The organism is Streptomyces poriticola (genome assembly GCF_036689765.1).
In the GTDB taxonomy this organism is placed as follows: Bacteria; Actinomycetota; Actinomycetes; order Streptomycetales; family Streptomycetaceae; genus Streptomyces; species Streptomyces poriticola.
This window is the reverse complement of record NZ_JBAGKH010000004.1, coordinates 57,672-170,204: the sequence shown is the minus strand read 5'-3', so window position 1 is coordinate 170,204 and position 112,533 is coordinate 57,672. Positions and strand designations below refer to the sequence as shown.

The 112,533-nt window shown below is 73.4% G+C and carries 103 protein-coding genes and 3 pseudogenes (2 of these 106 running past the window's edge); 47 read left to right on the top strand and 59 right to left on the bottom strand.

Annotated elements, in window-relative coordinates:
• A protein-coding gene (locus V5O46_RS08380; protein ID WP_332883839.1) for an NADH-quinone oxidoreductase subunit N crosses the window boundary here: on the top strand, positions 1-650 show its end. It extends 766 nt beyond the left edge of the window; only the last 650 of its 1,416 coding nucleotides appear in the window; its start codon lies beyond the left edge, outside the window; the stop codon is at positions 648-650.
• Here the strand turns inward: V5O46_RS08380 and V5O46_RS08375 are convergent.
• The 4 genes from V5O46_RS08375 to V5O46_RS08360 form a co-directional block, all read right to left on the bottom strand.
• A complete protein-coding gene (locus tag V5O46_RS08375; protein WP_332883838.1) occupies positions 636-1,583 on the bottom strand; it encodes a cytochrome c biogenesis CcdA family protein in 948 nt (315 codons plus the stop codon). The genes V5O46_RS08380 and V5O46_RS08375 overlap by 15 nt on opposite strands.
• Entirely contained in the window at positions 1,576-2,334 is a 759-nt protein-coding gene (locus V5O46_RS08370; protein WP_332883837.1) for a DsbA family protein, read from the bottom strand. The genes V5O46_RS08375 and V5O46_RS08370 overlap by 8 nt, the downstream gene beginning before the upstream one ends.
• Before the next feature lie 66 nt (positions 2,335-2,400).
• Entirely contained in the window at positions 2,401-2,913 is a 513-nt protein-coding gene (locus V5O46_RS08365) for a hypothetical protein (RefSeq protein ID WP_332883836.1), read from the bottom strand.
• A 55-nt stretch (positions 2,914-2,968) separates the two neighbouring features.
• Positions 2,969-3,388 (bottom strand): hypothetical protein, encoded by a 420-nt coding sequence (locus tag V5O46_RS08360; RefSeq protein ID WP_332883835.1) that lies wholly within the window; start codon positions 3,386-3,388, stop codon positions 2,969-2,971.
• A 227-nt stretch (positions 3,389-3,615) separates the two neighbouring features.
• On the opposite strand from V5O46_RS08360, the pseudogene V5O46_RS08355 reads away from it, so the two are divergent.
• Positions 3,616-4,131 (top strand): annotated as a pseudogene (locus V5O46_RS08355) (DUF2269 domain-containing protein); the annotation flags it as partial.
• A 424-nt stretch (positions 4,132-4,555) separates the two neighbouring features.
• On the opposite strand, the gene V5O46_RS08350 reads toward V5O46_RS08355, so the two are convergent.
• From V5O46_RS08350 to V5O46_RS08335, 4 genes and pseudogenes are all read right to left on the bottom strand, one after another.
• Positions 4,556-5,386 (bottom strand): lysozyme, encoded by an 831-nt coding sequence (locus V5O46_RS08350; protein WP_332883834.1) that lies wholly within the window; start codon positions 5,384-5,386, stop codon positions 4,556-4,558.
• Between the two features lie 56 nt (positions 5,387-5,442).
• Positions 5,443-5,828, bottom strand: a pseudogene (locus tag V5O46_RS08345) (hypothetical protein); the annotation flags it as partial.
• 99 nt (positions 5,829-5,927) lie between these two features.
• Complete coding sequence (locus V5O46_RS08340; RefSeq protein WP_332883833.1) at positions 5,928-6,365, bottom strand: SAM-dependent methyltransferase; 438 nt, start codon at positions 6,363-6,365, stop codon at positions 5,928-5,930.
• A 143-nt stretch (positions 6,366-6,508) separates the two neighbouring features.
• The gene (locus tag V5O46_RS08335) at positions 6,509-7,003 is read right to left on the bottom strand and encodes a DUF5949 family protein (RefSeq protein ID WP_332883832.1); all 495 of its coding nucleotides are present in this window, start codon (positions 7,001-7,003) and stop codon (positions 6,509-6,511) included.
• Positions 7,004-7,394: 391 nt separating this feature from the next.
• On the opposite strand from V5O46_RS08335, the gene V5O46_RS08330 reads away from it, so the two are divergent.
• Positions 7,395-8,405, top strand: coding sequence for a mechanosensitive ion channel family protein (locus tag V5O46_RS08330; RefSeq protein WP_332883831.1), 1,011 nt, complete (start codon positions 7,395-7,397; stop codon positions 8,403-8,405).
• A 277-nt stretch (positions 8,406-8,682) separates the two neighbouring features.
• Positions 8,683-8,883 carry a hypothetical protein gene (locus V5O46_RS08325; protein ID WP_332883830.1) on the top strand — a complete coding sequence of 67 codons (201 nt, stop codon included), beginning with the start codon at positions 8,683-8,685 and terminating at the stop codon, positions 8,881-8,883.
• A 40-nt stretch (positions 8,884-8,923) separates the two neighbouring features.
• Here the strand turns inward: V5O46_RS08325 and V5O46_RS08320 are convergent, their stop codons facing one another.
• Positions 8,924-9,490: a tellurite resistance TerB family protein gene (locus V5O46_RS08320; RefSeq protein WP_332883829.1), complete on the bottom strand. Its 567-nt coding sequence runs from the start codon at positions 9,488-9,490 to the stop codon at positions 8,924-8,926.
• Positions 9,491-9,635: 145 nt separating this feature from the next.
• Positions 9,636-10,853 carry a PP2C family protein-serine/threonine phosphatase gene (locus V5O46_RS08315; RefSeq protein WP_332883828.1) on the bottom strand — a complete coding sequence of 406 codons (1,218 nt, stop codon included), beginning with the start codon at positions 10,851-10,853 and terminating at the stop codon, positions 9,636-9,638.
• Positions 10,854-11,070: 217 nt separating this feature from the next.
• Here V5O46_RS08315 and V5O46_RS08310 point away from each other — a divergent pair, with 217 nt between their 5' ends.
• The 3 genes from V5O46_RS08310 to V5O46_RS08300 are packed head-to-tail and all read left to right on the top strand — an operon-like array spanning position 11,071 to position 13,368.
• On the top strand, positions 11,071-11,901 hold the full coding sequence (locus tag V5O46_RS08310) for a PP2C family protein-serine/threonine phosphatase (RefSeq protein WP_332883827.1): 831 nt from the start codon (positions 11,071-11,073) through the stop codon (positions 11,899-11,901).
• Between the two features lie 51 nt (positions 11,902-11,952).
• On the top strand, positions 11,953-12,960 hold the full coding sequence (locus V5O46_RS08305; protein WP_332883826.1) for an MASE1 domain-containing protein: 1,008 nt from the start codon (positions 11,953-11,955) through the stop codon (positions 12,958-12,960).
• Positions 12,961-12,999: 39 nt separating this feature from the next.
• Entirely contained in the window at positions 13,000-13,368 is a 369-nt protein-coding gene (locus V5O46_RS08300; RefSeq protein ID WP_332883825.1) for a glyoxalase superfamily protein, read from the top strand.
• Between the two features lie 44 nt (positions 13,369-13,412).
• Here the strand turns inward: V5O46_RS08300 and V5O46_RS08295 are convergent, their stop codons facing one another.
• Positions 13,413-15,083 (bottom strand): PucR family transcriptional regulator, encoded by a 1,671-nt coding sequence (locus tag V5O46_RS08295; RefSeq protein WP_408648943.1) that lies wholly within the window; start codon positions 15,081-15,083, stop codon positions 13,413-13,415.
• Positions 15,084-15,239: 156 nt separating this feature from the next.
• Between V5O46_RS08295 and V5O46_RS08290 the strand changes: the two genes are divergently transcribed.
• A complete protein-coding gene (locus V5O46_RS08290; protein ID WP_332883824.1) occupies positions 15,240-16,508 on the top strand; it encodes an aspartate aminotransferase family protein in 1,269 nt (422 codons plus the stop codon).
• Positions 16,505-17,956 (top strand): NAD-dependent succinate-semialdehyde dehydrogenase, encoded by a 1,452-nt coding sequence (locus V5O46_RS08285; RefSeq protein WP_332883823.1) that lies wholly within the window; start codon positions 16,505-16,507, stop codon positions 17,954-17,956. Before V5O46_RS08290 ends, V5O46_RS08285 begins: the two co-directional genes overlap by 4 nt.
• Positions 17,957-18,006: 50 nt before the next feature.
• Here V5O46_RS08285 and V5O46_RS08280 read toward each other — a convergent pair whose 3' ends face one another.
• Positions 18,007-19,674: an FAD-dependent monooxygenase gene (locus tag V5O46_RS08280; RefSeq protein ID WP_332883822.1), complete on the bottom strand. Its 1,668-nt coding sequence runs from the start codon at positions 19,672-19,674 to the stop codon at positions 18,007-18,009.
• Positions 19,675-19,860: 186 nt separating this feature from the next.
• Here V5O46_RS08280 and V5O46_RS08275 point away from each other — a divergent pair, with 186 nt between their 5' ends.
• Together V5O46_RS08275 and V5O46_RS08270 are read left to right on the top strand one after the other, a co-directional pair.
• Positions 19,861-20,118, top strand: a complete 258-nt coding sequence (locus V5O46_RS08275) for a DUF6400 family protein (RefSeq protein ID WP_332883821.1) — start codon at positions 19,861-19,863, stop codon at positions 20,116-20,118.
• Positions 20,102-20,332, top strand: a complete 231-nt coding sequence (locus tag V5O46_RS08270; protein ID WP_332883820.1) for a hypothetical protein — start codon at positions 20,102-20,104, stop codon at positions 20,330-20,332. The genes V5O46_RS08275 and V5O46_RS08270 overlap by 17 nt, the downstream gene beginning before the upstream one ends.
• 6 nt (positions 20,333-20,338) lie before the next feature.
• Here the strand turns inward: V5O46_RS08270 and hypE are convergent, their stop codons facing one another.
• The 15 genes from hypE to V5O46_RS08200 form a co-directional block, all read right to left on the bottom strand.
• On the bottom strand, positions 20,339-21,406 hold the full coding sequence (gene hypE, locus V5O46_RS08265; RefSeq protein ID WP_332883819.1) for a hydrogenase expression/formation protein HypE: 1,068 nt from the start codon (positions 21,404-21,406) through the stop codon (positions 20,339-20,341).
• Positions 21,399-22,541, bottom strand: a complete 1,143-nt coding sequence (gene hypD, locus V5O46_RS08260) for a hydrogenase formation protein HypD (protein WP_332883818.1) — start codon at positions 22,539-22,541, stop codon at positions 21,399-21,401. The genes hypE and hypD overlap by 8 nt, the downstream gene beginning before the upstream one ends.
• Positions 22,538-22,888: a HypC/HybG/HupF family hydrogenase formation chaperone gene (locus V5O46_RS08255; protein ID WP_332883817.1), complete on the bottom strand. Its 351-nt coding sequence runs from the start codon at positions 22,886-22,888 to the stop codon at positions 22,538-22,540. The genes hypD and V5O46_RS08255 overlap by 4 nt, the downstream gene beginning before the upstream one ends.
• 39 nt (positions 22,889-22,927) lie before the next feature.
• Positions 22,928-25,324: a carbamoyltransferase HypF gene (gene hypF, locus V5O46_RS08250; RefSeq protein ID WP_332883816.1), complete on the bottom strand. Its 2,397-nt coding sequence runs from the start codon at positions 25,322-25,324 to the stop codon at positions 22,928-22,930.
• Positions 25,321-26,016 (bottom strand): hydrogenase nickel incorporation protein HypB, encoded by a 696-nt coding sequence (hypB, locus tag V5O46_RS08245; RefSeq protein ID WP_332883815.1) that lies wholly within the window; start codon positions 26,014-26,016, stop codon positions 25,321-25,323. The genes hypF and hypB overlap by 4 nt, the downstream gene beginning before the upstream one ends.
• A gap of 48 nt (positions 26,017-26,064) precedes the next feature.
• On the bottom strand, positions 26,065-26,421 hold the full coding sequence (locus tag V5O46_RS08240; protein WP_332883814.1) for a hydrogenase maturation nickel metallochaperone HypA/HybF: 357 nt from the start codon (positions 26,419-26,421) through the stop codon (positions 26,065-26,067).
• A gap of 145 nt (positions 26,422-26,566) precedes the next feature.
• The gene (locus tag V5O46_RS31855; protein WP_408648942.1) at positions 26,567-26,671 is read right to left on the bottom strand and encodes a DUF6893 family small protein; all 105 of its coding nucleotides are present in this window, start codon (positions 26,669-26,671) and stop codon (positions 26,567-26,569) included.
• 55 nt (positions 26,672-26,726) lie between these two features.
• Positions 26,727-27,245: a hydrogenase maturation protease gene (locus V5O46_RS08235; protein WP_332883813.1), complete on the bottom strand. Its 519-nt coding sequence runs from the start codon at positions 27,243-27,245 to the stop codon at positions 26,727-26,729.
• Positions 27,242-28,720 (bottom strand): hypothetical protein, encoded by a 1,479-nt coding sequence (locus V5O46_RS08230; protein ID WP_332883812.1) that lies wholly within the window; start codon positions 28,718-28,720, stop codon positions 27,242-27,244. Before V5O46_RS08230 ends, V5O46_RS08235 begins: the two co-directional genes overlap by 4 nt.
• Complete coding sequence (locus tag V5O46_RS08225; RefSeq protein ID WP_332883811.1) at positions 28,717-29,355, bottom strand: DUF6084 family protein; 639 nt, start codon at positions 29,353-29,355, stop codon at positions 28,717-28,719. The genes V5O46_RS08230 and V5O46_RS08225 overlap by 4 nt, the downstream gene beginning before the upstream one ends.
• On the bottom strand, positions 29,352-30,017 hold the full coding sequence (locus V5O46_RS08220; RefSeq protein WP_332884122.1) for a DUF5947 family protein: 666 nt from the start codon (positions 30,015-30,017) through the stop codon (positions 29,352-29,354). The genes V5O46_RS08225 and V5O46_RS08220 overlap by 4 nt, the downstream gene beginning before the upstream one ends.
• A gap of 29 nt (positions 30,018-30,046) precedes the next feature.
• Positions 30,047-30,655, bottom strand: a complete 609-nt coding sequence (locus V5O46_RS08215; protein ID WP_332883810.1) for a hypothetical protein — start codon at positions 30,653-30,655, stop codon at positions 30,047-30,049.
• The gene (locus V5O46_RS08210) at positions 30,652-32,433 is read right to left on the bottom strand and encodes a nickel-dependent hydrogenase large subunit (protein WP_332883809.1); all 1,782 of its coding nucleotides are present in this window, start codon (positions 32,431-32,433) and stop codon (positions 30,652-30,654) included. The genes V5O46_RS08215 and V5O46_RS08210 overlap by 4 nt, the downstream gene beginning before the upstream one ends.
• Before the next feature lie 108 nt (positions 32,434-32,541).
• Positions 32,542-33,630 carry an NADH-quinone oxidoreductase subunit B family protein gene (locus V5O46_RS08205; RefSeq protein ID WP_332883808.1) on the bottom strand — a complete coding sequence of 363 codons (1,089 nt, stop codon included), beginning with the start codon at positions 33,628-33,630 and terminating at the stop codon, positions 32,542-32,544.
• Positions 33,631-33,684: 54 nt separating this feature from the next.
• Positions 33,685-35,403, bottom strand: coding sequence for a hydrogenase maturation protein (locus V5O46_RS08200; protein WP_332883807.1), 1,719 nt, complete (start codon positions 35,401-35,403; stop codon positions 33,685-33,687).
• A 206-nt stretch (positions 35,404-35,609) separates the two neighbouring features.
• Here V5O46_RS08200 and V5O46_RS08195 point away from each other — a divergent pair, with 206 nt between their 5' ends.
• The 3 genes from V5O46_RS08195 to V5O46_RS08185 all read left to right on the top strand — a co-directional run bounded on the left by V5O46_RS08195 (position 35,610) and on the right by V5O46_RS08185 (position 39,029).
• A complete protein-coding gene (locus tag V5O46_RS08195) occupies positions 35,610-35,801 on the top strand; it encodes a hypothetical protein (protein WP_408648941.1) in 192 nt (63 codons plus the stop codon).
• A gap of 83 nt (positions 35,802-35,884) precedes the next feature.
• A complete protein-coding gene (locus V5O46_RS08190; RefSeq protein ID WP_332883806.1) occupies positions 35,885-37,378 on the top strand; it encodes an MFS transporter in 1,494 nt (497 codons plus the stop codon).
• A 115-nt stretch (positions 37,379-37,493) separates the two neighbouring features.
• Positions 37,494-39,029, top strand: a complete 1,536-nt coding sequence (locus V5O46_RS08185) for an MFS transporter (RefSeq protein WP_332884121.1) — start codon at positions 37,494-37,496, stop codon at positions 39,027-39,029.
• Positions 39,030-39,108: 79 nt separating this feature from the next.
• Here the strand turns inward: V5O46_RS08185 and V5O46_RS08180 are convergent, their stop codons facing one another.
• From V5O46_RS08180 to V5O46_RS08165, 4 genes are read right to left on the bottom strand one after another with little or no spacing between them, the layout of a single operon-like run.
• Entirely contained in the window at positions 39,109-40,200 is a 1,092-nt protein-coding gene (locus V5O46_RS08180) for an acyl-CoA dehydrogenase family protein (RefSeq protein WP_332883805.1), read from the bottom strand.
• Positions 40,197-41,195, bottom strand: a complete 999-nt coding sequence (locus tag V5O46_RS08175; protein ID WP_332883804.1) for an acyl-CoA dehydrogenase family protein — start codon at positions 41,193-41,195, stop codon at positions 40,197-40,199. The genes V5O46_RS08180 and V5O46_RS08175 overlap by 4 nt, the downstream gene beginning before the upstream one ends.
• The gene (locus V5O46_RS08170; protein WP_332883803.1) at positions 41,195-42,373 is read right to left on the bottom strand and encodes an acyl-CoA dehydrogenase family protein; all 1,179 of its coding nucleotides are present in this window, start codon (positions 42,371-42,373) and stop codon (positions 41,195-41,197) included. Before V5O46_RS08170 ends, V5O46_RS08175 begins: the two co-directional genes overlap by 1 nt.
• A complete protein-coding gene (locus tag V5O46_RS08165) occupies positions 42,373-43,236 on the bottom strand; it encodes an enoyl-CoA hydratase (protein WP_408648940.1) in 864 nt (287 codons plus the stop codon). Before V5O46_RS08165 ends, V5O46_RS08170 begins: the two co-directional genes overlap by 1 nt.
• Before the next feature lie 82 nt (positions 43,237-43,318).
• Here V5O46_RS08165 and V5O46_RS08160 point away from each other — a divergent pair, with 82 nt between their 5' ends.
• Genes V5O46_RS08160 through V5O46_RS08145 form a run of 4 tightly spaced genes read left to right on the top strand, consistent with a single transcriptional unit; the run spans position 43,319 to position 47,107 of the window.
• A complete protein-coding gene (locus tag V5O46_RS08160; RefSeq protein ID WP_332883801.1) occupies positions 43,319-44,485 on the top strand; it encodes an acyl-CoA dehydrogenase family protein in 1,167 nt (388 codons plus the stop codon).
• A complete protein-coding gene (locus V5O46_RS08155) occupies positions 44,482-45,273 on the top strand; it encodes an SDR family oxidoreductase (protein ID WP_332883800.1) in 792 nt (263 codons plus the stop codon). The genes V5O46_RS08160 and V5O46_RS08155 overlap by 4 nt, the downstream gene beginning before the upstream one ends.
• A gap of 15 nt (positions 45,274-45,288) precedes the next feature.
• Entirely contained in the window at positions 45,289-45,915 is a 627-nt protein-coding gene (locus V5O46_RS08150; RefSeq protein WP_332883799.1) for a TetR/AcrR family transcriptional regulator, read from the top strand.
• 34 nt (positions 45,916-45,949) lie between these two features.
• Positions 45,950-47,107: an acetyl-CoA C-acetyltransferase gene (locus tag V5O46_RS08145; protein ID WP_332883798.1), complete on the top strand. Its 1,158-nt coding sequence runs from the start codon at positions 45,950-45,952 to the stop codon at positions 47,105-47,107.
• A 99-nt stretch (positions 47,108-47,206) separates the two neighbouring features.
• On the opposite strand, the gene V5O46_RS08140 is transcribed toward V5O46_RS08145, so the two are convergent.
• The 4 genes from V5O46_RS08140 to V5O46_RS08125 are packed head-to-tail and all read right to left on the bottom strand — an operon-like array spanning position 47,207 to position 50,764.
• The gene (locus V5O46_RS08140; RefSeq protein ID WP_332883797.1) at positions 47,207-48,316 is read right to left on the bottom strand and encodes an NAD(P)H-dependent flavin oxidoreductase; all 1,110 of its coding nucleotides are present in this window, start codon (positions 48,314-48,316) and stop codon (positions 47,207-47,209) included.
• Entirely contained in the window at positions 48,313-49,086 is a 774-nt protein-coding gene (locus V5O46_RS08135; RefSeq protein WP_332883796.1) for a CoA-transferase subunit beta, read from the bottom strand. Before V5O46_RS08135 ends, V5O46_RS08140 begins: the two co-directional genes overlap by 4 nt.
• The gene (locus tag V5O46_RS08130) at positions 49,083-49,937 is read right to left on the bottom strand and encodes a CoA transferase subunit A (RefSeq protein WP_332884120.1); all 855 of its coding nucleotides are present in this window, start codon (positions 49,935-49,937) and stop codon (positions 49,083-49,085) included. Before V5O46_RS08130 ends, V5O46_RS08135 begins: the two co-directional genes overlap by 4 nt.
• 53 nt (positions 49,938-49,990) lie before the next feature.
• Positions 49,991-50,764 carry an enoyl-CoA hydratase family protein gene (locus tag V5O46_RS08125; protein ID WP_332883795.1) on the bottom strand — a complete coding sequence of 258 codons (774 nt, stop codon included), beginning with the start codon at positions 50,762-50,764 and terminating at the stop codon, positions 49,991-49,993.
• 89 nt (positions 50,765-50,853) lie between these two features.
• On the opposite strand from V5O46_RS08125, the gene V5O46_RS08120 reads away from it, so the two are divergent.
• Positions 50,854-51,630: an SDR family oxidoreductase gene (locus V5O46_RS08120; RefSeq protein ID WP_332883794.1), complete on the top strand. Its 777-nt coding sequence runs from the start codon at positions 50,854-50,856 to the stop codon at positions 51,628-51,630.
• A 286-nt stretch (positions 51,631-51,916) separates the two neighbouring features.
• A complete protein-coding gene (locus V5O46_RS08115; RefSeq protein ID WP_332883793.1) occupies positions 51,917-52,834 on the top strand; it encodes an SDR family oxidoreductase in 918 nt (305 codons plus the stop codon).
• A gap of 24 nt (positions 52,835-52,858) precedes the next feature.
• On the opposite strand, the gene V5O46_RS08110 is transcribed toward V5O46_RS08115, so the two are convergent.
• The 3 genes from V5O46_RS08110 to V5O46_RS08100 all read right to left on the bottom strand — a co-directional run bounded on the left by V5O46_RS08110 (position 52,859) and on the right by V5O46_RS08100 (position 54,246).
• Complete coding sequence (locus V5O46_RS08110) at positions 52,859-53,611, bottom strand: cation transporter (protein WP_332883792.1); 753 nt, start codon at positions 53,609-53,611, stop codon at positions 52,859-52,861.
• A complete protein-coding gene (locus V5O46_RS08105; RefSeq protein WP_332883791.1) occupies positions 53,611-53,955 on the bottom strand; it encodes an ArsR/SmtB family transcription factor in 345 nt (114 codons plus the stop codon). The genes V5O46_RS08110 and V5O46_RS08105 overlap by 1 nt, the downstream gene beginning before the upstream one ends.
• Before the next feature lie 69 nt (positions 53,956-54,024).
• Complete coding sequence (locus V5O46_RS08100; RefSeq protein ID WP_332883790.1) at positions 54,025-54,246, bottom strand: hypothetical protein; 222 nt, start codon at positions 54,244-54,246, stop codon at positions 54,025-54,027.
• Between V5O46_RS08100 and V5O46_RS08095 the strand changes: the two genes are divergently transcribed.
• The 3 genes from V5O46_RS08095 to V5O46_RS08085 are packed head-to-tail and all read left to right on the top strand — an operon-like array spanning position 54,239 to position 56,639.
• On the top strand, positions 54,239-54,586 hold the full coding sequence (locus V5O46_RS08095) for a hypothetical protein (RefSeq protein ID WP_332883789.1): 348 nt from the start codon (positions 54,239-54,241) through the stop codon (positions 54,584-54,586). The two genes, V5O46_RS08100 and V5O46_RS08095, sit on opposite strands and share 8 nt — an antisense overlap.
• A 53-nt stretch (positions 54,587-54,639) precedes the next feature.
• A complete protein-coding gene (locus V5O46_RS08090; RefSeq protein WP_332883788.1) occupies positions 54,640-55,329 on the top strand; it encodes a response regulator transcription factor in 690 nt (229 codons plus the stop codon).
• Entirely contained in the window at positions 55,326-56,639 is a 1,314-nt protein-coding gene (locus V5O46_RS08085) for a sensor histidine kinase (RefSeq protein ID WP_332883787.1), read from the top strand. Before V5O46_RS08090 ends, V5O46_RS08085 begins: the two co-directional genes overlap by 4 nt.
• Positions 56,640-56,663: 24 nt before the next feature.
• Here V5O46_RS08085 and V5O46_RS08080 read toward each other — a convergent pair whose 3' ends face one another.
• Positions 56,664-57,557 (bottom strand): CAP domain-containing protein, encoded by an 894-nt coding sequence (locus V5O46_RS08080; protein WP_332883786.1) that lies wholly within the window; start codon positions 57,555-57,557, stop codon positions 56,664-56,666.
• A gap of 423 nt (positions 57,558-57,980) precedes the next feature.
• Here V5O46_RS08080 and V5O46_RS08075 point away from each other — a divergent pair, with 423 nt between their 5' ends.
• Complete coding sequence (locus V5O46_RS08075) at positions 57,981-60,041, top strand: discoidin domain-containing protein (RefSeq protein ID WP_332883785.1); 2,061 nt, start codon at positions 57,981-57,983, stop codon at positions 60,039-60,041.
• Positions 60,042-60,052: 11 nt separating this feature from the next.
• Here the strand turns inward: V5O46_RS08075 and V5O46_RS08070 are convergent, their stop codons facing one another.
• The gene (locus V5O46_RS08070) at positions 60,053-62,095 is read right to left on the bottom strand and encodes a SpoIIE family protein phosphatase (protein WP_332883784.1); all 2,043 of its coding nucleotides are present in this window, start codon (positions 62,093-62,095) and stop codon (positions 60,053-60,055) included.
• Positions 62,096-62,171: 76 nt separating this feature from the next.
• Positions 62,172-62,657 carry a DUF1269 domain-containing protein gene (locus V5O46_RS08065; RefSeq protein ID WP_332883783.1) on the bottom strand — a complete coding sequence of 162 codons (486 nt, stop codon included), beginning with the start codon at positions 62,655-62,657 and terminating at the stop codon, positions 62,172-62,174.
• A 179-nt stretch (positions 62,658-62,836) separates the two neighbouring features.
• Between V5O46_RS08065 and V5O46_RS08060 the strand changes: the two genes are divergently transcribed.
• The 5 genes from V5O46_RS08060 to V5O46_RS08040 all read left to right on the top strand — a co-directional run bounded on the left by V5O46_RS08060 (position 62,837) and on the right by V5O46_RS08040 (position 68,283).
• Positions 62,837-64,012, top strand: a complete 1,176-nt coding sequence (locus V5O46_RS08060; protein ID WP_332883782.1) for a PP2C family protein-serine/threonine phosphatase — start codon at positions 62,837-62,839, stop codon at positions 64,010-64,012.
• A gap of 37 nt (positions 64,013-64,049) precedes the next feature.
• Positions 64,050-65,462 carry a dihydrolipoyl dehydrogenase gene (gene lpdA, locus V5O46_RS08055; RefSeq protein ID WP_332883781.1) on the top strand — a complete coding sequence of 471 codons (1,413 nt, stop codon included), beginning with the start codon at positions 64,050-64,052 and terminating at the stop codon, positions 65,460-65,462.
• Positions 65,463-65,549: 87 nt separating this feature from the next.
• The gene (locus V5O46_RS08050) at positions 65,550-66,263 is read left to right on the top strand and encodes an ArsR/SmtB family transcription factor (protein ID WP_332883780.1); all 714 of its coding nucleotides are present in this window, start codon (positions 65,550-65,552) and stop codon (positions 66,261-66,263) included.
• A 118-nt stretch (positions 66,264-66,381) separates the two neighbouring features.
• Positions 66,382-67,725: an MFS transporter gene (locus tag V5O46_RS08045; protein ID WP_332883779.1), complete on the top strand. Its 1,344-nt coding sequence runs from the start codon at positions 66,382-66,384 to the stop codon at positions 67,723-67,725.
• Between the two features lie 99 nt (positions 67,726-67,824).
• Complete coding sequence (locus V5O46_RS08040; RefSeq protein WP_332883778.1) at positions 67,825-68,283, top strand: GNAT family N-acetyltransferase; 459 nt, start codon at positions 67,825-67,827, stop codon at positions 68,281-68,283.
• 10 nt (positions 68,284-68,293) lie between these two features.
• Here V5O46_RS08040 and V5O46_RS08035 read toward each other — a convergent pair whose 3' ends face one another.
• The 4 genes from V5O46_RS08035 to V5O46_RS08020 form a co-directional block, all read right to left on the bottom strand.
• On the bottom strand, positions 68,294-68,809 hold the full coding sequence (locus V5O46_RS08035; protein WP_332883777.1) for a hypothetical protein: 516 nt from the start codon (positions 68,807-68,809) through the stop codon (positions 68,294-68,296).
• Positions 68,810-68,951: 142 nt separating this feature from the next.
• Positions 68,952-70,607, bottom strand: a complete 1,656-nt coding sequence (abc-f, locus tag V5O46_RS08030; protein ID WP_332883776.1) for a ribosomal protection-like ABC-F family protein — start codon at positions 70,605-70,607, stop codon at positions 68,952-68,954.
• Positions 70,608-70,956: 349 nt separating this feature from the next.
• Entirely contained in the window at positions 70,957-71,559 is a 603-nt protein-coding gene (locus V5O46_RS08025; RefSeq protein WP_332883775.1) for a dihydrofolate reductase family protein, read from the bottom strand.
• Positions 71,556-72,404 (bottom strand): metalloregulator ArsR/SmtB family transcription factor, encoded by an 849-nt coding sequence (locus tag V5O46_RS08020; RefSeq protein WP_332883774.1) that lies wholly within the window; start codon positions 72,402-72,404, stop codon positions 71,556-71,558. The genes V5O46_RS08025 and V5O46_RS08020 overlap by 4 nt, the downstream gene beginning before the upstream one ends.
• 222 nt (positions 72,405-72,626) lie before the next feature.
• Between V5O46_RS08020 and V5O46_RS08015 the strand changes: the two genes are divergently transcribed.
• Both V5O46_RS08015 and zwf read left to right on the top strand, forming a co-directional pair.
• Positions 72,627-73,463 carry a universal stress protein gene (locus V5O46_RS08015; protein ID WP_332883773.1) on the top strand — a complete coding sequence of 279 codons (837 nt, stop codon included), beginning with the start codon at positions 72,627-72,629 and terminating at the stop codon, positions 73,461-73,463.
• A 179-nt stretch (positions 73,464-73,642) separates the two neighbouring features.
• The gene (zwf, locus tag V5O46_RS08010; protein ID WP_332883772.1) at positions 73,643-75,103 is read left to right on the top strand and encodes a glucose-6-phosphate dehydrogenase; all 1,461 of its coding nucleotides are present in this window, start codon (positions 73,643-73,645) and stop codon (positions 75,101-75,103) included.
• Between the two features lie 196 nt (positions 75,104-75,299).
• Here zwf and V5O46_RS08005 read toward each other — a convergent pair whose 3' ends face one another.
• From V5O46_RS08005 to V5O46_RS07985, 5 genes are all read right to left on the bottom strand, one after another.
• On the bottom strand, positions 75,300-75,656 hold the full coding sequence (locus V5O46_RS08005) for a cytochrome ubiquinol oxidase subunit I (RefSeq protein ID WP_408648939.1): 357 nt from the start codon (positions 75,654-75,656) through the stop codon (positions 75,300-75,302).
• A 337-nt stretch (positions 75,657-75,993) separates the two neighbouring features.
• Complete coding sequence (locus V5O46_RS08000; RefSeq protein WP_332883771.1) at positions 75,994-77,604, bottom strand: alpha/beta hydrolase; 1,611 nt, start codon at positions 77,602-77,604, stop codon at positions 75,994-75,996.
• Between the two features lie 106 nt (positions 77,605-77,710).
• Entirely contained in the window at positions 77,711-78,382 is a 672-nt protein-coding gene (locus V5O46_RS07995) for an enoyl-CoA hydratase-related protein (RefSeq protein ID WP_332883770.1), read from the bottom strand.
• A 59-nt stretch (positions 78,383-78,441) separates the two neighbouring features.
• Positions 78,442-79,788: an MFS transporter gene (locus V5O46_RS07990; RefSeq protein WP_332883769.1), complete on the bottom strand. Its 1,347-nt coding sequence runs from the start codon at positions 79,786-79,788 to the stop codon at positions 78,442-78,444.
• The gene (locus V5O46_RS07985) at positions 79,785-81,236 is read right to left on the bottom strand and encodes an alkyl sulfatase dimerization domain-containing protein (RefSeq protein WP_332883768.1); all 1,452 of its coding nucleotides are present in this window, start codon (positions 81,234-81,236) and stop codon (positions 79,785-79,787) included. Before V5O46_RS07985 ends, V5O46_RS07990 begins: the two co-directional genes overlap by 4 nt.
• Positions 81,237-81,663: 427 nt before the next feature.
• Between V5O46_RS07985 and V5O46_RS07980 the strand changes: the two genes are divergently transcribed.
• The 3 genes from V5O46_RS07980 (at position 81,664) to V5O46_RS07970 (ending at position 85,510) form a co-directional block, all read left to right on the top strand.
• Entirely contained in the window at positions 81,664-82,896 is a 1,233-nt protein-coding gene (locus V5O46_RS07980) for a cytochrome P450 family protein (protein WP_332883767.1), read from the top strand.
• A gap of 192 nt (positions 82,897-83,088) precedes the next feature.
• A complete protein-coding gene (locus tag V5O46_RS07975) occupies positions 83,089-84,072 on the top strand; it encodes a trypsin-like serine peptidase (RefSeq protein ID WP_332883766.1) in 984 nt (327 codons plus the stop codon).
• A 172-nt stretch (positions 84,073-84,244) separates the two neighbouring features.
• Entirely contained in the window at positions 84,245-85,510 is a 1,266-nt protein-coding gene (locus V5O46_RS07970; protein ID WP_332883765.1) for a PucR family transcriptional regulator, read from the top strand.
• 40 nt (positions 85,511-85,550) lie between these two features.
• On the opposite strand, the gene V5O46_RS07965 is transcribed toward V5O46_RS07970, so the two are convergent.
• Positions 85,551-86,999 (bottom strand): MFS transporter, encoded by a 1,449-nt coding sequence (locus tag V5O46_RS07965; protein WP_332883764.1) that lies wholly within the window; start codon positions 86,997-86,999, stop codon positions 85,551-85,553.
• Positions 87,000-87,231: 232 nt separating this feature from the next.
• On the opposite strand from V5O46_RS07965, the gene V5O46_RS07960 reads away from it, so the two are divergent.
• The 5 genes from V5O46_RS07960 (at position 87,232) to tpg (ending at position 93,469) form a co-directional block, all read left to right on the top strand.
• Positions 87,232-88,821, top strand: a complete 1,590-nt coding sequence (locus V5O46_RS07960; RefSeq protein ID WP_332883763.1) for a DHA2 family efflux MFS transporter permease subunit — start codon at positions 87,232-87,234, stop codon at positions 88,819-88,821.
• Between the two features lie 304 nt (positions 88,822-89,125).
• A complete protein-coding gene (locus tag V5O46_RS07955) occupies positions 89,126-89,992 on the top strand; it encodes a GNAT family N-acetyltransferase (protein WP_332883762.1) in 867 nt (288 codons plus the stop codon).
• The gene (locus V5O46_RS07950) at positions 89,992-90,576 is read left to right on the top strand and encodes a GNAT family N-acetyltransferase (RefSeq protein ID WP_332883761.1); all 585 of its coding nucleotides are present in this window, start codon (positions 89,992-89,994) and stop codon (positions 90,574-90,576) included. Before V5O46_RS07955 ends, V5O46_RS07950 begins: the two co-directional genes overlap by 1 nt.
• Before the next feature lie 136 nt (positions 90,577-90,712).
• Positions 90,713-92,905 (top strand): telomere-associated protein Tap, encoded by a 2,193-nt coding sequence (gene tap / locus V5O46_RS07945; protein ID WP_332883760.1) that lies wholly within the window; start codon positions 90,713-90,715, stop codon positions 92,903-92,905.
• 6 nt (positions 92,906-92,911) lie between these two features.
• Positions 92,912-93,469: a telomere-protecting terminal protein Tpg gene (gene tpg, locus V5O46_RS07940; protein ID WP_332883759.1), complete on the top strand. Its 558-nt coding sequence runs from the start codon at positions 92,912-92,914 to the stop codon at positions 93,467-93,469.
• A 296-nt stretch (positions 93,470-93,765) separates the two neighbouring features.
• On the opposite strand, the gene V5O46_RS07935 is transcribed toward tpg, so the two are convergent.
• Positions 93,766-94,770 (bottom strand): MerR family transcriptional regulator, encoded by a 1,005-nt coding sequence (locus V5O46_RS07935; protein WP_332883758.1) that lies wholly within the window; start codon positions 94,768-94,770, stop codon positions 93,766-93,768.
• A 3-nt stretch (positions 94,771-94,773) separates the two neighbouring features.
• Entirely contained in the window at positions 94,774-95,445 is a 672-nt protein-coding gene (locus tag V5O46_RS07930) for a HEAT repeat domain-containing protein (protein WP_332883757.1), read from the bottom strand.
• 1,023 nt (positions 95,446-96,468) lie between these two features.
• Between V5O46_RS07930 and V5O46_RS07925 the strand changes: the two genes are divergently transcribed.
• Entirely contained in the window at positions 96,469-97,776 is a 1,308-nt protein-coding gene (locus V5O46_RS07925) for a M28 family metallopeptidase (RefSeq protein ID WP_332883756.1), read from the top strand.
• 234 nt (positions 97,777-98,010) lie between these two features.
• Here the strand turns inward: V5O46_RS07925 and V5O46_RS07920 are convergent, their stop codons facing one another.
• A complete protein-coding gene (locus V5O46_RS07920; protein ID WP_332883755.1) occupies positions 98,011-99,027 on the bottom strand; it encodes an MASE1 domain-containing protein in 1,017 nt (338 codons plus the stop codon).
• Positions 99,028-99,187: 160 nt separating this feature from the next.
• Entirely contained in the window at positions 99,188-100,549 is a 1,362-nt protein-coding gene (locus V5O46_RS07915) for a PP2C family protein-serine/threonine phosphatase (protein WP_332883754.1), read from the bottom strand.
• Positions 100,550-101,459: 910 nt separating this feature from the next.
• Here V5O46_RS07915 and V5O46_RS07910 point away from each other — a divergent pair.
• Positions 101,460-103,487: an NHL repeat-containing protein gene (locus V5O46_RS07910; RefSeq protein WP_332883753.1), complete on the top strand. Its 2,028-nt coding sequence runs from the start codon at positions 101,460-101,462 to the stop codon at positions 103,485-103,487.
• A gap of 96 nt (positions 103,488-103,583) precedes the next feature.
• Here the strand turns inward: V5O46_RS07910 and V5O46_RS31850 are convergent.
• A pseudogene (locus V5O46_RS31850) lies at positions 103,584-103,814 on the bottom strand (TetR family transcriptional regulator C-terminal domain-containing protein); the annotation flags it as partial.
• 335 nt (positions 103,815-104,149) lie between these two features.
• Between V5O46_RS31850 and V5O46_RS07905 the strand changes: the two are divergent.
• From V5O46_RS07905 to V5O46_RS07900, 3 genes are all read left to right on the top strand, one after another.
• Positions 104,150-104,518 carry a hypothetical protein gene (locus V5O46_RS07905; RefSeq protein WP_332883752.1) on the top strand — a complete coding sequence of 123 codons (369 nt, stop codon included), beginning with the start codon at positions 104,150-104,152 and terminating at the stop codon, positions 104,516-104,518.
• A 493-nt stretch (positions 104,519-105,011) separates the two neighbouring features.
• The gene (locus tag V5O46_RS31845; RefSeq protein ID WP_408648938.1) at positions 105,012-105,467 is read left to right on the top strand and encodes a WD40 repeat domain-containing protein; all 456 of its coding nucleotides are present in this window, start codon (positions 105,012-105,014) and stop codon (positions 105,465-105,467) included.
• A gap of 385 nt (positions 105,468-105,852) precedes the next feature.
• Complete coding sequence (locus V5O46_RS07900; protein WP_332883751.1) at positions 105,853-106,044, top strand: GNAT family N-acetyltransferase; 192 nt, start codon at positions 105,853-105,855, stop codon at positions 106,042-106,044.
• 181 nt (positions 106,045-106,225) lie between these two features.
• On the opposite strand, the gene V5O46_RS07895 is transcribed toward V5O46_RS07900, so the two are convergent.
• On the bottom strand, positions 106,226-107,155 hold the full coding sequence (locus V5O46_RS07895) for an AraC family transcriptional regulator (protein ID WP_332883750.1): 930 nt from the start codon (positions 107,153-107,155) through the stop codon (positions 106,226-106,228).
• Between the two features lie 156 nt (positions 107,156-107,311).
• Here V5O46_RS07895 and V5O46_RS07890 point away from each other — a divergent pair, with 156 nt between their 5' ends.
• From V5O46_RS07890 to V5O46_RS07880, 3 genes are all read left to right on the top strand, one after another.
• Complete coding sequence (locus V5O46_RS07890) at positions 107,312-107,992, top strand: NAD(P)H oxidoreductase (RefSeq protein WP_332883749.1); 681 nt, start codon at positions 107,312-107,314, stop codon at positions 107,990-107,992.
• Entirely contained in the window at positions 107,989-108,114 is a 126-nt protein-coding gene (locus tag V5O46_RS07885; protein WP_332883748.1) for a hypothetical protein, read from the top strand. Before V5O46_RS07890 ends, V5O46_RS07885 begins: the two co-directional genes overlap by 4 nt.
• 605 nt (positions 108,115-108,719) lie before the next feature.
• Positions 108,720-110,939, top strand: coding sequence for an MMPL family transporter (locus tag V5O46_RS07880; RefSeq protein WP_332883747.1), 2,220 nt, complete (start codon positions 108,720-108,722; stop codon positions 110,937-110,939).
• A 361-nt stretch (positions 110,940-111,300) separates the two neighbouring features.
• Here the strand turns inward: V5O46_RS07880 and V5O46_RS07875 are convergent, their stop codons facing one another.
• Entirely contained in the window at positions 111,301-111,747 is a 447-nt protein-coding gene (locus tag V5O46_RS07875) for a hypothetical protein (RefSeq protein ID WP_332883746.1), read from the bottom strand.
• 359 nt (positions 111,748-112,106) lie between these two features.
• Positions 112,107-112,533: the 3' portion of an NIPSNAP family protein gene (locus V5O46_RS07870; RefSeq protein WP_332883745.1), read on the bottom strand. The gene runs 173 nt beyond the window's last position; only the last 427 of its 600 coding nucleotides appear in the window; the start codon falls outside the window, past its right edge; the stop codon is at positions 112,107-112,109.

Genomic DNA, 112,533 nt, shown 5'->3' with positions numbered 1-112,533 from the left:
TGGCCGCGACGCCCCTGGCGGACGCGGACGTGCCCTGGACCGCCCTGCTCGCCACGCTGTCGGCCGCCTCCATGACCCTCGGGAACCTGGCGGCCTTCTTCCAGCGCGACGCCACCCGGCTGCTGGCCTACTCCACCGTCAGCCAGGTCGGCTATCTGCTGATCCCCGTCGCCGTGACCGGCGACTCCGGCCTGGCCGGGCAGGCACTGCTGTACTATCTCGCCGCCTACGCCGTCACCAACCTCGGCGCCTTCGCGGTCGTCTGCGCGCTGCCCGGTGCCCGGACCCTGGACGACCACCGCGGACTGGCCCGCCGCCACCCGGCGCTGGCCGCCTCCCTCGCCGTGTGCCTGCTGGGCCTGGTGGGCACCCCGCCCACCGCCGTCTTCCTCGGCAAACTGGAGGTCTTCAGCGCCGCCTTCGACGGCGGGCTGGCCTGGCTCGCGGTGCTCGCCGCGGTCAACACGGTCGCGTCACTCTTCTACTACCTGCGCTGGATCGTCCCGGCGTTCACCGGCCGGACCGCCGCCGGGCCGCTGCGCGAGGTGTCGCGCCCGGCCGCGGCGATCGCGTACGGCACGGCGGCGGCCTCCGTCGCCCTCGGGGTGTTCGGCGGCCCGGTCCTGGAACTGACGTCATCGGCGGGCTGAGCCGGTGCCGACCCGCCGGCCGCGTCCGGAGCCGGCCGCCGCGTCCGGAGCCGCTTCGGCGCCCGGCCCGGCCCGGCCCGGTTCCTCGCTCCGCTCCCCGTCCCGCCCCGGCGCCGTCCGCGCCCCGCGCAGCAGAACCGTCAGGGACACCGCGGCGGCGACGACCGCCAGGCCGCCCACCAGAACCCGGTCGGAGACGGCGTCGCCGAGCCGCGTCAGACGCTGCTCCCAGGCGAACTCGGTGTCCACCCCCATCAGGGACGGCAGCGCCGAGGCGCCGTCGAAGAGCAGGAACACCGCGCCCAGCACGATGAACAGGGCGCCGCCCACCAGCGCCGTGGAGTGTGTGCGCAGCGGCCCCACCCGCACCGGCCGGCCCCGGAGCCATCGGCGGCGGCCCAGGTCGAAACGGTCCCACAGGGCGGCCAGGACGAACACCGGCACCGCCATGCCCAGGGCGTACACCGCCAGGAGCGCCCCGCCGCGCCAGGGATCACCGCCCAGGGCGGCGACGGTGAGCACACTGCCCAGAATCGGCCCGGCGCAGAACCCGGCCAGTCCGTACACCGCACCGAGCGCCAGCACCGACAGCACGGACCCCGAACGGCGCCGCCCCGCCGCCTGCTGCATCCGGCGCGAGCCGAACCCCAGGCCCAGCACCTGCGCCGCCCCGAGAACGATGATCAGCCAGCCGCCCGTCGTCACCAGAAGCTCGCGGTGCCCGTACAGCAGACGCCCGGCCAGCGAGCCCGCCACCCCGAGCGGCACCATGGTCAGGCACAGCCCGGCGTAGAACAGCGCAGTGCGCCCCAGCAGCCGGGTGCGGCCGGTGAACGAGTACGCGAAGAACGCGGGCAGCAGCAGCGCCGAGCACGGGCTGAACAGCGCCAGCAGACCGCCGAGGAAGGCGACCACGAACCCCGGGTCACTCATCGCCGCTGCCCTGTGCCTGGGTCTGCGCCTGTGCCGTCTCGACCGCCTCGGTGAAGACGTGCGTGGGCTGGGCGCCCAGGATCGGCCTGCCGTTGAGCAGGAAGGCCGGCGTGCTGCTGACGCCGAGGGAGTAGCCCTCCCCGGCGTCCCGCTGCACGGCCTTCTCGGCGGCCGGTGAGGCCAGGTCGGCGCGGAAGCGGTCGAGGTCCCCGATGCCGGCCCGCTCGGCCATGGCGACCAGTTCCCGCTCCGCGAAGGCGCCCGTGTTGCGCTCCCGCGGCTCGGCGTACGCCACGTCGTGGAACTGCCAGAACCGGCCCTGCCGGCCCGCCGCCCACCCGGCGCGGGCCGCCTGCTCCGACTCCCCGCCGAAAATGGGGTAGTTGCGCCACTCGATGCGCAGCACGCCCCGCTCCACATAGTCGCGCAGCAGCACCGGCTTGGTCTCCCGCGCGAACCGGCCGCAATAGGTGCACTGGAAGTCGGAGTACGCGATCAGCACGACGGGCGCGTCGGGCTCACCCAGCGCGTACGGGTCGCCGGAGTCCCGCCGGGCCAGCGCGAGCAGCCCGGGGTCGGCGGGCGCAGCCGCGGTCGGCGCGGCGGACCCCGCGGGCGCGTCGGCGCGGTCCTCGCCACCGGTGAACGCGACGGCGGCGACGACGAGCGAGGTCACCAGGACGAGGGCGGCGGCGGCCCGCCGCACCCGGGAGGAACGGGAGGAACGGGAGGAGCGAGAGGGAGGGGTCATGGTCGACTCCGGGAAGAGAACAGGAAGCTGAGAGAAGAGAGGGGAAGGGGCCGGCCGGGCCGGTGCTCAGGCGCGCTCGGGCAGCGGGCAGACCTCGGCCGTCGACAGCCGGCGCAGCGCCGCCTCGGCCAGCAGCACCAGCGAGGCGACGGCGAGCAGCGGCTGGAGCGGTGCCCAGTAGGTCAGCGCACCGGAGGTGCCCACCAGCAGCAGCACGAGCTTGTTGCAGACGGGGCAGCCCACGGCCAGGAAGGACAGCAGCCCGCCCAGCGGGCCCAGCCGGCCGCCCGGCCCGGCGGACGGGGCGCCGCCCGGACGCTGAAGGCCCTCGGTGCCGGGGAGCCGGACGTAGGTGGCGGTCAGCAGCCCCGCCAGGACGGCCGTCGCGGCGAGTACCGGAAGGTTCCACCACTGGACGGGCACCGACCGGCCGAACCACGGCGAGGGAACGACCGCCGTGGGCACACCCACGGCGACGGCGGTGAGCACGGCACCGGCGCCCGCGACGGCCCACCGGGCCGGCCGCCAGGATGCGAGGACGGCTCCCGCCCGGCGCAACGACCGGGAGGAGGAAGGCATGACGGATGTCTCCGCTCGACGAGGATCGGTCCGGAACGCGGCACGACGGGCCGGTCTAGATCCTCAGAACGGTCGCAGGGACACCACCCGGTGGCGGGACGGTGCCGGACAGCGCCGTGCCGGGCGGCGGCTGCGGGGCCCGACCGGCGGCGACGGACGCGGTCCCGCCGACGGCCGGCGCCTCGGGGGCCCGGAGGTCCCCGCGCACCGAGAACTCGCCGGTGAGCCCCTTCCGGTCGCACTTGCGGGGCCCGGCGGGGCCGAGTTCGTCCGGTGTGCCCGGCGCATCCGTCGCCCCCGCCCCCGCCGCCGACGCTTCGGCTGGCGGTGCGGCCACCGTCGCCGGAACCGCGCCCGCGGCGGCCGGGCCGCTCGCCCCCGCCGCGCACAGGACGGCGACGACCAGACAGACGGCCGCCGGCACGCAGCGCAGCAGCGCGAACCCCCGGCGGGAGTGGGCGGCGCGCTCGGGCATCGGTGACGGCTCCTGCCGGAGGGGTCGACTGCGGTGACCGCACATGACGTCTGTCGGACATGTGCGAAGCCACCCTACCCACCCGCCGGCGGACATCCGCACCCCCGCCCGGCGCACGGGCGGACGGCGGACCGGCCGGCCCGCGGGGCGCGTACGCCGAGCCGAGTAGTCCGGGTTGCTCCCCGCGTCAGACGCCCCGGCGCCGCACGCCCGGCACCGTGGACCGCGTGAAACTCAGCCGGCCCGCCCGCCGGGCCTCCCTCGTCGTCCATGTCGCCGCCTCCGCGAGCTGGCTCGGGCTCACCCTCGGACTGCTCGCCCTCGGCGCCACCGCGGTCACCACCGGATCGCCGGTGGCCGTGGAGGCCTCCGTGCGTGCCATGAAGCTCTTCGCCGACCGGCTGCTGCTCCCCGCGGCCTTCCTCACGCTCGCCAGCGGTCTGCTGCTCTCCCTCGGCACACCCTGGGGACTGGCCAGGCACCGCTGGGTCCGGACCAAGTTCTGGCTGACCCTGGCCACCACCACCGCCACGGCCTTCGCCCAGCGCCCCGGTATCGACTCCGCGGTCGCCGCCGTCGCCGCAGGGGGTCCGCTCCCCGACCCCGGCGGCGTCCTGGCCGGACCGGTCGTTTCCCTGTCCGCCTACGTCTTCATGACCGCCGTCTCGGTCCTCAAGCCCTGGGGCCCGACCCGCCCCGGCCGCAGACTGCGTACCTCCGCCACCCGCGGCCAGGCCCGGCCCGGCCCCGGACCCGTCCCCAGACCCCCGCCGGGCCGCGGTCCGACCCGGTCCGCCCGCGGCGTCGAGGCGACCGGCGTCGACCCCGCCTGCGACTCGCCGGACGTGGCCGGCGGCGCTTTCACCGCTCGGCGCCGGTCCCGCCACCCTACGGCGGACGCCGTCCGGGCGATCACCGAAGACGTGAGCGGCCCGCCGGTGACGTTCCGCCGGACCTTCGGGTCCGGCGCGGACGGCCGGACCTCGCCTCCGAGCCGGCCCTGCGCTTCCGCGGGCGCGCGGAGGCCGAGCGGGGAACCGGCCGCGCACGGCTGCGTGGTGGAGGAGGTACGCGACGCTCCCGACCGCCCGGCCGGGAGTTCGTGTGCGTCGCGCGACGCCCGGCACCGGTGCGAACCGCTGACCGGTGCCGGGCGCCGCGGGGACGTCAGCCGGTGGCGAGGGCGCGCACCCGGGCGAGCGTCCCGTTGAACCTGTTGTGGTCTCCGACGATCGGCCCGGACGAGGTGTACTGCCACATCGTGTACGTGGACCAGCCGGCCGGCAGCGCGCCGACCGCGGACGCGTACCGGGCCACCCACAGCGGCGTGTCGGCGCCGAAACCGCTGTAGTTGCCGGTGCACAGCTCCCACCAGCTGGTGGAGGTGTACATCACGGCGTTCCGGCCGGTGCGCGCCTTGTAGGTGTCCAGGAAGTCACGGATCCAGGACACCATCTGGCCCGGTGTCCTGCCGTAGCAGGACGCCCCGTACGGGTTCCACTCGATGTCCAGGACGCCCGGCAGTGTGCTGCCGTCCGGCGACCAGCCCCCGCCGTGGTCGACGAAGTAGTCGGCCTGGGCGGCGCCGCTGGTGGTGTCCGGAGTGGCGAAGTGGTAGGCGCCGCGGATCATTCCGACGTCGTAGGAGCCGTTGTACTGCTGTGAGTGGTAGGGGTTCTTGTAGTACGTCCCCTCGGTGGCCTTGACGTAGGCCCACCTGACCCCGCTGTCCCACAGCTCGGACCAGGTGACGTTGCCCTGGTGGCTGGAGACGTCCACGCCCTCGGTCTGGGCGGCCCTGTTCCCGGTGGGGAGACCGTGCTCCCCCTCGTGGGCCAGGACGCCCGTGCCCATCCGGGCGGACCCGCGGGGCGGACCCTCGTCGGCCGGGGAGGCGGAAGCGGAGTGCAACGGAAGAAGCAGAGTGGGGGCGGCGAGCAGAAGGCCCGCGGCGAGCACGCGTGAGCGGCCGAATGCCCCGGCTATGGCTGAGCGCATGCCCCCATCCGATCCGCTGCCGCGCGCCGCCGCATCTCACAGCCGTCCAAACGGAGTTACCGGGGGAGGGACACGCCGCAGCGGCGGCGCCGTCGGTAGGCCGGCTTCTCCCGGACCGACACGTGCCGGGTGCTCTCGCCGGTGAACGGAGCCCGTGACCATCCGTCCCACGGGTGCCGCAGCCGCATCCCGGCCGGCCGCGCCATCAGGTCGGGCTCGGCCGGCCACACGTACCGGAAGGGACCGGCCCGCTACTCCGGGCGCCGTCGGCGAGGGTGACGTAGTACGAACTCATCGCCTGCGTGGCGACGTCACAGGCGTCGAACGCCCACTGCGTCGCGGAGATGCGGAAGGGTACGGCGTTCCGTCCGGGCGGCAGCCGGCGCAGGTCCGGCACCCCGGCCTCCACCACGAAGCAGCCGCCCGGCCGCAGATGCACCGCTTCGTCCGTGTCCTGATGCCGCCGCATCCGGGGCCCGTACCGCTCCCCGCCGGGCGGGCGCCGCTGGTTCTTCCGCGGGGCGGGTCCGGCGCGGACGGTTCAGACCCGGGGCGGCAGCGAGATCCCGCGCAGCGGCCGGCCGCCGTCGGCGTACAGCCGCCCGCCCGGCGCCACGGCGTCGGCGACGCGCTCCAGTACCCGGCGCCCCGCCCCCGGGTGGCGGCCGTCCAGTGCGCCGACGCGGACGGCGAACACGATGTCGAAGGGACCCTCGCCCGGCTCCCGTACGTAGTCCTCCGCCGCGACCTGCCGCACCTTCATCCGGCCGGAGGCGATCTCCGCCGCGGAACCCGCCGTGGCCAGGGCGACGGCCCGGGCGGAGCGGTCGATGGCGACGATGTGGCCCGAGGTCAGCCGCGTGGCCACGGCCCGCGCTGCGGCCCCGGGCCCGCAGCCGATCTCCAGCACCCGCGCCTCGGGGGTGAGCGGGAGCGCGTCGACGATCTCGGCGAGACGGGGCGAGAGTTCACGGGACATGCCGCGAGCGTAGCCCCGCGCCTGCCGTGTCCGGTTGTCCGCCGGGAGGTGCCGCGGCAGGACCGCTCAAGCCCGTCGGCCCCGGCCGCTGCGGACGTCCACGGCGCGCGGGAGCCCGCCCGGCCGGGCGGCAGGCGTGTGTCTCAGGTGCGCAGCTTCCGGGCGGGCAGCAGGACGTGGGCCGCCGACGCCAGGGTCTCCTCGTCCGCGGTGAAGTCCGCCAGGGTCGCGGCGTCGCCGGGCTCGACGTCCTGCGGCCACGGCCGGGTGGCGAAGATGAGGTAGGCGCCGCCCCGCTTCTCGACCGCCGTCAGCCAGGCGGCCGGCGGCAGGAACTGGGCGTTGACCTGCGGCATGGTGAGGACGGCCGCATTGGCGACGACGAGCAGACCGACCGGTGGGCGCGGTCGGCGGACGGCGGCGTCGACCAGGCCCTCGCCCGGCGGCAGGCCGGCCTTGCGCAGCAGTGCCCCGACCGCGGCCGACGAGGCCTCCGGGCCGTCCGCACCGTCTCCGAGGGAGCAGGCGAGGAGATAGGGGATGTCGCCGTCCGGTGCCTCACGGCTCCAGGACATGATGACGAGCGTGCCCGGGTCACCGGTGCGCACAGCGGTCATTTCGGAAGAAGTGGAAGTCACCGCGGAACCCTATCCACGCCCCCGGACCGACCCGGACGCGTTCTCACCCGACCAGGTGACGCCCTCCCGGGCGGCCACACGAACGGGGGACCACGGACAAGGAATCGGCATGAGCAGCAGGGACGAAGAGGATCCGGCCTGGAACACCGCGCCGGCCCAGGGTGTCTGCCTCGGACTCCCGCTCGGCACGGCCATCGGCACCGGCGCCTCTGCCGGCGCGGCCTGGGACGGGCGCGCGCCGACGGGGAGGGCGCCGGAGGCGGGAAGCACGCGGGAGACGGGGAGCGGAGCGGTCCGGGGGGAGAGAGACCGGCCGTCATGGACCGGCCGGTAGCGGGTAGGGGCGCTCGCAGTCCCCGCATCCCTCCCGAGGAACGGAGCACAACGGTCCATGGTGTACGTACCCGACCCCCCGACGGACCCGACCGTGGAGCTGGCGCTCACGGTGCCGGACTGGGCCCGTGAGCACTCCGCCGAGCTGATCGGCGTACCGCTGCGCATCGCGCTGATCGTGCTCGGCGTCGCGCTCGTCCGGGTGCTGGCCAAGCGCGCCATCACCCGCGTCGTGCAGCGCATCCTGGAGCCCGGCGAGGGCGCGGAGGTGCCGGGGCCGCGGTCCGGCCGCGGACCCGCGGTGCTGCACCGCGACCGTTCCCGGGCCCGGGAACGGCGCGAGCAGCGGGCCCGGACCATCGGCTCCGTCCTCGGCAGCATCGTGTCCGTCGTGCTGTTCGTGGTGGGCGTCGCCATGGTCCTGGACCAGATCGGCATCGCACTCGGACCGCTGCTGGCCGGTGCCGGGGTGGTCGGTCTCGCCATCGGCTTCGGCGCCCAGAGCCTGGTCGCCGACTACCTGGCCGGCATGCTCATCATGGTCGAGGACCAGTACGGCGTCGGCGACTGCGTGGACCTCGGGGAGGCCGTCGGAGAGGTCGAGCACGTCGGGCTGCGGCTGACCCAGGTCCGCGATCTCAACGGCGGTCTGTGGCACATCCGCAACGGCGAGATCCTGCGGGTCCGCAACGACAGCCAGGAGTGGGCCCGCGCCGTACTGGACGTGGCCGTCGCCTACGACGCCGACCTCGACGAGGTCTACCGCGTACTGGAGGAGACCGGCCTGGCCATGCGTCAGGAACCGGCCTTCGCCGACGTCCTGCTCGAGGATCCGGCGGTCTGGGGCGTGCAGTCCCTGGACGCGGACGGGGTCCTGGTGCGCCTGGCCGTCAAGACGGTGCCGCTCCAGCAGTGGGGCGTCACCAGGGAGCTGCGCCGCCGGGTCAAGGAGGCCCTGGACACGGCCGGCATCGACATCCCCTTCCCGCAGCGGACCGTCTGGCTGCGCCACGACGGCACCCCCGCCGGCACCGGCAGCGGCACCGAGACCGTCTCCTCCGTGCGCTGAGCCGGCACGGCCCGGGGTCCCGAGGACGGCCGGCGGCTGGAGCGTCGCCGGCCTCGGTACCTCACCGTGAGAAACGCCACGCTGGGGCCGGCGAACCGGGCGCGGTGCGCCTGGTCCCTGCGGGGCCGAGGGCCGGGCGGACGCGTCTGACCAGCCGGTATGTGATCCGGTCGACGTTGTCGTACTCCCAGTAACAAGATCACGATCTAGGTCGTGCGCCTCAGGCAACCATCCGAGGCCGACCCGACCCGACCCGATCGACAGGGAGTCCGTCCAGATGCACCCCCCACACAGCTCTGCCGAGCCGCTCGCCCGTCTTGAGCGGGCACGCGGCGAGTACGAGGCGCACCTCCACAGCTGCCGGCAGTGCCAGGCCGACGGTGCGGCGTGTCCGGTGGCCAAGATCCTCAGGCGTGCCTACAACAACGCCGCCCGCGCGGCCCGTCCCCGGCAGGACGGCACCGACCTGCCTCGGTGACGCCTCGCCGACGGCCGGGCGCGCCGCCCGGGGGTCCGGCTCAGACGCCGAACTCCGAGGGTGAGACACCGAGTGCGGAGCACGCCTCGCGGACCGCCTGCTGCTCGGACGGCTCGAAGTGCCCGTCCGCGCCTGCCACCACGATGCCGGTCTGGACGACCGCACGCGCCTCCTGAGGCTTCTTGGCAGCCTTGGCGATGACCTGCAGCGCCTCGGCCCGGCCCGCGGCGAAGTCGGCGAGGAGCCGGTCCACATGCTGGTTGAAACGCTGGCGGAGCTGGTCCGCGGGGAAGTTCTGCAGCACCTCGTTGGAGACGATCAGCTCCTCCACACGCTGCCGCTCGGCCGGATCCACCCGGCCGTCGGCCGCGGCCACCAGCGCGCACATCGCCATGCTGGCGTCCCGGTAGGCACCGCTCTTCAGCTCGGTCCTGGCGGAGGCGAGCTGCGACTTGAACAGCCCGATCAGCTGGGCCTTGGAGCCGCCGGAGGGCGAGCCGGACCGGTGGCCCCCGAACTGCCCGGGCCCGTGTCCGCCCGTGCCCCGCGAACTCTGCGACTGCTGGAAGCTCTTCGCCTGGTCCTTGATCCGGTCCCACATCGCCACTGGTGCCACCTCGGCTTCTGGTGCTGCCTGTCCGTCTGGTCGTCCTGCGGTCCTGCTCGTCGGAACCGCCGTCGCGCGGCCCGTCGGATGAACGCGCCGGCGGGCGCCGCGGTTCCCCGACGGCAAGGACACCGCAAAAAGGTGATCAGTGGTGCCGCTCGTCGCGGTGCCGCAGTCGCGCCGCGATGGCGGCCACGTCGTCGTCGGCCTGCTCGGCGTCCAGGTGGGCGAGAATGTCGTCCAGCAGGCCGGAGACCTCCTGGCCCGGTTGCAGCCGGAGGCCGGCCAGCCGGGCGAGCGAGGCGTCGATGTCCTCGTCGCGCCGCTCGACGAGACCGTCGGTGAACAGCACCAGCGTGTCCTCGGGCGCCAGCGGCTGGGTGGCGGTCTCGTAGCTGCCCAGGCCGGTGCCGAGCGGCGGGCCGACGGGCAGCCGCACCAGTTCGGCGGAGCCGTCGTGGTGGAAGACCGCCGGCGGCAGATGCCCGGCGCTGGCGAAGGTGGCCACCCCCCGCGCGGGATCCAGCAGCGCCAGCAGGCAGGTGGCCGGCCGGCGTCCGCTCTCCTCCGACATCGAGGTGTCCATCCGGCGCAGGATCCGGTGCGGGGGGAGATCGGTGCCCGCGACGTACCGCAGCATCGAGCGGTAGGCGTTCATGTCCACCGCCGCGTCCAGTCCGTGCCCCATCACGTCGCCGATGACCAGCAGCGTACGGCCGAAGTGCAGCCGCACCGTCTCGCACCAGTCCCCGCCCACCACCGTGCCGCTGCCGGCCGGCAGATAGCGGGTGGCCAGGTCCACGTTGGGGTGCGGGCGCCCGGGGTCGGCGAGCAGGACCTGCTGCAGGTTCCACACCCGCCGGCTGACCTCCGTGTACTCCTCCGCGTGCCGCAGATGAGCGGCGGCGAGCCGCGCCGTGAAGTGGATCGCCGCCGTCTCCCCGTCGTCGAACGGCCGCTCGGTGCGCAGCGCGAGGAGGACGCCGTAGGCGCGGTCCCAGGCCAGCAGCGGCACCGACAGTGCCGTCAGCCGCGCGCCCTCGCCCGGGGAGAGCGAGTCGGTGAGGGGGTGCCCCGCGTCCAGCGCCCGTACCGACACGTCCTCCCGCGGCACCTTCTCCAGTGTCTCCAGCAGGTCGCGCCGACCCGCCTCGGCCGCCCGGCGCAGCCGGTCCTGCGGCGCGCCCCCTTTCGGGTGCGGAGCCAGCAGGTCGACGCCCGCCGCCTCGCAGAGGCTCTCGGTCAGGAACCCGGCCAGTTCGGCGGCGGTCCTGCGGGCGTCGAGCGAGGTGCCGATCGCGGCGACGGCCCTCTCGGCGTGTCCGGCACGGTGCGCAGCGGCCCTCGCCTCGTCGTCCTCCACCACCGTTCCTTTCGTCCGCGCCCCATCCCAGCACCGGTCGTGGAGATCTTGTCGGATCGACTCGCTGCGCCGGTTGTCTTGGCGTGTGCGCGACGGAAATCGGGTGCGCGCGCCGCTGATCACCATCTCCGGCCGAACGGACTGTCGCCCCTGCCCGGCAAAGCAGGCAATGTAGGACTATGTACCCCTGGCGGGTTCTCGGCATCCGGAGTGATCAATGTCCCGCAAGCGCTCAGCGGACGACGGCGACGAGCTGCTGGCCAGGCTCGGACTGCTGACCGCCCAGGCGCGTGAGTTCGCGGCCCTGCAGAGGTCGCAGGTCGAGCTGGCCATCGCCCTCCAGCGCGACATGCTGCCCCGGGACATGCCCGACGTCCCCGGCATCCATCTCGCCGTCCGGTACTCACCCGCCTATTCCGGACTCAACGTCGGAGGCGACTGGTACGACGCCTTCGCCCTGTCCGACGGCTGTATCGGGCTGTCCGTCGGCGACGTCCAGGGGCACACCACCGAGGCGGCGGCCTTCATGGGCCAGGTCCGGGTCGGACTGCGGGCCCTGGCCTCGGTCACCAGCGAGCCCGGCGAGCTGCTCGCCCGCACCAACGACCTGCTGCTGACCCTGGGCTCGGACCTCTTCGCCACCTGCACCTTCATGCGGCTCGATCCGGTCGCCGGGACCCTGGAGAGCGCCCGCGCCGGGCATGTCCCGAGCGTGTGGGCCACGGCGGACGGGAGATCGGGCATCTCCCAGGACGAGGGCGGCCCGCCGCTCGGCGTCCAGGAGGGCATGGAGTACCCGGTCACCCGGTACCAGCTCAGCACCGGCGGGGTCTTCGTGCTGCTCACCGACGGAGTGGTGGAGGGGCCGATACTCAGCCTCGACGAGGGGCTCGACCAGGTCGTGCGGCTCGCGGGGATCGCGGCGGTCGCCCGTATGGAGGCCGACGCGCTGGCCGCCGCCGTGATCAAGAACGCCGAGCACGTGGGGCACGAGGACGACGCGGCCGTGCTGGTGATCGCCCACGACGGGCGCAAGGTTCAGCCGTAGGGCGGGACGCGGGCCGCCCCCGTCTCGCGGGCGGGGCGGGGCCGGTGTCTGATGGCTGCTGTGGTGGGTATCCGTGGCTGGCCCCGACCCGTCGTCCTCGCCCTGGAGACGCTGGTCGTCGCGGGGTGCTACTTCGCGGCCGGGCGGCTGGGTCTGCTGCGCCAGCTCACCGTGCAGGACGCCGTCGTCACCCCCATCTGGCCGCCCGCCGGGGTCGCGGTCGCCTGCCTGTTCGTGTTCGGACTGCGCGCCGTGCCCGGGATCGCGCTCGGCGCGCTCTTCGTCGTCATGTCGCTCACGCTCCCCACGCTGCGGCCCACCGTGCTCGGCCCCGTGTTCGGGAACACCGCCGCCCCGGTCTGCGCCTACCTGCTGCTGCGCCGGGTGGGGTTCCGCACCGACCTCAGCCGGCTGCGCGACGGCGTCGCCCTGGTGTTCCTGGGCGCCCTGGCCAGCATGCTGATCAGCGCCACGGTCGGGGTCGGCCTGCTCGTCCTGACGAACCAGCTCACCGGGAGCGACTTCTGGGCGGTGTGGCTGGCCTGGTGGGTCGGCGACGCCATGGGTGTCGTGATCGTCACCCCGCTCCTGCTCCTGCTGCACCGGGCCCGCTGGCCTCCGGGCGGGGACCGGTGGAAGTGGGCGGAGGCCGCCGGGATGGCCGCGGTCGCCGTCGTCGTCCTGCCCTCCGCCGCGTTCTACTCCGTCAGTCTGCTGTTCCTGGTCTATCCGCTGCTGATCTGGGCGGCCCTGCGCTTCCAGCTGGCGGGCAGCCTGCTGTGCGCGCTGGCCGCCTCCATCGTGACCACCGTCGCCGCCACGGAGCGCGCCGGTTCGTTCGCACAGCTGACCGATGTCCAGATCATGGTGAAGCTGCAGGCCTTCAACGGCTCCATGGCCCTGACCGCGCTGCTGCTGTCGGCCGTGATCACCGAACAGCTCAACACCAGACGCTCGGTCGAACGCGCCTGCCAGGAGCTGGTCGAGGTGCTGGCACATCTGACCCCGGGGGAGCCGCCGCCCGGCCGGCCGGCCGGGCGCGGCGGCCGGACCAGGTGACCGCCCCCGGTCGCCGGTGCCCTCTGACAGCATGACGGCATGGATGCGAACGACGCCGCGGAGCCCCTGCACGGCACCGACGAGGAAGCCATCCCGGTCCTGCGCGTGGCCGACGCCGCCGAGGCCGCCCGCTGGTACGCCCGGCTGGGCTTCGCCGTCCAGTGGGAGCACCGCTTCGAGCGGGACCTGCCCGCCTTCGTGGAGGTGGCCCGCGGCCGGGTGCGGCTGTTCCTGTCGGAGCACACCGGCGACGCCCGGCCGGACACCCTGGTCTATCTGCGGGTGGCCGACGTCGACGCGGTGGCCGCCGAGTTCGGGGTGCCCGTCGAGGAGGCCCCCTGGGCCCGCGAGACCGAGCTGCGCGACCCCGACGGAAACCGGCTCCGCGTCGGTTCGCCGGCACCCTGACCGCCCGCCCCGGGCGGGCACCGGCGCCCGGTGCACCGCGCCCGTCAGCGCGCCCGCAGCATCCGGAGCGCGGTGAGCGCCACATGCAGCTCCGTGCGCCGTACCCCCGATCCGAGGTCGCCGTCCACCAGCCGCTCGATGGTGCGCAGCCGCTGGTAGACGGTCTCCCGGGACAGCCGGCCCAGCCGCGCCGTGGTCGTCTTGTTGCCGGCCGCCGCCAGATAGTGGCCCAGGGTCGTCACCAGGTCCGTACCGTGCCGGGCGTCGTGCTCGACCAGCCGACCCAACTGGCGTTCCGCGTAGTCCTGGACGCGGGTGTCCTCACGCAGCGCGTACAGCAACCCGCGCAGCCCCACATCGGACGGCTCGTGGTACGACCGGCCCGCCGGGACGGGTTCCCCCGGCGGGGTGGCCTCGGCCACCCGGGCGGCCTCCCGGAACGACCGTGCGGCGTGGCACAGGTCGTCGACCTCGCCGCCGACGCTCACCACCGCCTCTGGATCGACCTCGCGCACGGCACCGCCCGCCCGCTCCACCACCGGGTGCCAGGGCCGGCCGGGCCGCAGCGCCAGCAGGGCGGCCAGCCGCCCCGGTGCCACCTCGCCGGCCAGCGCGGGCACCCCGTCCGCCCGTAGCTGCCCGGCCAGCCGGGCCTCCGCCTCCGGACCGCCCGCGGAGGTGTGCGCCAGGACGGCGAGATAGCGGTGGCCGGCGGCGGGCAGCCCCAGCCCGGCGCAGCGCGCCCGCGCGTCCCCGGCCGAGCGGTGCCGCTGCTCGGCGAGGTCGATCAGCGCGCCGCGATGCGCCGTGCGCTCCCACGGAACCGGCCGGATCAGCCGGGCGATGGTCAGCGCCATCGCCGTGCGCTCCAGCACGACGAACTCCTCCTCGCCGCCCGGGACCGGCCCGGCCGACGGCCCGGGCAGCATCACCACCCGGCCCCACCGCTCGCCCTGGTACTCCACCGGCGCCACCAGCCACGCCTCGGGACCGGACACGCCCGTGCGGTCACCCGACGGCACCGCCCGGGAGCGCCGCTCCCACCCGCCGACGGCCGCCTCCAGGGTGGAGCCGGCCGGCTCGCAGACCAGCGCCTGGTGCGCCAGGTTCTCCAGCACCACCGGGCGGCCGCTCATCTCCGCCGCCGCCCGCACCACCTCCTCGGCCCCCGCCCCGCGCAGCGTCAGCGCCGTGAACGCCTCGTGGATGCGCTGGGTGCGGCGCATCGCCTCGGCCTGGTTGCCGAGGATGAGCGCGTGCACCACCTGGGTGACCTCCAGGAAGTTGACGTCCCGCGCCAGCGCGACGAGCGGCAGCCCGCGCCCCCGGCAGGCCCGCACCAGCGCCTCGGGCGGCCGGTGGTAGCGCCGCACCAGCTCGAGCACCAGGGCCGCGGCGCCCACGCCGGCGAGCTCGTCCACGTAGCGGCGCACCCCCGCCGCGTCCTCGGGCAGCGGCATGCCGGTGGTCAGGACCAGCTCGCCGCCCTTCAGGAAGGAGGCGGGGTCGGTCAGCTCGGTGATGTGCACCCACCGCACCGGCCGGTCGAGGCGCGCCGCCCCGCTGACCACCCGCGGCCGGCCCGCCGCCAGGACGGGCAGCGCCAGCACCTCGGCCACGGTGAGCGGACGCCCGGACACCGGCGTTCCGGTGTCCCGCGCGCCCCCGCCGCTCCCGTCCCGCTGCGCACCGTCCGCCCGGTGGTTCTCGCTCACGGTGGCACCCTGCCCGTCCGGCCTCCCCGGCAAGCGGAGCCGCCGGACACTTCGTCCGAACCCCGTGCCCCGGCCGGACAGTTCCCGCCTTGCCACCGCCCCGGGCCGCCGCGACGCTCGGAACCCGGCAGATCACCACGCACGCCGGGAGAGCACATGACCGCACTGTCACCGCACCTCCGCCAGGCCACCCCGGTCACGGCCGTCCGGGGCGAGGGCGTCCACCTGTACGGCGAGGACGGCCGCCGCTATCTCGACTTCACCGCCGGGATCGGCGTCACCAGCACCGGGCACTGCCACCCCCGGGTCGTGGCGGCGGCGCAGGAGCAGGTCGGCACCCTGATCCACGGGCAGTACACGACGGTCATGCACCAGCCGCTGCGCCGCCTGGTCGACCGGCTGGGCGAGGTGCTGCCGCCCGGCCTGGACAGCCTGTTCCTCACCAACTCCGGCAGCGAGGCGGTGGAGTCCGCCCTCCGTCTGGCCCGGCAGGCCACCGGACGGCCCAACGTCCTGGTCTGCCACGGCGGCTTCCACGGCCGCACGGTGGCCGCCGCCGCCATGACCACCTCCGGCACCCGCTTCCGCTCCGGATTCGCACCGCTGATGAGCGGAGTCGTCGTCACCCCGTTCCCGACCGCGTTCCGCTACGGCTGGGACGAGGAGCGGGCCACCCGGTTCGCGCTGCAGGAACTGGACTACACCCTCCGGACGGTCTCCTCGCCCGACGACACCGCCGCGATCGTGGTCGAGCCGGTGCTCGGCGAGGGCGGCTACGTCCCCGCCACCGCCGCCTTCCTGCAGGGCCTGCGCGAGCGTGCGGACCGGCACGGCTTCCTGCTGGTCCTGGACGAGGTGCAGACCGGCGTCGGCCGCACCGGCCGCTTCTGGGGCCACGACCACTTCGGCGTCACCCCCGACATCCTCGTCACCGCCAAGGGCCTGGCCAGCGGCTTCCCGCTGTCGGGCATCGCGGCACCGGAGGAGCTGATGCGCAAGGTGTGGCCCGGCTCGCAGGGCGGCACCTACGGGGCCAACGCGGTCGCCTGCGCCGCGGCCTGTGCCACCCTCGACGTCGTACGCGACGAGAAACTGGTGCAGAACGCCGACACCATGGGCGCCCGGCTGCGGCAGGGCCTCGACGCGGTGGCGGAGCGGACGGCGGGCATCGGCGACGTCCGGGGTCTGGGGCTGATGCTCGGCACCGAGTTCGTCACCGCCGACGGCGCCCCGGACCCGGACACCGCCGCCCGCGTCCAGCGAGCCGCCGTCGACGAGGGCCTGTTGCTGCTGCTCTGCGGCGCCTGGAACCAGGTGGTGCGCATGATCCCGGCCCTGGTGATCGACGGGACGGCCGTGGACGAGGGCCTGGCGGCCTGGGCGAGGGCGGTCGAGACCGGCACGGCACAGACGGAGGGACGATGAGCGACATCCTCACCTCCGTACCCCGGCGGCTGCTCATCGGCGGCGTGTGGGCGGACGCCGCCGACGGCGCGACCTTCCCCGTCGACGACCCGGCCACCGGCGAACTGCTCTGCCACATCGCCGACGCCGGGGCCAAGGACGCCCGGGCGGCCGAGGACGCTGCCGTGGACCGGCAGCAGGAGTGGGCCCGCACGGCACCCCGGGCCCGCGCCGAGATCCTGCGCCGCGCCCACGGACTGCTCCTCGAGCGCACCGGCGACCTGGCCCGCCTGATGACGGCCGAGATGGGCAAACCCCTGGCCGAGGCCCGCGGAGAGGTGGCGTACGCCGCCGAGTTCCTGCGCTGGTTCTCCGAGGAGGCGGTGCGCATCGACGGCGGATACGGCACGCTGCCCGACGGCGGCACCCGCATGCTGCTCGGCCGCCGGCCGGTCGGGCCCTGCCTGCTGGTCACCCCGTGGAACTTCCCGCTGGCCATGGGCGCGCGCAAGATCGGCCCGGCCGTCGCGGCGGGCTGCACCATGGTGTTCAAACCGGCCCCGCAGACCCCGCTGTCCGCGCTCGCCCTCGCCGCGATCCTGCAGGAGGCCGGCCTGCCGGACGGCGTCCTGAACGTCCTCACCACCTCCCGGGCGGGACAGGTGTGCGAGCCGCTGCTGCGCGGCGGACGGATCCGCAAACTGTCCTTCACCGGCTCCACCGAGGTCGGCCGGCTGCTGCTCGCCCAGTGCGCCGGCACCGTCGTCCGCACCTCCATGGAGCTCGGCGGCAATGCGCCGTTCATCGTCTTCGACGACGCCGACCTGGACCGTGCGGTGGACGGCGCCGTCACCGCGAAGATGCGCAACATGGGCGAGGCCTGCACCGCCGCCAACCGGTTCCTCGTCCACCGCCCGGTGGCCGAGGAGTTCGCCGAGCGGCTCGCCGCCCGCATGGGCGCGCTGGTGGTCGGCCCGGGCACCCGGGACGGCGTGGACGTCGGCCCGCTGATCGACGCCGAGGGCCGGGCCAAGGTCGAGGCGCTGGTCGCCGACGCGGTCGAGCGCGGCGCCCGGGTGCTGGTCGGCGGCCGGACACCCGGGGGGCCGGGCTGCTTCTACCCGCCCACCGTGCTCACCGACGTCCACCCCGCCAGCCGCCTGACGGAAACCGAGATCTTCGGTCCGGTCGCCGCGATCCTCGTCTTCGACGACGAGGACGAGGCCGTGCGCCGCGCCAACGACACCCCCTGGGGCCTGGTCGGCTATGTCTTCACGGAGGGCCTGGACCGCGCGCTGCGCGTCGGCGAACGGCTGGAGGCGGGCATGGTCGGCGTCAACACCGGCCTGGTCTCCAATCCGGCCGCGCCGTTCGGCGGCGTCAAACAGTCCGGGCTGGGCCGGGAGGGCGGCCGGGCCGGGATCGAGGAGTTCCTGGAGTACCAGTACCTGGCGGTGCCGGTGCGCTGAGAGCCGCCGCGGGCCCGGCCGTCGCCCGGCCCGCGGACCACGGCCGCCGGTCACCGTCGGAAGACGCGCCCGAGCGCCTCCGGCAGCGGCCCCGGTGCGCCGGGCGGCGACAGCCGGGCGCCGAGATAGCCGTCCGGGCGCACCAGGAACGCCGTGGCGCCCTCGGCCGCGTACAGCCGCCCGAACTCGCCGGCACCGTCCCGGAAAACGGGCAGCGGTACGCCGTCCGGGCCGGACAGCGCCCGGGCGGCCTCCGGGATGTCCGCGTCAGGGGCCGCGACGACGAACGCGGCCACGTCGCCACCGGTCAGCCGGCCGGCGACACCGGCGGCCTCGCGGCACGCGGTGAGCGCGCCGGGCGAGTCGGCGTACAGCACCAGCACATGGCCCCGGTCGCGCAGCAGGTCGTACAGGCGCAGCGGGACCGCGGCCACGGACGCGGTGAGACCGCGGCAGTCGGGAGCCCGGTCGCCCGCCCCGGGACCGCCTGAGGCGGGACCGCCGGACGCCGCGCCCTCCCCGGCCACCAGCGGGCTGTCCCGGTAGCCGACCAGCAGCTGCGCCTCCCGCAGCATCACCGTCGCGGCGTCGTCCGGGTCGGCCCGGAGGCCCTCGGTGGCATGCCGGACCGTGCGGCCCACCACCTCCTCCCCGACCGGACGCCGCTCGGCGTCGTAGCTGTCCAGCAGCCCGGGCCGGGCGGTGCCCCGCAGGGTGAGGGCCAGCTTCCAGGCGAGGTTGCAGGCGTCCTGGATCCCGGTGTTCATCCCCTGGGCGCCCGTCGGCGGATGGATGTGCGCCGCGTCCCCGGCGACGAAGACCCGGCCCACGGAGTACCGGTCGACGAGCCGGTGGCTGATCCGGAACACCGACGACCACCGCAGGGCGGAGGCGGTGGTCGGCTCGGGGGCGAGCCGGTCGAGGACCGCCTGCACATGCCCGAGACCCGGAGCGTTCCCGTGCTGCGGGCCGTGGGCCACCTCGCCCGCTGCGGCCCCCCGGGCCCCCGCGGACAGCTCCGGCGGCACCAGCATCGAGATGCGGTAGCGGCGGTCACCGGGCAGCGGGATGCAGACGAGGATGTCGTCCGGGGAGCCGTCGGGCCCGTGGTGCACGGCCCGCACCCCGTAGCCCCGGGGCAGATCCCAGTCCACCTCCACGTCGGCGAGCATGAACTCCTCGGGGAACGCCCCGCCCTCGAAGGCCAGCCCGAGCCCCTTGCGGACGGTGCTGTGCGCCCCGTCGCAGCCGAGGAGATAGCGCGAGCGCAGCTCGAGCTGCGCACCGGAGGCGGTCACGAGCCGGCTGACGACGGCGTCCTCACTCTGCGTGAACGACACCAGCTCGGTACCCCGCTCGATCCCGGTGCCGAAACGGGCCAGATGCTCCTCGGTGATCCGCTCCGTCTCGTACTGGGGAAGGGCCGCGAACCCGTACGGGACCTCGGGAGGCAGCCGCATCTCCATCCGCGCCTGCTCGGCCCCGTCGGCGTACAGGAGCTGGCCGCGCATCGGCACGGCGGCCTCCAGGGCGGCCCGCACCATGCCCATCCGGTCCCAGACCTCCAGCGTGCGCGGCTGGACGCCGACCGCCTTGGCGTACGGCAGCCGGGCCGGCAGCCGGTCGACGAGGCGGCAGGCGACGCCCTGGCGGCGCAGCTCCGCGGCCGCGGTCAGCCCGACCGGCCCCGCACCCACGATCAGTACATCGGTGTCCATCGCCGGTGCCTCCCGCGAGGGATCCCCCGCCGTTCCGCCTCCATCGTCCGGCGCCGGGGGACGTCCGGCGACCCGGGACGGCGGCGCACGTCACCGATGGCGTCGGTCACATCGCCTTCCGCAGCGCCGCACCGCTCTGGTACGTGTGGCACGAACCGTACGTTTCCCCGTGAGAGCGCCGCACCCATGCCTGACAGCACCGCCCCCGGCCATCTGCCCTTCACGCTGGACCTCACCCTCGACGAGGCCCGGCGGCGCGCGGAGGTCGTGGCGGCGCTCGGACCCGACTGGGACCCCGTCGCCGCGCTGCAGTCGGAGGAGGCCGCCCACGAGCTGCTCTACTCCGGGCTGGACGCCGAGCAGCGGCGGACGTACGCGATGCTCGTCGAGGCCGGCGTGCTGCCGGGACGGGGACGGGACGCGGGCGATGCGCCTTCCCATTGACCCGCAGGCGGACCGGGCCCGCCGCGCCTGGGTGCGCTGCCCCGGCTGCGACGACGCCCGTGACTGCGCCGCCTGCGCCGACCTGCGGAACTGCCCGGCGCACTGGCGCTATCTGATCGCCAACGAAGGCCCCCGGGTCCATCTCCAGTGCCCCGGCTGCACCCACACCTGGACCCTCGACACCCGCCCCGGCAGACGCGGCCCGAGCGCCTGACCGGCGTCAGCAGATCCGCGGAAGCTGCTCCCCGAGCGGCATGTCCACCACCCGGGTGCCGCCCAGCCCGGTCCGCGCCACGACCATGCCCGGGTGCTCCGCGACCACCTCCCCGATCACGGCCGCCCCGGCACCCAGCGGGTGCGCCCGCATCGCGGCGAGCACCGCGTCGGCGTGCCCCCGGGGGGCGAAGGCGACGAGCTTGCCCTCGTTGGCCACGTACATCGGGTCCAGGCCCAGCATGGCGCAGGCCCCGGCCACCGCGGGCGGCACCGGGACGGACCGCTCCTGCACGACGACCCCGCACCCGGAGCCCGCGGCGATCTCGTTGAGCGAGGCGGCCAGCCCGCCCCGGGTGGGGTCCCGCAGCACATGCAGATCCGGCGTGACCGCGAGCATCGCCTCGACGAGGGAGCCGAGCGGCGCGCAGTCGCTGACCACGTCGGCCTCGAAGCGCAGGTTCTCCCGCTCGCTCATGATCGCGATGCCGTGGACGCCGACGGCTCCGCTGAGCAGCACGACGTCCCCCGGCACCACCCGCTGCGGTCGCAGGTCGATCCCGGCGGGCACCAGTCCGACGCCCGCGGTGTTGACGTAGACGCCGTCGCCGTGACCGGCCTCCACCACCTTGGTGTCACCGGTCACCACCCGCACTCCGGCGGCCCGCGCGGCGGCCCCCAGCGCCTCGGCGACCCGGGCGACGGTGTCGATCTCGACGCCCTCCTCCAGGATCAGCCCGCAGGACAGATACGCGGCGCGCGCACCGCTCATCGCGAGGTCGTTGACGGTGCCGTTGACGGCGAGGTCCCCGATGCTGCCACCGGGGAAGAACAGCGGCCGGACCACGAAGGAGTCGGTGGAGAACGCCAGCCGGGCACCCCCGAGCTCGACCACGGCGGAGTCGGTCAGCGGGGCCGGGGCCGCCGTGCCGAGGGCCGGCAGGACGATCTGCTCGATCAGCTCGGCGGACATCGCGCCGCCCCCGCCGTGCCCCATCACCACCCTCGGCCGGTCGCGCACGGGGGCCGGGCAGGTCCACGACAGCAGGTCCGGAGCCGCGGCGGTGTCAGACAACGGAACTCCCCTCCAGGGTCGGGGCGCCCGCCCCGGAACGGGCCGGCAGATCCAGCCGCCGGTACAGGTAGTAGGCGGCGCAGGCGCCCTCGCTGGAGACCATCGTGGCGCCCAGCGGGGTGCGCGGGGTGCACGCCGTGCCGAACGCCTCGCACTCGTGGGGCTTCAGCAGCCCCTGCAGCACCTCGCCGCTGCGGCACGCGGCCGGCTCCCGCGTCGTGATTCCGCCGACCTGGAAGCGGTGCTCCGCGTCGTACTCCCGGTAGCGGGCCGACAGCCGCCAGCCGCTGTCCGGGATGACCCCGATGCCGCGCCAGGCCCGGTCGGTGGTCTCGAAGACGTCGTCCAGCATGGCCCGCGCCGCCGGGTTCCCCTCCGGCCGCACGGCCCGCGGATAGGCGTTGTCGACCAGGTGCTCGCCGCGCTCCAGCTGCCGCACGGTGCGCCGTACGCCCTCCAGGATGTCCAGCGGCTCGAACCCGGTCACCACGATCGGCACCCGGAACCGGTCGGCGAGCGCCGGATACTCCTCGGTCCCCATCACGCTGCACACATGACCGGCCGCCAGGAAGCCCTGCACTCGGCAGTCCGGCGACTGCATGATCGCCTCGATCGCGGGCGGCACCCTGACGTGGGAGACCAGCAGACTGAAGTTGCGGATCCCGCGCCTGCGGGCCTGGTACACCGTCATGGCGTTGGGCGGGGCGGTCGTCTCGAACCCGATCCCGAAGAACACCACCTGCCGGTCCGGGTTCTCCTCCGCGATCCGCAGCGCGTCCAGCGGCGAGTACACCACCCGGACGTCACCGCCCTCGCCGCGCACCTGGAACAGGTCACGCCCGGTCCCGGGCACCCGCAGCATGTCGCCGAAGGAGCAGAAGACCACCTCCGGCCGGGAGGCGATCTCCAGCGCCTTGTCGATCACCTCGAGCGGTGTCACACACACCGGACAGCCCGGACCGTGGATCAACTCCACCTCGTCGGGCAGCAGCTGGTCGATGCCGTGGCGGATGATCGTGTGCGTCTGGCCGCCGCACACCTCCATCAGCGCCCACGGCCGGGTCACCGCGGACCGGATGTCGTCCAGCAGCCGCGCCGCGAGCTGAGGGTCCTGGAACTCGTCGATGTACTTCACCGCCGCACCTCCCCGGCGCGCTCGTCGTCGCCGCCGGCGGGCGCGGCCCGCCCGGCCCGCTCGGCCTCCTCGGTCTGTCCGGTCCGCGCGGCCTGTTCCCACGGGTCGCCGAACTCCTCCTGGAGCATGCCGAGGTTCTCGAACAGCTCCAGCGTCCTGCGGGCCGACTCCTCGTCCAGCCGCTGCAGGGCGAACCCGACGTGGACGACGGCGTACTCACCCACCTGGAGGTCGGGCAGGTACTCCAGGCACACCTCCTTGACCACGCCGCCGAAGTCGACGGTGGCCATCCTCGTGCCGTCCCGTTCCTCGACGCCCAGCACTCTGCCGGGTACCGCCAGGCACATACGTGTCTCCTCACTTGTCGTGTCGGCGGGCCCGCACCGTCACCCGGTGCGGGCTCCGGTGCCGGCGGCCACGAGGAGCTGGCCGAGGGCCAGCCCTCCGTCGTTGGGCGGGATCCCGCGGTGGCGCAGCACGGTGAAGCCGTCCGCGCGCAGACCGCGGGCACAGGCCGAGGACAGCAGGGTGTTGGCGAACACCCCGCCGGTCAGCGCCACGGTCCGCAGTCCGGTCGTGTCGCGTGCCCGGGCGCACACCCGGCGCACCAGCCGGGCGACCGCCAGATGGAACCGCGCCGCGACGACGCCCGCGGGCACACCCGCGTGCACGTCCGCCACGACGGCGGCCAGCAGCGGGCCCGGACCGGCGGTCAGGGCCGGCCGGCCAGGGGCCCGGCCCTCCGCCAGACTGAAGGCGTAGCGCGGGTCCTCGGCGACGGCGTCCCCCGCGGACACGGCCGCCGCCTCCAGTTCGATCGCCGCCTGTGCCTCGTACCCCGCGTAGTGGCAGACGCCCGTGAGCGAGGCGACGGCGTCGAAGAGCCGGCCCATGCTGGAGGTCGACGCGCAGTTCAGCCCGCGCTCCAACTGCGCCCGCAGCAGCGGGTGTTCGGCGGACGGGCAGGCGGCCGCGCAGGGCAGTCCCGGGTCGGCGGCGAGGCCCGCCGCGTGCAGATGGGCGAGCGCCATGCGGTACGGGCGCCGCACCGCCGCGTCGCCGCCGGGCAGCGGTACACAGGCCAGATGCGCGAACCGGCGGTACCCGGCGTAGTCCGCGAGCAGGAACTCACCGCCCCACACGGCACCGTCGTCCCCGTGCCCGGTGCCGTCGAAGGCCACCCCGATCACCCGGACGCCCTCCGCCACACCGTGCTCGGCCAGCGCGGCGGCCACATGCGCGTGATGGTGCTGCACCCGCGCCACCGGACGGCCCCCGGCATGCCGTCGCGCCCACGCCGCCGACCGGTATCCCGGGTGCCCGTCGCAGACGAGCAGCTCCGGGCGGACTCCGGTGACCGACTCCAGCTGGCGCTCGGCCCGGTCGAACGCCCGCTGCGTCGCCAGGTCGTCCATGTCCCCGACATGGGCGGACAGCCACGCCCTGTCGCCCTGGCCGAGGCAGAAGACGTTCTTCAGGTCGCCGCCGACCGCCAGCGCCGGGGCGACCGGCACGGGCAGCGTGACCGGCAGCGGGGTGTGACCGCGCGAGCGGCGCAGCACCAGCGGTTCCCCGTCGCAGACCCGGACCACCGAGTCGTCGCACGGGACGTGGATCGGGCGGTCGTGGGTGAGCCATGCGTCGGCGAGGACGGCCAGCCTCTCCAGGGCCTCGGCGTCGTCGGTGACGATGGGCTCCCCGGACAGGTTGCCGCTCGTCATCACCAGCAGCCGGGGCGCCACCGGGTCACCGGCGCCGAGCAGCAGGTGGTGCACGGGCGTGTACGGCAGCATGATCCCGAGATCGGGACTGCCGGGCGCGACGCCGTCGGCGGGCACCGGGGCGTCCGGCGCGTGCCGGACCCCGTGACGGCGGCGCAGCAGCACGACGGGACGATCCCGCCCGGTGAGCAGCTCCCGTTCGGCCGGGCCCAGTTCGACGAGGTGCTCGACGTCCCGTAGGTCCCGGGCCATGACCGCGAACGGCTTGTCGCCGCGCGCCTTGCGGCGGCGCAGCTCGGCGACCGCCCGCGGACGCGTCGCGTCGCAGGCCAGGTGGTAGCCGCCGAGACCCTTGACGGCGAGGATCGCGCCGGAGGACAGCAGGGCCCGCGCCGCGCGGAGGGGGTCGGCACCGCCCGCAGCGTCACCGCCGTCCGCGGTGACCAGCCGCAGCCGCGGTCCGCAGGCGGGACAGGCGACGGGCTGGGCATGGAACCTGCGGTCGGCCGGGTCGTGGTACTCGCGGGCGCACTCGGCGCACAGCGCGAAGCCCGCCATGGTGGTGTGCTCGCGGTCGTACGGCAGTCCGGTGACGATGGTGAACCGGGGCCCGCAGTGCGTGCACGTGATGAACGGGTGCCGGTGGCGCCGGTCCGCCGGATCGCTCAGCTCGGCGAGACAGTCGCCGCAGGTGGCGGTGTCGGGCGACACCAGGGTGCGGACCGGCCCGCCGGCCAGGGACGGGACGATGCGGAAACCGCTCTCCCCGGTCACCGGCAGCTCCTCCGACCGCACGGACTCCACCACGGCCAGCGGCGGGGCCTCGGGGGCCAGCCGCGCGCAGAACCGTTCGACGGCGGCCGGCGGGCCCTCGACCTCCACCAGCACACCGTCCCCGGTGTTGGTCACCTGACCGGCGAGCCGCATCCGGGTGGCGAGCCCGTACACGAACGGCCGGAAGCCCACCCCCTGCACCACGCCCCGTACGGCCACCCGGACGCGCCGGACCGGCGGCGCGGCCCCCGGCGGCGTACCCGGGACGTCGTACGAGGTGGTGCTCATGCGCCGGCCCGGGCCATCACCGGGGCGTGCACCGCGCCGCCCTCGGCCGCCGAGAGCGCCCGGTCGACCAGGGCCCCCGCGCCCTCGCCGGTCCGTACGGAGGTCAGGACCACCTCCACACCGGGGTTGACCCGCTCCACATGGGCCCGGAAGGCTGCCTCGTCGAACTCCGCGGGCGCGGCCAGATCGGACTTGGTGACGATCACCAGGTGGGCCAGCCCGAACGCCGTGGGGTACTTCAGGGGTTTGTCCTCGCCCTCCGTGACGGAGGCCAGCACCACCCGCAGCGACTCGCCGAGGTCGTAGGAGGCCGGGCAGACCAGGTTGCCGACGTTCTCCACGAACAGCAGCCGGGTGTCCGCGGGCAGCCAGCCGTGCAGATGCCCGGCGAGCATGTCCGCCTCCAGATGGCACAGCCCGTCGGTGAGCACCTGCCTGACCGGGACTCCGGAACGGGCCAGCCGGGTGGCGTCGTTCTCGGTGGCGAGGTCGGCGGTGAGGGCCGCGGTGGCGATGCCGCGCTCCCGGGCCAGCAGCAGTTCGCGTTCCAGCAGGGCCGTCTTGCCGCTGCCGGGGCTGGACAGGAGGTTGACCGCGGTCGTGCCCCGGGTCGTGAGTTCGGTACGCAGGACATCGGCCGCCATCGAGTTCTTGGCGAGCACGGCCTGCCGGAGGTCGGCTGTGCGGCACATCGTCGTCTCTCCTCGCTGTCGGGAGCGGGCGGTCACGGGAGCGGGAAGTCAGTCGGGCTCGGTGGCCCAGTGCACTTCGGTGACGGTCAGTTCGCGGCCCGACAGCAGTGCGGTGGCGGGCCCGCGGCAGCCGCCGCAGAGCAGGTCGGGGGGCATGCCCGTGTCCCAGGTACGCCGGCACGGCGCACAGGACGCCCGGCCGGGCACCGGCCGCGTGACCAGCGCGGCGCCTTCCAGCACCGTCCCGGCACAGGCGAGTTCGAAGCAGAAGGCGAGGGAGCCGGGCACCACACCGGCCAGCTCGCCGATGTCGACGTGCACCTGCCGGACGCCCCCCGGGCCGCGGGACCGGGCCGCCTGCTCGACCTGGTCCACGACCGCCAGGGCCACGGACATCTCGTGCATCGCCTCTCCGTCCTGCGCCGGGGCGGGGTGCCGCCGCCCATTAGAGGCGCGGGCGGGGCACCGCACCGACCGGCGCGCCGCACCGGCCCGGGCGGGTAGCCCGATCGGTGCACGGCGGACGGGTCCCGGGCCGTCCGTGCCGGGGTCACATCCTGCGGATCCGCAGGTAGCGCCGGAGGTCGGTCCAGAAGCCGGCGACGACCGCCGCCAGTGTGGTGGCGGCGGCACCGCCGATGACGCGTTTGTTCATGGTGTTCTCCGGGGGTGTGGGCGGGCGGGTGAGGGACGGTGCGTCAGCCGGACGCTCAGGGGACGACGGCCGCGTCGCGGACCAGTTCGCCGACGGTGCGCACCGCGCCGGGCACGGCCGCGGCCACCGGCGGACTGAGGCCGATGCCCTCCTCGACGGTGGCGGGTTCGCAGCCCACCACCAGGACGCGCCGCGGAGGGGCCGCGCCGGTGCCGGCGCACAAGGTGTCCAGCAGGGCCAGCACCGCGTCGGGCGTCATCCGGTGGCCGTCCAGCGGGGCGCCCGACTGCGCGGGCCGCCGGCCGCCGGGGACCGTCGCGTCGATCACGTACACGGTGCCCGGCCGGCCGCCGCGCGCCGTCGCGTCGAGCAGGACGAGGGTGTCGTACCCGTCGAGCAGCCGGTAGGCCAGATGGACCCCGCGGATGCCGACGTCGGCGACCTCGACGCCCGCCGGCAGTTCCGTGCCGGCGAGCACCCGGGCCGCCTCCACGCCGAAGCCGTCGTCACCGAGGAAGATGTTGCCCACCCCGGCGACCAGGGTGCGCGGGCGATGAGCGGGCGCGGTGCTCATACGTCCTCCCCGGGGTCCGCGACGGTGATCTCGTCGGGCTGGAAGTAGAGATAGCGGCCCTGCTCCCGGCGGATGTCGGCGCCCGGGTCGTCCTCGACGGTGACCGCGAGGTGCACCCCGCCGTCGACGTCGTGCAGGACCGCCTCGACGAGGGCGCGCCGGCCGTCGAGGAACAGGTCCTGGGCGTCGGTGTGCCGCAGCCGGGGCCGCAGCACCACGCGGCTGCCCGCCCGCACCGGCCGCCCGTCGACCAGCACGTGGTCGCGGGCCGGGTCGACGGAGGTATCGGCGCCCGGGTCCCACCACGGGGCCTCCGGCCGGAGCGCACCCGGCGCCGTGTCGCCCCCGCCGGGCTCCGGTGTCCCCCCGGCGCCGGGAGTGTGCAGCGCGGGCGGGCCGGTCGCGGTGACCGCACTCAGGTTGCGCACCGCGCCGTGCAGCCGGTCCAGCACCTCCGGGGGCAGCGAGTCGGCCAGTCTGATCACCGCGGCGGCCCGGTCGTCGGTGCCCCTGGCCTCGCGCTTCTCCTCGTCGGTCAGGGCGGCGGTGCGCAGCGCGAGGATCTCGTCGATCTCCGTGGCGTCGTACAGGGTTCCGGGGCTCTCGGGGGCGATGGCGGGGTGGTCGTCCAGGATGATCGGCGAGGACAGCACCAGGTCGAAGGAGCCCGGCTCGCCGGCCGGCACCGGCCAGGTGTGCACGTTCCGGCAGTCCGCGACGGCGCCCCGGGCCCACTCCGGAGGGTCGGTCAGCGACAGGAACCGCCCGGTGTCCAGGCACAGCACGACGTGAGTGGCGACCAGGGACCGGGGGAGGGCCGCATCGCGGCCGGCGCCCTCCGGGGGCGTCCAGCCGCTGGTGTTCTCCACCACCGCGGTCAACCGCTGCACGGAGTACGGGCCGTCCAGCTCGGCCGCCGACAGCCGCACCGCACCGCGGATCTCCTCCCGGCGCCGCACCAGCCGCCCCACGAGATGCCCGTCGGCGTCCGTGACCGGTTCGGTCTCCTCGGCCGCCGGACGGGTGAAGGGCACCACCGTGCCCTCGCCGTGCAGCCCCGTCACGGGGACGCGCAGCCGCACCTGTTCCGCACGGCCCTCGTCCCAGGGCACCAGTACCCGGTCGTCCAGGGGCAGTTCCGGCACCGTCTCGAAGCCGCCGGCCGGCAGCCTGCGCTGGACGGTGCGCCGCTGGGTGTGCAGGAACCGCACCTCGACGGTGAGCGTCGCACCGTGCCGGGGTTCCATCAGCAGCTCGGTGTGCTGGAAGTCGTGCTCGTCGGCGACCGCCGTCCAGGCCGGCGGCACCAGCACACCGAACTGCCAGCGCAACCGGTTCTTCGCCGCCGACGCACGGTACGGGTAGAGCACATACCCCTCGAACAGCACCGCGTCGGCGACCTGGCGGGCCACGGCCAGCCGGGCCTCGGTCGCGGAGGGGAACGCCGTCGTGGGCGGCGTCGGTGTCGTGGTCACGGTGTCCTCTCCCCGGCCGCCGTCAGCAGATCCTCGACCGTCGCCTCCCAGGACGGCAGCGCACGCCGCGACCGGTGGGCGAGCAGCGCGTCCATCGTGTCCCTGGGCAGCCGGAGCCAGCCCGAGCCCGGGAAGTGCCGGTCGACCATCTCCCGCCAGGTCCTGACGGGCATCCGGACGGCGGCCTCCCGGTCCCAGGGCACCGGCTCGACATGGAAGCCGCCGGCGCCGGTGAAGGCGGTGCCGGAGAACAGCATCAGCAGCGGCACCTCGCCCTCCTGGAGGGCATCGAAGTAGCGGGAGGCGACGACATCCAGGTCGTAGGTGCACGGCACCGGCACATCGACCTCGGTCTCACCGGTGAACCCCGGCACCATCACCGGGACCTGCGCGAACTGCACGGGGTGGAGGCTGCTTCCCCAGCGGGACCGTTCCCCGAACAGGTCGCGGAGCCGCTCGGCCTCGGGGCCGGTGTAGCCGCGGCGGGCGGGCTCGATCCGGATCTGGCAGCGCAGCGCCAGCGCGTGCACCCGGACGGCCGGAGCCGCGGCGACCCGCAGCCGGAACACCAGCGTGGGACCGGCCGCGTACGGGTCGGCCCGCACCCCGGTACAGGTGAAGGCGAACTCGGTCACGAGCGGCTCCCGTCCGGCCGGGGAGCCTCACGGGCGCGGTCCCGGACCCGGTCGAAGAAGGCGTCCAGATCGGCGCGCGCCCCGGCACCGCCGTCGAAGCCCTGCCACCGCAGCCGCATCCGGCCGACCAGTTCGTAGCAGAGGTCCACCGGCACCAGAAAGCACTCCACCCGGCCCTGGTGGCGGCGCAGCAGCAGCGCCTCCACATCCGGTTCGAGGAGCTCCGCCAGCCGGGAGCCGCCCAGGACGGACTGCCAGGACTCCGGCTCCAGTTCGCTCTCGGTCGCCCCGGCCGGGCTCGGATACAGCGCGACCAGCCGGCCCAGCGCGGAGTTGCGGAAGAAGAAGGCGACGCCGACGGGGATGCGCAGCCGCTCCCACGCCTGGTCGTCGATGCGGTGCCCCGGGTCGCTCAGGATGCGGCCGGGCACCGTGCGGAAGCGGCCGGTCCGCCCGCCCGAACGGTCCAGCAGCCGGGCGCACGGATCGCAGGCGCATGCCAGGGCCCGGCGCTCGGTGTCCACCAGATGCCGGTGTGCCGCGTCGGCCAGCGGCGCCGCGCACAGCTCGCAGCGCTCCGCGCGGGGTTCCCGGGGCGCGGTGAAGCGGCCCAGACCCCGGCGGGCGGGGCCGCGGGCCCCGGGAGCCGCGCCCGCCCGCACGGCCCGGTCGACGGCCGTCCGCCCGGCGCTCACGGCGCCGCCGGGGCCGGGGCCCGGCCGCCCGCCCGGGCGCTGCCCGGCGGACCCGCGCCGATCTGCAGCAGCGCCGGCCCGGGTGCCGGGCCCGCCTCCAGCACCACCTCCGTCACCTCCGGGGCCAGACCCGCCAGCGCGTCCCGCGCCGCCCGCTCGACCGCCTCCAGGGTGCCGCCGCAGCCGCATCCGGCGGAGCCCGTCGTGCGCAGCCTCAGCTCGCCCGACCCGGCGTCGAATCCGGCGTTCTCCACGGGCTGCGGCAGGCCTTGGAGCGCCCGGTCGATCCGCGTGGTCACGTCGTCCGGGTGCAGCCCGTGCAGCGCCAGCAGGCCCGCCACCAGCTCGTCGCCGCCGAGCGCCTCGAGGACCTCGCCGGCCGCACGGCCCGGATCGCGGCCCAGCAGGTCGACGACGCGGGCCAGTCCGGCGCCGTAGAACTCCATCAGGACCCGGACGAGTTCCTCGGCGGTGTCGCAGGCCGCGCGGTCACCGGAGCCGGCGAGCCGGTCGAGGACCTCCTCGACCCTCCGCCCGGCCGTCCGAGCGCTCGCCGCCGCGTCCCGCACCGCGCCGTCGTGCACCGTGCCGTGCGCCCCGCTCATCCGCCGAGCCCGCTCAGGCCGGTGGGCACGTGCATGCTCTGCACCGTCCTGCCGCCGCCCACGTACATGTGGACGCCGCACGGCAGACAGGGGTCGAAACTGCGCACTGCGCGCATGATGTCGATGCCCTTGAAGTTCTCCGGGGAGTTCTCCTCGAAGATCGGGGTGTTCTGCACCGCGTCCTCGTACGGGCCCGGCGTGCCGTAGCTGTCGCGCACGGAGGCGTTCCACGGGGTCGGCGGATACGGGTGATAGTTGGCGATCTTGCCGTCCCGGATCACCATGTGGTGGGACAGCACTCCCCGCACCGCCTCGGTGAAGCCGACGCCGATGGACTCGTCCGGCACCTCGAACTTCTCCCAGGTCCGGGTGCGTCCGGCGCGCACCTCCGCCAGGCCCATCTCCGCGCTGTGCAGCGCCACCGCGGCGGCGTAGGCCTGGAAGTAGGTGCGGGCGCGGTTGCGCTCCAGCGCGTTGCTCCACCGCGGGATCTTCCACTCGAAGGTGGTCTCCGGCTTGGTGAGGGTGCGCGGAAGGTTGATGACGACGCTGTTGCCGGTGGCCTTCACGTACCCGATGTCCACCAGCCCGGACAGGGCGGTCGACCACAGGCGGGCGATCGGGCCGCCACCGGTGTCCAGCGCCAGGTGCTCCTTGCCGTCGAACCAGCGCGGCGACATCACCCAGCTGTACTTGTCGTCGAAGTCCCGCTTCTGCGGCGCCGGGATGGTGTGCTGGTTCCACGGGTGGCGCGCGTCGACCGGGTTGCCGAGCGGGTCGTGGGTGACGAACTTCTCCCGGCCCTCCCAGTCCTCGTAGTACGAGCTGCCCAGCAGGATCCGGATGCCGAGGTTGATCTCGGTCAGGTCGTTGGTGACCAGCTTGCCGTCCACGATCACGCCCGGGGTGACGAACATCCGCCGGCCCCAGTCCGTCATGTTGGCGTAGGTGAAGTCGCAGTACTCGGGGTCGTTGAAGGCGCCCCAGCAGCCGAGCAGCACCCGCCGCCGGCCGACCTCCTCGTAGCCGGGCAGCGCCTCGTAGAAGAAGTCGAACAGGTCGTCGTGGAGCGGCACGACCCGCTTCATGAACTCGACGTACCGCATGAGCCGGGTCATGTAGTCCGTGAACAGCTGGACCGAGGCCACCGTGCCGACACCGCCGGGGTACAGGGTGGAGGGGTGCACGTGGCGGCCCTCCATCAGGCAGAACATCTCGCGGGTGTAGCGGCTGACGGACAGCGCCTCGCGGTAGAACTCGCCCTCCAGCGGATTGAGGGCGCGCATGATGTCGGCGATGGTGCGGTAGCCGTGGTCGGCGGCGTGCGGCGCCTCGGTGCGCTCGGCGAGCTCCAGCACGCCGGGGTTGGTCTCGCGGACCATCTTCTCGCAGTAGTCGACCCCGACCAGATTCTCCTGGAAGATGTTGTGGTCGAACATGAACTCGGCGGACTCGCCGCAGTTGATGACCCACTCGCCGAGGTGCGGCGGCTTCACGCCGTACGCCATGTTCTGCGTGTACACCGAGCAGGTGGCGTGGTTGTCGCCGCAGATGCCGCAGATGCGGCTGGTGATGAAGTGCGCGTCGCGCGGGTCCTTGCCGCGCATGAAGACGCTGTAGCCGCGGAAGACCGACGAGGTGCTGTAGCACTCCGCGACCCGCTTCTGCTTGAAGTCGATCTTCGTGTGGATGCCGAGGCTGCCCACGATCCGGGTGATCGGATCCCAGCTCATCTCCACCAGGCCGGTGCCGTCACCGGATTTCGTCGAGGTCGCCATGGTGTCTGTGTTGCCCTTCGGTCGGGTCGGTGCAGGCTGTTCGCGGGGGTGACGGGGGTGACGGGGGTGACGGGGGTGACGGGGGACGGCCGTCGGGGCCGGGGCCGGTCACCAGGGCGGCCGGTAGCCGGTGGTGATCTTCCTTCCGGTGTGGCGCCACTTGGGCTCCTGGTCGACGCTCCTGGCCGTGATGTTCCGCAGCCGGCGGATCACCGCGCCGTAGGCGCCGCTGGTGGTGCTGGAGAGCTTGGCGCCGGGCGGCTCGTCCATGAACGGCATGAACTTGTCCGGGAAGCCGGGCATGGTGCACGCGATGCAGATGCCGCCCACGTTCGGGCAGCCGCCGATGCCGTTCATCCAGCCGCGCTTGGGCACGTTGCACTTCACGACCGGCCCCCAGCAGCCGACCTTCACCAGGCACTCGGGGGAGTTGTAGTCCGCCGCGAACTGGCCCTGCTCGTAGTACCCGGCCCGGTCGCAGCCCTCGTGCACGGTCGCCCCGAACAGCCAGGTGGGGCGCAGCTTGTCGTCGAGCGGGATCATCGGCGCGGAGCCGACGGCCTGGTAGAGCAGGTAGGTGAGGGTCTCGGCGAAGTTGTCGGGCTGGATGGGGCAGCCCGGCACGCAGACGATCGGGATGCCCGCCTGCGAGGTCCAGTCCCAGCCCAGATAGTCGGGCACACCCATCGCGCCGGTCGGGTTCCCCTCCATCGCGTGGATGCCGCCGTACGTGGCGCAGGTGCCGATCGCGACGACCGCCAGCGCCTTGGGGGCGAGCCGGTCGATCCACTCGCTGGTGGTGATGGGCTGCCCGGTCTCCGGGTCGTCGCCGAAGCCGCACCAGTAGCCCTCCTGCTTGATCGCCTCGTTGGGGACGGACCCCTCGATCACCAGCACGAAGGGGTCGATCTCGCCGCGCTCTCCCTTGAAGAACCACTCGATGAACGTGTCGGCACCGCCGACCGGACCGCACTCGAAGTCGATCAGCGGCCAGTGCACGGCGATCTTCGGCAGGCCGGGCAGAGCGCCCAGGGCGATCTCCTCGATACTGGGCTGCATGGCGGCCGTCAGCGCGACCGAGTCGCCGTCGCAACTCAGCCCGGCGTTGATCCAGAGGATGTGGATCGGCTTCTCGTCGGTGCCGACGGCGCCGGAGGTGTCCGGCTCCTCGCTGGTGGTGGGTGACGCGGCGTTCATCAGGGCCTCCTGGGGAGGAGTACGGGCGGGGCCGGAGACCGGCCGGTCTTCCTGCTAAGCGTCGGCGGAACCGGACCCCGGCGCACGTGCTGCCCCGGGCCCGGACGGTGCCGTCTCCTTGCGCACGAACGCCCGCCGCAGCGCGTGGTACGGGGCACCGGGGTCGTAGAAGATGCTGCGCATCCGGCCGAGTTCCCGCTCGCGGACCGCGGCCAGCGGGGTGATCGCCTCACGTCGTTCGCTCTCGGCCTTCTTCGCGGCCAGCCGTGCCTGCAGCCCGGGGGAGGCCGCCCATCGTTCGGCCAGCCGGGTGACCTCCGCGGGGAAGCGGGTGGGGGCGCAGTCCACCACCCGGTCGACCAGGCCGAGGTCCCGGGCGCGGGCGGCACCGACCGGCAGCGCCTCGCGGGTGAGCCGCTCCGCCACCGGGGCGCCGACCCTGCGCGGCAGGCTGTACGTCCAGTACTCCGAGCCGTACAGACCCATCCGCCGGTAGTGCGGATTGAGCACGGAGCCGGAGCGGCACCACACCTCGTCGGCGGCCAGCGCCAGCATCACCCCGCCCGCCGCCGCGTTGCCGCCGATCGCGGCGGCCACCAGCCGGTCCGTGGTGGTCAGCACGGCCTCGACGAGGTCGTTCATCGCGTTCAGGTTGGCCCAGGACTCCGCGGCCGGGTCGCCGGCCGCCTCGATGACGCCCAGATGGATGCCGTTGGAGAAGAAGTCGCGGGCGCCGCCCAGCACCAGGACCGTGGTGGGCCGCTCACAGGCCGCCCGGTAGGCGGCCAGCAGACGCCGGCAGTGGCCGGTGGACATCGCGCCGCCGGGGAACGAGAACGACAGCACGCCCACCGGGCCCAGCTCGCGGTAGCGGATGTCCGTCCAGGTGGTGTCGTCCGCGGACGGCAGGACGGGCACGGGCAGCTCCGGCACCCCGGCCAAACGCTCGCCCAGGGCGAGCACGGCGGGCAGCTTGCAGGCACGCGGAGTACCGGCCGGAGTGCGGGCCCGCAGCTCCGGCAGCCACACCGCACCGTCGGCCGTGGCCCGGCAGACCGCGCCCGCCCGGGTGGCGAGCAGTTCGCCGGGCCGGCCGCGCAGCCGGTGCTCCGGACGGCCGCCGTGCAGGAACCACTCGGCGCCCAGCAGTTCGTCCGGGACACCGGGCTGCGAGTCGGCGGCGCGCAGCTTGCGCAGCACCGTCGCGGTCGGGTCCTCGGCCCATGCGATCCGGCGGGTCCGCCGGAGCATCGGGGGGCGGGTCCGGGCGTCCGGCGTCCTCGGCAGGGTGTGCTGGTCGAGCGGCGTATGGCAGCCGGACGCGAACCGCTCCACGGCCGTCAGCACGGCGTCCAGGGCGGCGTCGGCCAGTTCGTTGCGGTACAGGTCGCTCTTGCCGGTGTCCGCCGGCACGGACAGCGGAGCCGTCGCCCACACGGGCCCGGCGTCCATCTCCTCCTCGGCCTGCAGGACGGTGACGCCCCAGTCGGCGACGCCCTCGTGGAGGGCCCAGTCCAGGGAGGACGGCCCCCGGTCGCCGACGGGTCCCGGGTGGACGATGAGACAGGTCCGGGCCGACCAGACGTCCCGCGGCACGGCGGCCTTCAGCATGGGCGCCACGACCAGATCCGGGTCGTGCCGGGCTACGGCGGTGCGCACGTCCTCGCTGCGCGGCGTGACCTCGACGGCGACGCGGTGCCCGTGCTCGCGCAGTTCTGCGTGCACGCGCTGGGTGAGGCTGTTGCAGGCACTGGCGATGAGCAGGATGCGCATGGCGGGCCTTCCGACGGGCAGCTGCGTCACCGGCGCGGTGGACCGGCTGCCTGAGATGGTCCGACATTCCGACCCGCGGGCGTCGACACGAATCCCGTTCCTCACTCGCACGGGTCACGGTTCCCGCCACATGGAAGGCCCCGGAAGGCCTGCGCCCGTTACGGGCCCGGCGTACTGCCCCGCCTGCGCGACGCCTACCTGGAGCCGTGGACCGGCCCCGGCCGTACACCGGCGGACCTGCGGCGGGCGGTCCGCCTGGCAGGCGGCTGAGCGCGCTGGGCCGGGCCCGCTCGTGGGGCCGCCTGGTCCCGGGCGGGTCCGGCGGCATCGGCGGCACGGGAGGCGCGCAGAGCGCCCGTGCGCTGCTGGACCCGTTCGAGGAGGAGCCGCCCGTCTGAGCCGTCGGTCCGAGCCGGCCGCATCCGGCGCTGCCCGGGGCCCGCGGCTGGCCGCGTCGCAGCCGGGCGGGGAGGATCCTGGTATGGAGCAGGACGCCGGCACCGTACGGACCGGAACGGCCGTGGGCCGCCGGGTGCTGCTGACGACCGTGCTCGGCTCCACCATGGCGATGCTCGACGCCACCGTGGTGACCGTGGCGCTTCCGCACATCGGGCGCGACCTGGACGCCGACCTGGCGGCGCTGCAGTGGACCGTCAACGGCTACATGCTCACGCTGGCCGCGCTGATCCTGCTCGGTGGTGCGCTGGGCGACCGCTACGGCCGCCGGAGGGTGTTCGTCATCGGGGTGGTGTGGTTCGCGCTCGCCTCACTGCTGTGCGGGTTCGCCCCGAACCCGGCGGTGCTCATCGGTGCCCGCGCGCTGCAGGGCATCGGCGGCGCGCTGCTCACCCCCGGGTCCCTGGCGCTCATCCAGGCCACCTTCCACCCGGACGACCGGGCGAGGGCCGTCGGCATCTGGTCCGGCCTGGGCGGAGTGGGCGCCGCGATCGGGCCGTTCGTGGGCGGCTGGCTGGTGGACGGGCCCGGCTGGCGCTGGGTGTTCCTGCTGAACGTGCCGCTGGCGCTGCTGTGTCTGGCCGTCGCGCTCCGCCATGTCCCCGAGTCGCGCGACATCCGGCAGAGCGGGCGCTTCGACGTGCTCGGCGCCACGCTGGGCGCGGCGGTGCTCGCCCTCGTCACCTACGCCCTGATCGACGCGGCACCCGTCGCCGGCGCGGTCGGCGCCGCGGCCGGCGTCGTCTTCGTCCTGGTGGAACGGCGCCGGCCCGACCCGATGCTGCCGCCCACGATCTTCCGGTCCCGGCTGTTCACCGCCACCAACCTGGTCACCCTGTGCGTGTACGCGGCCTTCGGCGGCTTCTTCTTCCTGACCGCGCTCCAACTCCAGACCGTCGCCGGATACTCCGCGCTCGGCGCCGGCACCGCACTGCTGCCCACGACCGTACTGATGCTGCTGCTCTCCGGCCGCTCCGGCGCCCTCGGCGAACGCATCGGCCCCCGCATCCCGCTCACCGTCGGCCCGCTGCTGTGCGCCGCCGGGATGCTGCTGATGCTGCGCGTCGGCGCGGACGCCGACTACGCGCGCGATGTGCTGCCTGCCCTGGTGGTGCTCGGCCTGGGCATGGTCACCCTGGTCGCCCCGCTCACCGCCACCGTCCTGTCCTCGGTGGAGGCCGGCCGGGCCGGACTGGCCAGCGGCATCAACAACGCCGCCGCGCGCGCCGCGGGACTGCTGGCCGTGGCCGCACTGCCGCTGCTGACCGGCATGGGTCCGGAGGCGTACCGGTCGCCCGACCAGTTCCAGGACACCTACCGGCAGGCCATGCCGATGTGCGCGGGCGTGCTCGTGCTGGGTGCCCTGATCGCCTGGACGGCCGTACGCACCCCCGTCCCCGCCCCGGCCGAGGAGCCCGCCGCCGAGCCCGAGTGCCACCTGCACTGCGGGGTGTCGGCACCACCCCTGGAGGCGGCCTGCGAGCCGCCCCCGCACCCGGGACCGGAGCGGCGCAGCTGATGCGGGCCGGCCCGCCCCGCCGCAGACTGGGCCGGTGAGATCCACCGGGACGGGACGCGGCGACCCGACGGAGGCACACCGGCCGTCGCCGAACCAGCCGCTGACGCTGGCGGCGATGATGTTCGCCGTCTCCATGACGTTCATCGACCAGACCATCGTCGCCATCGCGGCCCCCGACATCGTCCGCGAACTCGACCTGTCCAGCTCCGGCATGCAGTGGGTGGTCAACGCCTATCTGCTCGCCCTGGCGGCGTTCTTCGCCCTGGGCGGCCGGCTCGCGGACCTCCACGGGCCCCGGCGTGTCGTCGTCACCGGCACCCTCGTGTTCGTCGTGTCGTCGGTGCTGTGCGGCTGCGTCCCCGCCGGCGAGGCGGCGCAGACCTGGCTGATCGTGTTCCGCGCGACCCAGGGCCTGGGCGCCGCCCTGTTGTTCCCGGCGGCGCTGGCCGTGGTGGTGGCGGTGTTCCCGGTCGAACGCCGTGGCCGCGCCCTCGCCCTGTTCTTCGGCGTCTCCGGCGCGCTGACCGCCCTCGGCCCGCTGCTGGGCGGCTGGCTCACGGGCTGGACCTGGCGCGCCGTCTTCTGGGTCAACGTCCCCGTGGCACTGGTGGCGCTGGCCCTCACCGCGGCGGCGCACATCGCCGACCGGCCCCGCGCCGGGACCCTGGACGTCCGGGGCGCGGCCCTGATCGCCGCCGGCATGGGGCTCGGCGTCCTCGGCTTCCAGCAGTCCTGGTCCTGGGGCTGGGACCACGCCGCGACCTGGGTGTGCATCGTGGGCGGCCTCGCCCTGCTGGCCGGGTTCGTCCGGTACGAGCGGGGCCTGCGCCATCCGCTGATCGATCTGCGGGTCTTCCGGGACAAGGCGTTCAGCGCGGACGTGGCGGTGCTGTTCTTCGCCATGCTCGCCTTCGTCCCGGTCTTCTTCTTCGCCTCCGTCTACGCCCAGGTGTCCCTGAGCGCCTCGCCCAACCAGGCGGCCCTGTACCTGCTGTACTTCTTCGTCGGGTTCGCGATCGCCTCGCAGTGGGGCGGGCGGATCCTGGACAGGCAGGGCCCGCGCCCGGCGCTGCGGCTCGGCGCGGCCGTGGGCGCGGTGGGGTTCGCCCTGTGGGCGGCCAGGCTGACGCATCTGTCCATGCACGACCAGTGGCCCTACGCGGCCCTCGCCGGAGCCGGCATCGGCTTCATCCTCGCCCCGGCCTCCACCGACGCGGTCAACCGTGCCATCGGCGCGTCGTACGGCGAGGTCACCGGCATCACCCAGACCGTGCGCAACTACGCGGCCAGTGTGGGGCTGGCGGTCTTCGGCACCGTCCTGACCCACGTCACCACCGACAAGGTGGTGGACACCCTGGAGTCCCGCGGTGTGCCCGCGGAGGTCGCCGAGGGCGTGGCCCGGGACATCAGCGAGTCCGTCACCGGCAGCGGCGACGCCCGACCGCCCAGCGGCAGCGACGCCGCCGCCACCGCGATGCGGGAGGCGATGGACGCCGTACGCCTGGACTTCGCCGAGGCCAACCAGTGGGTGTTCTACGGCATGGCGATCGCCCTGGGCTTGGCGTTCCTGTGTGCCCTGCGCCATCCCGGCGGCCGGGTGACGCAGAGCACCGGGCCGGAAGGGGAACCGGGAACGCGCCCTGCCCGCTGAAACCCGGCCGCTGGACCCGCCCGCTGGACCCGCCCGCTGAACCCGCCCGCTGGACCCGGCCGGTGCACCCGGCGGAGAGTCAGACCGCCGTCAGACCCAGCTCGGCGGCGAGCCGCTGCCGGTGCCAGGCGGGCGGGCCGAGGAGCAGGCCCGTACCGTGGGCGCGTTTGAAGTAGCGGTGCGCGTCGTGCTCCCAGGTGATGCCGATCCCGCCGTGCAGCTGGATCATCTCGCCCGCCACCGCCGAGAACGCCTCCGAGCAGGCGGACTTGGCGACGGCCGCCCGGCGGGTCAGCTCCGACGACCCCGCGTCGGCCGCGAACGCCGCCCCGAGCGCCGCCGAGCGCGCCGACTCCACCAGCACATAGGCGTCCGCCAGCCGGTGCTTCACCGCCTGGAACGAGCCGATGGGCCGCCCGAACTGCACCCGGGTCCGCACGTGGGCGACCGTCGCCCGCAGACAGTGCTCGGCCGCGCCGGTCTGCTCGGCGGCCAGCGCCGTGCACCCCAGGTCCAGCACGCGCCGCAGCACCCGGTCGCCGTCGCCGTCCGCTCCGACGAGCCGGCCCTCGGCGCCGTCCAGCACGATCCGCGCCTGCGCTCGAGTGCCGTCCAGGGTCACCGCCGCCTCCCGCCGCACGCGCGGGTCGTCCACCGCCACCCGGAACAGCGAGACCCCGGCCCGGGTACGGGCGGCCACCAGCAGCACGTCGGCCACCGCGCCGTCCAGCACATGCTCCTTGGCACCGGTCAGCCGCCAGGTCCCGCCGGGACCGGGAAGGGCATCCGGTCCGGGCGCGGCCTCGGCCCGGATCGCCGCCGGGTCCCAGGAGCCCCGTTCGGCCCACGCCAGACTGCCCGTGGCGCGGCCCACGGCCAGCCCGGGCAGCAGCCGGGCGCACGCCGCGCCGTCCCCGGAGACGAGCAGCGCCTGCGTCGCGAGCACCGCGGAGCCGAGATACGGTGCGGGGCTCAGCACCCGCCCCAGCTCCTCCATCACCACGTGCACGTCACGGGCCCCGCCGCCCGTGCCGCCGTACTCCTCGGGCACGGCGAGCCCGGCCGCGCCGATCTGCCCGGTCAGCGGCGGCCAGGCCGCCGCCCCCTCGTGACGCGCCAGCAGCGACCGCACCGCCGAGCGCAGTTCCCGCTGCTCCTCGGTCCATCTCATCCGGGTGCCCCCGCGGCCAGGACCCGGGCCCGGCACACGGCCGGGGTGCCCCATGCGTCGCGCAGCGGGCGGGCCTTGCGGATCCACAGGGAGAGGTCGAACTCCTCGGTGTAGCCGAGGGCGCCGTGCAGATGCAGGGCCGTACGGGCCGCCGTGTGGGCCGCCTCCCCGGCGGTCACCTTGGCCGCGGCGATCGCAGCCCCGGCCGCCGGGTCCCCCGCCTGCAGGGCGAGGGCCGCGGCGGACAGCAGGGGCTGCGCGAACTCCAGGGCGAGGAGGGTGTCGGCCAGCCGGTGCTTCACGGCCTGGAAGGAGCCGACGGCCACCCCGAACTGGGTGCGCCGGCGGACGTGCTCGACGGTGCGGGCCAGCAGGGCGCGGCCCAGCCCGAGGGCCTGCGCCGCGGTGGCCAGCGCCGCTACGTCGACGGCGTGCGCGGCTGCCGCGGTCGCCTCCGGGCCCCGGGCCAGCACGGCACCGCCGACCGGGCGGGCCAGCCGCCGGGCCGGGTCGGCCGAGGGCTGCAGCGGGCCGTGCTCCCGGGCGAGGCGCACGGTGTCGCCGTCCACGACGAACACCGCGTCGGCGGTGTCGGGGTCGAGGGCGTACGGGCTGCCGCCGGCCGGTGCGCAGAGGGAGACCAGCGCGGTCCCGGCGGCGATCCGGGACAGCCAGGAGAAGGCCCGCGGGGAGTCCAGCCGCGCCAGGAGGGCGGCTGCCGCGACCGACTCCGCGAGCGGCCCGGGCACGGCGTGCCGGCCCAGCTCGGTGCAGGCGACCGTCAGTTCCACGGGGAGCGGGCCCAGACCCCCGTGCTTCTCGGGCACGGCGAGGGCGAGGACGCCGGCGTCGGCGAGCCGGGCCCACAGGGCGCGGCCCGGCCCGTGGTCCCCGCCCGCCCAGGCGCGGACCACGCCGGGTGTGTGCGACTCGGCGAGCATCCCGTCCAGGCTGCGGGCGAACTCGCGCTGTTCGGCGTCGGGCAGGAACCGCATCACCGGCGCCCCTTCGGCAGACCGAGCAGCCGCTCGGCGACGATGTCCCGCTGGATCTCGTTGGTGCCCGCGTAGATCGGCCCGGCCAGGGCGAAGGTGTGCCCCTCGGCCCAGCGCCCGTGCCCGGGCGCCTCCGCGGCCGTGTCGGACAGTTCGCCGAACGGGCCGAGCAGGTCCAGGGCGGTCTCGTGCAGGGCGAGATCGAGCTCGGACCAGAACACCTTGTTCAGACTGGCCTCGGCACCGACCGACCCGCCTGCGGCGAGGCGGGAGGCGGTGGCGTACGCCGACAGCCGGTAGGCACGGGCGCCGATCACCGCGTCGGCGACCCGGTCCCGCAGCGCCGTGTCGGCCGGGTCGGCCCGCTCCCGCCACAGCCGGACCAGCCGCTCGGCGGCGGCGGTGAAGCGGCCCGGGCTGCGCAGCGTCAGCCCCCGTTCGTCACCGGCGGTGCTCATCGCCACCCGCCAGCCCTGCCCGGGTTCGCCGACGACGTCCTCGTCCGGCACGAGGACGTCGTCGAGGAACACCTCGGCGAAGGCGGGCTTGCCGTCCAGCCGGCCGACGGGCCGTACCGTCACGCCGTCCGCGTCCAGCGGGAACATCAGATACGTCAGGCCCCGGTGCCGGAGGTCCGGGTCCGTGCCGTCCGGGTCGCTGCGGAACAGGCCGAAGGCCCGGTCGGCGAAGGCCGCCCGGGACGACCAGGTCTTCTGGCCGCTGAGCCGCCAGCCGTCCCGGGTGCGTACGGCGGTGGAACGCAGCGACGCGAGATCGGACCCCGCCTCCGGCTCGGACCAGGCCTGCGCCCAGATCACCTCCCCGCTCGCCGTCGGAGGCAGCACCCGGGCCCGCTGCCCGGCGGTGCCGTACGCGAAGAGGGCCGGGGCGAGCAGACAGATCCCGTTCTGGGCGACCCGGCCGGGTGCACCCGCCGCGTGGTACTCCTCCTCGAAGATCAGCCACTGGGTCAGGGAGGCGCCCCGGCCGCCGAACTCCTCGGGCCAGGACACCGCCGACCAGCGGCCTGCAGCCAGCGTGCGCTCCCACTCCCGGTGGGCGGCGAACCCCTCGGCGGTCTCCAGGGACGGCAGCGGAGCCCGGGGCACATGTGCGGCGAGCCAGGCCCGGGCCTCGGCGCGGAAGGCGTCCTCGGCGGCCGTGAAGTCGAGGTCCATCAGCCGCGCGCCTCCTTCATCGCGCGTACGTCCATTCCACCCAGCGGGTCGTCGCCGGTCTCGGCGTTGTGGGCGTGGGCGAGATGGTGCAGCCCGAACACCGAGTCCAGGCCGGCGTGCAGGCCCTGCAGGTCCTCGGCCTGGTTGACCGCGCGCTTGGCCAGGGCCAGGCCCATCCGCGGCATCGCGGCGATCCGCTCCGCCAGCTCCAGGGTGCGGTCGGCGAGCTCCGCGCGCGGCACCACCCGGTTGACCATCCCCAGCTCGTAGGCGCGCCGCGCACTCATCCGGTCCCCGGTGTACAGCAGCTCCCGGGCGATCCGCGGCGGCAGCACCCACGGGTGGGCGAAGTACTCCACACCGGGGATGCCCATCCGCACCACCGGATCGGCGAAGAAGGCGTCGTCGGAGGCGACGATCAGGTCGCACACCCAGGCCAGCATCAGCCCGCCGGCGACACATGCGCCCTGCACCGCGGCGACCGCAGGCTTGGGCAGCTCCCGCCAGCGCCGGCACATGCCCAGATACACCTCGGACTCGCGGGCGTAGCGGGCCTCGGCACCCGCCTTGTCCGAGTGGTCCCACCAGAGCCCGGCCCGGCGCTCGAACGGCAGCTGCGCGTCCCGCCCGGGGCTGCCGATGTCGTGTCCGGCACTGAAGTGCTCGCCCGCACCGGCCAGGACCACGACCCGCACCTCGTCGTCGTCCGCCGCGCGGTACAGGGCGTCGTCGAGGGCGTAGGTCATCGCCGAGTTCTGCGCGTTGCGGTACTCGGGCCGATGCAGCGTCACCACGGCGACTGCGCCGCGGCGTTCGTAGCGGACGGGTCCCTGGGGCACGGTGCGGGCGGCGGCCATCCGCATCTCCTTCCCTAACAAGTGTTTGGTAGATTATCGTGACGGGTCGTCAGCCGTCGAGACCGCCGAGCGCCGTCGGGAGCCGCCGATGAGCACCGCCGAGGAGTTCCGCACCGAGGTCCGCGGCTGGCTGCGGGCCCATCTCACCGGCGAGTTCGCGAGCCTGCGCGGACGCGGCGGACCCGGCCGCGAGCACGAGGCGTTCCCCGAACGGCTCGCCTGGGAGCGGCACATGGCCGCCGAAGGGTGGACCTGCGTCGGCTGGCCCGAGGAGTACGGCGGCCGGGGCGCGACCCTGGAGCAGCAGGTCGCCTTCCACGAGGAGTACGCCCTCGCCGACGCCCCCGCCCGCGTCGGCCACATCGGCGAACAGCTCCTCGGCCCCACCCTCATCGCCTTCGGCACCCCCGAACAGCGCAGGCGGTTCCTCGCCCCGATCGCCGCCGTCGAGGAGCTGTGGTGCCAGGGCTACAGCGAGCCGGACGCCGGGTCCGACCTGGCCGGTGTCCGCACCCGCGCCGTACGGGACGGAGACGCATGGGTGGTCACCGGGCAGAAGACCTGGACCTCCCTCGCCCACCTGGCCGACTGGTGCTTCGTGCTGGCCCGCACCGAGCCCGGCTCCACCCGCCGCACCGGACTCTCCTATCTGCTGGTCTCGCTGGACCAGCCGGGTGTGGACATCCGGCCCGTCACCCAGCTGACCGGCACCTCCGAGTTCAACGAGGTGTACTTCGACGGCGCCCGCACCCGAGCCGCCCACCTCGTCGGCGCTCCTGGAGACGGCTGGCGGGTGGCCATGGCCACCCTCGGGTTCGAACGCGGCGTGTCCACCCTCGGCCTGCAGATCGGCTTCCGCCGCGAACTGGAGTCCCTCATCGACCTGGCCGCGCGCAACGGCGCCGCCGCCGATCCGCTGATCCGCGACCGCCTCGCCCGCGCCTGGACCGGACTGGAGATCATCCGGTGCAACGCGCTGCGCATGCTCGACGGCGCCGCGGCCGGCGCACCCGGTCCCGAGGCGTCCATCGGCAAGATCTACTGGGCCACCTGGCACCGCGCACTCGGCGAGCTCGCCATGGACGTGTGCGGCGCCGACGGCATGCTGGCGGCGGGCGCACCGTACGAACTGACCGACTGGCAGCGGCTGTACCTCTTCTCCCGGGCCGACACCGTCTACGCCGGTACCAACGAGATCCAGCGCGACATCATCGCCGAGCGCGTCCTCGGACTGCCCCGGGAGGCGCGGCCATGACCACGCCGGCCCCACCGCCGTACCAGCCCGCGCACGGCCTGCTGACCGGCCGCGCCGCCGTCGTCACCGCCGCCGCAGGCGCCGGGATCGGCGGGGCGACGGCCCGGCGCCTGCTGGAGGAGGGCGCCCGGGTCCTCGTCTCCGACGCACACGCCCGCCGCCTGAAGGAGACCGAGGCCCACCTGACCGCCGAGTTCGGTGCGGACCGGGTCGCCGCGCTGCCCTGCGACGTCACCGACGAGACCCGGGTCGGTGCGCTGTTCGACCTCGCCGAGCAGCACCACGGACGCCTCGACATCGTGGTCAACAACGCCGGCCTCGGCGGCACCGCCGATCTGGCCGACATGACCGACGAACAGTGGAGCACCGTCCTCGACGTCACCCTGAACGGCACGTTCCGCTGCACCCGCGCCGCCCTGCGCCGAATGCGGGCCGCGGGCACCGGCGGCGTCGTCGTCAACAACGCATCGGTGCTGGGCTGGCGCGCCCAGCGCGGCCAGGCGCACTACGCCGCCGCCAAGGCCGGCGTCATGGCGCTGACCCGGTGCGCCGCGATGGAGGCCGCCGGCTACGGGGTGCGGGTCAACGCCGTAGCGCCCAGCCTCGCCCTGCACCCGCACCTGGCCCGGGTCACCACCCCCGAGCTGCTGGCCGAGCTGACCTCCCGGGAGGCGTTCGGGCGCCCCGCCGAACCCTGGGAGGTGGCCAACGTGATCGTGTTCCTGGCCAGCGGCTACTCCTCGTACCTGACCGGCGAGGTGCTGTCGGTCAGCAGCCGGCACCCGTGAGGCGACAATGGCCGGGTGCCGACAAGCAACAGCAGCAGTGACCGGAAGAAGACCCCGGTGAACCCGCCCGAGCGGCGCGAGGAGATCCTCGCCGTCGCCGCCGAGGTGTTCGCCGCCCGGGGCTACAACGCCACCACGGTCCGCACCATCGCGGACGCGGCCGGGATGCTCGCGGGCAGCCTCTACTACCACTTCGACTCCAAGGAGTCGATGCTGGACGAGATCCTCTCCACCTTCCTGGACGAGCTGTGGGCGCGCTACGACGCCGTGCTCACCGCCGGACTCGGCCCCAGGCAGACCCTGGAGGCCCTCGTCACCGAGTCCTTCCGGGAGATCGACCGGCACCGCTGTGCGGTCGCCATCTACCAGAGGGAGGCCAGGCACCTCGGGGCCCGGCCGCACTTCGGCTATCTCGCCGAGTCGCAGCAGAGGTTCGAGAAGGCGTGGCTGGGCACCCTCGAGCGCGGCGTCGCCGACGAGGTCTTCCGCCCCGACCTGGACGTCCGGCTCACCTACCGGTTCGTGCGCGACACCGTCTGGGTCGCCGCGTCCTGGTACCGGCCGGGCGGCCTGCACAGCCCCGAGGAGATCGCCCGCCAGTACCTGTCGATGCTTCTGGAGGGCATCGCACTGCGCGCATGAAACCGACCCCGCACCCACCGGAGAAGGAGACGCCATGGCCGAGGCCTACATCGTCGAAGCGGTGCGCACCCCGGTCGGCCGGCGCGGCGGCGGACTGTCCGCCGTCCACCCCGCCGACCTCGCCGCCCGGGTGCTGACCGCCCTGATGGAGCGCTCCGGCGCCGACCCGGCCGCCGTGGACGACGTCGTCCTCGGCTGCCTGGACACCGTCGGCCCGCAGGCCGGCGACATCGCCCGCACCGGCTGGCTGGCCGCCGGGCTGCCCGAGGAGGTGCCCGGCGTCACCGTCGACCGCCAGTGCGGCTCCTCCCAGCAGGCGCTGCACTTCGCCGCGCAGGCCGTGCTCTCCGGCACCCAGGACCTGGTCGTCGCGGGCGGCGTGCAGAACATGTCGCAGATCCCCATCGCCTTCGCCGCCCGGCAGGCCACCGGACCGCTCGGGCTGACCGAGGGCCCCTACGCCGGTTCCGCGGGCTGGCGGGCCCGCTACGGCGACCGGCCGGTCAGCCAGTTCCACGGCGCCGAACTGATCGCCCGCACCTGGGACATCTCCCGGGAGGCGATGGAGGAGTTCGCGCTCCGCTCCCACCGCCGGGCCGTCCGCGCCCTCGACGAGGGCCGTTTCGACCGCGAGACCGTGACCGTCGGGGACACCACCCGCGACGAGGGCCCGCGCCGCGACACCAGCCGGGAGAAGATGGCGGCCCTGCCGCCCCTGACGGAGGGCGGGAGACTGACCGCCGCCCTGTCCTCCCAGATCTCCGACGGAGCCTCCGCGCTGCTCATCGCCTCCGAACAGGCCGTACTCGACCACGGCCTGACCCCGAGGGCCCGCATCCACCATCTCTCCGTACGCGGCGAGGACCCGATCCGCATGCTGTCCGCGCCGATACCCGCCACGGAGCACGCCCTGAGGAAGGCCGGGATGACGCTGGACGCCATCGACCTGGTCGAGATCAACGAGGCGTTCGCGTCCGTGGTGCTGGCCTGGCTGAAGGAGACCGGCGCCGACCCCGGGAAGGTCAACGTCAACGGCGGCGCCATCGCCCTGGGACACCCGCTGGGCGCCACCGGCACCCGGCTCGCGACCACCCTGCTGCACGAGCTCGAGCGCACCGGCGGACGCTACGGCCTGCAGACGATGTGCGAGGGCGGCGGCCAGGCCAACGTCACGATCGTCGAACGCCTCTGACCGGCCGCCGCGGCTGCCGCACCGTCACGCCGGCACCCGTCACGCCGGCACCCGTCACGCCGGCACCCGTCACGCCGGCACCCGTCACGCCGGCACCCGTCACGCCGGGGACCGGTCGCCGCGGCCCCGCCCGCCCGCTCCGGGCAGCTGGTCCAGCACCGCGTGCGCCTCGGCCACGATCCGCGCGACCAGCTCCGCACAGGACGGCAGATCCTCGATCACCCCGGCGACCTGCCCCGCGGCCATCACCCCGAGATCGGTGCGGCCGTCCACCATGGAGGCCTTCAGCAGCATCGGGGTGCTGGCGGCGAGCAGCACCTGGCTCCACGTCAGCTCCCTGCCGTGCCGCATCGCCAGTCCGTCGCGGACCAGCCGCGCCCAGCCCGTGCCGGACTCGCGCCGGAAGGCCGCCGCGTGCCGGGCGGCGCGCACCAGCGCGGCGGCCCGGCCGGAGCGCTCCAGGGCGTCCACCAGGTCGGTGCGCAGCATCCGGTGCGGCAGGCCGTCCACCTTGTCGGTGACGGTGACGTCCGCGACCTGTGCCGCCAGGTACCGGGCCTTGACCGCGTCGGGCACGGGGCTGTCGGAGGTGAGCAGGAACCGGGTGCCCATGGCGATGCCCGACGCACCGTAGGCGAGCGCCGCCACCAGCCCCCGCCCGTCGTGGAAGCCGCCGGCCGCGATCACGGGGATGTCCACCGCGTCCACCACCTGGGGCACCAGCACCGAGGTGGCCACCCTCCCGGTGTGCCCGCCGCCCTCCGCGCCCTGCACCAGCACGGCGTCCGCGCCCCACTCCGCGACCTTCTCGGCATGCCGCCGCGCCCCAACGGACGGGACCACGACCACGCCCGCGTCCTTGAGCCGGGCGATCAGCCCGCGGGACGGCGCGAGCGCGAACGAGGCGATCCGCACGCCCTCCTCGACGACGACCCGCACCCGCTCGGGCGCGTCCGAGGCGTCCGCCCGCAGATTGACCCCGAACGGTGCGTCCGTACGGGACGTCACCTCACGGACCGCGGAGCGCAGCCGGGCGACGCTCATCGTGGCCCCGGCGAGGATGCCCAGCGCGCCGGCCTCGGCGGTGGCCGTGACCAGGCGGGGGCCGGCCACCCAGCCCATGCCGGTCTGCACGACGGGGTGCCGGACGCCGGCGAGTCCGGTCAGCCGGGTCGGCAGCGTGGGCCCGGAGGCGGCGGGGCCGCTCATCCCGGGACCTCCCGTCCCCGCAGCCCGGTCGGGTCGATCACCTCGCGGATCAGCCGCAGCTCCTCGGCCGTGGGCGTGCGGGTGTACGGCACCTCGTCGGGGACGGCGAGGGCGAAGCCGGTGGCCCCGGTCACCTGGTCCACCGTCACCCCCGGGTGCACCGACCGCAGCCGCATCCGGCCGTCCGGGGTGGCGAAGTCGAGCACGCCCAGGTCGCTGACGACCTCGCGGAGACGGTGGTGGCGGGTGGCGGACGGACCGGCCGCCGCGGCCCGGTCGTGGCCGACGCCGCAGACCAGGTCCACCCGCTCCACGAAGACCCGCCTCGAGTGCCGCGGGACCCAGTAACTCGTCGGGTTGTTCAGGGTGTTCACCGGGGCGCCGCGCACCCCCAGCAGCTGGCGCGCCGGCCGGGCCCAGTCGCCGATGCAGGAGATGTTCTGGTTGCCGTAGCGGTCGAGCTGGGCGGCGCCCATCATCACATGCCGCCGCCCGGTGGCGACCAGGGCCAGGTGCCGGCGGTACGGCAGCCAGCCCTCCACGGCCCCCGCCCGGCCGCCCAGCGCCGGTACGTCGCCGACCAGCAGCGCCTCGCCGTCGGTGAGCAGCAGCTCCGGCGCGAAGGTGAGCCGCGCCAGCCGGGCCCCGACCGTCGGCACGGTGCCCATGGGGGCCGCGAGCACCTCGCCCGCACCCCGCCAGGCCTCGGCACAGGCCACCGCGCAGTACTCGGCCCGGGTCACCGCGGGGGCCGCCGCCGTGTCGTTCATTCCTCCGCCTCCCGTTCGCCGTACGCCGCCACCGCGGCCCGGTAGCCCCTCTCGCCACCGGACAGGAACCGCTCGCTGAACGCCCGCCACGCCCCGGGGTCCCGGGCAGCCGCGGCGTAGGCCCGCTGGAACGCCTCGTCACGGTCGTAGTCCGGGGCGCAGGAGGTGAAGTGCGCACCGTGCGGGGCCTCCACCACGCCGGTCACGAACGCGCGCCCGACCAGCAGCGTCTGCGGGCCGTGCGCGGCGAGCAGTTCGGCGGTGTCCACGATCCGCTCGCAGGAGACGTACGCGGCGTCGGCGGCCTCGCAGAACAGGTCGTCGAAGTACGGGTCGGGGCCGAGGTACTGACCGTTGCCGTGCCGGTCGGCGCGGTTGAGATGGACCAGCGCCGCGTCCAGCCGCAGGGCGGGGACCGCGACCAGTTCCTCGCCGTCCCCGTACGGGGACCTGACGGTGCGCAGACCGGGGTTCACCGTCATCACGTCCGAGCCGAGACCGGCCCGCACCGGCAGGAACGGCAGCCGCTGCCCGCCCGCGGTCAGCCCCCACAGGAACATCGCCTCGTCCAGCTCCGTCAGCTCGAACGCGCCGCGCTGCCGGGCCGCCGTGAAGTGCGGCTCCAGGGGGACCGAGTCCAGGGTGACGAACGGCGCGACCAGCCTGCGGATCCGCCCCGAGGCGGCCAGCAGCCCTACGTCGGGGCCGCCGCAGGAGACCACGGTCAGATCGGTGACGTCCGACCGCAGCAGCGCCCGCACCAGCGCCATCGGCTTGCGCCGGGAGCCCCAGCCGCCGATGCCGACCGTCATGCCGCTCGCCAGCCGCCCGACCGCCTCCTCGGCGGTCATCGTCTTGTCCCTGCGCCCGTGTCCGGCTCCGCCCGTGTGCCCGTCGTCGCTCCTCACGCCCGTCGCTCCCGTCCCGTCCGTCCGGTGTCCTCCGTGCCGAAGGCGCCCCGTACCCGGTCGGCGACGCCGGTGAGACCGGCCTCGAAGGTGAATCCCTGCTCGAAGCGGTAGCTGCGGCGGACGTCCACCGGATCGATCCCGTTGATCGCGGCCTTGGCCAGCCGGAGCAGCGTCCCGTCCTTGGCGGCGATCTCCCGGGCCAGCTCCAGGGCCGCGTCCGCCAGCCGCTCGCGGGGCACGACCCGCCACACCGAGCCGTAACCGTGCAGTTCGGCCGCGGTGACCGTGCGCGAGGTGTAGTACAGCGTCCGCATCAGATGCTGGGGGACCAGCCGCGCGAGGTGGGTCGCGGCACCGAGCGCGCCCCGGTCCAGCTCCGGCAGGCCGAACGTGGCGTCCTCGGAGGCGATCACGGCGTCCGCGTTGCCGACCAGACCGATGCCGCCGCCCAGGCAGAAGCCCTGCACGGCGGCGACCACCGGAACCTCGCAGTCGTAGACCGCGCCGAACGCCTCGTAGCAGCCGCGGTTGGCGCCGACCAGGGCGCTGTGCCCGGCCGTGCGCTGCAACTCCTTGATGTCGACACCGGCGTTGAACCCGCGTCCGGCGGCGGTGAGCACCACGCAGCGCACCTGCGGATCGGCGCCGGACGCGCGTACGGCGGCGGCCAGGTCGTACCAGCCCCGCACCGGCAGGGCGTTGACCGGTGGAAAGTCCACCGTGACCACCGAGATGCCCGCCTGCGGGGCGGAGGTGGAGACACCCATGAGCAGACCCGCCACCTTCCACCAAACGTTTGTTAGGTGCACGCTAGGTGCAAGGTAGCAGTGGTCCGCGCACCGCGGGAGGGTGCCAAGTGGCAACAGTCATCGACCTGTCGGGACGTGTGGTGCTGGTGACCGGCGGCACCCGCGGGATCGGCGCGGGCATCGCCCGCGGGTTCCTCGGGGCCGGTGCGGAGGTGGTGACCTGCGCACGACGGCCGCCCGACCGGCCCGTCGAGGCGGCCGGACGCCGGGCCCGCTTCCTGCCCGCCGACGTGCGCGACCCGGACGCGGTGGACGGGCTCCTCGCCCGGGTCCGGCACGAGCACGGCCGGCTCGACACCCTGGTCAACAACGCCGGAGGCAGCCCGTACCGGCTGCTGGACGAGGGCGGCGCCACCCGCCACGCCCGGGTCGTCGAACTCAACCTCCTCGCCCCGCTGACCGTCTCGCTCGCCGCCTACGAGGTGATGCGCAGGCAGCCCGACGGCGGCTCCGTCGTGATGATCGGCAGCGTCAGCGGCACCCGCCCCTCGCCCGGCACCGCCGCCTACGGCGCCGCCAAGGCGGGCCTGGCCAGCCTGGCCCGCTCCATGGCCGTCGAGTGGGCGCCGCGGGTACGGGTCAACACCCTGGTCGTCGGCATGGTCCGTACCGAACGGTCCCATCTGCACTACGGGGACGGGGACGGCGTCGCCGCGGTCGGCCGCACCGTGCCCCTGGGCCGGCTCGCCGAGCCCGCCGACATCGGCGACGCCTGCGTCTTCCTCGCCTCCGACTGCGCGGCCTACATCACCGGTGCCGCGCTGCAGATCCACGGCGGCGGGGAGCGCCCCGCCTTCCTCGACGCCGCCACCGTCAACCACTGACCCGCCGCTCCCACCGGGCCGCGCCACAGCAGCCCGTGCCGGACGCGCCACAGCAGCCCCGCGGCAGGGAGGCAGGACCCGTCCTGACTCCCTCCCCCTCCTGGAGGAGGGGGATTCCTGCGGCTCGCGCCGCAGGGCTGCCGCCCCATCAGTTCGTGACGTGGTACGGGCAGTCGGGGGGGCGCGGGTCCGCCCTGGCGGCGAACCGGCTTTCCCCGCCCTGCTCCGCAGGAGCTTCATTTCCTTCCCTGCCTGACGGCAGGGGTATCCACGAAGGAGAGACCAGATGGCCGGACTGTGCACCGGACGCGTCGCCGCCGTCACCGGGGCGGGCCGCGGCCTCGGCCGCGCCCATGCCCTGGCCCTCGCCGCCGAGGGCGCCCGGGTCGTCGTCAACGACCTCGGCGTCGGGCCGGACGGCACCGGCGGCGGCGCCTCGGGGCCCGCCCAGCGGGTCGTCGACGAGATCCGCGCGTCCGGTGGCGAGGCGGCGGCGCACACCGGCGACATCGCGACCACCGCCGGTGCGTCATCACTGGTCACGACCGCACTGGAGGCCTTCGGCCGACTGGACACCCTGGTCAACAACGCCGGGTTCCTGCGCGACCGCATGCTCGTCAACCTCGGCGAGGACGACTGGGACGCGGTGCTGCGCGTGCACCTCAAGGGCCACTTCCTGCCCCTCAAGCACGCCGCAGCGCACTGGCGTTCCGAGATGAAGGCCGGCCGCGCACCCGAGGCCCGCGTGGTCAACACGGGGTCCGGCGCCGGGCTGCTGGGCAGTGTCGGCCAGGGCAACTACTCCGCGGCCAAGGCCGGCGTCATCGGCCTGACCCTGGTCGCCGCCGCCGAACTGGGCCGCTACGGCGTGCAGGTGAACGCCGTCGCCCCGGCCGCCCGCACCAGGATGACCGAGTGGACGTTCGCCGAGGCGATGACCGCGCCCGCCGACGGCTTCGACGCCATGGCCCCGGATAACGTCTCGCCGCTGGTCGTCTGGCTGGGCTCCGCCGAGTGCACGGGTGTGACCGGCCGCGTCTTCGAGGCCGAGGCCGGCCGGATCACCGTCATGGAGGGCTGGCGTCCCGGCCCGACCGCCGACCGGGGAGCCCGCTGGACTCCGGCGCAGGCGGGGGAGGCGGCACGGGAACTCCTCGCGCGCGCCGAGCCGCCCCGGCCGGTGTACGGGGCCACGGCGCCGTGACGCGGGCCGGGGCGGACCCGGCGGTCAGGCGCAGCAGTCGCAGCCGGGCCTGCAGCCGCACGGGTCCGGCACCGCGGCGACGGGCGTGGCGGCCCCGACGGGCGTGGCGGCAGCGGCCGGCGGCGCGGTGGCGACCGGCGGGGCGCAGCAGCCCTTGCCCTGCCGGGCGTCGCGGCCCTCCCTGACGGCGACGGCGGCGATGAGGAGCGCGGCGACCGGGTCGGCCCAGGACCAGCCGAGGGTGGCGTTCAGGAGCAGTCCGGCGAGCAGGACCGCCGACAGATAGGTGCACAGCAGCGTCTGCTTGGAGTCGGCGACCGCGGAGGCGGAGCCCAGCTCGCGACCGGCCCGGCGCTGGGCCGCGGACAGGAAGGGCATCACGGCCAGGGACAGGGCGGCGATCACGATGCCCGGTGGCGAGCTCTCGGCCGCACCGGAGCCGGTCAGCGCACGGACCGCGTCGACGGCGACGTAGGCGGCCAGCGCGAAGAAGGAGAAGGCGATGATCCGCAGCGCGGCCTTCTCCCGGGCCTGCCGCACGGCGTGGTCACGGGCGGAGAACTGCCAGGCGACCGCCGCGGCCGAGGACACCTCGATCACGGAGTCCAGGCCGAAGCCGATCAGCGCGGAGGAGGACGCCATGGCGCCGGCGGTGAGGGCGACGACCGCCTCCACGGCGTTGTAACCGATGGTCACGGCGACCAGCAGGCGTATCCGGCGGGTCAGTGCGTCGCGGCGGGCCGGTGTCAGGACCGGCCCGAGGGATGCCGTCGTCATCAGCAGCAGCCCTTCTGCTCCGCGTCGCCACAGGTCCCGTCCGTCCGGTCGGTCTCCACCGCCACCACGGCGGTGCGCAGGTCGTCGAGCGCGTGCCCGAGGCGGTCGTCGGCCAGTTCGTAGCGGGTGCGGCGCCCGTCGGGCACGGCGACGACCAGACCGCAGTCGCGCAGACACGCGAGGTGGTTGGAGAGCCGGGTGCGGGAGATCCCGAGCGCATCGGCGAGGTCGGAGGGGTGGGCCGGAGCTTCGCGCAGGGCCAGCAGGAGCCGGCAGCGGATCGGATCGGCGAGCGCGCGGCCGAACCGGGCCAGCACCTCGATGTCGGAGGCAACAGTCAGCACGAGCACGACAATACAGAGAATCCTGAATTCAGGAAACCCTGAACTGTCGGGGGCCGCGGGAGAGCGGCGTCAGAACGAGATCTCGCGGACGCTCGCCCGGTCCTGCGGCACCGACGTGGCGGTGACCTCCGACCGGTGGCGGCTTCCGGAGAACGTCACCGTGAGTGTCTCGGGGCCGCTCTGCTCGGTGCTCACGGTGAAGCCCTCGTTCGGCACCGCCGAGATCAGGCACACGTCCTCCGCGCCGAAACGCACGGTCACCTTGCCGCCCTCGGACGGCACCGTGAACACACCGGCCCCGCCCTCCGTGCACTGCGGGCCGGTCGTGGCCGGCTGCGTCGCGGGCGGCGTCGCCCGCCGGGACGGGGACGGCGCCGCGGGCGTCGTCGGCTGCCGTGTCGTACGCGTCGGCGTCGGGGCGGGTGCCGTCGTGCTCCTGGCCGGCGTCGGACTGGCGGAGGGGGAGGCGGCGGCGCTACGGGACGGCGACGGCCGCGGCGGCGCCGGCAGCTCCTTCGGTGCCGACTGGGCGACCGGTGCCGTCGGCCGGGTCGAGCCCACCACGAAGTGGATGGTGGCGATGACGGCCGTGACACTCGCCGTCGTGCAGGACAGCCAGATGATCAGATAGCGCAGGAGGCGGGACACGACACCATACTGGCGGACCGGCTAACGTGCCTGCCCATGGCCTCCGTACTTGTCGTCGAGGACGACCCTGTGATCCGGGCCGCGTTGATCGACGTCCTGACCGGGCACGGCTACGCGGTGAAGACCGCGCACCAGGGTTTCGAGGCGCTGCGCGAGATCACCCAGACCCCGCCGGACATCGTGGTGCTCGACCTCGGCCTGCCCGACCTCGACGGACTCGATGTGCTGCGGATGATCCGCGGAGTCTCCCGCGTACCCGTGCTCGTCGCCACCGCCCGCGACGACGACACCGAGATCATCCGGCTGCTCAACGCCGGTGCCGACGACTACATGGTCAAGCCGTTCTCCGGCGGCCAGCTCGCCGCCCGCCTCGGCGCCGTGCTGCGCCGCTCCGCGCCCGCCGAGGTCCGGGCCGCGCGGGAGTCCGTGCTGCACGTCGACGACCTCCGCATCGACCCGACCGCCCGCACCGCGCACCTGGCCGGACACGAGCTCCCCCTCACCCGCCGCGAGTTCGACCTGCTCGCCTATCTCGCAGCCAACGCCGACCAGGTCATCTCCCGGCAGCGGATACTCGCCGAGGTGTGGCAGCAGCCGTACCTGGAGGACCAGACCGTCGACGTCCACCTCTCCGCACTCCGCCGGAAAATGGGGGAGAAGGCGCGCAACCCCCGCTATCTGCACACCGTCCGAGGTATCGGCATCAAACTGGTCAGCACGCCATGAGACGTGCCCTCGCCGGGATCGCCCTGGCCGTCACCTCCATGGTCGCGCTGTCCTTCCTCATACCCCTCGCGCTGCTGGTCCGCGAGCAGGCCCGGGACCAGGCCACCACCGTCGCCGAACAGCGCGCCGCCGCCCTGTCGCCGGTGCTCGCCCTGACCACCGAGCGCGCCGACGTCCAGCAGGCCGTCGCCGAACTCGGCTCGGCCGACCAGCTCGCGGTCCGGCTGCCCGACGGCGGACTCGTCGGCACCCCGCACGCCCCCCGAGAGGCGCTGGAGCGGGCCGTGCGGGGACGCGAGACACTCGCCGTGGACACCGCGGACGGCTGGGTCTACCTGCAGCCGGTCGTCCTCCCGCGCGACCGGGTCGCGGTGGTGGAGGCGTATGTCCCGGCCGCCGACCTGTCCCGCGGGGTGGCCGCGTCCTGGGGCGTGATGGCCCTGCTCGCGCTGGGCCTGGTCGGCGGGTCGGTGCTGGTCGCCGACCGGCTCGGCGCCCGCGTCGTCCGCTCCTCGCGCGGCCTCAAGCGCGCCTCGCTCGCCCTGGGCTCCGGCGACCTCGACGTACGGGTGGAGCCGGACGGCCCGCCCGAGCTGCAGGAGGCGGGGGCGGCGTTCAACACCATGGCCGACCGGGTGGTGGACCTGCTCGCCGTCGAACGCGAACTGGTCGCCGACCTCTCCCACCGGCTGCGGACCCCGCTGACCGCCCTCTACCTGGAGGCCGACCGGATGGGCGCGACGCCCGGCGCCCGGCGGGTCACCGAGGCCGCCGCCCAGCTGGAGAGCGAACTCGACTCGATCATCACCGCGGCCCGGACGCCGCTGGCCGCCACCCAGCTCGGCGGGGGCGCCGCACCGGCCGCCGCGAAGCCGTGCGACACCACCGAGGTGGTCGCCGTGCGGCTGGACTTCTGGTCGGTGCTCGCCGCCCAGCAGGACCGGCCCTGCGAGCGGTACTTCACCCCGCGCCCCACCCCCGTGCGCTTCCCCGAGGACGACCTCGCGGCCGTCGTGGACGCCCTGATCGGCAACGTCTTCCGGCACACCCCGCAGGGCACCGCCTTCGCCGTCCGGGTGGAGCGCGCCGCCGGGCACGTCCTGCTCACGGTCGACGACGCCGGACCGGGCGTCGCGGATCCCGGGGCGGCGCTCACCCGGGGCGTCAGCGTCGGCGGCTCCACCGGCCTCGGCCTGGACATCGTCGCCAGGGCCGCCCGCGCGGCCGACGGCGAACTGACCATCACCCGCGCGCCGATGGGCGGCGCACGCGTGCAGGTGTCGTTCGCCCTGGCCGGTCCGGAGCGGTGAACCCGGCGCACGGGCCCCGGGAGCTCAGCGGCTGGTGCCGAAGTTCTGCGTCCACCACGGGCCGCCGTCACCGAAGTGGACCCCGACGCCCAGCTCCTTGAAGGCGCAGTTGAGGATGTTGGCGCGGTGCCCGGAGCTGTTCATCCAGGCCTTCATGACCGAGGCCGCGTCCGCCTGCCCCCGGGCTATGTTCTCGCCCAGCGTGGACCACCGGTAGCCGGCCGCCTCCACCCGGGTGGTCATCGTGGAACCGTCGGGGCCGGTGTGGGACATCACGCCGCTCGCGGCCATCACATCGCTGTAGTCGTCCGCGGCCCGGGTCAGCCGGTCGTTGGCGGTGACCGGCGAGCAGCCGGCGGCCGCCCGCTCCTCGTTGACCAGCGCGAGCACCTGCGCCTCGGGCCCGCCGTCGGACGACCCGCCGTCCGAGGACCCGGACCCCGAGGACCCGGACCCCGAGGACCCGGAGTCCGCGCCGGCCCCCGTCCCCGAGCCCGCCTGCGCCGAGCCGCCGCCGCTCCCGGAGCCGGACCGCTCGCTCGTCTTCCTCGCCTCCTCGGTCACGGAGGGCTTCGGCGCGGGTGCGGCCGTCCTCGTCGGGCTCGCCGTCCCCTCCGGGCTCGCCCCGGGCCCGGTGCTCGCACTCGGGGAACCCGACGAGGTACTCGGGCTCGCGGCCGGCGAGGCGAGCGGAGAGGCCCCGCCCGCCGCGGTCTCGTCGGCGCCCGCCGTCTCCAGGGCACCGCTCGCGGCCACCTGGTCCGAACGGTCCCCGCCGTCACCGCCCGAGGTGGCCACCACGAACCCGGCACCGGCCGTCACCGCGACGACCCCGAGGACCACGGCGGTGTTGCGTGCCCGCCCGCCCTTGGGGCGGGCGTGCGAGCGGGACGGTCGGTCGGCCCGGCGAGTTCCCATGTGTACGACACCTCGGTCAGTCGGTCGGAGATCAAGACCCGGTGGACGCCGACGGCGCCCACCGGGACTGTGGGGGGTTGCCGTGAGCCTAGGACGGAGACGATGCGCAAACCGCCCTTCGAAGGTCATCTTCAAGAACCCTTAAGGAAGTCGACAGAGTCCGCTGAGGTGGCTTCCCGCGGCGGCCCGGCCCGAACCCCGAGGGCCGCGCACGACGCGCGGCGCGGACTCGGTGTGCGCCGGGGGCGCGAATCCGCCGCCGGAACGCCGTGCCGCCCGCCTCTTGACTCCTTGTGCAACAGTGGCGATCCTCGTCCCACCCATTGCGCCGGTCATGACAACTCCGCCTCCCGGGGAGCGGAAACGAGCCCCGGCGGCTCGGCCCGTCGACCGTGCCATCCCGCCGACCGAGGGACGTGGCCCGTGACCCCTGCTCGACGCCCGCACCGCCGACGGACCGGTGTCACCGTCGTCTCGCTGCTCCTGCTGCTGGTCACGGCCCTCGCACCCGCCCCGAGCGCCGCGGCCGGAGGCGACTGGTGGATCCCGGCCGCGCGCCCGGCACCGGACTCGCAGATCGATGTCACCGGCGAGCCGTTCACCGGCACCAACGCCGCCGGCGAGGTCCGCGGATTCGTCGACGCCCACAACCACCTGATGTCCAACGAGGCCTTCGGCGGCAGGCTGATCTGCGGCAAGACGTTCTCCGAGGACGGCATCGCCGACGCCCTGAAGGACTGCCCTGAGCACTACCCCGACGGCACGCTGGCGATCTTCGACTTCATCACCAACGGAGGGGACGGCCGGCACGACCCGGACGGCTGGCCCACCTTCGAGGACTGGCCCGCCCACGACTCCCTGACCCACCAGCAGAACTACTACGCCTGGGTGGAACGGGCCTGGCGCGGCGGCCAGCGCGTGCTCGTCAACGACCTCGTCACCAACGGTGTGATCTGCTCCGTCTACTTCTTCAAGGACCGCAGCTGCGACGAGATGACGTCGATCCGGCTCCAGGCGAAGCTGACCTACGACCTCCAGGCCTACATCGACAGGATGTACGGCGGACCCGGCAAGGGCTGGTTCCGCATCGTCACCGACAGCGAGCAGGCCCGTGACGTCATCGAACAGGGCAGACTCGCGGTGATCCTGGGCGTGGAGACCTCCGAGCCGTTCGGCTGCAAACAGATCCTCGACATCGCGCAGTGCAGCAAGGAGGACATCGACAAGGGGCTGGACGAGCTGTATGCACTCGGCGTGCGCAGCATGTTCCTCTGCCACAAGTTCGACAACGCGCTGTGCGGGGTCCGCTTCGACTCCGGCGCCCTCGGCACGGCCATCAACGTCGGGCAGTTCCTGTCCACCGGAACCTTCTGGAGGACCGAGAGGTGCACCGGCCCGCAGCGCGACAACCCCATCGGCCTGGCCGCCGCACCCGGGGCGGAGAAGAAGCTCCCGGCGGGCGTCGGCGTCCCCGCCTACGACTCCGACGCCCGGTGCAACGTCCGCGGTCTCACCGACCTCGGCGAGTACGCCGTACGCGGCATGATGCAGCGCAGGATGATGCTCGAGATCGACCACATGAGCGTCAAGGCGACCGGCCGGGTCCTGGACATCTTCGAGGCCGAGTCCTACCCCGGCGTGCTGTCCTCGCACAGCTGGATGGACCTGAACTGGACCGAACGCGTCTACGGACTGGGCGGGTTCATCGCCCAGTACATGCACGGCTCCGAGTCCTTCAGCGCCGAGGCGGAGCGCACCGACGCGCTGCGCGACGAGTACGGCGTGGGCTACGGCTACGGCACCGACATGAACGGCGTCGGCGGCTGGCCCGCCCCGCGCGGCGCCGACACCGCCAACCCGGTCACCTACCCCTTCCGCAGCGTCGACGGCGGCTCCGTCATCGACCGGCAGACCACCGGCGAGCGCACCTGGGACCTCAACACCGACGGTGCCGCCCACCACGGACTCGTCCCCGACTGGATCGAGGACATCCGGCTCGTCGGCGGCCAGGACGTCGTCGACGACCTCTTCCGCGGCGCCGAGTCCTACCTCGACACCTGGGGCGGCACCGAGCGGCACCGCGCCGCCGACAACCTCGCCGCCGGGGCACCGGCCACCGCCAGTTCGACCGAGTGGAACCCCTTCACCAGCTATGCCCCGGGGCGGGCCGTCGACGGCCGCCGCAGCACCCGCTGGGCCAGCCACTGGAGCGACGACCAGTGGCTGCGCATCGACCTGGGCGGCACCCACCGGGTCGGCCGGATCACCCTCGACTGGGAACGCGCCTACGGCAGGTCGTACCGGATCGAGGTCTCCACCGACGGCGAGCGGTGGCGCACCGTCTGGTCCACCACCGCCGGCGACGGCGGTCTGGACACCGCCCGCTTCCCGGCCGTACCCGCCCGGTACGTCCGCCTGCACTTCCTGGACCGCGGCACCGGCTGGGGCTACTCGCTGCACGAGGCGGGCGTCCACAGCCACTGACCCCGGCCGTGTCACAGCAGCTGCTCCGCCCAGATCGTCTTGTCCTTGGGGCTGTGCCGCACGCCCCAGCGGGAGCAGAGCTGCGTGACGATGTGCAGACCCCGGCCGCCCTCGTCGGTGTCGCGGGCCTGGCGCAGATGCGGGCTGGCGCTGTTGGCGTCGGTGACCTCCGACAGCAGCCGGCCCAGGTCGTGGATGAGCCGCAGCCGGATCGGGCCCCGGCCGTAGCGGACGGCGTTGGTCACCAGCTCGCTCACGATCAGCTTCGTGGTGAAGACCGTCTCGTCGAGCTGCCAGGCGCGGAGCTGCTGCTCAACCAGCCGGCGCGCCGTCGCCACCACGGAGGGGTCGGAGGGGAGGGTCCAGTCCGCGACCTGGTCCTCCGGCAGCGCCCGCGTCCGCGCCAGCAGCAGGACGGCGTCCTCGTCACGGGACGGGGCGAGGTGGTACACGGCCGCGTCGCACAACTCCTGCAGCGGCTGTGCGGTCGACGCGAGCACGTGCTCGAGGCGGCTCCTGGCGTCGGGGCCGTCGTGGTGCGCGGCGAGCAGGCCGGGGGAGTACAGGGCGAGCAGGCTGCCGGCGGGCAGCCGGACGGCGGCGGGCAGATACGCCCGGCTGCCGCCCTCGCCGAGGGCCGGGCCCGCCGGCACCTCCACGGGGAGGGGCGAGCCGTCCGGGTCCAGCAGCACCGGCGCCGGATGGCCCGCCCGGACGAGGCTGCAGTGGCGGGAGACGGGGTCGTAGACGGCGATCGCACAGCTCGCCACGTTGCCGGAGGAAGAACCGCCGGCAGCGGGGCCGCCCGAGGGCCGGTCCGTGAGCAGGGAGGCCACCTCGTCCAGATGGGTGAGCAGCTCGTCCGTCTCCAGGTCCTGCATGGCGAGCGCGCGCAGCGCCACCCGGAGCTGCCCCATGGTGGCCGCGGCGTCGATGCCGTGCCCCTCGACAGCCCCGACCACCAGCGCCACCCGGGCGCCGGACAGCGGGACGACGTCGAACCAGTCCCCGCCGGCGCTCTCCGGCAGATACACGTGCGCGGTCTCCACAGCGGTCAGCTCCGGCACCGTCCCCGGCTGGAGCCTGCGCTGGAGTGTGGACGCCACCGTGTGCTCGCGCTGGTAGCTGTAGGCGTTGGCCAGATGGACCGAGGCGGTGAAGCCCACCTGCCGGGCCACCTCCAGGTCCGCCCCGACGAACGGGTCGGGCCGGTTCCGGTACACCGTGAGCAGGCCCAGCACCTGCTCCCGGGCCACCAGCGGGACCACGATCATCGAGTGGATCCCGGCCGTGCGCAGCGGTGCGAAGGTGCCGGGGGCGGACGCCAGCCACGGTGAGTCGTCCGCCACCGCCAGCAGGCGGGGCTGGGCGTCGTTCAGCGCCTGGGTATAGGGGGAGGGGAACGGGAAGGCGGTGCTCTCGCCGTCCGTCCGGATGGTCGCGGGGGAGGCCGCGGGGGCGAAGGCGCTCCGGCGCAGCGGTGTGTCCGCCGGGACCTGCCCGGGAGCGGGCAGTGACGTGCCGGGCGGGTTGTCCATCAGGTCGACGGCCGCGGCGTCCGCGAACTCCGGGACGAGTGCCTCGGCCAGTTCCCCGGCGGTGGTGCGCGGGTCGAGCGTCGAACCGACCGACTCGTACACGGTGCCGAGCAGGGCGAGGCGGTCGTCCGCCGCCTGCCGGTCCGTCACGTCCTCCACCACGGCGACCAGCCCGCCCACCCGGTCCCCGCCCGCGCGCAGGGGGAAGAGCGACACCTCGACCGTGAGGGTACGGCGCGGCTCCGACGGTGCGTGCCCCCGCACCAGATGACCCCGGACCGGCTTGCCGGTGGACAGGACCTCGCCGATCAGGATCCGCAGCTCGTCCGGGGCGAAGCCCCGGGCGAACTCCTCGACGCTGTGACCCACGATGTCCTCGGCGGGCAGCTCCCGGACCCCGCGCCCGGGGCGGTACCGCACGACCCGCTGTTCGGAGTCCAGGACGTACAGGCCCAGCGGCGAGTCGCTGAACAGGGAGTCCAGTACCACCGAGTCGTCGAGCCGGCCGGCATCCACGGCAGCCTCCAGGATTCGCGGGGCGCCTCCTCGGCCCGTGAGGATCGCCTGTCAGGTCCGCGACGGTCGAGTGTCCTCACTCCGCGAAGATCTCGCGCAGCTTCGCCTCCCTTGCGCTGTCCAGGTTGGACTGCAGCAGCTGGGCGTGACCGGCCGGGAAGGCCTCCCGCACCCGGTCGACGACGGCGTCCTGGGAGAGCAGGAAGAGCGCCGAGGTGCCCGGTGTCACCTCCGACTTGACCGACTCGATGAAGTCGTCGTCGATGCCGACGTCGGCCATCTTGCCGCCGAGGGCGCCCGCCGCGGCGCCGACGGCCGCGCCGAGCAGCGGCATCAGGAAGATCAGCCCGAACAGCATGCCCCAGAACGTGCCCGACAGGGCGCCCGCACCCGCGAGGTTGTGCAGCTGCTTGGTCCTCGGCTTCGCCGCGCCCTCGGGCCAGCTGGCCACGGCCGCGTCCAGAACCTTGATGAGCTGCTGCTTCTGCAGCCGGAGCAGGGTGTCCTCCGCGGCTGCCGCCCCCTCGGGCGTGTCGAACTTCCAGACGGTCAGGGTGGCCATGGGTCCTCCGATGACGTGCGGTCGGATGACGAGCGGTCGGACGGGCCGACGTTCTCAAGTAAACGTTCCCGGCGCACGGCCCGCACATCGCGCGGCCCCGATCGGCCGTCGCGCGGCCCCTTTCGGCCCCGGCCCGGTCTCCTCGGGCGCCGGGCCGGGATGAGGTGTATCCAGGACTTATGGTTCCTCGGGGATTCAGCAAAGATCTCCGGCTGCCGGAGGAGCCGCGTCATGCGCTGCTGGCCGTGCCGATCGCGCTGATCGCGATCGTCACGGTGGTCGACATCCTCGCCCCGGCCAGGGTCCATCTCGGGCCGTTCCTGGTCGCCGCACCCGCGGTGACCGCCTCGTTCGCGGGGCCCCGGACGACCGGGGCCATCGGCGCGCTCGCCGTGCTGGCGCAGGCCTTCGTCGCGATCGTCCGCACCAGCCTGGTCGACCTGAACCACTCCTTCCAGCTCATCGCGCTCATTCTGATCTCGTCGTTCGTGACCCTGTTCGCCTACTGGCGCGAGCGCCGTGAGGAGGAGCTGACCCGGCTGCGGTCGGTGGCGGCGGCGGCCCAGGGCGTCGTGCTCAAGCCGCTTCCGCGGCGGATCGGGCCGCTGCGCATCGCCTCCGTCTACCTCTCCGCGGAACGCGAGGCCGAGATCGGCGGCGATCTCTACGCCGCCGCCCGTACGGCGCAGGGCACCCGGTTCGTCGTCGGCGACGTCCGGGGCAAGGGCCTGGAGGCGGTCGGAGACGCCGCCCTGCTGCTCGGCGCGTTCCGCAGCGCGGCCCACCGTCAGTCCGACCTGTCCGAGCTGGTCGCCTTCCTGGAGGGCACCGTCTCCTCGGACCTGGACGACCCCGCGGCACCCGAGGAACGGCAGGAGCACCGCGGCGAGGCGTTCATCACCGCCGCCGTGCTCGACATCCCGAACGACGAACCCGCCCTGCACCTGATCAGCTGCGGCCACCCTCCGCCCCTGATGGTGCGCGCCGGCCGGGTCCGTCCGCTCGAGGTCGCCCGCCCGGCACCGCCCCTCGGCCTCACCGGGTTCGTGGCCGCGGACCCCACGGCGGAGACGTTCGCCTTCGAACCCGGCGACATCGCCCTGCTCTACACCGACGGCGTGATCGAGGCCCGCGACGGCGCCGGCACCTTCTACCCGCTCCCCGAACGAGTGGCCGGCATGACCGGCCAGAGCCCCGAGGCCCTGTTGGCCCGGCTGTGCCAGGACCTGATGCGGCACGCGGGCGGCCATCTGGGGGACGACGCGGCCATGGTGGCGATCGAGCGGATGCCGGACGGCGCGGAACCGGCCCCGCCGCGGGAAGCGGTTGCGGGAGGCGGTCCGGCGCATGGATGATCTCGGTGGAGGCCGGCCCCACGGAGAAGGGATCCCCATGCCCGAGCAGGACGAGCGCTTCGATGTCGTGGTCCTCGGAGCAGGGCCGGGCGGCTATGTCGCCGCGATCCGCGCCGCACAGCTGGGCAAGCGTGTGGCCGTGGTCGAGGAGAAGTACTGGGGCGGCGTGTGCCTGAACGTGGGCTGCATCCCCAGCAAGGCGCTGCTGCGCAACGCCGAGCTGGCCCACATCGTCACCCGCGAGGCGAAGACCTTCGGCATCAGGGTCGACGGGCAGGTCACCTTCGACTACGCGGAGGCGTTCCGCCGCAGCCGCAGGGTCGCCGACGGCCGGGTCAAGGGCGTCCACTACCTGATGAAGAAGAACGGGATCACTGAGTACGACGGGCGCGGCACCTTCCTCGACCCGCACACGCTCCAGGTCGCCGGCTACGACGGCGGGACCCGCACGATCGGCTTCGACCACTGCATCATCGCCACCGGCGCCACACCGAAGCTGCTGCCCGGCACCCGCCGCAGCGCCCGCGTGGTCACGTTCGAGGAACAGATCCTCGCCGAGGAACTGCCGCGGTCGATCGTCATCGCGGGCGCCGGGGCGATCGGTGTCGAGTTCGCCTATGTGCTGCACAACTACGGAGTGAAGGTCACCGTCGTCGAGTTCCTGGACCGCATGACCCCGCTGGAGGACGCCGACGTCTCCGCCGAGCTCGCCAAGCAGTACCGGCGCCTCGGCATCGACGTGCTCACCTCCACCCGGGTCGACGCCATCGACGAGTCCGGCCCCCAGGTCCGGGTCACCGTCACCGCCAAGGACGGCTCCCGGCAGGTCCTGGAGGCCGACAAGGTGCTCCAGGCCATCGGCTTCGCGCCCAACGTCGAGGGCTACGGCCTGGACAGGACCGGCGTACGCGTCACCGACGGCGGCGCGATCGAGGTGGACGGCCGGTGCCGCACCTCCGTCCCGCACATCCATGCCATCGGCGACGTCACCGCCAAGCTGATGCTGGCGCACGCCGCGGAGGCCATGGGTGTGATCGCCGCCGAGACCCTCGCGGGCGCGGAGACGATGGAGCTGGACTACGCGATGATCCCGCGCGCCACCTACTGCCAGCCGCAGATCGCCGGCTTCGGCTACACCGAGGCCCAGGCCCGCGAGCTGGGCCACGACATCAAGGTGGCCAAGTTCCCGTTCACCGCGAACGGCAAGTCCCACGGGCTCGGGGACCCCACCGGCTTCGTCAAGCTGATCAGTGACACCCGGTACGGCGAGCTGCTCGGCGGCCACCTCATCGGCCCGGACGTCACCGAGCTGCTGCCCGAGCTGACGCTCGCTCAGCAGTGGGACCTCACCGTGCACGAGGTCGCGCGCAACGTCCATGCCCACCCGACCCTGGGCGAGGCGGTCAAGGAAGCGGTGCACGGGCTGGCCGGCCACATGATCAACATGTGAGGCCGGCCGAGGAGCGTCCGCCGGGGATCATCTACGGTATTCCATGGATCTATGGAAGATGCACGTCGGTCCCCGGAGGAGGCTGTCTTGGCGGAGACCACCACCCCGCGCTCGCAGACCCGGCTCTACGACGCCTTCGCGCTCAGCGGCAAGGCGCTGGCCAGCGGAAAGCGCCTGGAGCTGCTCGATCTGCTGGCCCAGGGCGAGCGCAGCGTCGATGCGCTGGCCAGGGCGGCGGGGCTGAACCTGACCACCGCCTCCGCACATCTGCAGACCCTCAGGCAGGCCGGCTTCGTCGCCACGCGCCGCGAGGGTGTGCGCATCCACTACCGGCTGGCCGGCGACGACGTCGCCCGGCTGCTCGCGCTGCTGCGCACGGTCGCCGAGAACCACCAGGCCGCCGTCGCCGCAGCCCGTGACGCCTACCTGGGCGGCGCCGCCGCGGCGGAGGCCGCCCGGGTCACGCGGGAGGAACTGCGTGCCCGTGTCGCCGCGGGGGACACGGTGGTGCTGGACGTGCGTCCGGTGGAGGAGTACCTGGCGGGGCACATCCCCGGCGCCCTCTCCATCCCGGTCGGTGAACTCGCCGACCGCATCGGCGAACTGCCCCGGGACTGCGACATCGTCGTCTACTGCCGCGGCGAGTACTGCGTCCTGGCCTACGACGCGGTCCGCCTGCTCACCGACCGCGGGCGGCGCGCCGTCCGGCTCTACGACGGCATGCTCGGATGGCGCCTGGCCGACCTGCCCGTCGACGCGGGCGACCTGGTACGACCCCAGGGCCCGCCCCGCGCGGAGTGACCCGCGGACGCCTGAGGCACCACACCTGTCCCGGTCCCCGCAGTGCGCCCTGCCCCGCCTCCCGGGGGCATCCCGGAGGCCACCCCGCCGACGCCGGCCCACCACCGAAGGAACGTTCGTGACGAGCACCGCCCCGGCGGACACCGCCGAAATATCCGCGCCGCCCGAGGCTCAGCGCCGCGTCCTCACCGTCCTGGTGGTCTCCCAGGTCCTCAGCGGTGCCGGGCTCGCGGCCGGCATCACCGTGGGGGCGCTGCTCGCACAGGACATGCTCGGCTCCGCCGATCTGGCGGGCCTGCCCAGCACCCTGTTCACCGCGGGATCCGCACTCGCCGCCGTGGCCGTCGGCCGGCTGTCCCAGGCCCGCGGCCGCCGCCCCGGCCTCGCCGCCGGGTATCTCACCGGCGCCGTCGGCAGCGCCGGAGTCATCGCCGCCACCGTCGCCGACCAGCCCGTCCTGCTGTTCCTCGCCCTGTTCGTCTACGGCGCCGGCACCGCCACCAACCTCCAGGCCCGCTACGCCGGGGCCGACCTCGCCGCCCCCGCCCACCGGGCCCGCGCCGTGTCCACCGTGCTCGTCGCCACCACCCTCGGCGGGGTGGTCGGCCCCAACCTCGCCGCTCCCACCGGCGACCTCGCCGACACCCTGGGCATCCCGCCGCTCGCCGGTCCCTTCCTCCTGGCCGGCGTCGCCTACGCGCTCGCGGCCCTCGTCCTGGCCGTCCGGCTGCGCCCCGACCCGCTGCTGCTCGCCCGCCGCCTCGACAGCCGGCGCCGCGCCGCGGTCAGCGCCACGCGGGCCGCGGCCGAGCGGGACACCGCAACCCCCGGGGCCGGCCCGGACGGTGACGGCCCGCCGGCCCCGGAGGACCCGCGGCGGCCCGGGCTGATGCTGGGTGCGCTGACCATGATCCTCACCCAGCTCGTCATGGTCGCGATCATGACCATGACCCCGGTCCACATGCACGACCACGGCCACGGCACCGCAGCCTCCGGCCTCGTCATCGCCATCCATGTCGGCGCCATGTACCTGCCATCGCCGCTGACCGGCTGGCTCGTCGACCTCACCCACGCCCGGTTCCGCTCACCCGGGGGCGCCCCCGTCGGCCGTGTCGCCGTGGCCGCCGCCTCGGGCCTCACCCTGCTCGCCGCCGGGATCCTCGCCGCCGTGGCCCCCGGCGACTCCGTGGCCCTCCTCGCCCTGGCCCTGGCCCTGCTCGGACTGGGCTGGAACTTCGGCCTGGTCTCCGGCACCGCGATGATCACCGACGCCGTGCCGCTCGCCACCCGGGCCAAGACCCAGGGCACGGTCGACGTCGCCATCGCCATCGCCGGCGCCACCGGCGGCCTCGCCTCCGGCCTCGTCGTCTCCGCGGCCGGCTACCCCGTCCTCGCGCTCACCGGCGGCATCCTCTCCCTGGCCGTCCTCCCCGCCGTCGCGGCCACGGCGAGCAGCCGTTGAGCGGGCCCGCCCGCGTCGCGGCCGAGCGCACGGACGGACGGCGAACCGCGGGGAGGACGGGGGCTCCCCTGCCCGCAGCGCGCCGGTAGCCTGGCGATCATGGCGGACTGGGAGACACGACCGGCCTCGGCGGCGGACGCCGAGGCGGTGGCCGAGTTGCGGGCGGTGGTGCTGCGGGCCGATCTGGAGCGGCTCGGGCGGTACGACGCGCAGCGGGTGCGGCAGCGGCTGCGGGACGGGTTCGCACCCACCCACACCTGGGTGATCGAGGTGGACGGCTCCTTCGCCGGCAGCGTGGCGCTGCCGCCGGCCGGTGACGCCCGCCGGCTGGAGCACTTCTACCTCGCCCCGCATCTGCAGGGCCTCGGCATCGGCACGGCCGTGCTCCGCGGACTCCTGGAGCGCTGCGACCGCGACGGCGTCCCGGTCCGGCTGAACGTGCTGCAGGGCAGCCCGGCCCGGCGGCTGTACGAGCGGCACGGGTTCACCGTCGAGACCGAGGACCCGGTGGACGTGTTCATGGTGCGCGAACCGTCCGCGACCGCGCGAGCGGCATGAAAGCGGTGTCTCAGCCGCCGCGCCCGCCCGCCGCCGCGACCGCGGCCCGGATCACGGCGGAGAGCCGCGCCGCGTCCTCGGTGTAGCCGGTCAGCAGCAGCCGGCCACCGCCCCGGATCCGGATGACGAGGTGCACGTCCCACCCCATCAGCCGCCCCAGAGCGTGGTTCTGACCCCGCTCCACCACGCTGCGGACCTCCGTCCAGGGCAGCACCCGGGTCTCCCCGGTCCGCCGGTGGACCAGCCCAGACTCCCGCAGGACGAAGACCTCGCCGTGCCGCTGCAGCGACCGCAGCCCGCTGGAGATGCCGCCGTAGAGCCCGATGAACGCGCCGCCCCACAGCAGCCCGGCCAGTCCCGTGCCCGTACCCTCCCCGGCGAAGACGGCGACGGTCACCGGGACCGCGACGGCCGCGAGGACCACACCGGCCACCAGGGCGACGACCGCTACGCGACCGCGCCGCCCGTTGTCCGTCGGATGGTTGCGGATGAAGGCACCCAGAGCGCGCTCCGCCTCCGTGGCCATGGACCCTCCCTCTGCGGCTGTTTCCGCATTGCGGCAAGTCTGCTGGGCGGCGGTCCGGGTGGCAATGGGCCGGAGGACCGGGCAACCGGGCGGGCAGGCCGGAGTGAGGACCGTTCGCGACGGGGGAGGACCCGAAGGGGTGTCAGCATCTGCGGCCGGCGTGCAGCTCCAGCCGATCCCCGTCGAAGCGTGCGCGGAAGTCGCGGTCGTGCGACACCACGACCACGGCTCCTGGGTAGGTCGCGAGCGCCGACTGAATGTCCTCGACCAGATCGAGGGCGATGTGGTTGGTCGGCTCGTCGAGGACGAGGAGGTCCGCGGGCCGGGTCACCAGGCGGGCGATCTGCAGCCGCCGCTGCTGTCCCGCGGACAGTGCGGCGACCGGGACGCCCAGGTCCTCCTCCCGGAACAGGCCCAGTGCCAGGAACTGTTCGGCGTACTCGTCCGGCAGCCCGGGCCGCCCGGCAGCGAACGCTTCGAGCAGCGGCAGTCGCGTGGAGCGCGCGGGCAGTTCCTGGGCGAGGTAGCCGATCCGGGCGGGGCGGCGTGCCGTGCCCGCGTCCGGCTCCAGGTCGCCCGCCACGACACGCAGGAGAGTCGTCTTGCCCGCCCCGTTCTCGCCCGTGACCAGTAGCCGCTGTCCGGGCGCGATCGCCAGGAGCCCGTCCAGACGCAGCCGCTCGCCGACCCGCACCCCGTCGAACTCGGCGAGGGCGGGACCCTGGGCGGGGCTGTCTGCCGCCGGCAGCGCCGGCGTGAAGCGGAGTGGAGCGGGCGGCTGCGCCACCGGGTTGCGCCGCAGCCGGGCCAGGCGCTCCCGGACGGAGCGCACCTGCCCGCCGAGCTTGGCCTCGCTGGACCGGCGGTGCTTGCCGAAGCCCTGCTTCGGGTCGCGGCCGGTGCCGGCCAGCCGCCTCCCTGCAGCCTCGAGCAGCTCTTCCATATGGGCCACTTCCTCGGTCCAGTCCGCGTACCGCTGCTCCGCGCCGCGCCGGGCGGCGGCCTTCGCGGCGCGGTAGCCGGCCCAGCCGTCGCCGTACCGGCGCACCGTGCGCTCGTCCCGGTCGACCTCGAGAATCGTGGTGGCGACGCGCTCCAGGAAGCCGCGGTCGTGGGTGACGGCGACGACGGTGCCGCGGTGCGCGCGCAGGCGGTCCTCGAGCCAGCGCACGGCCGCCGCATCGAGGTGGTTCGTCGGCTCGTCGAGCAGCAGCAGTTCGGGAGCGGCGGCCAGCACGCAGGCGAGTGCGAGCCTCGACTGCTCGCCGCCGGACAGCGATCCCAGTGCGCGGTCGCGGGCGATCCCGGCGAGCCCGAGCCCGTGGATTGCGGCATCCACGCGGGCGTCCGCCTCGTAGCCGCCGCGTTCCTCGTATGCGATCAGCAGTTCGCCGTAGGCGGCGAGGCCTTCTTCCGTCGCCGCTCCGAGGGTTTCCTCCGCCGCGCGCAACCGGCACTCCATGTCGCGCAGCTCGGCGAGGGCGAGGTCGACGGCGTCCTGTACGGTGCCGTCCGCATCGAGGTCGAGGGTCTGGGCGAGGTGGCCGATGCCGCCGGGGAAGCCGACGGTGATCTCCCCGGCGTCCGGCGTGTCGACCGCGGCGAGCAGCCGCAGCAGGGTGGACTTGCCGGAGCCGTTCTCGCCGATGACGGCAGCCTTCTCGCCCGGACGGACGGTGAAGCAGACCTGGTCGAGGACGGTCCGTGTGCCGTAGGACTTGGTGACGTCCTTGACGGACAGCTGTGCCACGGCAGCCGGGCCGACGGTCGGTACGGGGGTGTGGGCGCGGTCGCGCATCTGGCTTTCCCTGGGTGGACGAAGGGACTACGGGCAGCAGAAACGGCGGCATCGGCCGTGCCCGGAGTCAGACGAAGAAGAGGAAAGCCATGCCTCCACCATAACAAGACGAAGCGTCTCGTCTCAATGCGTACGGTGGCGGGGTCCGTGATCCGCCGCACCTTCGCTCGTCCGGGAGCGGCCGGGTCCGGGAAGCCCTGTGCGGCTGGTGTCCGAGCCGGGACGCCGGTGCCGAAGCCCCGCATCCGCTCCGAGCGGCGAGTCCGCCGGTCCCGGCGGTTCGTCGGGGCCCGGCCCCGGCAACGGGCGGGAGCCGGCCGGACCCCCCACTGCCCCGGGGCGCGCCGCCTCAGCGGATGCGGTCGTACACGAGCGCCAGCGTGCCGTGCTCGCCGGCGGTCTGGCGGGCGAGGGCCCACTGTCCGGCGGGCAGGCCGTCGCCGAAGAGGCGTGGCCCGCCGCCGAGGAAGACGGGGAAGACGGTGAACGCCAACCGGTCGACCAGGTCGGCCGCCAGCAGCGCCTTGATGACACTGGCGCTGGACGGCACCAGGATGTCGCCGCCCTCGGTCGCCCTGAGGTCCGTGACCACGTCGGGAGCCGGCTTGTCGACGATGCTCGTCCGCTGCCACGGTGCCTCGCCGAGGGTGGCGGACAGGACGACCTTCTCCGTGTCGACCAGCCACCGGGCGAAGGCCTCGTCACGGGGGTCGGCGCCTTCCGTGCCGATGACGGCCGGCCAGAAACCCAGGAACCCCTCGGCGTTGACCCGGCCGAGCAGGGCCGTGGTCGCGGGCTCCCAGAGTCCGGTCAGGTGATCGCGGGCGACGTCGGTCACGGCGTAGGGCATGACCCAGCCCATGTCCCGGGGGTCGTCCGGTGCGGCGTAGCGCCCGTCGAGGGAGAGCGCGATGTTGGTGACGACCCGGCGGCCGCCGTTCTGCTCCGTCATGGCATGCTCCTTGTGCTGTCGCTGCTGTGGCGGTGGTCGTCGAGGGATGCCGTGAGCCTGTCGAGGCTCTGGCCGAAGCCGATCTCGATCCCGGCGACGAAGTCCGCGGATTCCCGGGTGCTGTCGGTGATGCGGTAGCCGACGTCGAGGTCCGTGCCGGTGCCGGTGGGCCGCAGATCGAAGTGCACGTGGCCGGTGAACGCGCGGCTGCCGTCGGCGAGCAGTGGGGAGAGCCGGTAGGCGAGATGCTCACCGGGCCGCACGGCGTCGACGACCCCCTCCGCCCGCCCGGCAACCGGGCCGGAAGCGTCACGGTCCTCGATGTCGCGGTACTCCTGGACGATGCGTCCGCCCGGTCGGGCCTCGAGGACGAGCTCGCTGACGCGGAGGTCGTCGGGCGCCCACCAGCCGGCGAGCAGCCGCGTGTCGGTCAGATGGCGCCAGACCACCTCGGGGGGCTGTCCCAAGGAACGCAGGAACCTGAACGAGCGGCCGTCGGCCCACCCGTCCTCCTGTGCGGCCGTTCGCTCGCTGCGCAGGCTGAGCCCGTAGCGGCCGTAGGTCTCGTACGGGCCGTCGGCACGGTCCGCGGCGTCGGCGAGCCGCCCGAGCCCGGCGGCCAGCTCCCGCAGGGCCCCGGGCCGGAGTGCGTAGATCCGGCGCTGGCCGGCCCGCTGCGAGGTGACGACACCCGCCCGCTCGAGGGTCTGCAGATGCTTCGTCGTCTGCGGCTGGCGCGCCTGTGCGAGCTGGGCGAGCACGCCGACCGGTCGCGGCCGCTCGGCCAGCAGGTTCACCAGCCGCCAGCGTGCCGGGTCGGCCAGTGCGGTGAGAATTGCCTCCATGGCTTTATATTCTCAGGCACGAATATGCGTGTCAAGGAATACTCAAGAGGACGTCGCGTCCCGGGCCCGGAGGGGCCGGCAGGACCTCCTGCCTTGCTCCGTTCGGGGCTGCTGTCATGGCGGAACCAGCGCGGAAAAGTGAGTCTGTCTCTGAGTGCCCTCTTGCGCAGCCGTCCGCGACGCTGCCCCGCAAGGGGCCCCTACGAACGGAGGAGGCGCGGTATGCCGGGACGAGTCGTGGTGGGAGTCGACGAATCCGACGAGAGCTTGGCAGCGGCGGACTGGGCCGGCGACGAGGCCGCATTCCTGGGCGCGGAGCTTCTGTTGGTCAACGCCTCCTTGTGGCAGGTGCACGTGCTGGTGGCGGTGGTGCCTGCGCGGGATGAGCGCGAGGGGCAGGCGGCGGGCCTGCTGGACGCGGCGGAGGCGCGGGTCAAGGAGCGGCACCCCGGCGTGCCGACCACGAGACGGCAGATCGAGGACGCGCCGAGCAAGGTGCTGCTGTCCGCCGCCTCCGACGCCGACCTCCTGGTGCTGGGTTCGCGGCGGCTGGGCGCGGGCGAGGGCTTCGTGCTCGGTTCGGTCGCCCAGGAGGTGGTGGCCGCGGCGGCCGGTCCGGTCGTGCTGGTACGACGGCGCCAGGCCGCCGGCCTGGCGGACGGCGGGCGGGTCGTGGTGGGGGTCGATGTCCGCCACGACACCGGCGAGCTGCTGGGCTTCGCCTTCGACGCCGCGGCCCGTCGCGAGGTGTCGCTGCATCTGGTGACCACCTGGCACCTCCCCTTCCCGCACCTTGCCGAGCAGTCGGCAGTCCAGAACCACGAGGAGGCGCTGGCGGCTGCCGTGCAGCCCTTCCGGGAGCGTTTTCCGCAGGTGCGCGTCTCCTGGGACGCAGAGGCCGGGCGGGCGGTCGATCATCTGGTGTCGTCGGCCTCCGGCGCCGGACTCCTCGTCATCGGCAACCGCCGCAGGGCGGGCGCGGGCGCCCACATCGGCGCGGTCGCGCACGGTGTCATCCACCACGCCCCGTGCCCGGTCGCAGTCGTTCCGCACGGCTGACGCCAGGTGACCCGGGACCGGAAGACCGGAAGGCCCGGAGACCGGAAGGCCCGGAGACCGGAAGGCCCGGAGACCAGAATTCCCGAGTCCCGAAGACACTCGATGCCCGAGGACCCCGACACCCGAACGGCCCAACACCCGGGCACCCGCACAGCCGAACCCCAGAAAGCGAGCCGACCGTGACGGAGAGCAGGCAGCCCGCCCCCGGCGACCCCGTCCCCGGCAATCATGTGATCGTGCTGTTCGGCGCCACCGGCGACCTCGCGCGGCGCAAGCTCCTGCCGGGCCTGTTCCACCTGGCGAAGGCCGGACTGATGCCGTCGCGTTACCGCATCGTCGGGTCCGCGCCCGCCCAGGCCGCCCTCACCGACGACGCCTTCCGGGAGCATGCCCGCCGCGCCGTCCGGGAGTTCGGCTCCGCGCAGCCCGAAGGCGCCGCATGGCAGGAGTTCGAGGCGGCGCTGTCGTTCGGAGCCGCCGACCCGGGGGCCGCCGAGCCGCTGCTCGACGCCGTGCGCCGGGCCGAGCGGGAGGTCGGCGGGGAACCCGGACGGCTGTTCCACCTCGCCGTCCCCCCGGTGGCCTTCACCTCGGTCGTGGAGATGCTCGCAGACATCGGCCTGGCCGACCGAGGCCGGGTGATCGTGGAGAAGCCCTTCGGCACGGACCTCGCGTCGGCCCGCGCCCTCGACGCCACCATCCACGCCGTCTTCGACGAGACCCGGGTCTTCCGTATCGACCACTTCCTCGGCAAGGAGTCCGTCGACAACATCCTCGCCCTGCGCTTCGCCAACGGCCTGTTCGAACCGGTGTGGAACCGCGACCACATCAGCCACGTCCAGATCGACGTGCCGGAGAGGATCGGCATCGAGGGCCGGGCACGGTTCTTCGAGGGCACCGGCACCTTCCGGGACATGGTCGTCACCCACCTCTTCCAGATCCTCGGCTTCGTGGCGATGGAACCCCCGACCAGGCTCGCGGCACGAGAACTGCGCGACGAGAAGGAGAATGTCTTCCAGAGCCTGCTGCCCGTGGACCCCGCTCACGTCGTCCGCGGGCAGTACGACGGCTACCGCACGGAACCGGGCGTCGACCCGGCCTCCGACACCGAGACCTTCGTCGCCCTGCGCGTCGACATCGACAACTGGCGCTGGGCCGGAGTGCCGTTCTACCTGCGCACCGGCAAGTCCCTCGGACAGGGCAGACATGTCGTCACCCTCGCCTTCAAGGAACCGGCCCTGCGCATGTTCCCCGACCTCGACCACGCGCGGACCCACACGCGGCACAACGAGCTGGTGATCGACTTCGACGACCCGGGCAGCATCACCGTCCGCTTCCTCGTCAAGGAGCCCGGTCCCGCGATGCGCCTGGAACCGGCGGACATGGTCTTCCGCTACGCCGACTCGTTCGCCATGCGGCACGCCCTGGAGGGCTACGAGCGCCTGCTGCTGGACGCGATGCTCGGGGACCAGTCGCTGTTCACCCGCTCCGACGGGATCGAACGCCTGTGGGAGGTGTCGGCACCCCTGCTGGCCGATCCGCCGCCGGTACGCCCGTACGCCCAGGGCTCCTGGGGCCCCGACGGCACCGGCCGGCTGATCGAACCGCACCGCTGGTACCTCCCGGACCGCTCCGACTAGGCCCCGTCCGGGCCGCGCCCAGACCCCGTACGAGCCCCGTCCAGGGGTGCCACGCCCGGAGGCGCCGCGGGGCGGTCGGGGCGTCCGGCCCGGCACTGTCTCAGCGCAGTTCGCCGCGCGAGATCGGGCCAGCCGAAGCGCCGTGCGTCGCCGGTCAGGAACACCGCACCCAGAAAGGCAGCGGCGGACACCGTCATCAGCCCCGTGAGCAGCGACGTCGGATTGCCTCCACACCGAAACCGAGCCCGAACACATCACCCCAGCGCCCCATCAGACCGGGCCACAGCAGACCCGGTTCGAACGACAGGACGGTGCCCGTCACCACACCCACCGCGAACTGCACCGCCATCACGGCCGACCAGCGGCGCGCCAGCAGACCGGCCACCGGGTCACCGCTGCGCAGATACCGGTAGTGCATCAGCAGGGTGATGAACGGCAGCGCCATGCCCAGGGGCACCAGCACGATGTGCGTCCCCAGGCTGAACGCCATCAGCTGCCGTGCGGGCAGCAACCGGGGCGGCACCTCGGCCAGCAGCCAGGGAGCCGCGATCACCGACGCCCCTGCCGTGCCCGGGAACCCTCGGCCCTAGCGGAGCCGAGCGGTCCCACGAGCCCAGCCTGATCGTCCATGGGCCCGCCCTCCTGACACCGCCGCTGTACGTCGGCCAGCTCACCCCCCCGGGCCGCGGCATGCCTCACCGCCCCGGCGTTGGCCCGTATGCCACCGCCGCGTCCCCCTCCCGGAGTACAGCGCCCCTGCCGGCGGAGCAAGGAGCCGCCGGGCGACGACCGGAGCCGGCGCGGGCCGGGCTGGACCGGGCGGTCCAGCAGCTCGGTGTGCCCCGTCTCCGGGGAGGGCGACGGGGCACATCCGGCCGGCAGGTCTACTTCTACTTCCCGGTCGTCGGCTCGTGTTCGCAGACGGTCCCGGACGCGGGGACCCTGCCGTCGAGGAGGTAGGCGTCGACCGCGTCCCGCACACAGGAGTTGCCGGAGTGGTAGGCGCCGTGGCCCTCACCCTTGTAGGTCAGCTGGACACCGACGCCCCTGCCGAGCTGTTCGGCCATCCGGGCGGCCCCCTGGTAGGGGGTGGCGGGATCGCCCGTGTTGCCCACGAGCAGGATCGGCGCCGCGCCGGGGGCGCTGACCTCGGGGTGCGCGGCCTTGCCGGGTACCGGCCAGCCGGTGCACTGCAGCGTCCCCCACATGGCGGTCTCGCCGAAGACGGCGGAGGCCGCCTCGAACTCGGACGCCCGGTCGGCCACCTCGTCCGGGGTGTAGCGGTCGCTGCGGTCGGCGCAGGTGATGGCGGTGTTGGCGTCCTGCAGGTCGCTGAAGACGTTGCCGTGCCGGCCGCTGAGGATGTCGGCGAGATTCAGCATCGTGTCGCCGTCGCCGGCGGCCGCCGCCGCCAGGCCCACCTCGAGGGCGGGCCAGGCCGTCTCCGAGTACAGCGCCGCCATGATGCCCTGCAGCAGCAGGGAGCCGGTGAGCCGGCGGTCACCGTCGAGGGTGAGGGGGCGGTCGTCCAGCCGGTCCGCCAGCTGCATCACGCGCTGGGTCACCTCCTCGACGCTGCCGCCGAGCGGGCAGCCGTTGCGGACGCACCAGGCGGCGAAGTGGTCGAAGGCGAGCTGGAACCCGGCGGCCTGCGCCAGGGCGTTCTCCAGCTGGTTCTGCGTGGGGTCGACGACACCGTCCAGGACGGCGCGGCCCACGTTCCGGGGGAAGAGGTGGGCATAGGTCCCGCCGAGCTCGGTGCCGTAGGAGATGCCGAAGTAGTGCAGCTTGTCGTCGCCGAGGACGCGCCGGATCAGGTCCATGTCGCGGGCGGCGTCGGCGGTGCCGACGTGCGGCAGCACCCGGCCGGAGTTCTTCTCGCAGGCCGCGGCGTACTCCCGCTGGTACTTCCGGAAGGCGTCGACCTCGTCGTCGCCGTCGTCCGGGGTGGCGTCCTGCTGGACCATCTCCGCCATCGCGGGGGCGTCCAGGCACCTGACCCCGCTGCTGTTGCCGACCCCGCGCGGATCGAAGCTGACCAGGTCGTAGCGGGTGCGGAGGTTCTCGTAGTCGGCGGCCAGACCGGGCAGGGTGGTGACGCCGGACGCCCCGGGGCCGCCGAAGTTGAACAGCAGCGAACCGATGCGGTCCTCGGCGTCCGCGCTGGAGCGGGCCCGGACGAGGGCGATGTCGAGCGTCTCGCCGTCCGGCTCCTCCCAGTCCAGCGGGGCCTCCATGGCGGCGCACTGCCACCTGGTGCCGTCGGGCAGGGCGTCGGGGGCTTCGCCGCCGCCCTGCAGGGCCGAGGGCGCGGGGCAGTCCGTCCAGTCCAGGGACTGTGCCGACAGCCGTCCGAGGCCGTACTCCTGGGCGCCGCCCCCGTCCGCACCGCCGGCCCCGCCCTCGCGGCCGGCCTGACCGCAGGCGGCCAGGGACGCGGAGAGCAGAACGGCACCGGCGGACAGGACGCGGGCAGCGGATATCGCACGTTTTGTTGGCATACGCCCAGCCTCCGGCCAACGCGACCCACTCCGCACGGCCTCGCATCCATTCGGGGGAGGAGCCTGCACGCGGGCCGGCCGGGCACGCCGGTCTCCAGCAGGTGCGTCAGCCCAGGGGGTTGGACGTGTCGCGCAGGGCGGCCAGAACCGGGGCGTACATGCGGGCCTTGATCGTGCCGAGGGTGTCGCCCGCCTTGTCCGCCTGCAGCCGGGCGAGATCGACGGCTGCCGTGCGTGCGCCCTCCTCGGCGACCGCCAGGTCGACGATGCCCGAGGCCGCCGCATCGGTGCCGCCGTAGCGGCGGGCCGTGACCATGGCCTCGTGCGCGGTCCGAGGGCCGAGCCGGGCCTGGATGAGGACGGTCATGGCGGTGGTGAAGGGGATGTCGATGTCGGCCTCGGGCAGGCACCAGAATCCGCGGTCGGCACGCATCATCCGGAAGTCGTGCGCCAGGGAGAACATCGCCCCGGCGGCGAAGGCGTGCCCCTGCAGCACGGCCACGGTGAACACCGGCAGGGACAGCACGCGGGCGAACAGCTCGTGCACGGAGGCCACGTACTGGTCCCGTCGGTCGAGGTGGGAGGTGAGCCACTCCAGGTCCAGTCCGCTGGAATAGAACTTCCCCGTCGCGGCCGTCACCAGGGCGCGCGGTCCGTCCGCCTTCTCCACCTCCTCGAGCGCGGCACGGACCGAGGCGATCCAGTCCGGGTGGAAACGGTTCTCCCCGTCACCGAGGTCGAGCACGAAGACCTGATCCTGGCGGTCGAGCACCGGCATGCCGGCTCCCTTGCGTCGAGTGGGTGCGAGATGTGGTGGTCCGGGCGGCGTGCACTCGGTCAGTGCACGACGGGGCCGACGACGCCCTCGGTCTCCGGGACTCCCAGCCGGCGGGCGTCCCGCTCGGGCCGCAGAAAGCGGGCGGCCAGCGTGCCGGAGACCACGAGCAGGCCCGCCGTCGTCAGCCAGCCGGCCCGGTACCCTGCGGCGACCGTCGCGGCACTGTCCACGATCCATGCCAGCACCAGCGGTGACGCTATCCCGCCCAGGGAGAAGACGGCCACCAGGACGCCCAGCGCCACCCCGCGCTGGGAGGGAGGCGCGATCCGGGCGACGGCCGTCTGGGCAGCGGTGATCATCACCAGGCCCAGTGCCATCGGGCCGAACAGCATGGGAATCTTCACCCAGAGCACGTCCACGGTGGCGAACACGGTCGCCGCGCCGGCCGAGGCGATCAGCAGCAGCCCGGCACCCGCGCCGGCCGCCGGCCCGGGCTCGGCTCCACGCAGGGCCGCCCGGCGCGCCAGCAGCCCGTGCCCCAGCAGCACCGCGCCGTTGGCGAAGGCGGCGCCGCCGACGACGGTACTCGTCCGGTCGAGGTCCCAGCCCACCACCGACTGCAGGTAGTCGGGCAGCCAGATGAGCTTGGCGCTCATGCCCCAGTACGCCACGAACGCCCCCGCGGCCGCCGTCACGAAGGTTCCCGACAGCAGCACCCGGCGCAGCGGTACCGCCACGGCGGCGCTCCCGCCGTCCGCGTTCCGGGCCGGCTTCCCCAGCGGCGGAGCAAGCGGCCCTTCCGCCCCCTTGACCATCCAGGCCGCTGCCCACACCAGCCCCGCGATCCCCGCCGCCCCGAACGCCCAGCGCCAGCCGAAGCGGGTGATGACCGCCCCGAGCGCGGGTGCCGCCACGGCCACCCCCACGGCTGCTCCGACCATGAGGACCGCGGTGGGCAGGGCACGTTCCCGCTGCTCGAACCAGCCGTAGACATGGTGCACGGCCACGGGCGCCGCCGGGCCCTCGGCGAAGCCCAGCAGCACGCGGGTGGCGATCAGCAGACCGAAGCCCGCGGCACCCCAGAGCATCGGCAGTTGTGCCGCGGACCAGAGCAGCGCCATCACCAGGAGCAGCACGGAGGTGCGCACCTTGCGGGTGAGCAGGGACACACCGACGGCGGACAGCGAGAACAGGCTGAAGAAGGCCGCCTGCGCCGTGCCGAACTCCTGGCGGGTGAGACCGAGGTCCTTCATGATCTCCGGGCCGGCCAGTCCCAGGACGGCCTTGTCCGCGAAGTTCACCACCATGAAGGCGAGCAGCAGCCAGGTCGTCGTCCACGCTTCGCGCCGGGTCGCCCGTGCGTCTGCCGCACCCGGCGGTCGCACGGGTGGGGCAGCCCCGATCACGCCCCTTCCTCCGCCGGGCCGTCCGCTTCCTCCGCCGGGCCCTCCGGCCCGTCCGGGCCGTCCGGGCGCGGACCGTGTCCGCCGCCCGCGCCGGTGACGACGCCGACGCTGATGGCCCCCTCGGCTCGGCGCCGCCCCTCCTCACTGCGCGTCAGCTCGGTCGCCACGTCCGTCCCGTTGGCCACCGCAGCGGACTCCGCAGCCGCCCAGCAGAAGACTCCGCGGGCCATGGTCGACGATTCGCACTCGGCCCGCCGTCCGAAGACCTCCGCGCGTATCCGGGCCACCGCCGTGTCGTCCGGCGCTGCCAGCGCCGCCGTCTCGGCCAAGTGCCCGGCGAGCCGCAGTTCACCCAGGCCGAGCAGCTTCTCGGCCCGCTGGGCCAGGCTCCGCGCACCGCCGGCGGCCTCGGCCAGCTCGACGGCCAGCGCGGCCTCGGGAGCCGGCTTGAGATGCGCCGGGTTCAGGTCGTACCAGCCGCCCCACAGCCGCCACAGGTTGCGTACCACGAACTCGGGCTCGTCGTAGGCCGGGTGCAGATAGGGCTTGGCCAGCAGACGGGCCGGTACCTTCACACCGTTGAGGACCTCGTCGAGACGGGCCCCGCTGTTCATCAGGTCGCGGGTCTGGGCGCACAGCGACTCCAGCAGCTCCGCCGTGTCACCCAGGGCCTGCCGGATACGGTCGGCTCCGGTGATCGGAACACCGTGCCCGGGCAGCAGCACCTCGGCGCCGAGCTCCCGCATGTCGCGCAGCGCCTGCGCCCACTGCACCGGATACCGCTGCACCTTCTGCGGGTTGCCGGCGTTGGGAGCGTTCCAGATGAAGAGGTCACCGGTGCACAGGGTGCGCAGCTCCGGCACCCACACGTAGGTGTGGTCGTCGGTCTCTCCCCGGGCGTGCACGAGTTCGAAGGACAGGCGGCCCCTGTGGACGGTGAGCCGGTCCCGGTAGCTGACGTCCGGGTAGCGGTACTCCGTCGGCCACTCCAGGGCCGGCACACCGAACTGCCGCCGGTTGATCCAGGTGTTGTATCCCGCTGTCTCGCGGTAGCGGTCGAACCGGGCCGCCACCGCCTCGTGCGCGATCACCTCGGGGCGCTCGCCACCGGTGGCGGCCGCCTCGTCGTCGAAGGGGCTCACACCGAAGACGTGGTCCACATGGCCGTGGGTGTACACCACCGCCCGCACCGGCGAGGACGAGAAGTCACGCACATAGGCATGCAGCAGGGGCGCCGACAGGAAGTCGCCGGAGTCCACCAGCACCAGTCCGTCCCCGGTGTCGAACACGGACACGTTGGCGAAACCCGGAAAGAATCCCACCTGTTCACCGATGCGCACCAGGCCGTCCCCGGCGAACGTTCCGTCGAAGTGGGCCAGCAGGGACTCCTCGCCGGTCCAGACCCGGTCGGCGTAGTCCAAGTACCCGTTGGAACCCTGACCCGACATCACGTTCTCCCCATCCGCCGACGACCGCGGCCGGTCCAGGCACCCTCTGGCCGCGTTCCTGCTGCACGAAGAGTCTGGGATGCCGGCCGGCGGTGAACCACCCGTCGTCGTCACAGCGACGGACGACGTCTCCTGTGATCCGTCACAGCCGGCGCCGGCGTCCCCCGCACCTGACCGAAAGGAAGTGGCCCCGCAGATTGCCCACCGTCTACGGTGCACGTATCGAGCCTCCGACCGTGGCATCGGCAGCACATGCCGAACGCCCTGCGTGACGGGGCGGCGACGGCCGGTCCCGCCGTCGGCGCACGACCGCACACCGGTCCGCGCCCGTGCGGTACTCCCTCACGGACCGAAGGAGCCGAAGGTGTCGCCGGAACCCTCACTCACCCTGCCGGGGAACCCGCATCGCCCCTGAAGGAGCCCGCCCGTGCCCGAGCAGCAGATACTGGTCCTCGACCCGGCAGGCACCGACCACCACGCCGAGCAGCAGACCCTTCGTGCCCGCGGCCCGGCCACCAAGGTGGACATCCTGGGCGTGACCGCCTGGTCCGTCACGGACCCTCAGCTTCTCAAACAGCTCCTCACCAGCCCGCGGGTCTCCAAGGACGGCCGCGCCCACTGGCCGGCCTACGCCGACACGGTGGCCACCTGGCCGCTCGCCCTGTGGATCGCGGTGACCAACATGTTCACCGCGTACGGGCCGGACCACCGCCGGTTGCGGCGGCTGGTCACGCCGGCGTTCACCGGCCGCCGTGTCCAGGCCGTGCAACCGGCTGTGGAGGCCATCGTCACCGGCCTCCTCGACGACCTCGCGGCCCTGCCCGCCGGGAAGACCGTGGACCTGCGCGAGCAGCTCGCCCGTCCACTGCCCGTCGCGGTGATCGGCCGGCTGATCGGACTGTCGGAGGACCAGCGGCCGGCCTTCCGCTCCCTCGTGGACGGCGTCTTCTCCACGACGCTCACGGCCGACGAGGCCGCGGCGAACACCGCCGCCCTGTACGCGGAACTCGACCGGCTCATCGCGGCAAAACGCGACCGGCCCGGCGACGACATGGCCTCCCTGCTCATCGCCGCCCGCGACGACGAGGGCGACGGAACCGGACTCACCGATCCCGAACTGCGCGACACACTCCTGCTGATGATCAGTGCCGGGTACGAGACCACCGTCAACGTCATCGACCAGGCGGTCACGGCCCTGCTGACCGACCCCGAGCAGCTCGGCCACCTCCGGGCCGGCCGGGCCGGCTGGAGCGACGTCGTCGAGGAGACCCTGCGGCACGAGCCCGCGGTCAAGCACGTGCCCCTGCGATACGCCCTCGCCGACATCCCCCTGCCCGATGGGCGGACGATCGCCCGGGGCGAGGCGATCCTCGCCTCCTACGCTGCCGCCAACCGCCACCCCGACTGGCACGGCGCGTCCGCCGACCGTTTCGATGTCACCCGTGCGTCGAAGGACCATCTCGCGTTCGGTCACGGTGTCCACTTCTGTCTGGGTGCCTCGCTCGCGCGGCTCGAGGTCGCGACCGCGCTGCGGCTGCTGTTCGCCCGTTTCCCGGAGATCGAGCTGGCCGTGCCTGCCGGCGAACTGGAGCCACTTCCCACGCTGATCAGCAACGGACACGTGGCGTTGCCGGTGCGCCTGCAGCCGGCCGGCCGCTGACCACGACGCCGCCGGGGGAGGGCGGTCGGCCTCGGCGCGGCGTCCGCCCCCGGACGACGAAACCGGATTGATGCGCTCCTGACAATTCGAGCATTCCGTGGCACCCTGCCTCACGCACGTCTGTCCGCACCGTTCTTCGTACCCCCACCCTGCCCGGACAGGGACGTCCGGGCACGGCAGAAGGAGAGATGCGTGAGACGCCATCGCACTGCCGCGGGCATACTGCTCGCCGTCGGAGCCCTGTTCACCAGCGGCCTGGTCGGGGCCGGGACGGCCGACGCAGCGTCACCGCACACAGCATCAGGGCAGTCCGTGCCCGCCCGTACCGTCTCCGAGGCCGAACAGCACACCTCCCGCAGCTACTGGACCGCCGAGCGCATGCGCGGCGCCCCCTCGCTCGACCTGCTGCTCACCCCCCAGGCCGTCAAGCAGCTGAGAACACCGGCCGACTCCGGCCCCACCACCACGGTCGAACCCACCGCCGCGCCGGCCTCCTTCCCGCAGGCCGGTGCTGCGTGGACCGGCGACGGCGCCGTCGTCAAGACGTCGGGCCGGGTGTTCTTCACCTTCCAGGGGCGCACCGCGTCCTGCTCCGGAAACGCCGTGACCAGCCGGAACGCCAGCACCGTCATCACCGCCGGACACTGTGTCAAGTACCAGGGCAGCTGGCACACCAACTGGATCTTCGTGCCGGCCTACAGCAACGGCAGTGCGCCGTACGGCCAGTGGAGCGCGACCGAACTGCTCACCACCCCGCAGTGGGAAGCGAGCGAGGACATCAACCACGACGTCGCCGCCGCGGTCGTCGCTCCGCTCGACGGCCGGACGCTCACCTCCGTGGTCGGCGCCCAGGGCATCCAGTTCAACGGCGGCTACAACAAGCCGATGTACGCCTTCGGTTTCCCGGCGGCAGCACCGTACGACGGTACGAAGCTCATCTACTGCAGCGGCAACAGCTCGAGGGACTTCCTGTTCACGCGGGATCACAGCCTCGGCTGCAACATGACGGGCGGCTCCAGCGGCGGACCGTGGTTCACCGGCTTCAGCGAGGCGGCCGGCACGGGACTGCAGGTCTCCGTGAACAGCTTCGGCTACACGTTCCTGCCGAACCGGATGTTCGGCCCCTACTTCGGGAACGAGGCCAAGGCCCTGTACGACGAGGCGCAGGCGGCCTAGCAGCCAACAGGCGAGACGAGGCGGGGCGTCCGGCCGGCGACGGGACCGGGCGGGCGCCCCGCCCGGTGACGACAGGACGGCATCACTTCCGGAACACCCCTCCAACCGAGAGCGACAGGCGTCCTATCCTGTGACCTGCCACAGCCGAGTGGACGACTCGATCGGAGGTTCCGTGCCGTCCGAGCCCGAGCCCGACCCCGGACGCACCGCCGCCTACCCGGCTCTCTCACCCGGCGCGCAGGCGCTCGCGACCCGCTGCCAGAGCCGGGTGAACGAACTCGCCCGCTGGATGACCCGCCACACCTTCGAACAGCTCCCCGGCTATCCGGACCTTCCCGACGACGTCAAGGACGTCGAGATCGCGGCGACGGTACGCAGCGGACTACGGCTCTTCCTGCGCCGCGTGCACGACACGCACGACGACCCCGACGACTACAGCCTCTTCCGGGAGCGGGCGGCACAGCGCGCCGAGGAAGGCCTGCCCCTGCACATGCTGCTGCGCACCCACACGAAGGCCGCCTACGCACTGTGGCAGGTGCTCCGCGAGGAGACCGCCCCCGGGGAGGAGGGCGCACTCATGGAACTCGTGGGCCTCCTGCTGCGCGGCCAGGAGACGGTCATCGCCGCCGTGACCGAGACCTACCTGGACGAGCAGGCCGCGCTCGCGGCCGAACGCCACGAGCACCGTCGCTCCCTGGTACGCGGCCTGCTGGACGGTTCTCTGCCGCCGCTGCGCGCCCTCGAGGAACTGGGCCTCGAAAGCCGCTGCAGCGTCATCCACCTGCACCTGCCTCCGGAGCCGGCCGTGGCGGCCGCCTCGGCGGTGGCGGCCCGCCGCCGGCTCCGCCGGGTACAGATCGTCCTCGAACGCACCCTGGGCACCCACGCGGCCCTGCTCGGCCGGGACGGGGGCAGCGTCATCGCGCCCCGGCGAGCCGGCGCCGGCGACACCGATCAGGCCTGCGAGGAACTGTGTGCCCAGCTGCGGCAGATCTGCGGCGACGGCGTCCGGCTGGCGGCCGTGCCGGCGGACACGCCCCGGGACGTACCCACGGCCGCCCGCACCGCTGCCGACCTCGTCCGGCTCGCCCGGTCCTGTGGGAGGGAGGCAGGGGTGCACCGCATGGAGGACTTCCTCCTGGAGTTCCACCTCTCCCGCCGCAACGAGGCGAGCGACCGCATCGCCGCACTGCTCGCCCCGATCACCGACCGGCCGGAGCTCCTGGACACCCTCCGCACCCACCTCGAACACCGGCAGGACCGCCGCGGCAGCGCCCGCCTTCTCGGCATCCACCCCAACACCCTGGACAACCGGCTCGCCAAGATCACCGAACTCACCGGCCTCGACATCGCCACCCCCAGAGGCGCCTCTCTCGCGCTCGCCGCACTCCTGCTCCACGACGACGCCCTCCAGCACCCGGGCCGGCACCCCGCATGACGCGTGCAGGCCCAGCCCGTGCCCCGGGCGCGTCCCCGGGTCAGCCGGCGGTCGCGGTGGTGGTGCGCGGCATCAGGCGCGCGGCGAGCACGCCCATGGCTGCCCCCGCGACGGCACTCGCGACTGCCAGCCAGCGCAGCAGACCCTCGACCGATGCGTCCAGGCCCACATGGGCCGCCCGCGCCTCGATCAAGGTGGCGCCCGCGGCGACGCACAGGCCCGCGACCCCGATCACGACGGCCAGCGTGACCCCCGAGGCCTGGCCGGCCCGCTCGGTGGGGACGACGACCTGGGTGCCGACGCTGCCCATCGTCCACCCCATCCCGTATCCGAACCCGGTCAGTGCCAGTCCGGGCAGATAGGCCGGCAGACCGCCGCCGAACGAGGCGAGGAAAAGACCGACCGCCCCGATCAACGTCGTGGTCGCCATGGTGCGGGGGATGTCGAAGCGCTCTCCGAGCCGCCCCGAGAGCGGCGCGGCGATCCCCGCGGAGACGGACGCGGCGAGGAACACCAGACCGGCCACCAACGGTGAGTATCCGTCGATCTCCTGGAGATGGATGGTGATGCCGTACATGGCCACGACGAAGGAGATGTTCGCCACCATGGCCATCAGAGTGATGATCACATAGGGCCTGTTGCGGAACAGGTCGAGAGCGACCAACGGCCAGTGTGCCACGCGCTCGCGGAGGACGAAGGCGACCAGCAGCAGCACCCCTGCCGCCGCGAGACCGGCGGTCCACCCGGCGGGCCATGCGGTCGAGCGGTCGACCGCGTAGGTGACGCCGGCGATGCCCAGCGCCACCGTGAGGACGCCGGGGAGGTCGATCGAGCGGGGCACGGTGGAGTCGCGTGACTCGCGCACCCCCACGAGCACCACCGCGATGGCCGCCGCACACGTCGGGACGTTGAACAGCAGTACCACGCGCCAGCTGAGCAGTTCCGTGACGCCGCCACCGAACACGGGACCGAGGGCCAGCGCCAGGGCACCGATCCCGTAGGCGTTGCCGATGGCCCGCATCGTCCGGTCCGGGGGGTAGGCGTCCGTGACGATGGCGATGGCGAGCGGGAACAGCACCCCCGCACCGACCCCCTGGACGATCCGCATGACGATGACGATGCCCGGCTCGGAGGACAGGCCGGCCGCGAGCGAGCAGGCGGCGAAGAGGGCCAGTCCGATGAGCAGCATCCGCCTGCGGCCGAGGATGTCCCCGAGCCTTCCCCCCGGGATCAGGGCGGCGGCGAGCGCCAGCATGTAGCCGCTGATCACCCACTGGAGGTCCGTGGTCGTCGTGCCGAGTTCCGCGGCCATCCGGGGCAGGGCCAGGTTGAGCGCCAGGAAGTCGAGTTGCACGACGAAGATGCAGACCGAGGCGGCGATCAGGGTGAGGCCGAGACGCGGCTGCCCGGACCCGGCGGCACCGTGGTCCGCGGAGCGGGACCCGGGGGAATCGCCATGGTGCTGGGGGTGAAGTCGTCCGAACTGCATGGCGGGCTCCCAGGTTCCTGTGCCGACCGACCGGCCCTCGGGCGGGCGCACCCCGGTGCGGGCCGCGTGAGCTTCTGACGGCGGGTAGGGACAGAGTGAGGGGAAGGAAGAACGCCGAGTATCTTCTCCCGGAGAGGGCGCTCTCTCCGAAATATCGGGTTCATCCGCATGTCACGCTGCTCACTCCGTGTCCCGTCGCGGGACGACGGACATCGCGGACTACCGTGTGACGGTGCGTCACAGCGAGCGACCGACCCGTACCAGGTGGACGAGAACCCAGGTGTTGACCATCGTCGCCACCGGGTTCGGCCTCTTCCTGGTCTTCCTGGACGCGCTGATCGCGAACGTGGCCCTGCCCGACATCCAGCGGGACTTCGGCGTGGGCGAGGCGGGCCTGCAGTGGGTGGTCGCCGCCTACTCCATCGGCATGGCCGTGTTCATCATGGCCGGCGCCAGCGCGGCCGACCGGTTCGGGCGCAGGCTCCTGTTCGTCGCCAGCGTCTCCGTGTTCACCGTCGCCTCCGTGGCCGCCGGACTGGCCCCGGGGCTCACCTCGCTCGCGATCGCCCGCGCGGTGCAGGGGATCGCCGCGGCGACGGTGACCGTGACCTCGCTGGCACTGGTGAGCGCCGCGTTCCCCGACGACGACGAGCGGGCGAAGGCCATCGGGCTGTGGACCGGCGTGGCGAGCGTCGCCACCGCCCTGGGACCCACCATCGGCGGGGTCCTCACCGAGAACGTCAGCTGGCGGGCCGTGTTCATGGTCAACGTGCCCGTCGGCCTGCTGGTCCTGGTGCTGACCCTCCGGTACGTCGCCGAGTCCCGTGAGGAACGCCCCCGCGGGTTCGACTGGGGCGGTCAGCTGCTGTTCGTCGTGGCCGTCGGCGCCCTGGCCTACGGACTCATCCAGGGCCAGGACGTCGGCTGGGCGTCGGCCGAGATCCTGACCCTGCTGGCCGTCGGCGGGGCCGGGCTCCTCGCCTTCGCCCGGTACGAACTGCGCAACCCGCAGCCGATGATGGACGTCCGCCTCTTCGGCCGCCGCACCTATGCCGTGGCCATCGCCACGATGTTCTCGGCGTTCTTCAGCGCGTACGGGATGCTGCTGGTCGTCACGCAGTACTTCCAGAACGTGGAGGCCTACTCGCCGGAGCTGGCCGGGCTGCTGATCCTGCCGTTCTCCTTCAACATCATGCTGCTCTCCCCGATCGCGGGCCGGCTGGTCGCACGGTTCGGGCCGCTGCCCATCGCCAGGATCGGCCAGCCCCTGCTGGTGGCGGCGCTCGTCATCATCGCCCTGGGAATGCCGGTCTCCCCGGGCGTCGTCGCGGTGGGCCTGTTCGTGTGCGGCGCCGGAGTGGCACTGCTCGCCACGCCGGTCACCGCCCTGGCCATGAGCTCGGTCCCGGTGGACCGGGCCGGGATGGCCTCGGGCATCATGAGCGCCCAGCGGGCGATCGGCTCGACCTTCGGCTTCGCCGTCCTCGGCAGCATCCTCGCCGTCTGGCTCGGCAACACCCTCAGCGCCGATCTGCGCCAGGCCGTTCCCGACGCCGGGGCCCGCCAGGCCATCGCCGACCAGATCATCGACGAGGCCAACCCCCATGCCTACGCGGCCGAGGTCGGCCCCGGCAGACCGCTGCCCGCTCCGTCGCCCGGCCAGACCGAGGCCATCGCGGACGCGGCACGGCAGGACTTCATCGAGGGCTGCCAGGTGAGCGTCGGCGTCGGCGCGGCGCTCTGCGCGGTCACCATGGTGCTGCTCTGGACCGCCACCGGCCGGAGCCCGCACGGCGGCTCACCCGGGCGCCCCGGCCGGTGACCACCGCGCTGCGCCCGCCCCGCGGCGCCCCCTCCCCGCTGGGAAGCCCGCCCCACCGGAACCGCTGACCCGCGTCCCCAGCAGGTTCCCCGCAAACGGCACCCACGTCCGGCCCGGTACCCGCCGGGCACCGCGGCGGACAAGCCGGCACGACGGCGGCGACACCGACGACCGAGGTATCGACGGGCCCATCCACGTGCGCCCGGATCCCCTTTCCTCAGCCGGGCCCTCGTCGCACCCCCCACGTCCCACGCCGACCGGAATTCGGGTGCGCAAAGGCGGCTCGGCGGTGTGTGATCGAGGTATGGCAATAGTGTTGCGCACACCGGGAGTCGACGGGTTGGGCGAGGCGGCGGGCGTGCTGCGGGAGTGGCAGTACGACGGTGCGCCGACGCAACTGCATCCGGGGGACCTGGGCTGGTTCTGGCGGTTCGGGGCGGAGAGGACCGCCGCGTCGGTGCGGACCTGGAGCCGGGACGGACGGATTCTCGCCGTCGGCCTGCTGGACGGCGCCGAGCTGTTGCGGCTCGCCATCGCGCCTGACGCCCGGCAGGACGAGGAGCTGGCGCAGCAGCTCGTCGAGGACGTGGCCGAGCCGGTACGCGGCGTACTGACGGAGGGGACGGCGTGCATGGAGACGCCGGAAGGCGCACTGGTCCGGCTTCTGCTCTCCGAGGACGGCTGGGACAGCGACGAGCCGTGGACGTCGCTGAGCCGCGACCTCACGGAGCCGGTCCAGGACCCAGGCGTGCGGATCGGGGTGATCGGGCCGGAGCAGGCAGCTGTGCGGACCGCCGTACAGCGGGCAGCGTTCGACTCCTCCACGTTCACGGAAGAGCGCTGGCACGCCATGGCGGCTGGACCGCCGTACGCCGACGCCCGGTGTCTGGTCGCGTACGACGACCGGGGCCGTGCGGTGGCAACGGTGACCGTGTGGTCGGCAGGTCCGGGCAAGCCCGGGCTGGTCGAGCCGATGGGCGTGCACCGGGAGCATCGCGGTCACGGCCACGGCAAGGCGATCACGGTGGCAGCGACCGCCGCACTCCAGCGCCTGGGCTCTTCAACGGCGATCGTCTCCACCCCGACCTCCGATGCGGCTGCCGTCGCCACCTACAAGGCGGCCGGCTTCCAGCCAGTCCGTGAGGTCCGGGACCTGCGCCGGGGGGCATAGTGCAGGATCCCCGCCGACGGTCCGGCAGAACTCGCGTCGTGCGTGCTCGTGCGGATGCCTCCTCGGGCCTGGTACTGCGGAGATGGAAGACCGAGGACGCCTGGGCGGTGATGACCGCGTTCGCGGACCCGCTCATGCGCGGACAGTCCATCGAGCCGGTCGAATCCGTCCAGGCTGCCGAGCAGTGGATCGTGGCCCGTGATGACCAATGGGCTGCGGATTCCGCCTATTCCTTCGCCGTCGTCGACGGAGCCGGCCTCGTCCTCGGCCAGGTGTCCGTCGGCTCGGTGGATCGGCGTCATGCCGTCGGATGGGTGTCCTACTGGACGACGGCAACGGCTCGCGGCCGGGGTGTGGCGTCCCGTGCCTGCTGTGCTGTGGCCCGCTGGGCATTCGACGAGGCCGATCTCTTCCGGCTGGAGCTCGGGCACCGGGTGAACAATCCCGCCTCGTGCGGGGTGGCTCGCGCCGCCGGCTTCGCGGTGGAAGGACGGCAACGACAGAAGCTCGAGTACGACGGTGTGCGCTTCGACGTGGAACTCCATGCGCGGCTGGCAACGGACACGGAGCCCGCGTCGTCGTGAGAGTGCGGTGCGGTACCGCCTGCTGAATCCCCGCCGCCCCTCCGCCCGAACGAGCGATCCGTAGGCGATCGAACAGCGGTTGAGAGGTGAAACCCGATGGGTGATTGGGCTAGTGTGCCGGACGGGAGGTGGCCTGATGCCTGCGGAGAACGAGCTGTTCAGCGCCGTCGACGCGCTGCTGGAGCAGGTCGCCCGGAACGACCTGCCGGCGCCTGCTGACCGCAGGCGCCTGAGGGAGGCGGCCGGGCTGACCCAGACCCAGGTGGCGACCGCGCTCGGTACCCGCCGTGAGACCGTGGCGAGCTGGGAGTCGGGCAGGAACGAACCCCGGCCGCCGCAACGTGCCGCCTACGCCCGGCTCCTGGACAGTCTGGCCGACCGCTTCCCCGCCCCGCCGGAAGAGCCGGAGACACCGGAGCAGTTCACCCCTGCCGCGGGACACGTCGCTCAGGAGCCCGCCGGGGAGCCGACGCGCCCGGTGCCCGGGACGGCAGCAGCCCCGCGCCCCCCGGCCCCTCCACCGGCCGGGCCGGCGTCACCCCGCCGGCCGGAAGCGAGGGCGACGAAGGACAAGCACACCGCTCCGGCCGCCGCCGACCCCCGCTTCGCCAACGGCCCGCTCGCCGTGCTCGACGTCGACGACGACGGCCAGGTCCTCGCCCACTGCGTCGGTGGCCTCGTCCTGGACGTGCCGGCCGGGACACTGCCCTCGCTGATCGAGTGGACGCTGGCCGAGGCCAAGCTGGGCCAGCCACGCCTGCACCGCAACGGCAGGGACAGCGACCCCGTCCTCGTCCTCACCCCGTCCGCGCTGGAACGCTACGGCCTGCCAACCGCCCTGTCCGAGGAGGAACGGCGCGCCGGCCGTCTCGCCGACAACCACAAGACGGTCAGACAGCTGGCGCGGGCCGAGTGGAAACTGACCCGGCGCGGCTTCGGGCCGTGGGCGCGGATCTACCGCCCGGCCGAGCGCTCCCGGCGCAACTGCGTCCAGCTGTGCATCCCGGCGTGGCACGCCCTGGACACCCGGGAGTGGGACGACAGGACCGACCCGCAGCTGCCGGCCATGCACCCCGCGGACCTCGCCCGCTACCTGGGCACGTACGCGGAACGGGTGATGACGCCCCGAGGCACCACGGCGGTCACCGGCCTCGAACTGATGACCGCGCTGCGCCCGCCGACCCGCGCGGAGAAGGACCCGGCCACCGGCGAGTTCAAGCAGGCGTTCAACGAGGACGCGCTGACCCGGCGCTACGACGCGGTGGAGTGCGAGGTCCCCGACGAGCACCCGATCCTCAAGGGGAGGTTCCCCCGGCACCACCTGCGCACCCCGGCCGAGATGCTGCTGGAGGAGCCCTACGACTGGTGCCGGCCCCTCACCGACGAGGAGTGCATGAACCCCTACCTGGTCGCGGTCGACGTCAACATGTCGTTCGCCGCGGCCGCCAACGGCCTCACGATCGGACTGAACGGCCCGACCCACCTCACCGGCAACCCGGCCTTCGACCCGTCCCTGCCCGGCTCCTGGCTGGTCGACCTCTCCCACGTCGACCTGTCCCGCGTCGAGACCGACGGCCGCAGGGTCGACGGCGACCGGCTCCCGAGCCCGTTCACCCCGCACGGTGAGCGCCCGGCCGGCCCGGCCTGGTACGCCACCCCCACCGTCGCGTACGCGGTGGAGCTGGGCTTCGACGTCGCGCCGGTCGAGGCGTACGTGCGCACCCGGACCGGCCGCTACCTGGACGGCTGGTACAAGCGGCTGCGTGACGCCTATGTGACGACGATGGCCGACCTCGGGGTCACCACGAAGATGGCCGGCCAGGAATTCCTGGACGCGATGGCCCGCTCCCGACGGGCCGACCCCACCATGGTCCTGCTGGCGGGCGCGATCAAGGCGACGGCGAAGGGCGGCATCGGCAAACTCCGCCAGCGGAACCGGGGCCAGGTGCCCTACTACGAGCCGTGGCCGGCGCTCGAGAGGGAGACCTGGCGCCCGGACATCCGGGCCGCCGTCCTGGCCAACCAGCGGATCGGACTGCACCGCAAACTGATGAGGACCGCCGCCGCGGCCGACCTGTACCCGGTCGCGATCGGCACGGACGCAATCGTCTACCCCTCACCCGGCCCGTCCCCGCTGGCCGTCCTGCCCCACACACCCGAGGGGAAGCCGCTGCCGGGCACGTTCCGCCTGGGCGTCTCCCCGGGCATGGTCAAGCACCAGGGCACCCGGACCGTGCTCTGGGCCGAGAAGCAGTTCGAGGAGCACGGCGGCGTGTTCAACGTCTCCAACCTCATCAGGAACGCCCCCGCAGGCGGAGAAGGGGAGTAGCCGGTCATGGCGGACTCGGTCGGGGACAGCCTGGACCGCGTGCTGGAGGGGGCCTTCACCCGGCCCGTCCCCAAGAGCGCCCAGGCGCAGATGAAGTACCTGGTCAAGCAGCTCAAGGGCACCAGGGCGGTCGCCCAGCTGCTGGGCGTCTCCCAACGCACCGTGGAGCGATACCTCAAGGGCCGGCTCAAGCGGCCCCGCAGCCGCCTGCGCGGACGCATGGAGCGCGAGGTCAGGCGCCGGTGGCAGCCGCAGATCCGGGCGAAGGCCAGGCAGCGGGCGGAGTCCACGGACGGCCTGGTCGTCTCGACCCGCGCCAGGTTCGGGTTCACCGCCGCGCCGGGCACCACCGACGACGCCCGCATCCGAGACATCACCCAGGCCCTCCCGCCGCTCTGGGCGGGCCGTCTCTTCGCCGCGCGCGAGCAGGGCGCCACCGAGCAGCAGCTCCAGCGCATCGCGGCCGAGGGTCTGGCAGAGACGTACTTCCGCGCCGACAACACCCGCGCCCACGGCCTGGGCGTGGAGTTCACCGACGTGGAACGCATCGAGATGGAGCTGTAGCCGCTGCATCAGCACCGTTCAGGGTTCCGAGTCAGCGAACCCCGCTCTTCGTTCCGACACCTTTCGCGGACTCTGCCGAAGTTGCGTTCTCCCTCTTCAAGTGGCCTCCTGCAGAGGCCCCCTCGGGAGCCGCGGCGCTGGAGCGCTGCCCGCCTCGCAAGTCCGCATCGACCCAGTCACCTCGGAACAGCACCGCCGGCGGTCCCCCTCGCTGTCAAGGCGACAGACGAGGTCACCGGGCGGAGCGGTGGGTGTTCCTCGAACCTCTGTCGACGCGTGCAGGCAGGAGAGATCCGTCACCGTGCGCCGCGTAGCTGAAGCAGGTACGCGGCGGTCAGCGCAACGGCAGGGTCCGCGTCGTGCGACAGCTCCGCTAGGGCACGCGACGCCCTCGTTCCCGGGATACCCGCCAGCGCCTGGGTCAGCCGTCCGCGCGCAGGTGCTCCGGCAGTGTCGTGGGCGAGGCGGTCCACGAGCCCGCTCGCGATCCGATCGGCCGTCGCGGAGTCGCTCGCCAGCACGCTCAGTGCATCGGCCGCATCGATGTCGTTCCTTCCCTCCACGATCATGTCGAGGAGCGTCGGGACCGCATCGGCCACACCACGAGCCCCGAGGGCGACAGCCGCGTACCCACGGACCACTACGTCGGGGCTCCCGAGGGCGTCCCGCAGACGCGCGGTAGCCTCCCCACCCGGCATCTCGACGAGGGACTGAACGGCACGCTCCCGCACCGCCGCCACCGGTGACCCGAGGCCCTCCGCCAGCAGTGCCGAGCCGCGGTCGCCCGATCGCGCCAGCGCCCAGCGAAGGGCCCCGGCGACGTTCGGCTCCGTCTCGCTCAGCGCCGCGTCGACCAGGGCCTCCACCGGCACCGGAATCTCCTCGACCGAGGACAGGGCCGCACGCTGGCGCGCGTCGGCGCTCTTCGACTCCAGCGCCTGCAGGAGCGCGACGACCCGGAGGACGTCCTCCCAGTCGGCGGGGACTGCGGCATCGATCCGGCGCAGCCGCATGAGCAGCTCGGTCTCCGCCGCGATGCGTTCCCGCGTCCGACGGATGAGATCGCCGACGAGCGCCGAGGGCGTGAAGCCGGGATCGTCCAGCGCGCGCCCGATCTCACGCAGCGACAGCCCCAGCGATCGCAGGCTCTCGACATGGAAGATCTGCTGGATGTCCTCCCCGGAGTACTCCCGATAGCCGGAACCCGTACGACCCGAAGGACGCACCAGACCGAGCGACTCGTAGTGCCGGAGCATGCGGGCACTGACCCCGGACCGTCGCGCCACCTCACCGATCAACACGTCCTATCGTCCCTCCTGGCCGGGGCTGCCGAGTGCCACGACGCGCTTCGCCTCCTCGAGCGCGAACTCGAACCCGGAGTCCGGGTCGCGCAGCAGCCGTTGTGTGGCGAGCGCGTGCGCGCGGATGCGCGGGTCAGGGGCCGTCGTCGCGGCACGCAGAGCCGGCACGACCACCTCACCCAGCGCGACCAGCGCCCGGCTGAGACTCATCCGGGTCTCCCTCCCACCGCGCCCGAGCTGTGTCGCAAGCACCGTCGCCAGCCCCGACTCCTCGCCTTCCGGCACGAGCGCCACCGCGGCCCGCCAGGCGCTCCGCGCGACCTCGTCGTCGGCGTCGGTCAGGAGCGTCCGTGTGATGGCCGGCCACGCCTGCCGGTCCCCGATCTTGGACAGGGTATGCAGCGCCTGGCTCCGTGCCTGCGCACGCTCCGAACGCACTTCGCCGAGCAGCCCGGGAAGCGTCATGGACACCGGGTGACGGATGAGTGCCCAGGTCAGCGCGTCGCGGACGAAGAACTCGGGCTCGAGCGCGCACCGCTCGACGAGCTTGTCGACGAAGCGCGGGTCAGGCGTGGTGCCGACCGCCAGAGCAGCGCGCAGCCGCACCGACGAGCGGCCGTCCTCCAGCCCCCGGAGCGCCCGTAGCGCATCCGCGTCCTGGCTCGTGATCGTCATCGAGACCACCTCCTCGTCCGGCAGTGAAGACCCTGTCACCGTGTCAAGGTCAAGCAGGGCCCGTTGCGTGAGCAACGGACACTGTCGTTCCCAGCGGATCCGCAGCCTTCGGAAGCCGTGCAGCCACGCGAAACCCGCGCGATCACCTGCCGTGCAACGCCGAGACCCGTGCCGTGTCGCGTACCGCGGCGGCCTACGCCTGGGCACTCGACCGCGGTCCGCTGGATGAGGCCGGCACGGGCGCGTGGCCGCGTCGCGCGTCGTGTCGGCCGGCACGGGAGTACTACGACCGGGGCGGCAGCGCGCAGTTGACCATACTGGCCTGCTGGTACGTGTACGCGTGGTCCCTGCTGAAGACTGACCCCCTGGCTTCCCGCCGTCTCCGAGCGCCGCTGCTGTCACCACCGAGCTCAATGCTGATTCTGCGCCGCGAGGGCGGTGGAGGAACTCTCCCTCGCGTGAAGCGCGTCCCCGTGAATCGTGACGCAGACCAAGAATGGAGATGCGGACGGTACGGGCTGTACACGCCTGCGGGTACGTCCGACAGCTGGGACGTCGCCCAAGTGAATCCGGACATTCCGGAGGACAGGAAGGTGACCATCACGGTGTACGACGACCGTGCCGTGACCGACCGGGTCGCCACGATCAACGCCACCTCCTGATGTCCTGATCCTGCTGCCGGTACCAGGTGGGCTCCGGCAGCAGGACGTCGTTGCGGTGGTGCGGGTCCTGACCCGGTCCTGGCCCCGCTATGCCGGATGGTCCGCGGTGTACGGCTCGGTCCTCGGACGGTCCGGTTCGGCCCCATGTGCTCGGACGGGATCCGCCCGGATCGCGAGAGCCTTCCCCGGACGGCCGGTTACAGGTCTTGACGCCACGTCAACAGTTCACCGAACATTCAGCTCGCACGGCCGCACCAGGCACAGGTACCACACAGCTCCAGCGCCCCGCATCCAAGTTCCGCGGGGCGACGCGCAACGTTCCGTACCCCATCCCCAGTTCGGAATCATGGAGCCCCCACACATGAACCTCACCGTTCGCAAGCGTGTCCTCACGGTTGCCGGCGTAGCGCTCGCCGGGCTGCTGGCCGGGGCCGTCCCCGCCGCCACTGCCGAGCAGGCCTCTGCCGCCGCCCCCGACATCCCCGTGGCCAACGTCAAGCAGCATCTGGCCGACCTCCAGTCCATCGCGACCGCCAACGGCGGCAACCGCGCCCACGGCCGGGCCGGGTACAAGGCCTCCGTCGACTTCGTGAAGGCGAAGCTGGACGCGGTCGGCTACACCACGACCCTCCAGCAGTTCTCGTCCAACGGCAGGACCGGCTACAACCTGATAGCCGACTGGCCCGGCGGAGACCCCGACCAGATTCTCATGGCGGGCGCTCACCTCGACTCGGTGACGTCCGGTCCGGGCATCAACGACAACGGATCCGGCTCGGCGGCGATCCTGGAGACCGCGCTCGCCGTCGCCCGAGCCGGCCACCAGCCGGACAAGCACCTCCGCTTCGGCTGGTGGGGCGCCGAGGAGCTGGGCCTGGTCGGCTCGAGGTACTACGTCGGCAACCTGTCCTCCGCCGAACGCCAGAAGATCAGCGGCTACCTGAACTTCGACATGATCGGCTCCCCGAACCCGGGCTACTTCGTCTACGACGACGACCCCGTGATCGAGAAGACCTTCAAGGACTACTTCGCCGGCCGCGGTATCCCCACCGAGATCGAGACGGAGGGCGACGGACGCTCGGACCACGCGTCCTTCAAGAGCGCAGGCATACCCGTCGGAGGACTGTTCACCGGCGCGAGCCGGACGAAGACCTCCGCCCAGGTGCAGAAATGGGGCGGCACCAGAACCGCCTTCGACCGCTGCTACCACTCCTCGTGCGACACGACGTCGAACATCAGTGACACGGCACTGGACCGCAACAGCGACGCCATCGCCCACGCGGTCTGGACCCTCTCCTCCGGGGCGACCACACCGCCGCCCGGCACGGTCTTCGAGAACACCACCGACGTCTCCATCCCCGACAACGGGCCCGCCGTGACCTCCTCCGTCACCGTCAGCGGCATTCCGGGCAACGCCCCCGCCGACCTGGCCGTCGGCGTGGACATCATCCACACCTGGCGCGGCGACCTCGTCGTCGATCTGGTCGCTCCCGACGGCAGCGTCTACAACCTGAAGCCGTACTCGGCCCCGGACTCCGCCGACAACGTCCAGGCCACCTACACGGTCAATGCCGCCGCCGAGACGGCAGCCGGCACCTGGAAGCTGCGCGTCCAGGACCGGGCCGCCTACGACACCGGCTACATCAGCAGTTTCCGGCTGACCTTCCCGTGAGACTCGGGGGCGCGGGTGACGGTGCCGCCGGGGGGAGGGGGCCAGCGATGCACGTGGTTCCCGCCGTCTGTCTCGTCCACGGTCGCCGGGTCGTCGCGGCAGCCGCGATCCGCACTCGCACCACCGAGGACGCGGCTGCTCCACGGCAGCCGCGTCCTCGCGTAGCAGCCGTGGGGCGTCACCGGTGAGGGTGGGCCGGCCGCCGGATCGTTCCTCATCGTGCCTTCCGGTCGATCACGGTGGCCGGTTCTGCCCGCCGTCCTCCTCGTCGTTGCCCCGGGCCTCGGGGAGCGGCGGGCCACCGATGTCCGGTCTGCTCCGCGCCACCATCTCGGAGAGTCGCCGGGAGGCTGCCTCGATCTCCGCCTGGGTCCGGTTCCGCTCGGTGATGGTCGCGGAGAGCAGCAACGCGGTCAGCGCGGCGGTGGCGTTGAACGCCTGCAAGGAGATCATGTTGGTGAGCAGGCTCTGACCGGCGAACGCCCCTGTCTCGCGAGTGGCGGAGAGAATGGCGAAGGTGGACAGGGCCAGGGCGCAGGGCGCGGCACCGGGCTGCTGGAAACGGAAGGCAGCCCAGATCAGAAGGGGAAAGCCGAGGAAGAGGAGCGGCGCGGGGGCAGTCTCGAGGAGGAGACCGAAGGCGGCGGTCGCCGCGGCAAGCAGTGCGCCTTCTGCCCACCGCGATGGTGGGGTCCGTTTCGGCCAGTGCACCGACCGGAGGGCCAGCAGCACGGGCGTCACCAGCAGAACGCCCATGGCGTCCCCGGTCCACCAGACCCACCACGTGGGCCAGAACCGGTCGTCGGGCAGAACCTGCGCAAGATACAGCGTGCCGCTGCCTACGGTCGCGCTGATGAGCATGCCGGTGAACCCGCCGAGGAAGACCAGCGCGAGCGCGTCCTGGAAGCGGTTCAACTCCGTGCGGAACCCGGTACGGCGAAGCAGTGCGTAGGAACAGAGGGGTGCGAGTGTGTTGCCTGTCGTGATGGCCAGGGCGACAGGGGCCGACGGCCCGAGGGGGACGTTCACCAGAAGGGCACCGAGTGCGATCCCTGGCCAGACCCGCGCGCCGATCAGGAGCAGGCCGGTCAGGGCGATGCCGGTCGGAGGCCACAGCGGGGTGACCTGGTCGCGCACGAGCTGCTGGAGCAGGCCCAGCTCGGCGGAGGCGTAGTAGAGCGCGGCAACGGCGACGATCTGCAGAGCCGTCCTGCCGCCGCGCCGGAGCCGGGCACGGCGTGCGACCGTCACCGGGGAGCCCTCCGCACGACACGGCTCCGCCGTCCACCGTCGGCCGACCCTGCCGACTCCGCCATCGTGCTGCCCATCTGTGTGACCCTCCGCCGTGTGCGCTGTCGGTATTGCTCCGGATGACCGCTCGTGGTGGTGTTGCCGCCCTCGCGGTTCCGCCTCAGCCGCGTCGCTCCGGACCCGTGCGGCTCCTGCTCGGGGTGCGCAGGGCGAGGAGGGCCATGTCGTCGTGCCCGTCACTGGGATTGTGATCGGCCAGGGCCTGCACGAAATCGGGCAGGGGCAGGGAGGCGTGTGCGGTGGCGACTCTGCCGAGCTCGCTCAGGGTCTCGTCGATGGGGCGGTCAGGATGCTCGATCAGACCGTCGGTGTAGAACACCACGGTGGTGTCCGGGGGCAGGGGGTGGGTGTGGTCGGGGCGGGGCTGCCCGGTGTCGACGTTCAGTGGCAGCCCGGGCTCCGCGAACAGGTGTTCCGTCCGGCCGTCGGGGGTGATCAGCAGCGGCGGGATATGGCCCGCGCTGCTCCAGAGCAGTCTCCAGGCTGCACCGTCGGGTTCGATACGAGCCAGGCCGGTGGTGGTGACCGGATTGTCGGTGATGGCCTCCAGGGTGCGATCGAGCTGGCTGAGGACGGCACTGGGCGGAGTGCGCAGGGTGAACAGCAGCGCGCGCAGCATGTGGCGGGTGGAGGCCATGGCGGCGGCGGCATCCAGATCGTGGCCGACCACGTCACCGATGACGGCCGCGACCGCGCCGTCCGGAAGCAGGATGGCGTCGTACCAGTCGCCGCCGAGATGGTGGGGCTCTGCGGCGGGACGGTAGAACGCGGCGGCATCGAAGGGCCGGAGGTCGGGCAGCGCCGGCAGCAGCCGCCGCTGGAACTGCTCCGATCCGGTGCGGACCTGATCGAGGAGGCGGACGTTCTCGATCGCGATGCCGGCGGCGCTCGCGAGTGCGGCGACGATGTTCTCGTCGTCGGCGTCGAAGGGCTGTCCGTCGCGTCGCTCGGAAAGGTAGAGGTCACCGTAGATCTCGCCGCGGACACTGATGGCGACGCCGAGAAGCGTGCGCATACGGGGGTGGCCGGGAGGGAAGCCCACGGAGGCAGGGTGGGAGGCGATGTCGTCCACCCGCAAGGGCCGCGGATGGTGGATCAGGTACCCCAGTACGCCCCTTCCGCGAGGAAATCCCACCTCGGCCAGAGCTTCGCGATCCTGCCCGGCCAGGCCGACCGCGTTGAACTGCGCCAGGCGTTCGCCGGATTCGTCAAGAACTCCGAGCGCCCCGTAGCGGGCGCCGACCAGGTCCATGGCGGTGGTCACGATGCGGTGCAGCACGGCGGGCAGCTCCACTTCCCGGGTGATGGCCACCACCGCCTCCAACAGGCCCTGAACTCGGTCCTTGGCCTCGGTCAGAGCGCGCAGCTGAGCTTCGATCCTGCCCAGTTCGGCGTTCAGACGCGCCAGGGGGTCGGCGCGGGGCGGACGCTTTCCTCCTGCTCTCTCCTCGCCCCCCGCCATCACCCTCGCCTGTTCTGCCGGAACTCGCTCCCGGCGGCCCCCGGCCCGCCGGGGGTGGTGTCGGGCGGGATCAACGTGCCCATGGGAGGGAGCCGCCCGGCGGTCAGCGCGAAGAGCTGACGGGCGGGCACGCCGGCTGCCGCGGTCGTGGCGATCCGCCGTGTGTCCGGGACGAGCGTTCCGGTCGTCCGTGGCTCGGACAGCACCCGGGCGGCGCCGCTGGACCGGGGCTGCGCCGAGTCGTTGTGCCAGGCACCGGCCCGTGCCGGGACTGCAGGGGTCGCGTGGCTGTCACGACGGATCCGTTCACACAGCCACTCACGCGAGCAGTACACCCCGGCCTCCCGACCCGACCCTGATCAAGCAAGACCACACCGTGACACAGCCGAACAGCCCCACCCCCTCATTACTCCGCAAGCGGCATGCCACCCGCGAAGGGACCGGGTGGCTCCGGACGCGGACCGGCACTCCGGCCGGGCCAGGGGGGATGACCTTGCTGCCCGGACGGAACCGGAGCTGCGCCGCTTCCAGCCGGCCGGGTGGGGCGCGGGCAACACGAGGTGCCGGCCCGGCCGTCCTCGGAGCGAAGACCGTGGAGGCCCGCCGCATCCGCTGGTACCGGGGGCTCGATGCGCGCTACCGCTCCCCGCCGGCGACGTCCTCAACAGGTGCCTGCACCGGACGGGAGCTCCCCCGGGGCGGACCCCTGGGGCGGTGGCCACCGGGCAGGCACGGGAGGATCCGCCCAAGCGGACCAGTGGGGGCCGCTGGCATCACCTGTTGGGGCCACATCCCTGGACCGTGCCTCGTGCTTGCGGCGCCAGGAGACCGCGCGGTGGGACCTTGGACGGCGTCCCCGCGGCCTGCCCTCGACCGGGCCGCGGTTCCCGCATGAGAGAACGGAGCGACCGTGCGACATCGCAACATCCTGGTGCTGAGTGCCGCCCTGTCGGCCCTGTCCGTCGGCGCGTCGTACGCTCAGACCCCGGGGGCACCGCCGGACCGGCACGAGGGCGTCGCCCAGCGCGGCGTGGTGCGCAGCGGCGACGGTCCGCTCGCCGCAGCCCGCGTCACGCTGTACCAGGCAGGGGACGGTACCGGGAGCGGGGCGCGCGCCCTGGCCCGGACCCGCAGCGACGCGCGGGGGCGCTTCGAGCTCGTCTACGAGCAGCCCTCCGACCCGAAGGCGGTCCTCTACGTGACCGCCGACACGGCGAAGCGGCCCCACCGTGGGCGGGCCGGCCACCGGGTCTCTCCCGTCCGGCTGACCAGTGTCCTCGGCCTGCCCGGGAGGTACCCGTCGATCGTCGTCAACGAACGGACCACGGTCGCCGCCGGGTTCGCGATGGCTCAGTTCACCAAGGGCTCCGAGATCTCGGGCGGCCACCCCGGCCTCCAGAACGCCGCCGGCGTCTCCCACAACCTGGCCGACATCAGTACCGGCGACGTGGCCCGGGTGCTCGGCACCGCACCCAACGGCGATCGCACCTCCACCCTGCGCGCGTTCAACTCGCTGGCCAACATCCTGGCCGGCTGCACCGCCGGGGAGACCTGCGACGAACTGTTCTCGCTGGCCACCCCGCCCGGCCGGAGCGCACCCCGCGACACCTTCCAGGCGGCCGCCGACATCGCCCGGGCACCCGGACACGACGTCCAGGCGCTGTTCGGCCTCGCGTCCGCACGGCAGGAGTACCGCCCGGCGCTCACCAGCGCTCCCGACGCCTGGACCATCGCGCTGCGCTACGTCGGCAACGGCCATGAACTCGACGGGCCCGGGAACGTCGCCTTCGACGCCGAGGGCACCGCCTGGATCGCCAACAACTACACGTTCGACCCCGACCCCTTCCGGACCGCCTGCGGATCGCGGATCCTGTCGCGCCTCACCCCCACCGGGGAGGCGGTGCCGGGCGCCCCGTACCGGGGCGGTGGACTGTACGGGGCGGGCTACGGCGTCACCCTCGACCCCCAGGGCCGGGTGTGGGTGGGCAACTTCGGTTTCCAGGGCGCCGGGTGCCCGCTCGACGCCGACCGCCTGTACCGCAGCGTGTCCCAGTTCACCCCGAACGGCCGGCCGATCTCGCCGCCGCGGGGCTGGCGCCGGGGCGGCATCCTGCAGCCGCAGGGGCTGATGTCCGACCGCGAGGGCACCGTCTGGGTCGCGAACTGCGGCGGAAGGAGCGTCACCCGGATCCCGCACGGGCGGGCCGAGGAGGCGCGCAAAGTCCCCTTCGGCGACCGGATCGTCAAGCCCTTCGACGTCACGGTCGACACCCGTGGCCGCGCCTGGGTGACCGGCAACGGAACGGACAACGTGGGACTGCTCTCCCCCTCGGGCGAGTTGGTCAGGACCGTCGAGGGCGGCGGGATCAAGCGGCCCATGGGGATCGCCTCCGACAGCCTGGGCAACGTCTGGGTGTCCAACGGCGGCGTGGTCGTGGCCCCGTGCGAGGGCACCACGCCCGCGATGCTGGCGGAGGCCGTCGTGGACATCGTCACCCGGCACGTGGACGCCTCCGTCACGATGATCCGCCCCGACGGCAGCACACCGCGGAAGCCGTTCGTCAATGACGGCCTGTTCCTTCCGTGGGGGATGGCCGTCGACGGGAACGACACCGTATGGGTGTCGAACTTCGGCGGCCGGCGGGTGGCCAACCTCTGCGGCGCCCGGGTCTCCGCCTGCCCGCCGGGGCTCACGACGGGAGACCCGATCTCCCCCGCCGACACCGGCTACACCAGTGACGGGCTGGAGCGGAACACCGCGGTGCAGATCGACCCGTCGGGCAACGTGTGGCTGACGAACAACTGGCGGACCGTGCCGGTGCAGACCAATCCCGGCGGGTACGAGATGGTTGTCCTCGTCGGCCTGGCCGCCCCGGTGAAGACGCCGCTGCTCGGTCCGCCGCGGCAGGCCGACGGCCCTGGCGGCCACCGGTCGTGAGCCCTTCGACCCGTCGCCCTGCCCCGCCGCGCGACCGGGGCAGGGGCACGGGTGGGCTGCGTCGAGGAGGCGGGGCAGGGACACGGTGAGGAAGCGGTCGAAGGGAACGCGGCTGCGGTCGACGCGGCCGCGCATGACGGCCCCTTTCCAGCACTCGGTGATCATCGGTGCCAGATCCGCCGTTCCGATGGCGTCGTTGACGTCCGCGGCACCGGTGGTCTGGTCCAGACAGTCTCCGATGAGGGCCGGCCACTGGTCCATGACGTCCGCCGGCCGGTGTCGGGACTGGCCGTTGTCGTCGGTCAGTTCGAGAGCGAGATCGCCCATCGAGCGGGCGACCTTCCAATGGGTCACCTGGTACAACGAGGAACGGCTCCACCCCGTGCGGCGGCGCGTGGGCGCACCATCGACGCTCTCCGGGCACTCGGTGAGCCTGCTCGGGCGCTGCGGGCGCTGAACAGCGGTTGCCCCTGCGCCAGTTGGTGGCATCGTCGCAGCTGCGCCGAGCGTACGCGCGGCGTCCGGTACGTCTCGGTGCTTCCACTTCCTCACATCGGGTCGTTTGACTACGAACCGGATGCTCCCGGATGCCTGAGCGGATCAGAGTGGAGGTCGAGGCAGGGCCCCGGTCAGCGGGGTCCTCCTGGACGTGAAGGAGAAGGATGCGTAACAAGAAGGCCCTTGGTGCGGGTGTGCTGGCCCTGGCTCTCGTGTCGGGTGTCGGCTGGGCGCAGGCGGCGGAGAGCGGGGCCGAGGCCAAGCCGAAGGCGGCACCGGCGGCAGCTGCTGCCGTCGAGGGGTACCAGGTGGTGAAGCTGCCGAACGCGAACGTGCCGAACTTCCAGCGGCGGACGGTGTACTGCCCGGCGGGGAAGGTCGTCATCGGCGGCGGCGCCGAGGCACAGGGCAACGACGCTATCCTGGTCGGCTCGTTCCCGACGGACGACGGGCGAGGCTGGGTCGGTCTCGGTCGGCAGAACATGTACAGCACCGTCGGGATCTCGGTGTACGCGATCTGCGCGTTCGCCTGATCACCACCTCCTCGCTGCGTCCCGTCCTGCTCCTTCGGGGCGGGGCGCGGTGCCGACCGTGCCCCGCCGGGCCGTTCCGCGAACGCGGGACAGTCCCCGCCCGGTGACCTCCGGTACGCAGCCGGCAGTCCCGTCCATGGAGCCGGCGCCGACGGGGGACAGCGCGGGCCCGCGGCCGGTCCCGGTCTCGGTCGCGGGCCGACGGTCGTCTTCCGGACGGGACCAGCGGCCCGGTCAGGCTCCGTTGCCATGCGCGGCATGACACCAGCGGCTGACCCGCTCTCCGATGTCCTCGGTTCGTTGCACATACGGGCCGGATCACTGTCCGGGCCGGAGGTATGGGGCAGTTGGGCACTCCGCTTCCGGATCCACGAGCAGACATCAGGATCGGTGCCGTACTCGACGGGTACTGCTGGCTGAGTGTCGACGACACCGAGCCGGTACGCCTCGAGGCCGGCGACTCAACCGCTGCTGATCCTGTTCGGTCTCTGGGGTGTTCGCAGCTACCTCCCGACGTCCCCGGCACCAGGGCCGCCGCGTCGGCGCCCGGCACGCCGCAGGGCACCGGTGCCCCCGGGCGGCCGTTGAGCCGACGCCGGATCTGGAGGACGCCTTCACCGGCAACAATGCGCTCGCCTTCACTCCGGATGGCCGGCTCCTGGCAACCGTCGTCGACAACGGGTCCTCGTGGAGCGTCCGCTTGTGGAACACGATCACGGGGCAGCCGGTACGCAACTTGCCGACCGAGGCGCCGGGGGTGTCCGCGGTGGCGATCAGCCCCGATGGCACCACTGTGGTCAGCGGGACGGGCTGGCGTCCGGTGATCATCTGTTCGAAGTGCGCGGTCTGGACACCGGCCTGCTCGGTGACACCATCACCACTCTCGCCGGCCGCACTACACGACGTGTCGTGCCGACCGCCGAAGCCGCAGCAGTCACCCACGGCGTGAACGTGCTGACCAGAACTCAGGACGAGGCCGGGGCGGGGCGACCACGGCCACGGCCGGGAACGGGGACCGCTCGTTCGACGTCGAGTACGACCAGCACACCGTACCCCTCACCCAGCACGACCGGATCCGTGCCGCCCTCCACCCCGTCCGCTTCGCCGGGAGCGCCGACAGCCGACGCCGCGCCGGAGAAGGTACCGAGCGGACGACTGAGACGGACGGGCGCGCGGGAGGGGCCTGCTCACACCGGATGCACGAAGACCCTGCCCTTCGCGTACGACACGTTGCGGCCGGCGCGCCCCCGCTGTTCAGCCGGGAACGGCTGGGTCGGGGGACCCGCCCTTCGGACGAGCCGATGATGATCGACCCGGATCATCATCGTCGGAGGTTGGAGCGGCGTCTGCTTCGGCACGCGGAGGAGACGCTGCCGGCCCTGTACCCGTCCATCCGGCCGGAGAGCTTCACGGGCCAGACCCGGGCCGACGCGTTCTGCAAGGCGTGCGGACGGGAGCACGGGAATCGGCTGGAGGGCGAGGGACCGGTCGAGGTGGAGTGCATCAAGAGCCACAAGGGCGGCTGAGTGCTCGGCGACCCGGTCCTGGCCGCCGGGGCTTCCACCGGATCGCGTCGGAACACCTGCCGCCGATCTCGTGGCTCGCTGTCCGTCCTCGGCAACGGCAACGGCAACGGCAACGACAGCGCTTCGCCGGGTCACCGCTGAGCGTCCCCACGAAGCAGACGCCGGAACACCGAACGCTCACCTACGCCGCTGCGGCACGGAACGAACTGGGACTCAGGCCCTTGTGGCGTTTGAAGGCGGCGCTGAAGCCGAAGGCGTCGGCGTAGCCTACGGACTTCGCGATCTGGGCGATGCTGAGGTCGGTGTCGGCCAGGAATGCCTCGGCCTCGTCCATGCGGCATTCGGTGAGATAGGCGAGAGGCGGACGGCCCATCAGTCGGGTGAAGCGCTTGGCGAACAGCGCCCGGGAGACGCCTGCTTGAGCGGCCAGCGAGGCTACCGTCCAGGTGTCGGCGGGCCGCGCGTGGAAGGCCTGCAGGGCAGGTGAGAGGACCGGGTCGGCGAGGCCGCGGTACCAGCCGGGCGCGTCTGCGCCAGCTTGATCGAACCAGTTGCGCAGCGTGCACACCAGGGCCCAGTCGAGGAGACGGTCCATCAGCGCCTGCGATCCGGCCGATATCTGCGCGGCGTCGGCGGCGGCGCTCTCCAGCCAGGCGCAGACCTCGGCGTCCTCGTTGACCACCAGGACGGGCGGCAGGGCGCGCAGGAGCCGTTCGTGGCGATGGCCCGAGGCGCGGTAGGCACCCACGATCAGCGCGGTCGCTCCTTCCGGATCAGCGCTCCAGCGGATACCGCCGAGCTCTTGGGCGGTGCACTCGGTCCTCGCGGTGAAGCAGGCGATCTCGTACTCGACGTGGGGCCGGTGGACGGTGGCGGGGTGGTCCGCGAGGTGAAACGGTTCGGGGCCCCGCACGATGGCGGTGTCGCCCGCGCCGATCGCCCGCTCGGTGCCGTCGGGCAGGAGCAGGGTGCCCTGGCCGCGCAGCACGCTGACCATGGTGAGCGGTGCGCCGTCGGCGAAGCGGATGGTCCAGGGCGCGGTCAGTACGGCGTGGCTGACGACCGAGCCCTCTGCCCGGATGCCGCTCAGTAGCGAGCTCAGGGGATCCATGCATCGATCGTAGACGATCTCCTATGTTCTCCAGAGCTTCTCCTATGGATCGTCCAGGAGTTCGCGGCTGTACTGGACTCACCGAACTTGATCGAGACCGCATCGAAACCGGCTTCGACCGGTACCGACTGCCGGCGATACCAGCCAGGAGACACCGTGACGCAGCCCGGAACAGCCGCCGGAACAGCCCTCGTCGTCGTCGCACACCACCGCACCGATTCCCTCACCGCGCACACGGCCCGTCGTGCTGCCGCCCGGCTCGAGGCCGCCGGCTATCACATCGATCTGCTGGACCTGCACGCCGAGGGGTTCGACCCGCGGATGAACGTGGCGGACCAGCCGGACTGGGGCAACAGGGAGAAGGCGTACTCGGAGGAGACGCACGCCCATATGCGGCGCATCCTCGATGCCGATGTCGTCGTCGCCGTCTTCCCCGTGTACTGGCAGAACGTGCCCGCCATCCTCAAGGGGTGGATCGACCGCGTATGGAACTACGGATTCGCCTACGGCCGCAGCAAGCCGCGCCTGGCGGGCAAGCGCATGCTGTGGCTGGGCCTGGCCGGCGCCACCGCCGAGGACCCCGTCGCCGAGGGGATGCGATCGGTCCTGGAGAACACCCTCAGTGAAGGCATCGCCTACTACTGCGGCTTCTCCCTCTCCACCGTCGGCCTGCTCCTCGACGCCGAGGAGCGCCCGCAGCGTATCGATGCCGAGGGCAATCTCCTGGTCGGCGATGCGATCGCGGGCGCTGAGCGAGAGGCGCACTACGCCGATCTCGACCGTCGCGCACGTGAGTTCGTGGACGAATTCCTCGCGGCGGAGCTTGTGGCGGCGTGACCGGACGCTTGGACGCCCTCGCAGCGAAGGCTCACGAGACCGCGCTGGAGCCGGTCCGGATCGACGTCGAACGGGTGGACGACGACGTTCACTGCACCGGCGAGGTCGCTGCCCTCCTGTGACGTGCTCGGGACCTTCCAGCCTGGGCTTCGCCGATCGCCCCGAGCAGCCCGATGTCCCCGCCAACAGCGAGGGGATGAACCTGCGTCCGCACATGGAGGAGTTGGGCGATGACGTGGGGGACGCCACCATGGCGGGGTGAGGCCGCTGGTCAGCGACGTGGTGCGAGGAGGCGAGGCTCCTGGCCGCTGCGCTGCAGTTCTCCACGGCTCCGCCACGTGTCCGCCACGGCTCCGCCGCGAACGCGTGGTGGTACGTGGACCGTGCATGCCTGCCTGACCCGGCAGGTCCCGAGGCGTCCCGGCAGGCAGCGACCCATGCCGCCGAGAGGCCCCACGGGCGGCGGCACGGGCGGATCCCTGCAGGCCGGGCAGAGCTCATTGGTTTGGTGAGGGAACGAAATGCGGCGTACATCCATCTCCGGGTCTAATCCTTCGGGAAGAGGAGTCCGGCGACGCCCTACACCCGATGCAGTACGCCGGTCCAGCCCCAGGGGCGGATCAAATGAAGCAGAACCCGGGTGAACATGAACGGGTAGCCCGGTCAGAACCCCTGCCTTCCCGTCTGCCGGGTCTCGTCCTGCCCGTATCCGACGGATTGGTCCCACGTGGCTACGTTCCTCTATCGACTCGGTCGCCGTGCGTTCCGGCGCCGTGGTCTCGTCGCCCTGCTGTGGGTGGCCATACTCGTGGGCGCCGGCGTCGCCGCGTCCACCGCGCCCGCCCCGCCCGAAGACTCCTTCTCCATGCCCGGCACAGAGTCCCAGAAGGCGTTCGACCTTCTCGACGAGCGCTTCCCGGCGGCCAGTGCCGAAGGCGCCACGGCACGGGTCGTGGTCCGTGCTCCCGAGGGCGAGAAGATCTCCGACCCGGCCGGCAAGGCCAAGATCGAGGAACTGGTCACCGCCCTCGGAAACGGCCCGCAGGTCGCCTCGGTGGCCGACCCGTTCGAGGCCGACGCCGTCAGTGAGGACGGCACGACCGCGTACGCCTCCGTGACCTACAAGGTCAACTCCATGGAGCTGACCGACCAGGCCCGCGAGTCGCTCACCGCGGCCACCGACGACGCGCGCAGCGACGGCTTCACCGTCGAGACCGGCGGCGACGCGGTGATGGCCGAGCAGGAGCTGGGCGGCACCGCAGAGCTCATCGGCCTCGGTGTGGCCGCCGTCGTGCTCCTGCTGACCTTCGGCTCCCTCGTCGCGGCCGGCATGCCGCTCCTTTCCGCGATCATCGGTGTCGGCATCGGCATCTCCGGAATCGGAGCGCTCGGCAGCACGCTGGAGCTGTCCGCCACGACCTCCACGCTCGCCATGATGATCGGCCTGGCGGTTGCCATCGACTACGCCTTGTTCATCGTCTCGCGCTACCGTGCCGAGATCGCCGAGGGCCGTGCCCCCGAGGACGCCGCGGGACGCGCGGTCGGCACCGCCGGGTCCGCCGTGGTCTTCGCCGGACTGACCGTCATCGTCGCCCTGGCGGGCCTCGCCGTGGTCAACATCCCGATCCTGACCAAGATGGGTCTGGCCGCGGCCGCCACGGTCGGCATCGCCGTACTGATCGCGCTCACCATGACCCCGGCGCTGCTCGGCTTCGCCGGCAAGAAGGCGCTCAGCCGCCGGGACCGCAAGGTGGCCGCCGGACAGCGGACGGCGTCCGCCAAGCCGAAGCTCGGTACTCGCTGGGCCCGCTTCGTCCTGCGCCGTCCGGTGACCGTACTGCTCACCGCAGTGATCGGCCTCGGCGTGGTCGCCGTGCCGGCCACCAGCCTGGAACTGGGCCTGCCGGACGAGGGCAGCTCGGCGCCCGACACCACCCAGCGCAAGGCCTACGACATGCTGTCGGAATCCTTCGGTGCCGGGTTCAACGGCCCGTTGATGGTCACCGTCGACACGCGAGGTGCAGACGACGCAGAGGCCGCTGCCGAGACCGTCGGCAAGAAGATCACCGACCTGGGCGAGGCAGCGGCCGTCACTCCGGCGAACTTCAACGAGCAGGGTGACACCGCCGTCCTCACCGTCGTGCCCAAGACCGGACCGAGCGACTCGGCCACCGAAGAGCTGGTCAGGGACATCCGCGCACTGTCCGGCGACATCAAGTCCGAGACGGGCGCGACCATGCTGGTCACGGGCATGACCGCGATGACGATCGACTTCTCGCAGACCCTCGACGACGCGCTGATCCCGTACCTGGCACTGGTCGTCGGACTCGCCTTCCTGCTCCTGATGCTGGTCTTCCGTTCCGTCCTCGTCCCGCTGAAGGCGGCCCTCGGCTTCCTGCTCTCGGTGGCGGCGGCGCTCGGCGCGGTCGTCGCGGTGTTCCAGTGGGGCTGGCTCGCGGACGTGTTCGGCGTGGACCAGCCGGGCCCGATCATGTCGATGATGCCCATCTTCATGATCGGCGTGGTCTTCGGCCTGGCGATGGACTACGAGGTCTTCCTCGTGACCCGGATGCGCGAGGCCTACGTCCACGGATCGTCCGCCGCCGAGTCCGTCACCACCGGCTTCACCCACGGTGGCCGGGTCGTCGCGGCAGCCGCGATCATCATGATCAGCGTCTTCTCCGGCTTCATCCTGGAGAACGACGACATGATCAAGATGATGGGCTTCGGCCTCGCCGTCGCGGTCCTCTTCGACGCCTTCGTCGTCCGCATGGCCATCGTGCCCGCGGTGCTCGCCCTGCTGGGGACCAAGGCGTGGTGGCTGCCCGGGTGGCTGGACCGCGTCCTGCCGAACGTCGACGTCGAGGGCGAGAAGCTCCACAAGGAACTCGGCGACACCACCCGGACCGCGGAGTCCCCCCGCGAACCCGAGACGGCCGGCGTCTGACACACACCGCCAGGACGCGGCTGCTCCACGGCAGCCGCGTCCTCGCGTACGCCTTCTGACCGCCAATCGGGAGGCGCAGGCCTGCTGAGCAGGCAGGACGAGACCGCCAGGACTCCGGCACGGCGCCCTGCCGTGCCGCTCCGTGCTGTTCCCCGTCGGGCACCCGACGCCCACCGCACCCCCGATGAACCGGCCGACGATCGCCTCGGTCACGCCCTGGACGACCGGCCGGGCCGGGAGGACGCCACTGGTCTCGCGTCTGGACCTGGAAGAGGCCGTTGTGCGCGGCGGGTTGGCCGTGCGGGCACGAGAAGACCGGGGTGGCGGCAGCACCCCGGCCCGGTCGAGCGGCGGCAGGCCCTCAAGATCCGGGGCACGGAGGTTTGCACGCCAGGCGCCCGCAGGTCAGCGCTGCCGTGGTGGACCGACCTGATGAGGGGGTGCCGGCAAGGATGACGGCGCTGAACGCGGTCCTGGGCTCCCTCGGCCTGTCGGGGTAGGCGCTCCCGTGGCCGTCCTCGAGGGTCTTGACGATGCCGTAGCCGGCCAGGTTCAGGTCGGCGGCGAGGTGGGCGGCCTGCTCCAGCCGGTCGGGATCGTCGCCCAGCACCGCCTCGGCCAGGTCCTTGTAGGTGCTCGACTTCTCCGAGCCGGAGCCGCGGATGTACAGCAGCCGCCGGGTGGTGTCGATGAAGAGCACGATCAGCTCGTCGACGACTGCTCCAACTCCTGCGGAGCGCGCCAGCGCACGGGGTGCGCCGCTCGATGACGTACCGGGCCACGGGGAGTCCTCGCCGCCCAGGGACATCGCGTCGTCCGGGACGCGCTCGTCGTCCTTGCAGAGTGCGAGGGCGGCCTCAGGTCTTCACTCTGCAGTGGTCGCGCGGTAGGCGCCCGAGCTCATCCCCGGCTCCGGCACGCTGACCGCCACGTCCTCCGGCGCACCGGTGAACGTGGTGCGGCAGGCGCTGGTCTCCTCCGCGGCCAGGGAGCGCGCGTTCGGTGAGGTCGCGCAGCAGACGACTCCAGTCGGCGTCCCCGCGCAACTGGCAGCGCAGCGGTGAGGTGCCGGCGCCCGGTGCCGGCGCGTCGAACACGGTGGCCTCATGCAGTCCGCCCGCGGCCCGGGTGAACCGGCCGACGAACCGGGTCATGGGGCTCCGGGTCTCACGGCTCCACGGGCTCCAGCCGCAGCCGCCGGGTCGGCCAGGGTGCGGGTTCGGCCGGGCCGAACCAGACCCGGACATCCTCCCCGGTGCGGACGGGCAGGCGGGGAAAGTCGTTCTCGGCGTGCTCGGTGCGGTGCAGTGCGTGGCCCGGGCCCAGGTGCCGGGCGGCGTACGCGTCGAAGTCGGCCGCGTCGGCGGGATGGCAGACGGTCGCGAGGACCTCGCTCGTCCCCGGCTCCGGCGTGAAGCCCGGGCCGGACAGCAGCAGGACGTCGTCGCTGTCGATCATGGTGGCGTTGGCGGTGTCGCGGTGCTCCCTCCAGACCGGGCCGGTGTAGAACGCCTCCAGCGCGCGCCGGCGGTGCGCCATGTCGGGGAACGTGCGCAGCCAGACGAAGCGGTCCGGGTCGTCCAGGTCGCGGAAC

What these genes read in the sequence shown, in the direction of transcription:
- V5O46_RS08375 (WP_332883838.1), bottom strand. Translation starts at nt 1,583, where the DNA reads ATGAGTGACCCGGGGTTCGTGGTCGCCTTCCTCGGCGGTCTGCTGGCG.
- V5O46_RS08370 (WP_332883837.1), bottom strand. Translation starts at nt 2,334, where the DNA reads ATGACCCCTCCCTCTCGCTCCTCCCGTTCCTCCCGTTCCTCCCGGGTG.
- V5O46_RS08365 (WP_332883836.1), bottom strand. Translation starts at nt 2,913, where the DNA reads ATGCCTTCCTCCTCCCGGTCGTTGCGCCGGGCGGGAGCCGTCCTCGCA.
- V5O46_RS08360 (WP_332883835.1), bottom strand. Translation starts at nt 3,388, where the DNA reads ATGCCCGAGCGCGCCGCCCACTCCCGCCGGGGGTTCGCGCTGCTGCGC.
- V5O46_RS08350 (WP_332883834.1), bottom strand. Translation starts at nt 5,386, where the DNA reads ATGCGCTCAGCCATAGCCGGGGCATTCGGCCGCTCACGCGTGCTCGCC.
- V5O46_RS08340 (WP_332883833.1), bottom strand. Translation starts at nt 6,365, where the DNA reads ATGTCCCGTGAACTCTCGCCCCGTCTCGCCGAGATCGTCGACGCGCTC.
- V5O46_RS08330 (WP_332883831.1), top strand. Translation starts at nt 7,395, where the DNA reads ATGGTGTACGTACCCGACCCCCCGACGGACCCGACCGTGGAGCTGGCG.
- V5O46_RS08325 (WP_332883830.1), top strand. Translation starts at nt 8,683, where the DNA reads ATGCACCCCCCACACAGCTCTGCCGAGCCGCTCGCCCGTCTTGAGCGG.
- V5O46_RS08310 (WP_332883827.1), top strand. Translation starts at nt 11,071, where the DNA reads ATGTCCCGCAAGCGCTCAGCGGACGACGGCGACGAGCTGCTGGCCAGG.
- V5O46_RS08305 (WP_332883826.1), top strand. Translation starts at nt 11,953, where the DNA reads ATGGCTGCTGTGGTGGGTATCCGTGGCTGGCCCCGACCCGTCGTCCTC.
- V5O46_RS08300 (WP_332883825.1), top strand. Translation starts at nt 13,000, where the DNA reads ATGGATGCGAACGACGCCGCGGAGCCCCTGCACGGCACCGACGAGGAA.
- V5O46_RS08290 (WP_332883824.1), top strand. Translation starts at nt 15,240, where the DNA reads ATGACCGCACTGTCACCGCACCTCCGCCAGGCCACCCCGGTCACGGCC.
- V5O46_RS08285 (WP_332883823.1), top strand. Translation starts at nt 16,505, where the DNA reads ATGAGCGACATCCTCACCTCCGTACCCCGGCGGCTGCTCATCGGCGGC.
- V5O46_RS08280 (WP_332883822.1), bottom strand. Translation starts at nt 19,674, where the DNA reads ATGGACACCGATGTACTGATCGTGGGTGCGGGGCCGGTCGGGCTGACC.
- V5O46_RS08275 (WP_332883821.1), top strand. Translation starts at nt 19,861, where the DNA reads ATGCCTGACAGCACCGCCCCCGGCCATCTGCCCTTCACGCTGGACCTC.
- V5O46_RS08270 (WP_332883820.1), top strand. Translation starts at nt 20,102, where the DNA reads ATGCGCCTTCCCATTGACCCGCAGGCGGACCGGGCCCGCCGCGCCTGG.
- V5O46_RS08255 (WP_332883817.1), bottom strand. Translation starts at nt 22,888, where the DNA reads ATGTGCCTGGCGGTACCCGGCAGAGTGCTGGGCGTCGAGGAACGGGAC.
- hypF (WP_332883816.1), bottom strand. Translation starts at nt 25,324, where the DNA reads ATGAGCACCACCTCGTACGACGTCCCGGGTACGCCGCCGGGGGCCGCG.
- hypB (WP_332883815.1), bottom strand. Translation starts at nt 26,016, where the DNA reads ATGTGCCGCACAGCCGACCTCCGGCAGGCCGTGCTCGCCAAGAACTCG.
- V5O46_RS08240 (WP_332883814.1), bottom strand. Translation starts at nt 26,421, where the DNA reads ATGCACGAGATGTCCGTGGCCCTGGCGGTCGTGGACCAGGTCGAGCAG.
- V5O46_RS31855 (WP_408648942.1), bottom strand. Translation starts at nt 26,671, where the DNA reads ATGAACAAACGCGTCATCGGCGGTGCCGCCGCCACCACACTGGCGGCG.
- V5O46_RS08235 (WP_332883813.1), bottom strand. Translation starts at nt 27,245, where the DNA reads ATGAGCACCGCGCCCGCTCATCGCCCGCGCACCCTGGTCGCCGGGGTG.
- V5O46_RS08215 (WP_332883810.1), bottom strand. Translation starts at nt 30,655, where the DNA reads ATGAGCGGGGCGCACGGCACGGTGCACGACGGCGCGGTGCGGGACGCG.
- V5O46_RS08210 (WP_332883809.1), bottom strand. Translation starts at nt 32,433, where the DNA reads ATGGCGACCTCGACGAAATCCGGTGACGGCACCGGCCTGGTGGAGATG.
- V5O46_RS08205 (WP_332883808.1), bottom strand. Translation starts at nt 33,630, where the DNA reads ATGAACGCCGCGTCACCCACCACCAGCGAGGAGCCGGACACCTCCGGC.
- V5O46_RS08200 (WP_332883807.1), bottom strand. Translation starts at nt 35,403, where the DNA reads ATGCGCATCCTGCTCATCGCCAGTGCCTGCAACAGCCTCACCCAGCGC.
- V5O46_RS08190 (WP_332883806.1), top strand. Translation starts at nt 35,885, where the DNA reads ATGGAGCAGGACGCCGGCACCGTACGGACCGGAACGGCCGTGGGCCGC.
- V5O46_RS08185 (WP_332884121.1), top strand. Translation starts at nt 37,494, where the DNA reads ATGATGTTCGCCGTCTCCATGACGTTCATCGACCAGACCATCGTCGCC.
- V5O46_RS08180 (WP_332883805.1), bottom strand. Translation starts at nt 40,200, where the DNA reads ATGAGATGGACCGAGGAGCAGCGGGAACTGCGCTCGGCGGTGCGGTCG.
- V5O46_RS08175 (WP_332883804.1), bottom strand. Translation starts at nt 41,195, where the DNA reads ATGCGGTTCCTGCCCGACGCCGAACAGCGCGAGTTCGCCCGCAGCCTG.
- V5O46_RS08170 (WP_332883803.1), bottom strand. Translation starts at nt 42,373, where the DNA reads ATGGACCTCGACTTCACGGCCGCCGAGGACGCCTTCCGCGCCGAGGCC.
- V5O46_RS08165 (WP_408648940.1), bottom strand. Translation starts at nt 43,236, where the DNA reads ATGCGGATGGCCGCCGCCCGCACCGTGCCCCAGGGACCCGTCCGCTAC.
- V5O46_RS08160 (WP_332883801.1), top strand. Translation starts at nt 43,319, where the DNA reads ATGAGCACCGCCGAGGAGTTCCGCACCGAGGTCCGCGGCTGGCTGCGG.
- V5O46_RS08155 (WP_332883800.1), top strand. Translation starts at nt 44,482, where the DNA reads ATGACCACGCCGGCCCCACCGCCGTACCAGCCCGCGCACGGCCTGCTG.
- V5O46_RS08145 (WP_332883798.1), top strand. Translation starts at nt 45,950, where the DNA reads ATGGCCGAGGCCTACATCGTCGAAGCGGTGCGCACCCCGGTCGGCCGG.
- V5O46_RS08140 (WP_332883797.1), bottom strand. Translation starts at nt 48,316, where the DNA reads ATGAGCGGCCCCGCCGCCTCCGGGCCCACGCTGCCGACCCGGCTGACC.
- V5O46_RS08135 (WP_332883796.1), bottom strand. Translation starts at nt 49,086, where the DNA reads ATGAACGACACGGCGGCGGCCCCCGCGGTGACCCGGGCCGAGTACTGC.
- V5O46_RS08130 (WP_332884120.1), bottom strand. Translation starts at nt 49,937, where the DNA reads ATGACCGCCGAGGAGGCGGTCGGGCGGCTGGCGAGCGGCATGACGGTC.
- V5O46_RS08125 (WP_332883795.1), bottom strand. Translation starts at nt 50,764, where the DNA reads ATGGGTGTCTCCACCTCCGCCCCGCAGGCGGGCATCTCGGTGGTCACG.
- V5O46_RS08115 (WP_332883793.1), top strand. Translation starts at nt 51,917, where the DNA reads ATGGCCGGACTGTGCACCGGACGCGTCGCCGCCGTCACCGGGGCGGGC.
- V5O46_RS08110 (WP_332883792.1), bottom strand. Translation starts at nt 53,611, where the DNA reads ATGACGACGGCATCCCTCGGGCCGGTCCTGACACCGGCCCGCCGCGAC.
- V5O46_RS08090 (WP_332883788.1), top strand. Translation starts at nt 54,640, where the DNA reads ATGGCCTCCGTACTTGTCGTCGAGGACGACCCTGTGATCCGGGCCGCG.
- V5O46_RS08085 (WP_332883787.1), top strand. Translation starts at nt 55,326, where the DNA reads ATGAGACGTGCCCTCGCCGGGATCGCCCTGGCCGTCACCTCCATGGTC.
- V5O46_RS08080 (WP_332883786.1), bottom strand. Translation starts at nt 57,557, where the DNA reads ATGGGAACTCGCCGGGCCGACCGACCGTCCCGCTCGCACGCCCGCCCC.
- V5O46_RS08065 (WP_332883783.1), bottom strand. Translation starts at nt 62,657, where the DNA reads ATGGCCACCCTGACCGTCTGGAAGTTCGACACGCCCGAGGGGGCGGCA.
- V5O46_RS08060 (WP_332883782.1), top strand. Translation starts at nt 62,837, where the DNA reads ATGGTTCCTCGGGGATTCAGCAAAGATCTCCGGCTGCCGGAGGAGCCG.
- lpdA (WP_332883781.1), top strand. Translation starts at nt 64,050, where the DNA reads ATGCCCGAGCAGGACGAGCGCTTCGATGTCGTGGTCCTCGGAGCAGGG.
- V5O46_RS08040 (WP_332883778.1), top strand. Translation starts at nt 67,825, where the DNA reads ATGGCGGACTGGGAGACACGACCGGCCTCGGCGGCGGACGCCGAGGCG.
- V5O46_RS08035 (WP_332883777.1), bottom strand. Translation starts at nt 68,809, where the DNA reads ATGGCCACGGAGGCGGAGCGCGCTCTGGGTGCCTTCATCCGCAACCAT.
- abc-f (WP_332883776.1), bottom strand. Translation starts at nt 70,607, where the DNA reads ATGCGCGACCGCGCCCACACCCCCGTACCGACCGTCGGCCCGGCTGCC.
- V5O46_RS08025 (WP_332883775.1), bottom strand. Translation starts at nt 71,559, where the DNA reads ATGACGGAGCAGAACGGCGGCCGCCGGGTCGTCACCAACATCGCGCTC.
- V5O46_RS08020 (WP_332883774.1), bottom strand. Translation starts at nt 72,404, where the DNA reads ATGGAGGCAATTCTCACCGCACTGGCCGACCCGGCACGCTGGCGGCTG.
- V5O46_RS08015 (WP_332883773.1), top strand. Translation starts at nt 72,627, where the DNA reads ATGCCGGGACGAGTCGTGGTGGGAGTCGACGAATCCGACGAGAGCTTG.
- V5O46_RS08000 (WP_332883771.1), bottom strand. Translation starts at nt 77,604, where the DNA reads ATGCCAACAAAACGTGCGATATCCGCTGCCCGCGTCCTGTCCGCCGGT.
- V5O46_RS07995 (WP_332883770.1), bottom strand. Translation starts at nt 78,382, where the DNA reads ATGCCGGTGCTCGACCGCCAGGATCAGGTCTTCGTGCTCGACCTCGGT.
- V5O46_RS07985 (WP_332883768.1), bottom strand. Translation starts at nt 81,236, where the DNA reads ATGTCGGGTCAGGGTTCCAACGGGTACTTGGACTACGCCGACCGGGTC.
- V5O46_RS07965 (WP_332883764.1), bottom strand. Translation starts at nt 86,999, where the DNA reads ATGCAGTTCGGACGACTTCACCCCCAGCACCATGGCGATTCCCCCGGG.
- V5O46_RS07955 (WP_332883762.1), top strand. Translation starts at nt 89,126, where the DNA reads ATGGCAATAGTGTTGCGCACACCGGGAGTCGACGGGTTGGGCGAGGCG.
- tap (WP_332883760.1), top strand. Translation starts at nt 90,713, where the DNA reads ATGCCTGCGGAGAACGAGCTGTTCAGCGCCGTCGACGCGCTGCTGGAG.
- tpg (WP_332883759.1), top strand. Translation starts at nt 92,912, where the DNA reads ATGGCGGACTCGGTCGGGGACAGCCTGGACCGCGTGCTGGAGGGGGCC.
- V5O46_RS07930 (WP_332883757.1), bottom strand. Translation starts at nt 95,445, where the DNA reads ATGACGATCACGAGCCAGGACGCGGATGCGCTACGGGCGCTCCGGGGG.
- V5O46_RS07925 (WP_332883756.1), top strand. Translation starts at nt 96,469, where the DNA reads ATGAACCTCACCGTTCGCAAGCGTGTCCTCACGGTTGCCGGCGTAGCG.
- V5O46_RS07915 (WP_332883754.1), bottom strand. Translation starts at nt 100,549, where the DNA reads ATGGCGGGGGGCGAGGAGAGAGCAGGAGGAAAGCGTCCGCCCCGCGCC.
- V5O46_RS07905 (WP_332883752.1), top strand. Translation starts at nt 104,150, where the DNA reads ATGCGTAACAAGAAGGCCCTTGGTGCGGGTGTGCTGGCCCTGGCTCTC.
- V5O46_RS07895 (WP_332883750.1), bottom strand. Translation starts at nt 107,155, where the DNA reads ATGGATCCCCTGAGCTCGCTACTGAGCGGCATCCGGGCAGAGGGCTCG.
- V5O46_RS07875 (WP_332883746.1), bottom strand. Translation starts at nt 111,747, where the DNA reads ATGTCCCTGGGCGGCGAGGACTCCCCGTGGCCCGGTACGTCATCGAGC.